Source organism: Cyclobacterium xiamenense, assembly GCF_042140265.1.
Taxonomy (GTDB): domain Bacteria; phylum Bacteroidota; class Bacteroidia; order Cytophagales; family Cyclobacteriaceae; genus Cyclobacterium; species Cyclobacterium xiamenense_A.
This window is the reverse complement of record NZ_CP159481.1, coordinates 3,843,325-3,958,667: the sequence shown is the minus strand read 5'-3', so window position 1 is coordinate 3,958,667 and position 115,343 is coordinate 3,843,325. Positions and strand designations below refer to the sequence as shown.

Below are 115,343 nucleotides of genomic sequence, written 5' to 3'. Positions count from 1 at the left end.
GCGAGGTGGCGCATACCGGATTGTACGGCATTTGGTTTCGGCGGCAATGTACCAATAGCCGCATCACGCATAGTTACCTGCACGACCTGGGGGCCGGTGGGGTGAAGATTGGTGATTTTCTCTATCATCCGGAGGACGAGGATGTTTCTGCAAATAACCTGGTCCATAACAGCATCATACGGGATGGAGGCCACCTGTTTCCAAGCGCCGTTGGCGTAATCATTTTTCACTCCCGTGACAATGAGATTTCCCGTAACGAAATTGCGGATTTCAGGTATTCCGGGGTTTCGGTTGGCTGGATGTGGGGGTACGCAGCGACCGGGGTAGTAACCCAAATACCCGATAAAAACGGCAATCCGGAATGGGCAGAAGGACAGTTTAGAAGTCCTGCTACCGGCAACGAAATCGCCTACAATCACATCCACCACCTGGGATGGGGGGAGCTGTCCGACATGGGCGGTGTTTATATTCTCTCCGAAGCGATCGGCACAGCTGTCCATCACAATGTCATTCACCACGTCTATTCCGCCACCTATGGTGGCTGGGGCCTGTATACCGACGAGGGTGCCAGCCAGGTGCGCATGGAAAACAACCTGGTATATGCCTGCAAAAATTCCGGTTTCCATCAGCATTATGGAAAAGAGAACGTTATACGGAACAATATCTTTGCCTTTAACCTAAAGGGCCAGGTACAGTTGACCCGTGTGGAGAAGCACCAGTCCTTTGAATTTACCAATAACATTGTCTATACCGATAGTGGCGAGATCTTTCTGGGCAACTGGAAGGAGGCAACCGTGCAGATGGGAAACAATTGCTACTGGGATACCCGTACGAAAGAACCACTTTTTTTAGGCAGCCCCTTCAGTGAATGGAAAAACGTAAAAGACAAAAAGTCGATAGTGGCCGATCCTGAATTTGTTGACGCAGCAGATTATGATTTCCGATTAGCGTCCGAAAAAGTAGCCGCAGAAATTGGTTTTAAACCGTTCGATTATTCGCAGGCCGGGGTTTATGGATCCGATAAATGGAAGGAGCTTGCCAGAATGGATGAAACCCGAGAAGCGCTATTTTCCGAAATTATCTCTGAACTGGAAAATTGATGGGTAGAAATCGGGGAACTGTTCTATTGGGAAGCGAGGCGTTCCCGGGGTACACAGGAACCCGGGTATGGGCTACCCTTTTTACCAACTATTGGGAGCAACGTAGTAAAAAATCGCTACATTCCGAAGACCAACGTTTACACCTTACACTGCATGAAAAATAAAAATAGGGTTGACCTTACATTGCTGGTTTTTTGTATGGTTATCATTCAATCTTTTGGCCAGGAGCAAAATCCTCCCAACATCATCCTGATCATGGCCGATGACCTGGGTTGGGGAGATGTAGGATTCAATGGAAACAAGCGTATCCAAACACCTGAACTCGACGCGATGGCAGAGAATGGACTGGTGCTGAGCCGGTTTTATGCGGCCTCTGCGGTTTGCTCCCCCACCCGAGGAAGTTTTCTCACGGGCAGGCACCCGGAACGATACGGCATTACCCATGCCAATACCGGACACATGAAAACACAGGAACAAACCATTGCCGAGTTGGTAAAAAAACAGGGATACACCACCGGGCATTTTGGGAAGTGGCACTTGGGCACCCTGACAGTGACCGAAAAAGACGCGAATCGGGGAGGCCCGCGGGGAGCGGCCCATTATGCACCACCCTGGGAAAATGGCTTTGATGTTTGTTTTTCGACCGAATCCAAGGTACCCACCTGGGACCCCATGGTTACTCCGGGAGCGAGTGCGGGAGATATTGGCCAGCGGGTGCCGGGCGAGCACTTTGGCACCTTCTACTGGTCGGGTGAAAACCAAAAAGTGATCGATAATCTCTCGGGAGACGATTCCCGAATCATCATGGACCGGGTAATTCCCTTTATTGATCAGGCAAAAAAGGCGGGCCAACCCTTTCTATCGGTTATCTGGTTTCATACGCCCCACCTACCCGTAGTGGCGGGACCTGCCCATCGCGCCCTGTATCCCGGATTTTCTGAAGATGAGCAACACTATTATGGCAGCATTACCGCTATGGACGAACAGATTGGAAGGTTGAGAAGCTTTCTTCGCGAGCAGGGCCTGGCGGCAAATACCCTGATTTGGTTTTGCAGCGACAATGGGCCGGAGGGGCCCGAACCGGTCAACCGTACCCAGGGCTCCGCAGGCCCTTTTCGGGGAAGAAAACGAAGCCTGTACGAAGGGGGTATTCGCGTGCCAGCGCTGATCGAATGGCCGGCAGGAATCCGTGCTGGTCAGCGTACCGGATTACCCGCTTCTACCAGCGATATTTTTCCGACCTTATTGCCCCTGTTGGGTCTGGAAATCGAGCCAAAGCTGCAGCCCCTGGATGGAATCAATATTCTCCCCTTGGTAGGCGAAAAAGAGGAGGTCAGGCCTTCCACGATCGCTTTTCGGTTTCAGGGGCAGCAGGCCATCATGGACAACCAATACAAGCTGTATTCTTCGGATAATGGGAAAAATTTTACTTTATTTGACCTGCACAAGGATCCGGGAGAAACAATGGATATCGCTGCCGCTAATCCTCAAAAGGTGGAGCAACTGAAACGCGAGCTCAATAATTGGCTCCTCTCTTGTGAAAAAAGCAATCGCGGAGCAGATTATTGATCCTGCTCGTACCCGTATTTAACAGAAGCCCGAATCATGAACGTCAAACTACTCTTTCTTGGGATTACCTTATCGCTAACTGGGCTTTCGCAGGCGCAGCAAGCCGGCGGGGAGAAACCCAATTTTATCTTTATCTTTTCAGACGATCAGCGCTACGACCTGATCGGCGCACTTGGCCACCCGGAGGTCCTTACACCGAATCTGGACCGTTTGGTGAATGAAGGCGCCACGTTTACACATGCGTATAACATGGGCGCATGGAACGGCGCTGTTTGCGTGGCCAGCCGTGCCATGATGATCAGTGGCCTTTCGGTATGGGATGCGCAGGCGCAGGAAAAAAACTTTCAGCAAATGGCGGATGACGGGCAGTTTTGGCCACAACTGCTCCAAAAATCGGGCTATGAAACCTATATGACGGGAAAATGGCACGTAAAGGCGCATGCAGAAAGCATTTTCCAAAACGTGGTACACATCCGACCGGGTATGCCCAACCAGACTCCGGAAGGCTACAGCCGCCCCAAAAGTCTGGCAGATACCGTCTGGCAACCCTGGGATACACGCTTTGAGGGATTTTGGAAGGGAGGAAAGCACTGGTCCGAGGTGCTGGCCGACGATGCCCTGGGCTTTCTGGACCAGGCAGGCAGAAGCGAAGCTCCATTTATGATGTACCTGGCATTCAATGCGCCCCACGATCCCCGGCAGGCGCCCAAGGAATACGTGGACTTGTATCCCGTCGAAAGCATTTCCTTGCCACCCAGCCACATGGATATGTATCCCTTTAAGGATAGCATAGGGCTCAGCGAGAAACTACGGGACGAAGCCTTGGCTCCCTTTCCCCGTACCGCTTTCTCCGTGCGAAAAAACATACAAGAGTACTACGCCATCATAAGCCACATGGATGCACAGATCGGGAAAATACTGGACGCGCTGGAGGCATCTGGCAAAGCCGACAATACCTACATCCTCTTCACGGCCGACCACGGCCTGGCGGTAGGTCATCACGGGTTGATGGGAAAACAGAACATGTTTGACCACAGCGTCCGTGCCCCACTGCTGTTGGTTGGTCCGGCTGTGCCGAAAGGCAAACGATACGGGCAACAAGTATACCTGCAGGATGTAAGCGCGACCATCCTGGATCTTGCCGGGATCGAAAAACCGGCCACCACGGTGTTTCACAGCTTAATGCCCTATATCGAGGAGGATGCGCCAAGTGCCTATCCGGGTATTTATAGTAGCTACCTGAATTTGCAACGGATGGTGCGAACCGATCGGTACAAGTTGATTTTCTATCCGAAATTGAATAAAACCTTGCTGTTTGATCTGGAAAAAGATCCGCAAGAACTCAGGGACCGTTCGGATGATTTGGCGTATCAGGGGGTGAAACGACAATTGTTGGTCCTCCTTGCGGATCAGCAGCGGGCATTAAACGACCCCCTGGGAACCATTGATTTCTAAGCCCGGCCTATCGGGTAAGGCGATAGGAGTAAGTCCAGCCATATCCTTGGTGTTACCAGCACGGTTTACAGAGGAGGTTTCGGTAATTGTACGTCTCGAACCTGCCTTTCAAAACCACCGGAGAAGTCGATGGAAATCGACTCGAAACCCATCCGAAGCTCTTTATTTTCGCAATGCGCAAAGGTAGTTGGGGGGTAAAGAAACATGGATAAAAAAATCGAGCCTGACCAGGCCAACTGGCGTAACACAGGACACCGACCAGGCCTGCAGCAGTACCTACAACAACTCAAGATTAATTCTAATCCTATGAAAAAAAGTTTTTTTATTCTGTTTTGGTTTTTGGCAAGCATGGGCTTTGTACAGGCACAGCAGGGGGCTCCTTTCGGTAATAGCCTGCCTTTGGCTGCAGAAAGTGATTGGCTGCTAAACCGTTCCGATCAGCCGGCTCGGGTGCAGACCACCGAGGAGGGTCACCTGGTGCTAAGCAATGGCTTGGTACGGCGTACGTTCTCAACGGGGCCCAATGGAGCCACCATTGGCCTCGAGCACCTGAAGACCGGGGAATCCTTTCTGCGATCCGTTCGACCTGAAGCGGCCATCCAGCTGGATGGGATTGCGTTTGATATCGGGGGATTAACCGGGCAACCCGTACACAATTATCTGCTTCGGCAGTGGATCGCCTCCATGAAGGCAGACCCTGCTTCCTTTAAATTGGTGGAACATCGCGTGGAGGCTACCAAAGCCCGATTCGCCTGGAAAAAGCGACCCGAATGGATGCCCAAAGACATGCCATGGCCGGCACCGGGAAAGGAATTGATTTTTACCTATCGTTTGGACGAGGAGGCAATCCGCTTATTGTTGCAGCGATCCACTGCCGATGAAAGCCGGGAAATCGTGTTCCAAGATGCCTTTGCTAGCTTGCACGAAAATTGGAGCCGTTTCGAATCGGGTGCACACGCCCGTAGTTCCTTTATCAACGAAGGGAAAGCCGGTGAAATCATGGCATTGGCAAATACGGCGGTGTACGCAGAACAGCCTGTGCATCCGGAGGCAACCGTATTTCTGGCGAAAATTAATCCCGGTACCGATCGAAGCAGCAGTTGGGGTCCGGGGCTGGGACTGGTGTTTTCAGATCGGGTAATCAAACTCAACTTGCGTCCTGCTGATAACGAGATCGGTTTTTATGATGGGCAAAAGGAACATCGCCTGCAGGGCCTGGAGCAGGGTAAAGCGGTCTGGTTGCGGATGGAATGGGAAGCGGGTCAGTTGCTGGCCTCCTGGTCATACGAACAGGAGGACTGGCAGGAGGTAGGCGCGACTTCCGTGGAACAGGCACCGCGCTACGTGCGGATTGGCAAAATGGACGCGCAAGGTGGTAACCGGGACTACGAACAAAAGGGGAGCTTGGGTCGAAGCAAAATCGAGGAATTTTTTATGCTCGGAGAACTATCTCAGGCTGCAAAAGTGGCCGGGCTGGCTTCCTTGCGCTACCTGCTGGATATTTCCGTAAACGTGCACTACGAGTTGTACGACGGTCTTCCGGTGTTCAGCAAATGGATTACCGTAGACAATCGTTCCGAAAAGGTGGTAACCGTCAATTCGTTTACCAGTGAAATACTGGCCGTAACGGAGCCCGAAAGTACCGTCGATAGCCGGGAGCAGTGGCTGTTACCCAATTTGACCATCGAAACCGATTTTAATTTTGGCGGAATGACTTCGGAGAACGTGCTGCGCTCCAGCATTGCCTGGAAACCGGATCCCCTATACGCCACCCAGGTCAACTACGAGCGTACCATGCCCGTGTTGCTGGAGGTTTCGCCCAAGTACGGACCGGAGCAGACGGTACAGCCGGGCGCCGCTTTTTCTTCCTACCGGGTTTGGGAACTGCTTCACGACAGCTGGGACCGCGAACGAAAAGGACTGGAGCACCGGCGCATGATGCGTGCCCTCGCTCCCTGGGTGACCGAAAACCCCATCCTGATGCACGTTCGTTCGGCGGACACCGAAGCCGTAAAAAAGGCCGTTGACCAAAGTGCAGAGGTGGGCTTTGAAATGGTCATCATGACCTTTGGCAGTGGCTTTAACGCAGAAGACGACACGCCACAAAATCTGGACCGATTGAAAGAACTTGCCGATTACGCGCATGCAAAGGGAATTGCCCTGGGCGGTTATTCCCTGCTGGCCAGTCGCCGGGTAGGGGGCGGAAACGACGTGGTAATGCCAGCCGGGATGACACCCCGATTTGGGAATTCGCCCTGCCTGGAAAGCGAATGGGGCCAGGATTATTTTGAAAGGCTTTATAATTTATACCGCAAAACCGGACTCGATATTCTGGAGCACGATGGCTCCTACCCGGGAGATGTCTGCGCAGCCACTGATCACCCCGGACACAAAGGCTTGGCCGATTCGCAATGGAATCAATACCGGCGTATTTCGGAGTTTTACAAATGGGCTCGTTCCAAAGGAATCTATCTGAACGTGCCGGATTATTATTTCCTAACGGGAAGCAATAAAACCGGTATGGGTTACCGCGAGACCAATTGGTCCCTGCCCCGGGCCCAGCAGGAAATCATCGAACGCCAAAATATCTACGACGGTACCTGGACGAAAACACCGTCCATGGGCTGGATGTTTGTTCCGTTGGTGCAATACCACGGGGGAGGGGAGGCCGCCACGATCGAGCCATTGAAGGAGCACCTACCCCACTACGAACAACGGCTGGCGAACCTTTTTGGTGCAGGCGTGCAGGCCTGCTACCGGGGTCCGCAACTGTACGATGCGCCCGAAACCAAGGCGCTGGTCGAAAAATGGGTGGGCTTCTATAAAAAACACCGGGAAGTGTTGGATGCAGACCTCATCCACCTAAGGCGGCCGGATGGCAGGGATTGGGATGGCATCCTGCACGTGAACCCTACCGGAGAGGAGAAAGGCTTGCTTATGCTGTACAATCCCCTGAACGAGGAAATCACCCGCACCCTGAGTGTTCCGGTCTACTATACCGGCTTGCACGAGCAGGTCCAATTGGAGGATCAGTGGGGAAACCTACAGGATGTACCGGTAGCGCGTGACTACAGCATGACGGTGGAAGTCACCCTTCCTGAGCGGGGATACCGCTTTTTTGTCTTAAAATGATCCTGCACCAACTCACAGAAAACATGTACGTTCGCGCCCTTTTCGTTCTATCCCTCTTTTTTCTCGGGCAGCCGGTCCGGGCGCAGCTGGCGGAACCTGCCGGTACCTCTTCCCTGCCCGGGCTGGATGCATGCAACGTTCGCTGGGATACTCCCTCAAAAAACTCCCTGGGATCCATGCCGGCCGGGAACGGAGATATTGGCATCAACCTCTGGGTGGAGGAGAATGGCGATCTCCTGTTTTACCTGTCCAAAACCGATGCCTGGAGCGCGAACGCCCGCTTGCTGAAATTGGGCAAGGTGCGGTTGGCTCTTGCTCCGAACCCGTTTCAGAAAGGGAATTACTTCTCTCAGGAGCTGATCCTGCAGGACGGCTACCTGCGCATTGAGGCGGGAAATCCGGAAGAGCGGGTGGAAATTGAGGTCTGGGTGGATGCCAACCACCCGGTGGTAGAACTCGACGTAAAAAGCCGGAGGGAGATTACCGCATCGGTCACTACCGAACCCTGGCGGCTTGAGCAACGGGAGATCGCCGACGACACAGAAATCCACTCGGCCTATGGCTTGCAGTCCGTACGGGTAGCGAAAGACACTATCCTTGACCGGGATCCGGAAAATCTGGTCTGGGCGCACCGTAATGAGGGATCCATTTGGGCGGAAAACCTCAAAATGCAGGGCTTGGAAGGATTCATCACACGAGGGAAAGACCCCTTATGGCATGCCACCTTTGGAGCACTCATGCAGTCCGAAAGTCTGCATAAAAGCTCCCCCCGTACCATGGAAACAAAGGGAGCCCGGACCCAATTCTCGGTATCGATAATTGCATTGACGGAGCAGACCGAGACACTAGAGGACTGGGAGCAATCGATCGGGGCACTTGCTGGAAAAATCTCTTCACTTTCCCGACAACAGCGGCGAAAAGCCCACGCGGACTGGTGGCAGTCCTTTTGGGAAAGAAGCTATATTTTCCTGAGTAGTAGAAAAGATGAGGAAAAAGACCGCGTGGCGATGGTGTCTAAAAACTACAATCTCCAACGCTACATGCATGCCTGTTCGGGCAGGGGCAGGTATCCGATCAAGTTTAACGGGTCCATCTTCACGGTGGATACCAAGCATCTGGACAACCGCTACGGGGGATTCGATGCGGATTACCGGCAATGGGGTGGACCGTATTGGTGGCAAAACACCCGCCTTCCCTATTGGTCCATGCTGGAAGCTGGAGACTTTGATTTGATGCAGCCGCTGTTTAGGTTGTACCGGGAAATCCTTGACATCCGAAAATACGCCACGAAAACCTACTACGGGCACGAGGGGGCCTTTTATTTGGAAACCATGCGTCATTGGGGCACTTTTGCTGAGTCGAATTACGGCGTTGAGCGACCCGACAGTCTTCCGGTGGGTACCCCGGTAAATTCCTTTATCCGGTACTATTGGCAAAGTGGGCTGGAGTTTTCGCTCATGGGATTGGACTACTACGCCTTTACCGGGGACGAAGAAACGCTCAAAAGGGAAATTCTTCCGGTGGTGACCGCCGTCATGACGTTTTTTGATCAGCATTGGGAGCGGGACGAGCAGGGCAAGATATTGTTTGACCCGGCGATGGCCCTGGAGACCTACCAACGGGCAGTCAACCCCCTTCCGGAAATCGTTGGAATAGCCAAGGTTTGTTCGGAATTACTTGCCTTGCCCGAATCAGTCCTGTCCGAAGCGCAACGGAGCAGCTACCGACGATTGCTTCTGGAGTTACCCGAAATTCCGCTGCGAGAGGTAGCAGGAGAGAAGCGATTGGCTCCCGCGCATGCCTACAGTGGGAAGCAAAATATTGAAAATCCAGAGTTGTATGCCATTTTTCCCTATCGCCGCTTTGGCCTTGGAAAAGATAGCCTGAACCTGGCCATACGCACCTTTACTGACCGCGAGTCCAGGGAAAACCGGGGATGGCAACAACATTCCATCAAGGCAGCCTATTTGGGACTCACCGAAGAAGCGGCTGAATTGATGACGGCGTATTTTAATGCCGGAACCACCGTCTACCGTTTTCCTACCATGTGGGGACCAAATTACGATTGGACGCCGGACCAATGTCACGGTTCCGTTGCCATGATCGCTTTGCAGCGGATGCTGTTGCAATACGATCGGGATGAAATCTTGCTGTTTCCCGCCTGGCCCAACCACTGGGACGTGGCGTTTAAACTGCACGCCCCCCAAAACACCACGGTAGAAGGAAAGCTGGAAAATGGAGAAATCACCTTTCTACACGTTTCTCCCGAAAAGCGCCGGGAAGACGTGGTCCAAATGTTTAACCGTTAGCAAAAAAAAGTGGAGCCCTGGAGCAATCCTTTCGTCGCCCGCTATTGCAATTAAACCCGTTCCTGCCCCATGAGACGATCTTTTGCTGTAAGCATTCTATGTGTAGTTACCCTCGCAGTTGCCGCCCCGGCGCAGGATTTGTTTGTTTCCAAGGCCGGAAACGATAGCAATCCCGGCACCCGGGAAGAACCGGTAGCCACACTGCAGGCGGCACGGGACCTCCTTCGACAGTATGCGGTAACCGGCGAACTGGCCGAGGGAGGAGGTACCGTTTGGATTGGGGGTGGAAACTACGAGCAGACGCATTCCCTGGTATTGAACGAACACGATTCGGGAAAGCCAGGCGCACCAATTGTCTGGCGGGCAATGCCCGGACAAGAGGTACGCATTACCGGAGGAAGGGGCATTCCTCCGGAGGCCTTTCAACAGGTGACGGACTCCTCTGTGCTGCTACGGCTTTCACCTGGTGCCCGACCAAAGGTGCTTCAGGCCAACCTGAAGGAACTGGGGCTGCATGATTTTGGAGCGATCCGGCAATACGGACACGCCATGCCCGTCACTCCGGCGCCTCTGGAGCTTTTCTTCAATGCGGCCGTCATGCCACTGGCAAAGTATCCAAACGAAGGGTACATGAAAATCGGAAAGATCATGGATCCGGGCTCGGTACCTAGAAATCAGGATTACAGTTCCCATGGGGGTGTTTTCGAATATTCCGACCCACGTCACGAGGTATGGGCTGGTCAGCAAGACGTTTGGTTCCAGGGAACATTTATGTATGGGTTTGCAGACGATAACATTCTGGTGGAATCAATCGATCCAATAAAGAAACAGGTTCGATTGGCCAGCCCCTCGCTATACGGAGTAGGTAGCGGTAAGGATTTTCAACACTACCTCGCCTACAATATTCTCGAAGAACTTGATAGTCCCGGAGAGTGGTACCTGGATAGGCAATCGGGCATCTTGTATTTTTGGCCCCCCAGTTCAATAACGGAGGGTTCACTGATGGTCTCCCTGATGGAAGATCCGATCATCAGCCTGGAAGGAGTAAGCCATCTGCTCCTCCGGGACCTGACGGTGGAGGTAGGTAGAGGCATCGGTATTTACCTGGAACGGGGAACGGGTAATCTGATCGCCGGATGCACGGTTCGAAACGTGGGTACCAGTGGGATATTTATGGGGCAGGGGGCTAAGCAAACCTTCCCATTCATTACTCATGACGACTACGAGGGCGTGCCGGTTTCCCGGAGAATTGGCAACTTACAGGGGCATATTTACAAATACACGCACTGGGACCGAAAAGCCGGAACCAATCATGGGATCTTGAGCTGCGACGTGTACAATACTGGTAGTGGCGGTATTTATTTAAGTGGAGGAAACAAACGAAAGCTGATTCCTGGTAATAATTATGCGGAAAACTGCCGGGTGCACACCTATAACCGGCGCAATAAATTTCTATGGGCCGGGATCAATATCGATGGTGTGGGAAACCGGATCAGCCATTGCGAAATATTTGATTCCGAATGGCAGGGAATATACGTACATGGAAACGAACACCTTTTCGAATACAACCATATCCACCATGTAACGCTCAATTCGGATGATACTTCTCCCTGGTACATTGGAAGGGATCCCAGCGATCGTGGCAATGTGCTTCGGTACAACTATTTTCACGATTGCGGCAACCCAGACCGCATGAATATGGGCATCTACTGCGATGATTCCAGCACCGGTGTACTGGTATACGGCAACGTGTTTTATAGAATGAATGCCAATCACGGTGTGCTTTTTACCAATAGCGGCTGGGATTTAACGATGAAAAACAATATTATCATTGAGCCAATTGCTCATACCGCTGTGGTGTCCGCCCATTATTATACCTGGTACCGGGGAGGCGGCCCTTCCATGTTTGGTGAAAACGGTCTACTGAGAAGGCGCCTGTTGGAAAATGTAGCCGTGGACCAGCCACCCTATGCTGAGAGGTATCCCGGATTACAAAATTACCTGCGCCCGATAGTTGAAGGCGAGGAATGGGAAGGCATGCGAGCGCGTAGAAACGTACTGTCCGGGAACCTCATAGTGGGTGGACCCGAAGACCCGGTGCACCGAATGGGAGGGGAACATGCGCAAATTGAATCGCTAAACAATTACCGGACAACGGGAGATCCTGGATTTGTCGATTACGAACACGGGAATTTTAACCTCAAACCGGATGCCGAGGTATTCCAACGAATTGAGGGATTTGAGGCCCTTCCCTTTGACCGGATGGGTCTATACCGGGACGAGTACCGGACCGACTTGCCCGAGTAGGTAAGGGAGCGCCTTCAGTGCAGCCTTCGGTAGATTTTGAGCGAAGGATTAGATTATTCAGTTATTTTTTTTACATTTAATCGTTGTAGTAGAATCTCGGAAAGAATACCTATCCCTTAGCTTTTCTGCCATTTTTTGGCAGCAAAACCAGATAGGAATTCATCGATTAACTTAAACCCTTAGATTGAGACCGCTTATAAACCAAAGTGAGAAGGAGTTGGTACGTTCCCTTAGGCAAGGGGATATGAAGTCGTTCGATGAATTGTATTACCGGTACCTTCCCCGATTGCTCGGTTTTGCCTACCACTACCTGAGCGATGAAATGGAGGCGGAGGAGACCGTACAGGTGATATTTATTAAAATCTGGGAGGGACGTAAATCGCTGGATGAAAACAAAAACTTCAAAGCGTATTTGTTTCAATCCGTTAAAAACCAACTGCTCAATAAATTAAGGGACCAAAGGAAGAACTGCACCATAGAGAATATTCCCGAAAAGTACTGCGTGAGTTCGGAAAATGTTATCGAGAAATTAACTTACAGGGAGCTCGAAGATGCCGCCAATGAGCTCATTCGAAATTTACCCAAGACGCAACAGCGGGTTTTTGTACTGAATAAGATCGACGGTTTGAGCCCTGATGAAATTGCCGCGCAGCTCTGTCTTTCAAGAAGGACGGTCGAACACCACATTTACCTGGCCACGAAATTCCTAAAGGGAGAGTTGATCCACAAGGCTTCCCTTTCCGGACCGTTGCTTTTCATTTTTTTGTAACGAATCTTTCTTTTTTTGCAATGTTCCTTGCTTGAAATGCTCGAAGAATTTCATAGATATCAATCAGAAATATACCGAATTTAGTTTCGATAAATAACCTGGCTAAAGCCGGGTTGAATAAATTTTTTATTTTTTTACGTAATGTGTTTGTTTCAAGTGTATTGCTTGAAACAACCGGTATTTTGAAAGAAGAAAAGCTTATCAGATTTTTAAATCACCGAACCACGCCTGAAGAAAATCGGGAGGTGACCGAGTGGCTGGCGGAAAATGGAGCGGAGGACCGCTTTGTGGACATGCTTCGGAAAAGATGGGACGAGGAAGAACCTCCACAGGTGACCGAATCCAAGCAGCGACAATTGTTGGAGCAGATACATCGGGCCACCTTGAAAGGTCAGATGAAGCGGCCAGCTTCGCAGGTTTTTGGATTCTTTTTTACGTTCGGCCGAATAGCAGCCACCTTTTTATTGGTTGCTTTTACTGCCTTTTACCTGCACGAGGCGTTTCTTCAAAGAGACACCGTAGAACCGCTGGCAGCACTTCCTCCCACGAAAATACAGAAACATACCCAGGCCGGAGAAAAGTTGACGCTTCGCCTTCCGGACGGGTCGGAAGTGATAGTCAATTCCCTTTCAACCATCGCTTTTTATTCGGATTTCGGTAGTCGGACCCGAGAGATTGAGTTGGAAGGCGAGGCGTACTTCTCCATTGCACCTGACAAGGCGCGGCCGTTTCAGGTAAAAACCGGAACGGTACATACAACCGCCCTGGGTACCGAATTCAATGCTTATTCCAGAGATGAAGTTATCCGAATTTCGCTAACAGAAGGCCGTGTCGCCGTAGCCAAGGAGGACCAACTGCTTTCCTTGGAGCCCGGGGAGATGGCTTCCGTTAAATTGGATGGACAGTCGGCGTTGCGCAAGGGTAAGTTTGATCCCGAGCAAACGACTTTGTGGAAGGAAGGAATGATCCGGTTTCAAAGCAAGCCCTTTCAGGAGATCCTGCAATCTCTGGAGCATTGGTATGGCGTCCGTTTCGAGACCTCCGGTGACACGGGCCGAAAAGTCACGGGGCTTTTTAAGAATGAAAGTCTGGAAGCTATCTTAACCGGGTTGAGTTTCTCTCTTGGTTTTGACTACGAAATTGATGAAAAGAATGTCCGAATAAAATTTTGATTGCCTATGAGAAAAATGAAAAAGCAGGATAAAATTCCCATCGCCAAATGAAACATTTTACCCTGCTGCTTTAATGAAATCAATTCAATAAAACATCTAAAATTATGAAAAGAAAAATACTATACCTAATCAAGATGGTATCGAAAAACCTGTTTTACGGCTGTATTATCCAGTGCATGTTCATGACCACCCTGTTGGCCAATGATTCCAAAGCGCAGGTCAAGCCCATTGATGAGACCTTTCTCCGGGTGGCGAATAAAGCCTGGAGTTTGGGCGAGCTATTTAAAACTCTGGAGTCCCGGACCGACTACGTATTCATTTTTCCGGACGATTTGCTTACCGACCGGGATGCGGTCGTGTTGAAAGCGGGAAAACAGTCCGTGAACGATGTCCTGATACAGCTGGCACAGGCTTCCAAGTTAAAGTTCAGGCAGGTAAACAATGCGATCTATGTCGGAGGTACCAATTCCTCCTTGCAGCCAGAAGAGATATCAATCACCATTGAGTTTGTAGAAATCACCGGAAGGATTGTGGACGAACAGGGCCAGCCTGTGCCCGGAGCCACCGTGTTGATCGAGGGGAGCAGTACCGGTACGGTTTCCGACATCGACGGTAATTTTTCCATCGAAGCGGCCGAGGGATCCGTTTTGCTGGTGTCTTTTATCGGCTACGAATCCCAGCGGATAACGGTAAGCAGCCAAACCAACCTAAACATCACCTTACGCGAAGACCAATCTTCACTGGAGGAAGTGGTGGTCGTGGGGTATGGAACGCAGAAGAAGGTCAACGTAATCGGTTCCGTTTCCCAGATATCTTCTGAAAACATCGAAAACAGGCCTGTCCAACAGCTTTCACAGGCCATAGCAGGCCAAATGCCAGGCGTAACGGTAATCCAACGATCGGGCAGACCAGGAGAAAGCGGGGGAAATATTCGAATCCGAGGTGTTGGTTCGTTTGGAGCTACACCCGATGCACTGATTCTGATCGACGGAATACCTGGGAATATGAACGATATCAATCCGGACGATGTGCAGACCATTTCTGTTTTGAAGGACGCTTCGTCGGCTGCGATTTATGGTGCCAGAGCCGCCAACGGAGTCATTTTGGTGACAACAAAAAACGGATCCAATAAAAAGATGACGGTAAGCTATAACGGCTACGTAGGATTTAATGAACCTACTCAGCTGCCTCAATTTGTAGACTCATGGGATTATGCAGCCATGTATAATATCGCTTCCGGGAGCAATAGTTTTACGGAGGATGATATTGCCAACTACCGATCTCAGGCTGACCCTGACAATTATCCGAATACCCGGTTTTTGGACCACGTATTTGCCGGGGATGGCATACAGACAGGGCACACGATTACACTAAGCGGAGGGGATGAAAATAACAAGTATTTTCTCTCCGGTGGACTCCTAAATCAGGAGGGGATCGTTCCAAAAAATAACTACAACCGCTACAATCTACGGCTTAATCTTGAGAACAAGCTAGGTGAGGACTTCAAATTAACCACCAGGTTATTTGGTTCGATAGAAGAACGTAATGAACCCCAGGCCACGGCAAATAAAGGAGGAGAAATGAGTAACCAATTGATTCAAAATGCCATCCGATACCCAGCCGTGTACCTGGGACAGGCCTCAAACGGTGATTTTGGAATTGGACCAGAAAGTGGGGGAACACCCGTATCCTGGTTGCAGTCAGATTCCTACCTGACCAATCCCAGAACACGGACTGGAATAAACATGAAATTGGATTGGACGCCCATCAATGGCTTGGTTTTATCAGCAATTGGCGGATACAATTCTTTTTTATTGGAGCAGCGTTCCTATTTGGCATCTCAACGATTGAACGACGATGTTTTTCACGGACAGTCGTACCTGGATCAATTTAGCAACAAGGAGATTTTTAAAACGGCCCAATTTATTGGCGAGTATTCAAAAAGTATCAATAAAAATAATCTGGATTTTTTGGTTGGATATACTTTCGAAAACCAGGTTTATACCTACTTCAACGGGTATCGACAGGACTTTCCCAGTAATGACTACACGGTGATCGATATGGGAGGCGCTGATAACCAACGGGTTGGAGGGTTTGACGAGGAATGGGCCATACAATCCCTGATTACCCGGGTCAAGTTTAATCACGATGAAAAATATTTGTTTGAAACAACCCTGCGCTACGACGGCTCGTCCCGGTTTCCCGAAAATAACAAATATGCGCTATTCCCCTCCATGGCTGTCGGTTGGAGGCTTTCGGACGAAGCGATCCTGGAAGACGTGAATTGGTTGTCGGATTTTAAATTAAAGGCATCTTGGGGCATTTTGGGTAACCAAAACATCGGAAATTACCCCTATCAAACCGTGCTGAATTCTGGACGGAATTATCCTTTTGGAGGGAGTATTGCCACAGGGGCAGCCTACTCCGATTACAGAGACGATAACATACGCTGGGAATCTACTGAAACCCTGGATTTTGGTGCAGAGACGAGTTTTTTAGAGGGCAAGGTTTCGTTTAATTTCACCTATTTTAACCGAAATACGACCGATATCCTGTTTCAACCCACGGCAAGTGTCTCTTCGATATTGGGTGTAGGCATCGGAGAGATTAATACGGGTGCAGCAAGGAACAGCGGTTGGGAATTCGACTTTGGATTCCGGGATCAGGTAAATGACTTTCAGTACTCCATTTCGGGAAATTTTTCCATTATCAACAACGAGGTCGTCACCTTGGGGCTGGGAAACGTTGAGCAACCCAATGGCCTGGTAGGCAATGGGTCTACTTTGTTTCTAGGCTTTCCTATGGAAATGTACTATGGCTACGAGTCGGACGGTGTGTTCATTAGTGAAGAAGACATTTCCGATTGGCCCAATCAATCTGCCATCACGCCAAATCCCCAGCCCGGAGATATTCGCTATAAGGACATCAACGGACCCGAAGGAGTACCTGATGGCAGAGTGGACCCGACCTACGACAGAAATTTTTTGGGTAGTAGAATCCCCAAATACACGTACGGCCTGAATTTCGGAGCAAAATATAGGAATTTTGACCTCTCTATCTTTTTGCAGGGAGTCGCTGGTGTCGAAGGTTTTTTGAATAATTATGCGGGCTGGGCCTTTTTTAACCTTGGAAACATACAACAGTGGCAAATGGAGGGTAGATTTAACCCAGAGAACCCGGATCGATACCCTGCTTATCCCCGTCTGGAGGTCATTACCAATAGTGGGACGCCCAACACGGTTATGTCTGATTTTTGGGTAACCAATGCATCCTACCTGAGGGTAAAAAATCTACAGGTGGGATACAGCCTTCCTCCTTCCGTCCTGGAGAGAATTGGACTGCAGAGTTTACGACTTTATCTGAGTGGAGAGAACGTACTGTCTTTCACTTCTTATGCGGAGGGCTGGGATCCTGAAATCAATACAGGAGGAGCATATTACCCCATTTTGGCAACCTACACGCTAGGGATCAATGCCCGATTTTAGTTCTAATCAAAAAAGAAATTCATTATGAAAAATATAGCGAAGACTTTCATTTTCCTGGTGATGCTGACATCGGTAGTATCCTGTGATGAAAAACTAGAGCAATTTCCAACCAATGCATTTGCAAGCGGAACCTTTTGGAATTCAGAATCCAATGCCCTGATCGCACTGACGGGTATGTACCGCGGAAATATTAATTACGGAACACAAGTGGTCCCTTCGGATTGGTGGACCTATTGTGGGATCGTATTTTTAGAATTTGCAACCGATAACGCCTATGACAGGAGGGGGGATAATTCCACCTATAACCGGCTTACGGACGGTACTTTGTTACCCAACAATAATGTGGTCAACGGCTATTGGCAAGGCTCCTACCGGCGAATTGCGATCACAAATGATTTTTTGGAGAACATCGATAACGTAGACATGCCCGAGGAAAAACGCGAGCGGATGAAAAGCGAAGCGAGATTTTTGCGGGCGACACAGTATTTTTACCTGTTCTCAGTTTTGGGGAGACGTGCCCCTGGTGACCTCCACCTTAACTCCGGACGAAGCCAACACCGTACTAAAATCTCCGAAATCCGAAATCGTTGACTTCACCATTCGTGAATTACAGGATGCCGTGGCCGGACTGCCAAGATTCTCAGATATTCCATCTTCAGAAATAGGTAGGGCAAGCAAGCAGGCGGCATTGGCATTTCTCGGGAGGTTATTCCTGGCGGAAAAGCGGTACCAAGAGGCTTCGGAAGTGTACCTGCAAATCATCAATTACGGGGATAACATCATCGATTCCGAATACGGTCCGCTGTTCAATACCCAAAACGAAAACAGCAGCGAAAATATCTTTAGTGTACAGTTTGTTCCCGGGCTTGCTCCAAATGCAATGCCTCAACACGCCTATCCGGCAGCGTCCAGTGGTTGGCACATCATCAACCCGCTTGGAAGCCTGGCAGAGGAATACGGGTTCGATGATGGTACACCTTTTTCTTACAACGATCCAAAGTTTGTTCAGGAGGACATGGGAGCGAACCGAGATCAGCGGTTTCGCGATACGTTTATCTGGAACGAGTCGAGCTTTCAGGGTAGGAGATACGTTTGCCATCCCGATTCGACACAGTCCGTAGATCAGCTAACGTATTCCAAACAGGCAACACGAACAGGATTCGGCTTCAGAAAGTATTTTGATGAATCCTTCAACGGAAATCTCCGGAACGATTATGGGGGAAATATCCCGGTCATTCGCTATGCCGAAGTTTTACTAAGCTACTTGGAGGCAGAACTTGAAGCGGGTAATGCCATCACGCAGGATTTGTTGGATCAAACCATCAATCGTGTTCGAGGAAGGGAATCGGTAGATTTACCCCCCATTACCGAGACCAACCCGGATGTACTCCGCGACATCCTTCGACGCGAGCGACGGATAGAATTGGCGTTTGAAGGGACGCGCTTATGGGATATTTTCCGGTGGGAAATTGGAGATGAAGTTTTAAATGGTGATTTTTGGGGAGCACCGTTTCCCGATTCGGAAAGGTACCCTACTACCTCAATCAAGTTGGACCCGCAATCCAGATGGTATGTCACCTCGAAAAGCTTTCGGCCCGGCATTGACGACCGCTGGCCCATTCCGGAATCAGAAACAAACATCAACCCAAACCTGGCAGATTAGTTACCTATGAAAAGAAGACATGCAGTAAAAGCAATCGCGCTCGGAACCGTGACTCCCCATTTGCTTTTGGGCGCATCCCCTGTTGGGAAAAACGGCCCAAAGGCCCCGAAAAATATATCGGCAACGCCCTTCGCATCTACCTGGCATCAATGGCCGGACATGCCTTGGATAGGACCGGAATATTGGGCAAACCGGCTGCAGGATTGGGAAATCAGAAACGGCAAGGCCGTTTGCGTGATCGCAGACAAGAACCGTTCGCTACACAGCCTTACCCATCAATTGGGACCCGCAACCGGGAACTTTACCCTGCAAGTTCGCCTGGAATGGCTCAATGCTGCAGCCAAAGGTATCCCCCAAGCCTATGCCGGATTTCGTCTGGCAGCCAAGGGTAAATTTCCCGATTACCGCTCGGCGGCGGTTTTTGGCCAGGGATTGGACGCAGGTATCAACGGGCAGGGATACTTGTTTGTAGGAGAAAAAATGGGTAGCCAGGCTGTACCGCTCGATAGGGAAATTAGCCTGCGCATCGATGGAAGGGGTAACGAATTGCAACTCAAAGCCGCGGATGCAAGCACCGGTAAATTACTGGCCATGTTGACCTATACCCAGCCCAATGCCAACTGGGAGGGAAACCTGGCCCTATGTGCTCATTTCCCATTGGAGGGAAACAGCGACCCTTCGGCAGCCTTTTCCGACTGGCAGATTTCCGGCGATACACTCGTCGGTAGCTCTGAGCAGACCTTCGGCCCCATCTGTTTTGCCCAGTACACGCTGCACCGGGGTACCTTGAAGTTGGCTGCACAGCTTGCGCCTGTCGATCGGATTGCTGGTTTGGACGTAAGCCTGCAAGTGTACACAAATGGTCAATGGAAAACCATCCAGACCGGTAAACCCGATCCCCTCGGCCGGGTAGTGCATTTCCGTCAGGAAAACTGGAATTCCGATGCAGCCGTTCCCTACCGGGTAAAAGTGGACCTGCCGCTGAAAACCGGCACACAATCCTATACCTACGAAGGGACCATCGCCCGGGAACCCAGCTCCGAAGAAAACGTTAAGATGGCGCTGTTTAGTTGCAACGCGGATTACGGCTTCCCCGACCAGGAGGTCGCCGTGAACGTGGGCAAGCAGCGACCGGACATGGCCGTGTTTCTTGGCGATCAATTTTATGAAAGCACCGGAGGTTTTGGCATCCAAACCTCACCCTTGGAAAAATCCAGCCTGGATTACCTGCGCAAATGGTACCTATTTGGCTGGTCGTACCGGGAAATCTTCCGTCACATTCCCGGTGCCTTCATACCCGATGACCACGACGTGTACCACGGTAACGTCTGGGGTGAAGGGGGAAAATCAGCCCCTACCGACGAAGGATGGGGCTACGTGGCACAGGATCAGGGAGGCTATAAAATGCCCCCCGAGTGGGTGAACATGGTCCAATTGACCCAAACCGGACACCTTCCGGACCCCTACGACCCCCGCCCGGTCAAACAGGGAATCGGTACCTACTACACCGATTGGCTCTACGGAGGCATCAGTTTTGCTATTCTGGAAGATAGAAAATTCAAATCTGCTCCCAAAAATGTGCTGCCCAAAGAGGCCAAAGTACTCAATGGGTTCATTCAGAATCCGGAATTCAATATCAAAGCACATTACGACGTGGACGCCCAGCTTTTGGGTGAACGACAACTCCAATTCCTCGAGCACTGGTCCACCGACTGGTCCGGCGGAGCTGAAATGAAAGCGGTATTGTCGCAGACCAATTTCTGCACGGTCGCCACCCTGCCGAAAGGGAGCATCATCGATAGCATTGTCCCCAAACTGCCCATTCCCCCTCCGGGGGAATACGTTACCGGCGATGCCCCTACCACGGACATGGACTCCAACGGCTGGCCGCAGAAAGGGCGGGATGAAGCCTTGCGAATTATTCGAAAGGCCTTTGCCTTACACCTGGCTGGCGATCAACACCTGGCTTCGGTCGTGCATTACGGGGTGGAGGAGCACGGGGATGCTGGCTATGCCTTTGCCGGGCCCGCATTGAATAACCTCTTTCCCAGAAGATGGTGGCCTGAACTGCCGGAAGGGCACGCTCCCTTGCCGGAAAAACCGGCCTATACCGGTGATTTTGAAGACGGATTTGGCAACAAGATCACCGTCCACGCCGTGGCAAATCCTCAAAAGACGGGTCGTGAACCCGCCCTGATCTACGACCGGGCCACGGGTTACGGTCTGGTCACCTTCGACAAGGAACAGAAGCAAATGCGGCTAGAGTGCTGGCCCCGGTACGTGGATCCGGAAGAAAATCCAGAGGGACAGTATACCGGCTGGCCCATTACTATTTCCCAGCAGGACAATTACGCCAGAAAAGCGGTCGGCACCCTGCCCGAATTGGATCTGCGTGCCTGTAAGCAGCCGATCGTTCAGGTGGTGGATGAGGAGACAGGTGAGTTGGTGTATTCCCTGCGTGTACGGGAAAAACGCTTTCGACCCAAGGTCTTTACCCAGGTGAAACACCTGGTACGTGTATTGGAAGACCAAACGAATCGAGAAACGGTTTTTTCCGGATTGACGCTAGATCATTTGGAAAAAACGACGTTACAAGTCATCCCACAACCTTTAAAAGCCTAAACGGAATCTATTTTTCATCTATGCCCCAGAAAAAAACAATGACATACACCCCTGCATTCCTGCTTGCTGCATGTTTTCTGAGTATCGGTATTGGCTGCTCCTCAGAAAAGCCCACCACCGCTGCGAAGCCCAACATAATTTTCATTTTGGCAGACGATTTGGGGTACGGTGACCTGGGATCCTATGGGCAAAAAATGATCGAAACTCCGCATCTGGACGCGCTGGCAGCGTCGGGGATGCTTTTTACCCAGTTTTATTCCGGGGCTCCCGTATGCGCGCCTGCCCGCGCGGTGTTGCTTACCGGGCAACACAGCGGTCGGGCACAGGTAAGAGGCAATGACGAGTGGGGAGAACGCGGGGATGTATGGGATTACCGGGCCATGTTGGCCGACAGTACGTTGGAGGGGCAGCGACCCATCGCTGCGGGTACCACCACCCTGGGTACCTTGTTGCAAGAGGCCGGATATACTACAGCTGTAGTGGGCAAATGGGGATTGGGAGCCCCGCACACAGTGGGGGTTCCCAATCAACAAGGCTTCGACTATTTCTTTGGGTACAATTGCCAGCGGCAGGCACATACCCTGTATCCGGTGCACCTTTGGGAAAACGATCGCCGGGTCTACCTGGACAACGATACTGTACCTCCCAATACCCGGCTGCCGGAGGGAGCCGACCCCTATGACCCAGCCAGTTATGCCGATTATTTTCTGACCGATTACGCTCCCGAACTGATGTTTGATCGGATACAGGATTTCGTTGCCCGGGAAAAGGATAATCCGTTTTTTCTTTATTGGGCCACGCCGATTCCGCACGTACCCTTGCAGGTGCCCAGGAAATGGATCGATCATTATGTACAGAAGTTTGGTGACGAAGAGCCCTACCTGGGGGAGAACTCTTATTTTCCGACCCGGTACCCCCGGGCCAGCTATGCCGCCATGGTGAGTTATCTGGACGAGCAGGTAGGGCAGTTGGTGGAGCAACTCAAGCAAGAAGGTATCTATGAGAATACCCTGATTGTCTTCACCTCTGATAATGGCCCCACGTTTAACGGAGGCACGGATTCTCCCTGGTTCAATAGTGGCGGTCCATTTAGGGAAGAGCGCGGCTATGGCAAGGGTTTTTTATACGAAGGGGGGATTCGGGTCCCGATGATTGCTTCCTGGCCCGGGGTGATTGAGCCCGGTTCCCGAACGGACCATGCCGCAGTGTTTTACGACCTGATGCCAACGCTGGCGGAAATTGCTGCGGTAGAAGCCCCTTTTGATTCGGATGGAATCAGTTTTTTTCCTGTGTTGAGCGGGAAAAAACAAGCGGCGCATCCCTTTCTGTATTGGGAATTTCCTTCCTATGGAGGACAAATGGCCGTACGAATGGGTAATTGGAAAGCATTGCGCCTGGATATTCATGCGGGGGATTCGGAATGGGCCTTGTTTGATCTGGCGGCAGACCCGCTCGAAACGCAGGACCTGGCAGCCGAGCACCCGGAAATTATTCGGGAAATCGAAACCATCGTAGCCACCGAACACGTGCCCGCTGCCAATTCGCGATGGCGGTATCCGGCGTTGGGAGAATGAAACGAGCTTGTCGGATAGGGGTAAGGACCGACCGATTACAACTTGTACGTTATTTGTTACTAATGAGGAACGGCCGTATTTTTTGGGCATGAAATTGGTATTTCGCAAGATACCGCGTAATTTGACTCCGTATTGAATTTATAAGGGTCATGCAGGTAAAAAACCGGTTCTATGCCTATTCGGGCATTTTGTTTTCGCTTTTTGTTGGTGCAACGATGTACGGCTGTGGGGACATGGAAACCGAGCAGGAAATTCCCGATCAGGTGAGTTTTAACTTTCATATCCGCCCCATCTTGTCAGACAATTGTTTTGCCTGCCACGGGCCGGATGCCAATAAACGGGAGGCAGGATTACGGCTGGATACAGAGGAAGGAGCCTACGCCGCCCTCAAGGATAATCCCGACAAACATGCCCTTGTACCCGGCAAACCCGGAGAGTCCATGTTGTTCGCCCGAATCACTTCGGAAGAGACATCGGAAATGATGCCGCCACCAGCGTCGAATTTGAAGCTGTCCGATTATGACAAACAATTGATCCGCAAATGGATCCAGCAGGGGGCGGAATACCAGCCCCATTGGGCCTTTGTTCCCCCGCAAAAACAAGATCCTCCCGTAAATAGCTATCCAGGTTGGTCGGAGCATCCCGTAGACCGCTTTGTCTACGAAAAAATGCGTGCTCATGGGCTACAACCCAACCCGGAAGGAGAAAAAGCGCACCAATTAAAGCGGCTGAGCCTGGACCTGACAGGACTACCCCCCAGTCCGGAAGAGGTCCGCAGTTTCGTAGAAGGGCAGCGGAGTTGGGAAGACATGGTGGAGTTGTACCTGAGCAAACCGGCCTATGGAGAAAAAATGGCCCTGCTTTGGCTGGATATTTCCCGGTACTCCGATTCCTTTGGATACCAAAACGACAATATTCGTACCCAATGGCCGTACCGGGATTGGGTAATTCATGCCTTTAATAAAAACCTGCCCTACGATACCTTTTTGACCTGGCAATTCGCAGGCGATTTACTCCCGGAGCCAACCAAGGAACAGTTGTTGGCGACCGCATTTAACCGCAACCACAAGATTACAGAGGAGGAGGGAGTGATCCATGAGGAATACCGGGTGGAATACGTGTTGGACAAAACCAACACCTTTAGCAAAGTCACCCTGGGAATGACCATGGAATGCGCCCAATGCCACGATCACAAGTACGATCCGGTTTCCCAAAAGGACTATTTCAGCCTCTATGCATTCTTTAACAACACACCCGAAAAAGGATTTGAAGGCGGAGCCGGTTCACCCGTTCGCGCGAAAACCCCTTTAATTTGGGTAGACGAGGAGGATACCAAAGGCATCCTGTCCTTTGTCAACCATCCCGATACCGCCCGGGTGGCAGTTTCTATCATGCAGGACCTTTCGGATTCGATTCGGCCCACCCACGTGCTGGACCGGGGATTGTACGATGCTCCGACAGGAGAGCCGTTACTCCCCAGTACACCGGCGGTGATCAAGTCTTTTGACACCGACTTGCCGCGAAACCGACTGGGCCTGGTACAATGGGCGTTGGCACCGGACCACCCGCTTACCTCTCGGGTTTTTGTTAATTTGATTTGGCAGGAGCTATTCGGAACCGGCCTGGTACCCTCGGCAGGTGATTTTGGCATGCAAGGCAAGTTGCCGACCCATCCCGAGCTACTGGATTGGCTGGCCGTGGATTTTCGGGAAAATGGTTGGGACATGAAGCAGTTGATCAAACGTATCGTGAGCTCCGCTACCTACAGACAATCTGCTGTGATTCAGCCCCTGCACCTGGAAAAGGATCCGGATAACGTGTACCTGGCCCGGTATCCCCGCATGCGGCTGCATGCCGAATTGATCCGCGACTTCGTGCTCTCCAGCAGCGGACTGCTGGTGCCCGAAATTGGCGGGCCCAGTGTGAAGCCCTATCAGCCGGAAGGGCTGTGGGAAGCATCCAGTTCCGGAAGGGGGGAGCTAAACATGTACCGACAGGATAAAGGAAACAAACTTTACCGAAGAGGGATCTATACCTTCATAAAATTGACCCTTCCTCCCCCCGCACTGCTGATCTTTGACGGAAGCAACCGGGACATTTGTCAGGTGAGCCGAAACCGTACGAACACCCCGTTGCAGGCCTTGGCATTACTCAACGATCCGATGGTATTGGAAGCCTCCCGGGTACTAGCGGAAAAACTGACGGACCGTCGGCAGCCGACTGAATCAGCGATAGAAGAAGCCTTCATCCGTGTATTGTGCCGGTTTCCTACTGAAGGGGAAAAAGAGGCCTTGCTGGCTTTTTTCCAGGAGGAACTGGATAGGTACCGCCAGGACCGAGCGGCCGCTATGGAATTATTATCGGCTGGCGAATACCCTTCCCGGAGGCATGAAGCGCCCGAGCGTCCGGCAGCACTGATGCAGGTCATTGTGGCCTTGTACAATCTGGAGGAAACGCTTACCAAAACCTAAATCTGCAAGTCCCCCGGTGAACCATTGCCTTTCTTTTCCATTTCCAAAATGGCTTCCGAACGGTTAGGCCCGTTGTCATAGGTCTTACCGATTACCCACGTTTCACGACGTTAACCCGCATCGTTTTTCCGATGGCTTAACAAAAAGATAATTTTTATTTTTACACAGGTAGTTAGGGAATTATTCGAAATAGTTATACCTTTAGTAATTATATTTTATGATTATCCATTTCTCTGCCAATCTTTTATCTGAGGTGGAGGAGGAGGTCCGTGCGGCACTGTTGCCAGAAGTGTTAGCGGCCTACCGGGCAGTGGATCCGTGCCTGTTAGCCTTAAACCCGAAATCCGCTTGGTTTGCGCCAAACCGGTCAGAATTTGAATTAGAACAGCTCGTTTTTTGCTAAAACAGTTAGTTTTTTTACACATTTGTCGGCCATTTGTCGGAATTTTTGCTTGATCCGGGTAGTACTCGTTGTTGGATGATCCACAGTAGTTGGATCTCCAAAAGGTATCCCTCCCTTTTTATTGGAGGGATGTATCTGGCCTGAATCGTCGAATGGATCCGCTTCACGCTCCGTACATTCGTCCCTTTCCTTTTTCCCGAAAGGGCCGAAGTTTCGCTCTGAACCGAATTCCTTTTAGGATCTCATGCTTTTCAAGCTGCCTTCCGTTCTGGTTTTTCCAGTGCCGGGCATTCCTCGCCTGGCGAGGAACTGCGCGTCGCGGAGGACACAACCAACCAATCAACCGTAAACCCAACAGCTCCAATGAACCTGGAAAATAGTTCCTGATCTCGATCCAATTCGGTTTCGGGTTACTCGTATGACATCGGTATTTTTTTTCTCTGCTTCCTGAAACCAACCAAGATGCAGGCAAGCCAAACGATGGTATTCCCGACCCGTCCCCGACCCAATCGCCTCTGTGGCTGATTGTCTTCTGTAAATCCGGGTAATTGTCAGTGGACTTGCTATGGCAGGTCCAGTTTCCTAACCCGGATCGTTTTAATTCTTATAAACCAATATCCAATGAAAAATAAATTACGTAAGGCAGCATCTACACTGCTCCAAAGGGCAGGGGTTGCCCTGGCTTTTCCCCTACTGATCTGCCTATTGCTCATTCAGCCTTTTCAGGCTGCAGCTACTGCCGCTGACGGCCCCGACTTGATTGAAAGCGAGGCCGATGTTACCATCAATGGAACGGTGCTGGACGAAAACGGGGAGGCACTTCCCGGCGCGACCGTTTCGGTACAGGGTACCACCCGCGGTACCGTCACGGATCTGGATGGGAAATTTTCCATCACCGTACCGGAGGAATCTACCCTGGTGGTTTCCTTTATCGGCTATCAGGCACAGACGATCAAGGTCAGCAATCAATCGAATCTAACCATTCGACTAACCCAGGATGCCTCGGCACTGGAAGAAGTGGTGGTGATCGGATACGGTACCCAGCGAAAGTCCGACCTAACTGGTTCGGTAGGATCGGTTGGAGAAACTGAGTTAAATGAGCGTCCTGCTCCTTCCCTCAACCAGGCCCTGGCGGGTAGGGTAGCAGGGGTGCAGGTAAATGTAAACTCCGGTAGACCGGGAGGAAGGACCAATGTGCGTATTCGTGGATTCAGTTCCATCAATTCGTCCAATAATCCCCTCTACGTAGTGGATGGGGTGATGCTGCCCATGGGTACGATGACCCAAGCCAGCAATCCAATCGATTACATCAATCCCAATGATATCGTGTCGGTAGAAGTACTAAAAGATGCTTCGTCTACCGCAATCTACGGATCCAGAGGGGCAAATGGGGTAATCCTGGTTACCACCAAGAAAGGAAAATCCGGTGACGGTACCCTGACGTATAACGTGGACATGAGCGTGAATACCATTGGGCCCAATAGGCCGGAGGTATTGAATGCAGAAGAATACCTTGCTGTGGAAGACCTTGCCTGGAGAAATATGGAGAAATACGACCCGGTCGGATGGGATGCAGGACGATGGGCGTACCTGAATCCTGCCCTCAGGCGTACGGACCCCCGGGTATTTGACAGTCAGGGAAACCCGCTGCACGATACAAATTGGCTGGAGGAAACGACACAAAATAAAATTTCACAAAATCATCAGTTGGGTTTTACTGGCGGAAACGAACGAACGACCTACTCCTTGTCCTTGGGCTACAGGGATGATCAGGGCTTGTTGAAGACATCGTACCTGACCCGGTATTCCACCCGGTTTACGATTGAAGATAAGGTGAAATCCTGGCTGACCATTGGAGGAACGCTTAGTTATAACTCCCAGGAAGAAAACCTGGTGGATGTAAGTGATGCAGTTCCACGCCAAATTGTGGAAGATTTCCCATTCCTGCCTGTTCGGTACGAAGATGGTGTTTTTGCAAACAACCGCGACTATCCCTTTGCTGAAGGGACCATGAGTTCCATGCACAGGCTCTATGGTCGGCGGTATGTGCTCAATACCCAGACAACACTTGGAAGCGCTTACTCAAATATAAAATTTGCCGAAGGACTGGAAATGCGAACAGTTTTGGGGGTGAATATCATGACCCAGGAAAACAACCAGTCCAGTACCCGAACACTCTCTATAGCTCAGAACGGGACGGCCTCAAAAAGCATGATGCGGGATAATTTCTGGTCTTTGGAAAACTACCTGACCTACAACAAAGTATTCGCTGACAGGCATGCGTTTACCGGTTTGTTGGGAATATCCTGGCAGGAAAATACGTACACGTCCATGAGTGCCAGTATTCAGAATTTTGCAACCGATTTTTTCACTTATGATAACCTGGGAGCAGGCTCTCAGTTGCCTCGTGTAGGATCCGGTGCCAACAGGCATTCACTGAACTCCTATTTTGCCCGCGTCAATTATATCCTGGATGGCAAATACCTCTTTACGGCCACCGGAAGAGCGGACGGTGCTTCAAAATTCGGTGAAAACAACAAATATGCCTTTTTCCCTTCCACTGCGGTGGCGTGGAGATTATCCGAAGAAAGCTTCCTGAAGGGGAACAGCACGATTTCTAATTTAAAATTAAGAGCAAGCTATGGACTTACCGGTAACTCGGAAATCCCTCCTTACTCTTCACTTGCCTTGCTTAGTTCGAATTATTCGGCGATCTACAACGAATCTCAGGTTGGCGGCACCGGCATCAATCGACTTGCCAATCCCGATTTGAGATGGGAAAAAACGGCACAAAGTGATATTGGGTTGGAACTGGGCTTGTTCCAGAATAGAGTTACCGTAGAGATGGATTATTACTACCGAAAGACCACCGACATGCTTCTTGATGCTCCGGTTCCAAGAACCAGTGGATATGCAACGATACGAAGCAACGTTGGTTCTATGGAGAATAAGGGTATCGAGTTTACGCTCAACACGGTCAATGTCGAGAAAGCTGACTTTACCTGGAATACTTCCTTCAATCTTTCTGCAAATAGAAACAAGGTGTTGTCACTGGCTACTCCGGCAGATATTTTTGGCGTGGGCGGACCCAACTTTACCAACGCGACAAACATCATACGGGTAGGCGAACCCGTGGGTTCATTTTGGGGATTGGTACGATTGGGAATCTGGAGCGAAGAAGAAAGAAGTGAGGCGGCAGAATACGTAAGTTATAGAAACGGTTTGACAATCCTTCCGGGTGACGTCAAGTACCTGGATGTAAATGGTGACAAAGCCATCAACGATTCCGACAGGATGATTATTGGAAACGGTAACCCCAATATGTGGGGAGCCCTGACCAATAACCTACGGTTCAGAAATTGGGACTTGACGCTTGATTTACAATACATGTACGGCAATGATTTGCTGGACATGAACCTGCATCCAAGTGAAGACCGGCAAGCACTGGCAAATAGCTACCGCACCGTATTGAATGCCTGGACACCTACCAACCAAAATACAATGGTGGCCGAGATCCGGGATACCCGTGCCGGTTACGTAACGAACGTAGACTCACGTTGGGTAAAAGATGCTTCTTTTCTAAGAGGTAGAAACGTGCTCATCGGATACACTTTCCCTACAGAAGTTGCTAACCGTATCAAGTTAAGCAGGTTGCGTGTGTACAGCACGGTTCAGAATTTCTTCCTGCTCACGGGTAGTGAAATCATCGGTGATCCGGAAGTGGCACCCATACGGGGAGGGAATAATAACAATGTCTTTTCGCAAGGGATGAACTGGCATGCCTATCCCAAGCCTACCACCTACATGCTTGGCCTACAGGTAACCCTTTAATCGATTTGGAATAACCTAAATGAAAACAACAATGAAATTGATTATAAAAAAATGGTCCCTGTCCTATCTTTCACTAGGATTGGCACTGCTTATTTTTACGACAGGCTGCGAGGAATTTCTCAGCGAAGAGGACCCCTCAAACCTAACGCCGGATTCCTTTTACACGATTCCGGATCATGCGGAAGCGGCACTTGCCGCGGTGTATGCAGATATGCGTTTCTATGGTGGTGGTTCCGGGATTTTCTCTTCCACCTGGCAGCTTCTGGAGGCACCTACCGGTACGTCAACGACAGAGACCGCTCAAAATTCCGACCTGAACAACTTATATGGGTTAATTTATGACGGTAGGACGGAGCATGTGATTAATTGGTGGAACGGTCTATATAAAGTAATCGCCCAGGCCAATATGGTCCTGGACAGGGTTCCTGCGATAACTCCAATGGATGAAAATCAAAAGCGGAAGATTTTAGGCGAAGCACGGTTTATAAGAGCCTGGGCCTATTTTTATGCTGTTCGATTATGGGGAAATGTACCGTTGATTACGGCACCTCAAACATCTAGTTCAGAGGATTTTAGACCCGCACCTGCGCCCCAGGAACAAGTTTATGCGCTAATCGTGGAAGATTTGCTGGCAGCAGAAAGTGCCGGTCTACCTTGGATGGACCCAAGTGGCCGGGTTTCTTCCGCCGCTGTAAAATCTCAATTGGCGAAAGTGTACCTGACCATGGCCGGATTTCCCTTGAATCGCGGCGCCGAATATTATACGCTTGCGGCCAACAAATCGCTTGAGGTAATTGAATATGCCAACGCGAACCCCGGTTCCATCAACCTGTTTCCAAACTACGGCGATCTGCACAATGAAAACAATGGTAACCGGATCGAGCATCTGTTCATGCTACAGTACAATGTGATTGTTGCAGGTAACCCGATGAACAACATGTTTCCAAACTTTAAGCCGGTGACATTTCAAGGTCCTTCCGGTACAGGAAGTACCGTTCCAACAATTGAATTCTACAATTCGTATGAAGAGGGTGACAAGCGAGCAGTCAATCAGGAAGGCTTCTTCTATACCACCTATTATACCAACGGAAGCGGTGAGGAATTTGATTTAGGTGCTCCTTATATATTCAAACATTTCAACCGAGCTGCATTAGGAACAGCCGGCGTGCCCGGTAATCGAGCGAATAACCTCAACGTACCGTTGATCCGGTTTGCTGAAGTGCTGTTGATCTATGCCGAAGCCCAAAATGAAGTGGGTGGACCCAATGCAATGGCTCATGAAAGTTTGAAGCGGATCCGAGACAGGGCAGAACTTATGACACCTTCCTTGGGGGAATTTACCGCTGCTTCTTTCAGAGAGGCCGTTTGGAAGGAAAGGTGGCACGAGCTATGCTACGAGCAAATTACCTGGTTTGACATGTTGCGCTTGCGTAAAGCCTATAACGAACTGACAGACGGTTTCGATGATTTCGTCGGCCATGTCAACCTGAGCTCCAATCAGGCTTTGCAAAGCATGCACTTGTTGATGCCGTACCCCTTGCCTGAAATGCAGAACAACCCTAATCTACAACCCCAAAACCCGGGATTTCCCTAATACCGGGACCCCTGTAATAAATTAATAGAAGCTTCCCGATAAACTACGGTTTTTCGGGAAGTTTACATTATATTCAACCATAAACCCGAAATCGCGATTACAATGAATAAATTAGCTAAAATAAACCGAAGAAAGTTTTTAAACCGATCAGTTTTACTTGCATTAACGCCTCCTTTGCTATCGCACTACGACGATATTTTTAAAAGAAGGAAAAAACTCCGGCATGTTTGCGTAGGGGTAGGGGGTATGGGTTGGCACGACCTGAATCGCTTTAAATCCCACCCGGAGGTGGAAATTGTAGCGATTTGTGACGTGGACGAAAACCATTTGGCCAGGGCATCGGAGCTACTGCCGCAGGCAAAAACCTATACAGACTGGCGAACCTTGTTTGCGACTGAAATGGGGAATTTCGATTCCATAAATGTGAGTGTGCCGGACCACAATCATTTCCCAATCAGTTACCGGGCCATTCGGGCAGGCAAGCACGTGTATTGCCAGAAGCCCATGTGCCATGACGTGGCTGAAATCAGAAAGCTTACCGAAGCCGCCAAAAAGGCCGGTATTGTCAGCCAGCTGGGAACCCAACATGCCTCCGGTAAGGGAGACCGTACCGCTGTGCAATGGATAAAAGAAGGGCACATCGGAAAAATCAAGCAGGTATACCTCTGCTCCAATCGGCCCGGAGCAACAGAGGCCTATCGGTTTGAGGGACCCCGACCGGCGAATGGAGAAAATCCCCCCGCTCACGTGCATTGGGAGCAATTTATCGGGACAGCGCCGATGCGTCCCTATGCACCCAAAATTTACCATCCTTCCAAATGGAGGGCCTGGCAGGATTTCGGTACCGGTTGGTCCGGGGATATCGGTTGCCATATTCTGGACGCCGTTTGGAAAGGAATGGGATTGACTGCTCCGCTTTCGGTGACTGCGCGGGTGCAGGAATCCTGGGAGCAATCCCCCGCCAGAAGAGCGGATACCTGGCCACAGAGCAATCACATTACCTGGGTGTTTCCCGGCAACGACATGACCGCATCCGATGAATTGACGGTGGAATGGTTTGACGGCGAATTTTATCCCCCCGAAGCCGTGCGGGCGTTGTATTCCCTGGAGGAGTATCCGGCGGAGTCGGCCATGCTGATTGGTACCGAGGGAGCGCTCTTGATTCCCCATACCAAAATGCCCGTGCTATTGCCGGAAAGCAAGTTTCAAGCGGTAGCCAATCCTGATCTCGAAGAACGGGACCATTACCATCATTTTGCAGATGCCTGCCTGGGCAAGGTAAAGACCGAAAGCGATTTTGCAGTCTCCGGCCCCATGTCCGAAACGGTGATCTTGGGTACCGTGGCAATTCGCATGCCCAATACCTTGCTGAAATGGGATGCCCGTAGGATGAAAATCAGCCAGCCGACCGAAGCCAACCAGTACCTGTCTCGAAAGTACCGAAAAGGCTGGGAAGTTTGATTTTCTGCAGATAAGCTGGCAATTAGTTTTGGGAGAAGAGAATGGGAAAGCCTAAACCGATGTTGTAAGGAATTCGGTTTAGGCTTTTAACGTATTCGCTAGCTTCGCCCCGATCTTTTAACCCGAAACAGGAAACGGACCCTCTCTTGCCTATTTCTTGTTCGGTGGATATGCGATCAAAAAAGTACCCGTTTTGCATAAAAACTGCGTGTACACCGGCAATTTGGAAAATTATTCAGTAATTTAGAATTTCTGCTCAAATGACCTGGCCCGGCCCTTTTATGCAAATTAAAATTTTCCTACTGGTACTTGCGTTCCTTTGCGCCACCCACCTCGAGGGGCAATCCCTGCTCCCGGAAAAACCGAATATTCTTCTTATTTTAACGGACGATCAGGGGTATCACGACGTGTCCTACTACGGAACGAAGGACATTCGAACGCCCCATATCGATGCCTTGCGAGCTGAGGGCATGCGGCTGGATAATTTCTATACCAATTCGCCCGTTTGCGCTCCTACCCGGGCCTCTCTGATGTCCGGCCGATACCCCGACCGGGTTGGCGTGCCGGGACTGATACGCTCCATCCCGGACAATACCTGGGGCTATCTGGATCCGAAGGCGATACTTCTTCCGGCCCTGCTACGCGAAAACGGCTACCACACAGCCCATGTGGGCAAATGGAACCTGGGCCTTGAAAGTCCTAACCTTCCCAATGAACGTGGATTTGATCATTTTCATGGCTGGTTGGAAGACATGATGGACGACTACTGGACGCATCGCCGGCACGGGAGGAATTACATGCGGCTTAATGAAGCCAGTATCGAACCAGAAGGCCATGCCACCGACTTGTTTACCCAATGGTCCGTTCGATTACATCCGTTCACGGAAGGATACCGAGGAGCCTTTTTTTCTATACCTGGCTTACAATGCTCCCCATTTTCCGGTGCAGCCTCCGGAAAAATGGCTTGAAAAGGTGAAACGCAGAGAACCGGGCGTATCCGACACCCGTGCCTCCCTGCTGGCCTTTATCGAACACATGGACGAGGGAATCGGGAAAGTGGTGCAGGCACTTAAGGAAACCGGGCAGTACGACCGCACGCTCATTATCTTCACCAGCGATAATGGGGACATTTGCCCAGCGAGGCAAACAATGGTCCTTTGAGAGATGGCAAGCAAAGTATGTACGAGGGAGGATTAAAAGTGCCGGCCCTTGTTTCCTGGCCCGGTCGGATTGCGGCCGGATCGGTATCCGGGCAAATCAACCTGACCATGGATGTACTGCCCACGTTGGCCGAACTGGTGGGGGCAAGCCTTCCCGAATCGATAGACGGGCGGAGTTTTTTGCCAACCCTGCTCGGCAAAGAAATGCCAGTCACCGATCGTCCCCTGTATTTTGTACGCAGGGAAGGTGGAACCCGGTACGGTGGGAAAGCCTATCATGCGCTGAGAAGAGGCGATTGGAAACTGTTGCAGAACAGTCCCTATCAAGCCATGGAATTGTACCACCTGAAAGAAGATCCCCTGGAACAAACGAATCGAATCGAACGTGATCCAGAAGTCTACCGGGAATTGCACCGACTGCTGCGGCTGCAAATACAGGAAAGTGGAAAAGTGCCCTGGCAGCGCCCCGACGAATGAAGAACAAGCAACACCCAATAAATCATACACCATGAAATTAATCGTTCTATCTGTACTCAGCCTTTCTTTGAGTTTTTTTAGTAGCAGCGAAACGTTGCCAGCGGCTTCGGTTTCGAAAGAAATGGATCCGCCCAATATCATCGTAATATTTGCAGATGACCTGGGCTACGGGGACTTAGGTATTTTTGGACACCCGACCATCAACACGCCCAACCTGGACCGCATGGCCATGGAAGGGCAGAAGTGGACCAATTTTTACGTGGCCGCCTCCGTTTGCACGCCCAGTCGGGCAGGGCTGCTTACCGGAAGATTGCCCATTCGCTCCGGCATGAGTAGCGATAGACGACGGGTCTTGTTTCCGGATTCCAAAGGTGGCTTGCCACAGTCAGAAATCACCATTGCCCGGGCCCTGAAAGGAAACGGGTACCGTACCGCTGCTGTTGGAAAATGGCATTTGGGGCATTTGTCTCCCCATTTACCCACGGATCATGGTTTTGATAGTTATTTTGGTATTCCGTATTCCAACGATATGGACAAGGTCGAAAAAACGGATCACTTTACGCTGGCTGACGAGGAAAGGTACCAGGCCTATAACGTTCCCTTGATGAGAGACAAGGAAATAGTGGAACGTCCGGCAGACCAGCGAAGCATCACCCGTCGGTATACGGAAGAAGTGGTAAATAAAATTAACGAATTCGGGAAAGATCCTTTTTTCATTTACCTGGCTCATAACCTGCCCCACATTCCCCTTTTCCGCTCGGCAGAGTTCCGGGATCAGTCCCTGGCGGGCATCTACGGAGACGTGATCGAAGAAATAGACTGGTCCGTGGGGCGAATTCTGCAGGGCCTTAAAGAAGCCGGAGTGGCAGAGAATACACTGGTTGTCTTTACTTCCGATAATGGTCCCTGGCATGTGTTCCGAAACCACGGAGGTACAGCCGGTCTGCTGAGAGGAGCAAAAGGTGGTACTTTTGAGGGAGGCATGCGCGAGCCTACGGTATTTTGGTGGCCGGCTGGGATACAACCTGGCGTCGTACGCGATATGGCCACTACCATGGATTTATTGCCAACCTTTTGTGCCTTGTCGGGTACCGAGTTGCCGGATGACCGGGTGTACGATGGCTACGACCTGAGTCCGCTGCTGCGCGGTACGGGAAAAAGCGGAAGGGAAACGGTGTTTTATTACCGCGGTCAGAAGATCTATGCCGTTCGTAAAGGGGATTACAAGGCCCACTTTATCACCCAATTGGAATACGGTAATCCTACCGCACACCCCGTGACCCAGCCTCCGATACCCTTGGAAAATTCCCCGACCGTTTTGGAAACGCCACTTTTGTACAATGTGGCCGTCGATCCGGGCGAACGATTGAATATAGCGGATGACCATCCGGAAATCATCGCGGAAATCAGGGCGGTCATGGAAGCCCACAAGGCGGGCGTGGTGCCGGTAGAAAATCAATTGGAAAAATAGATCCCAAAAAAGTGCCGAAAGCATGCCTGCGCTTTCGGTGACAAGGGAAAAAGTGGAGGTAACATGAACGGAAAAACGGTTTATTTTCGACTATTGGTAGGATTCGTTCTGATGCTTGCCGGACAAACAAATGGAAATGCATTCCAGCGAGCGGAACGCCCCAACGTTGTTTTGATCATCAGCGATGATCAGGGCTATGGTGATTTGGGCATTCACGGCAATCCCCACATTCAAACACCCGTATTGGATAAGTTGGGAAGGGAGAGCCTGCGCCTGACCAATTTTTACGTGTCACCGGTTTGTGCGCCGACCCGCTCCAGCCTGATGACCGGCCGGTATTCCCTTCGAACCGGTGTACGGGACACCTATAATGGCGGTGCGATCATGGCCACCGAAGAAGTCACGATAGCAGAGATGCTGCAGTCGGCAGGCTACCGAACGGGCATGTTCGGGAAATGGCATTTGGGAGACAACTATCCTTTTCGGCCCGGAGACCAGGGCTTTGAGGAGTCCCTGATTCACCTTGCGGGTGGCATGGGGCAGCCGGGAGATTTTACCACCTATTTTCAGGGAGACCGTAGTTATTTCGATCCGGTTCTTTGGTACAATGGGCAGCAAAAAGCCTTTCAGGGCTATTGTTCGGATATTTTTACAACGGAGGCCTTACGCTTTATGGAAAAAAAGGCATCGGATCCTTTTTTCCTCTACCTTTCCTTTAATGCGCCTCACACGCCACTGCAGGTTCCCGACAAGTATTACGAACGGTACAAGGACCTGGATCCCTCGGCTGGTTTTGATAAAGACGGCCGTCCCTTTCCAGAGATGAGCGAACGGGATAAGGAGGCCGCGCGAAAAGTCTATGCCATGGTGTCCAATATCGACGACAATGTAGGAAGGGTACTGGATAAGTTGGAAGAACTGGGCATTGCAGAGAATACGGTTGTGATCTTTATGACCGACAACGGCCCCCAGCAGGCCCGCTATGTGGGGGGGATGCGCGGTAGAAAAGGAAACGTATTTCGGGGAGGCGTACGGGTACCGTTTTTCCTCCGATTACCGGATCGGCTGGAAGGAAATAGGGACATTTCCACCAGCCTGGCCCACATAGACGTGCTACCCACCCTTGCCGAACTCTGCGAGGCACCCCTTCCAACGGACCGGCAAATCGATGGCAAAAGCTTCTATCCCCTGCTGCAGGGTAGGGATGTGGCAGGTTTTGACGATAGGTCCTTGTTCTTTTACTGGACCCGAAGGTATCCGGAGTTGTACAACAATATTGCCCTCCATAGAGGGAATTTCAAATTGGTAGGCAATACCGGTTACGAAGCAAAGGAATCAGATTTTGAGTTGTTTGATATCGAGGCAGATCCTTACGAATTGAATTCGGTTTTGGATGCCAATAAGCCAATTGCGAGCGCGCTAAAGTCCGAAATGGATGCGATGATAGCCGATTTGACGCAATCCCCCCACCTCAATCGGCCCCAGCGGGTAATCATTGGTAGCGAGCAGGAAAACCCGGTATACCTCAACCGCAACGACGCGGACGGAGAGCGAGGCATTTGGACGCAGGAGGAGGTTTTTGGAATGTGGAAGGTAAAAACGCTGGAGGGCAGGTACCGCATCCGATTTAAATTTATCCAACCCTTAAAAACCAAGGGGAGAATGGTACTCGAAACCAACTCGGTAATCCTGCAGCAGCAGCATCGGGAGGTCCCGACCGATGAGATTTCCATGGAGAATGTTTACCTGCCAGAAATGGAAATGGACCTGGTTCCCTTTTACCAAACAGAGGGTAGAAGTATATTTCCGCTTTGGATGGAGCTGGAAAAGATTTCTGGTCCATGAAATCTGGTACTGGTGTGTGGAGTCATCCAGTATAAGAACCTGATTATTTCGTATTTCCTTTATACGTATCAGCTAACTGATTTTTATACTACTGATTGATTTAAATTACGCTTTTAAAAGTTACCTTTTTTGGTAACTTTTATTATCTTTGTTGCGTATGAGAATAATAAAAGAGAAAATGCTGACCCAGTATTGTAAGCAAAGCAAATACGATCAGGCTGAAGCATCTTTAAAGGCTTGGATTTATGAAGTCAGATTCTCTAATTGGGCAAACTCAAATGAATTGAAGGCAAAATTCGGGAATGCCAGTATTTTTAGTTCTAAAAGAGTAGTGTTCAATATAAATGGAAATGATTATCGGTTGATTGTTGATATTGAGTACAAATTAAAAATTGTGTTTGTGGTTTGGTTTGGGACTCATGTAGAATATGATAAAATTGATGCAAAAAGCGGTACGGTATGAAAATTAAAATATTGAGTACAAAGCAAGCATATAACGATGCTTGTGATCGAATCTATAATTTGATCAACAGTTCAGAAAAACCTATTGAGCCGGATAGTCCAGAAGGTGAAGAAATAGCACTTTTGTCCTTGCTGGTAGAAAAATACGAGCAAGAAAATTTTCCGATTGAAGCCCCTGACCCCATAGAAGCCATCAAGTTTAGAATGGATCAGATGAATTTAAAACAGGTGGATATTGCCCCGCTTCTGGGAGGGAAAACAAGGGTGTCTGAGATTCTGCATGGGAAGCGGGCATTGACCCTCAAAATGATCATTTTGCTGAATAGGTATTTAGGAATTCCTTTTGAATCGCTTATTGCAGGCAACAAAGATGTTAAACTGGAGCCGGAAATGCAAGCTAGGGTTTTAGGTAATGCCTCCATCAAAAAGTATTTTTCCGGGGCTGTATTTTGAAAGATGAGCTGACAGCTCCGAATCATGTGGGATAGCAGCCTACCATTAGGCCAAATAGTGTGGAAGCCCATCAAAACTTTCTTTAAAACACTTCGATTTCAATCTTGGTCGCTTAAGATTTCCCGTGTACCCAGGCCTGTACAATAATAACCGTGGGTGCATCCCACGGTTATTTGACAACGGATAGGCCCCAACCCCGGAAGGGGTCGAACACTGCTTCGAGAAGCATTGGCACCCGCAGCTCACTTTTATTTGATAATCGGAATCAATCCACAGTTATCCTCACAAAGCCCAACTCATCATCCATATTTTCGTACAACCATATTTTATTATCCGTGAAAAAGTGTTGGCGTGGATTTTTTTGGTACTGGTCCAGATGCTGCTCACCGAGCATATTTAATTCCTTATCAAAAACGGTCAGGTATACTTCTGCTCCGATTTCGATTGCTTCTCCATACTCGTTAAGGTTTTCAGAAAATTGGGTTGTGAACGATAGCCGGATGTAACGCTGAGAAACCGGGTCCCATTTAGGAGGTAGAAAATAAATCGATTCATTGAATTTCATGTAGTGTTCTTCCGCCTGCAGCAGTTCCACGGTTTTTGGGAGTTTGTATTCATTTTGGTTTGGTGTAAGCTGGCTTTCCCAGGTTTTCAGGTGCAGGGAATCCGTCAGGATGTCGTACACATAGGCTTCGTTGAATGCACCGTTGGTAATCACGATTTTGTTGTCCTGGATCGCGTGTGCCATGGGTTTTGGGCTGAATCCTCCTGCGGGCTTTCCCTCGTGTTCGATTTCCATCCTGTAGTCGTTGAGCTTCCTGGTCTCGGGCAACGGTATTTTTTCATACGATTCACTTTCCAGGTCAAACCGGATAAGAAAAAATTGGTGATCCAGCCATCTGCCGTACAGGCCATAAAACTTATTGGGATCGCCGGGATGCTCCATCAAGCGTATGGGAAACGTTTCCGGACCTTCTATTTCCGGGGCTATTTTGGTCAACTTTAGGTCCCTTACTTTCTTGCCCTCCTGATCAAATAAAGCGTTGAGTAGACCAGACCAGACCATTATTTGATCTGTTCCGGTCAAAGCATAGCCGGAAATATTTCTTCCCATGCCATTTGGCCCTTCCTTTTCGTACTGGAGCGTCCTCTCCAGTTCTAACTTCTCCAAATTGACCTTATCAAACCTGGCCTCGCCATAGTTATAGTGATACAGATAGTTGCCTTCGGAGGAAAGCTCGGGATGGCTAATACCGTATTTTAGATTGATGATACTGCCTTTTGGATCAATACGCACTGTATCCTGAGACAGTGTAAATTCCCGAATAGCGCTTGATTCAGGGGTATTCCCTGTACAACTGCTGAGGATAAGCAGACCGAATGCCATTCCAATATGTTTCATTCCTTTTTTTATAAAAACCGATTTCTTGAAGGCTCAGTTCACTCGATTGGAGAACCATGGAATCAGTCCTCCATGAAGGCTACTAAAAAAATGGTATTCCAATCTTCCATTTCGTACTATTTACTATTTTTTAGTGAATGGGTCAAACAAAAGGAAACATCGTGTAACCATGGACGATGTTCAACCCCGTCCGGGGTTGTGGAGCGGGTATTTCGGCTTGTATTCCCCGGGTTTCGCCCGGGGTTAGGATTCTTGAAGCCCTTCAGGCTTCGGGTTTGATAGGGTATTACTTGTAGTCTGGATATTCATAAGTCCAATTCGAATAGGAAATTGATCTGAGATATCCACTAGTCCGAATTGGCAAAGGTAATTGTTATTTCTTTCGATCACCGTCGATTATTGAAGATCAACTGAGTACTCCAGGCCTGAAGGGCCTGAACTATACTAACCGCGGGTGCAGCCCGCGGCGTAAGGAGCACGAAGTACCTGCAACCCCGGAAGGGGTTGAACCGGGATAGTAGGTACGCTGTATTGGGAACCTACCGCTTCTGAAAACCGGATCACAGCGTCGATACCAGATCGGCACGAGAGACCCCGGTGGCTCAAGCAACCGGTGTACCATTCTTTTTCCTTTGACCTGAAGGGTGCCATCGCCAAAATACCAGCTGCATTGGCCAGGAACGAATCAGAAAAAGAAAGCCTCAAACAACGGACACCCCCCATTCCTTGCCAGACACTACCCGTATCATTCGCTTTCCGGTTCCCAGCGCAACCGGCACATCTGCGTTCCTGCTGCCGGATCGTGGTTAGAGGAAAGGAACTCTTCTCCAGCTACCTGGTAAATTTCCGGAGCGGCGCAGGGAATTTGTCCCAGGTATTTATTCGCAGCGGATGCATCCTCCCTTCCAAAATCCAGGGGATCTTCGCTGCGAAATACATGGGTAATTGCCTGCACATAATTTTGAGTTCGAAAGAGGTAATAATACCCTTCCCGGTACACCACATGGGGGCATTCGATTTCCCACCAGTTGCTGCCGTACTGCCTGGCCCGGTGTACCAGTTGGTAGTTGGACCAGTGGAGCAGGTCCCGGGAGGTACGAACAAACATCCCACCTTTTTCGGGATCGCCGTCCTCCAGGCCGGTATAGTACAGGTGCCAAAGGCCGTCAATCTTGATCAGGCAGGGATCCCTTGCTTCTCCCGGCCCGGTAAATGCCCGACTCAGTCCATCGTCAAACGTATGCCTGCTCCAGCGCAGCCCGTCGGGGGAAGTCATGATGCAAATCTGGCATTCGGTGTCGAAGCTTTCGTTCCGGGTTTTTCCCAGGGAGGGAACGCCTTGCCGATTTCTTCCGGTGCTATGGCCGCCATAAAACATGTAGTATCGTCCGTTTTCTTTCACGAAAAAAGGGGATTGGATCCACTCTTCGTTTCCCCATCCATTGATGCTCTCGCCAAAGGCCTCGTTTGCGCGCATAAACTCACCGGTGTCTTCCCAAGGGCTGTCGGTGAGGTTTTTGGCTTTCCAGTGGTATAAAATTCTACCCCAGCCGGTATCCCGTACACAGCCCCACAAATGCCACTGCCCATCCTCCGCCTGAAAAATATGGTGATCAACGGACTCGTAGGCCTGGAGATTCCCTTCGGCATTAATTTTTACCGGCAGGGTGTTTTTCCCCGCCGGAGGAGGAGGCCCGATCAGCCACCAGTTTTCGTCCAATACCGGTTTGAGCTTTCGTCGGGTGGTCCGGGCCTGGGTTACAAGGGGCTTCAGCCCACCGCCCAAAAGTAGGCCTAGTGACCCGCAACACAGACTGCTTTTTAAAAAGTTACGTCGGGAGTTCCGGACTTCCTCCTGGCTAGCCCGGATGGATTGATTGGTAGGTTTCATGGCCTCAATTGGTTTGATGTATTGTAGGTTTGTTTAGGAATCCTTATGTTGCCAGGACTGTCAATCGGCCTGGTTTGTCGTTAGTAGTACCCAGGGAGCGGAACGGTCGGAGCCGACGGAATTAACAGTCTACCCGCGCTGAGAACGATCCTTTTGCTATTCCCGGTCCCCTTTCTGATAGCCTGCCAGAAGTGATAGCAAACGGTCCACGACTTCGGGTTGCTGCCGGGAAAGGTCCCGGCTTTCCCGGAAATCCTCTTGTAGCTGATACAATTCCCTCTGCCCGTTATCTCGCACGATCAATTTCCAGTCGCCCTCCCGCACGGCGGAAGCTCCCTTTATTTTCCAGTAAAAGGAACGGGGGCTGGCCGGTTTTTCCTGCAGGCCTGCCAGGTGCTTCCAGACGGAGGCCCCGTCCCAGGGAATTGTCGCTTGCGGGGCAGTTCCGGAGATTTCAAGGAGGGTAGGTAGCCAGTCACTCATGTGGATGGGCACACGGATTTTTCCGGCACTGAGCTTTGCCGGCCAGTTAACGATACCCGGAACACGGATACCACCTTCGTATAGGTCTCCTTTCCATCCCCTGAGCGGAAAATTGTTTCCCAGCACGACATGAGGTTTATCGGCATATTTTCCCCGGTACTGCTCGGTACTGCTCCAACTTTTTTGTCCGCCGTTATCGCTAAGAAACAGAATCAGGGTATTTTCCCGTTGCCCGGTCTCCTCCAGGGCTTGCAGGATTTTGCCGATCCCTTCGTCCAGGTGCGAGACGCTGGCAGCAAATAATTTTCGGGAAGGGTGCATGGTCGGTCGATCTGCATAAATCGAGAGGTATTTCTCCGGCTCGTCAAGTGGGTAGTGCGGCACGTGGTGGGCCAGGTAGAGAAAAAAGGGTGTTTCCCTCTTTTCCCGGATGAGGCGCACAGCCTCTTCTGTCAATAGGTCTGTCACGTGCCCTTCTTCCTCCAAATACCGATCGTCCCGATGCCAGGATTTTCGGTCGGTTAGGTTGGTTTCTGTTTTGTATTCGTGGGTATAGGGATCGATCTGACCGTCAAAGTATCCGTACGAACGATCAAACCCATACCGAAGCGGGGTGTAGGGCGGCGAACCCATGTGCCATTTTCCGACGATGGCGGTAAAATAGCCCGCTTCTCGCAAGAGGGAAGGCAGGGTGGGAGTTCCGAGGTCGATCACTTCCCCATAGGCCGGCGCCAATACACTGAACCGGCTTGGAAACCTGCCCGTCATCAGGCTGACACGGGTGGGAGTACAGGTAGGCATGACATAAAACTGTTCGAGTATCTTGCCCGTCTGTGCCAGCCGATCAATGTTGGGCGTGAAAATCTCCGACCCCTGGTATCCCACATCGGACCATCCCAGATCGTCGGGGACGATCACCAGGATATTGGGTCGCTCCCGCGGCGCGATCTGAGCCGGAGACATCCAGGCTTGGCAGAAAATTAGAACACTTACGAGAAGGAGCAGACGTTTCATGGTGGGTTTGGGTTTTTACAAAGAAAGAACTTTTTGGGAAATACCGCCAAATTTGCCCGAATAAATACCTACAGCATTGGATCCGGGGGGCGGGAACAGACGGTGGCCAAAAGGTGCTCCCATTTCGGCTGTTCAAGCGGCGGCCCTATTACCTGGCGTTTGTGAAACCCGCTGAGGTATAGGGTTCCGGTTGACGGTTTGCCCGCAGCCTCCTCCCCGTCTCCGAATCGATAGGTACTAGCGATGGATTTAAAGATTTCAACGTGTATTCCTATTTTTTTATTTTAACTTATCATTAATATAAATATTTTTAATTAAATATTTGTTAATTTATAATTTTTAGCTATCTCTAGCGCTCTTTTTACAAAATTTAATTGTAATTTCATCGCGTCGTTTCAGAAGCTTTTTACTCCCGCATCGGGATGAAAACCTTCTGTCAAACGAAATTGGTAATATGTATCCGTAGCGTTTTGGCGTTTTCCAGAGAAAAACCGGGACCCTGTCTGCTATTGGCAGTTGGAAGAACGTGTACACAAAAAAAAGAAAAATAGTCCGGTACCGGTGCTAGCAAAGCGGCGTGTACCTTTTTATTTCAACCCAAAAACTGATTTCTTACTAAACCTATGTATCATTACTTAATCCCTACAAACACATGAATAAAACCCTACCAGACGAACGGGTGATGCGACGTTGCCGGTTCGCGTTTCAGGTTTTGGTGCTGCTTGCGGTAATGCTTTCCCATCCGGTGCTAGCTACGGTAAGTGGATTGAACCTTCCCGATCGGACGATCCGAGGTACCGTCCTGGATGAAACCGGCCAACCCCTGCCGGGAGCTACGGTAACCGTATCCGGCAGCAATGCAGGTACTGTTTCTGACATTGATGGAAATTTTTCCCTCACCGTGCCCGATGATGCCACGCTGGTCATCTCGTTCATCGGCTATGCCACCCAGACCATTGCTATCGGAAATCAAACCGAATTGACGATTCAAATGAGTCCGGACGAGACCTCTCTTTCCGAAGTGTTGGTGGTCGGCTACGGTACCCAGGAAAAACGGGACGTAACCGGAGCGGTTTCTTCCGTCAAAGGGAGCGCCATTCAGAATTTACCGGTTTCCGGAGCAGCGCAGGCCCTGCAAGGTAGAGCCGCCGGAGTGAACGTGGTTCGAAACGGTGGTGCTCCTGGAAATCAAGGGTCCATCCGCATCCGGGGAACGGGCACGCTGAACAATGCCGATCCCTTGATCATCATTGATGGCGTACCGGGTGGTAACCTCAACGACGTGAACCCCAATAACATCGAATCCATTGAAGTGCTTAAGGATGCTTCCGCTTCGGCTATTTACGGAACCCGTGCCGCCAACGGCGTGGTGATCGTGACCACCAAACGCGGGGATTTTGACCAACCGCTGAAATTTGAACTCAACGCCTACGCGGGCGTATCCAATGCCATCAAGACCATCGATGTATTGGAGGCTCCCGATCTTGCCTTGCTGAAGCGGGAACGGTATACGAACGATGGACTGGCTATCAATCCCATTTGGGAAAACCCTGCCTACCAGACCCAGCAAACCAATTGGCAGCAAGAGCTATTGGGGCAGGGTACCACGCAAAACGTAGACTTGACCCTTACCGGAGGAAACAAAAACTCTTCCTTTATGCTTTCGGGTGGGTATTTTGAGGAGAAAGGGATGATTACCAATTCCAATTTCCGAAGACTGAGTTTTCGTCTGAATTCCGACCACAAAATAAGTGAGCGGTTTAAAATCGGTCAAAACCTGCAATTGGTTTCCATCGATCAGGTTAGTCCCAATACCCTTTCGGCCCAGACCGGGGTGTTGTGGAGCGCCATTCGCTTCCATCCTGGACTGCCCGTGCGTAATCCGGACGGAAGTTTTAGCTCCTCTCAGATTTCGGGGGAATTTGGCGATATCAACAACCCCATTTTCACTCAGGAAACCCTGGACAACAACAACACCAGTCACAAACTACTTGGGAACGTGCAGGCCGAATACGAATTGCTCGAAGGCTTGAAAGTGCGGGCGAATTTTGGATTGGAAGGGGCTATCAGCGACGGATCGAATTTTAACATCATTGTCAACGACCAGATACGTGCGAACCCCCGCAATTCCCTGTCACGAAGTTATAACGAATACTACTCCGTGCTGGCCGAATACTTTGTTTCCTACGACAAGGTATTTGCCGACCTGCACAAGGTGAATTTTGTCGGTGGATACACCACGCAAACCTTCAACTCGGATGGATTCAGTGCCAGCAAGCTGGACTTTATCGACGAGTCCTTTGATCAGCGGTTTTTGGACGTGGGGCAAACCCTGAATTCCATCAACGGAGGGAAATCCTACGATGCCCTCGCCTCCTATTTTGGTCGAGTTGCCTACAACTACGACGAGCGCTACCTGTTTACGGCTACGTTCCGAAGTGATGGTTCTTCCAAATTCGCTCCCGGCAACCGATGGGGGTATTTCCCTGCGTTCTCCCTGGGCTGGAGGGTCTCGGAAGAAGACTTTTTTCAGAACATTGGGTTTATTTCCAACCTGAAGATTACCGGGGGATGGGGAAGCCTGGGTAACCAAAACGTGCCCGGCCTGCAGTACCTGGCGCTTATCAGTTCGGGACGTAGGTATTCCTTCGGTGGCAACCAAACGGTAGGGGCTGCCCAAACCCGAATCCCCAATCGAAATATCACCTGGGAATCTGCCCAAATGACCAATTTTGGCCTGGACATTGGGTTTCTGGAAAACCGTTTATTGGCTAACTTCAACTATTTTATCAAAAATACCAAGGACATGCTGATCGCGCCTCCCACCATTGGTAGCATCGGCACCGCTCAGATTCCCAATCAAAACATTGGCGAACTGCGAAACCAGGGCCTGGAAATGGAATTGGTATTTCGGGAAACCAAAGGTAAACTGTTTTATTCGCTGAGTGGAAATGCTTCCTTTATCCAAAACGAAGTTACCCAGCTCGCGGATGGAAACTTTATCGGATCTCGTCTGTACGGCCGATCCAGCCAGGAACTGTCCCGAACCTACGAGGGCTTTCCCATTGCCAGTTTTTACGGCTGGCGGGCAGACGGCCTTTACCAAAGCGATGAGCAGATCCAATCTGATCCCAATATCGCAAACGATCCCCGGAGAACTGCCGGCTTGATCCAGCCGGGAGACGTACGTTTTATCGATCTGAATAACGACGGACTGATCGACGAAACCGATCGGGAGGTCATCGGTAATCCCCATCCCAAGGTGGTGTACGGCTTAAATGCAGAGCTGGGCTACGGTAATTTTGATCTGAGCCTGTTTTTCCTTGGCAATGCAGGTTTTGACATTTACAATGCCGACCGCATGCAGGGAATTGATCCTACCTATCCGTTCAACATGTATGCCGAAACGATCAATCGCTGGAACGGTCAGGGAAGTACCAATGAAATTCCGCGCATGACCACCCAACGAGACAACCTCAATCACCGGACTTCGGATTTGTTCCTCGAGAGGGGCGATTTCTTCCGACTCAAAAACCTGGTAGTGGGGTATACCTTGCCAGAAATGCTGACCTCCAAAATCGGGGTAACCCGGGCTCGGTTTTACGCCACCGGGCAGAACGTATTCATTCTTACCGGCTATTCCGGCATGGATCCCGAATTGGGCTACACGGATGGAAACTTGCAGTTGAATGCTGATTTTGCTCAATATCCGCAGGCCAGAAGCTGGACCATTGGTACTACTATCACATTTTAAGTCAAGCCATGAAAAAGACGATTGTATATTTACTACTTTCCGGGCTGCTGCTAGGCGCCTGTGACGATTCCATTTTGGAGACAGTGCCGTATGGGCAATCCACTTCCTCCCAGTTTTGGAGAAATGCGGACGATGCCGTTGCCGCTGCCAATGCCATGTACGAGCCCCTGATAACACATGACTTCTACGGGCATGCGGAGCATACCTTTGATATTCCCTCCGACGACCAATTCCGGGCAGGTGACCACGGGGAAGACCAGGCCATCGAATCCTTTACGTTCGATGCGGGGAATCCGCAGTTGTATTACAGCTGGCGGCACAAGTACGAAGTCATTTCACGCGCCAACGCGGTGCTGATCAACGTACCCGATATATCCATGGACCAAAGCCTAAAAAACCGCACGCTGGGTGAAGCCCACTTTCTACGGGGCTTTATGTACTGGCGACTGATGGTTATTTATGGGGGCGTTCCCTTGATTTTGGAAGCGGATGTACTCGCCAATGAGTTTAACAAACCCCGGGCCAGCATGGAAGAAATGCAAGCGCAGATTGTGGCGGACTTGAGCACGGCAGCCGACTTGCTGCCAGAATCTTACGGTCCGGACGATCTGGGCCGTGCACACAAAGGATCTGCCCGTGGATTGCTGGCTAAGTTGTACCTTTACCAGGAGAATTTTGCCGGGGCCATACAGGTCGGACAGCAGGTTTTGGATGGCCCGTATCCGTTGGCAGCTGATTTTGGGGACAACTTCCGGGTGGAAACCCAGAACAACCCCGAGATGCTCTTTGCGGTGCAGAGTTTGCAAGGATGGCGGGAAAACAACCACGTGATCTATTCCACCCCCAGACCCTGGGGAGGCTGGGATTTTCACGAGCCCGTACAGGATTTGATCGATGAATTTGAAGAAGGCGATCCCCGTCTGGATTATACCGTCTACAAACCCGGAGACATGGTGGACCTCGGCGGTAGCCGAGGCCTGACGCCTTATACCGAGGATCTATCGTCGACGGGCTACCACTTCCGGAAATATAGCTCCTGGAGACCGCAGGGAGGCTTGAACATGAGTCATAACAACCCCATCTTGCGTACTGCCGACGTGTACCTGATCGTGGCGGAAGCCAAAATACGCTCCGGACAAAACGGGGATGCGGAGATCAACGCGGTGCGTGAACGGTCCGGAAGGGCACCGGTGACCAATGCCACCATGGAGCACCTGATTCACGAACGAAGGGTGGAATTGGCCGGCGAAAACCAGCGCCATCAGGACCTGATCCGTTGGGATAAGGCAGGTATTGTGGACATTGTGGCCCTCTACCAGAAAGACCTGGGTCCCTTGAAGCCACCCCGAACCTTCGAACGGCCCAAGCATTACTTATTTGCCATTCCTCAACGGGAAATAGATCTGAGTAACGGGGTATTGACCCAAAACCCTGGGTATTGATGGAAAGACTTGCGTTTTTCTTCCTCCTTGGCCTGGGAATACTGGCTGCCTGTACCCGTACTACCGGGGAGCAGCTGCTCGGAAAATGGAAGTTGGACTCCGCGTACTACCATTACAACCAGTTTAGTTTCAGCAGTGGCGGCTGGCACCAGGAGGAGATTTACGAGTTTCTCCCAAGCGGAGAAACGCGTACCCTGGCGCAGGGATCCTTTATTTCCAATGCATACGAGCTGGAAGGCAATCAATTGATCTACCTGGACGAATCAGGGCTGCCGAGCAGTACCTACGAAATCCTGGCCCTGGACCGGAATCATCTGGTGCTTCGTGCAGAGAAACAGCCTCTGTTCAAGGGAGGCAACCAAAATCGATTTGAGATTCGCTATTTTTCCAGATTTGATTGAACGGGATAGGAGGTAAGCCGATTACCCCGTAGATCGAAGTAATCGATGCGAATCAATTCTTTTTCATAGGGAATGCTAGTGGGCTGTTGGGTCAGGTACCCCGCTCCCCGGTAGCATTCCTTTTTTCGTATCCTTCCCGATCGGTAATGCAGCTCCACGTAAGCAGCCTGATTGGGGTCAGGCGGAGAATAATCCGGCGGTCCGGTCGGGAAAATATCCAGCCAGGTGCTGGGAGCATTGTTTTTCAAAACCATCGCCAGGGATTTTCCGCGGTTTTCCACCCGCACATGGGTCAATCCCCGGTGATCCCCCGAGAGCCAGGGCGATTGCGGAGGACAGGTAAAATTTCCCTTGCCGTCGCCGTGCAGCAGCAGCCCGTAGGAGGCATCGTAGGGACCGTTGATGGCCTCTGCCAGGTGGTTGTTTCCCGTTAGGAAAAGGTCCGTATATCCGTCTCCGTTAAGATCCGAAGCCAGCGCTCCATAAACCGGCGCCAGCTGTGCCTCGTTGGGCAGGGGTAGCCATTGAAAGCCTTCTTCGGTATTCAAGAGGATGCCGGAGGCAAACCGATCGGCGGATAACTGCTGCGGTTCGCTTAGGCCCGTCGCGCCAATCAGGGAGGCCAAATCAGCCTGCGCATAGTCCTGGTACCTGGGGTAGGTTTTTCGTAAGGAGGGCAGTTGTTGAAACAAATCGTCCCGTGGATGCAGGGGGACGCGCTTGCCGTTCCGTACCTCCGAAATAATTGCCTCCCTGCTGCCATTGGCGTCAAAATCCGCCCAGTGTATCTGCAGCGGCTTGCCCTCGCGGGCCCGATAGCGGCTATTGTATCCCAGGTTTCCGAGGATGTAATCGGTACGTCCGTCCCCATTCAGATCGGCTCCGCTGATGCTGTTCCACCAGCCAGCGCCGTTCGTCCCTCCGTTTTCCATGGGTTTGTGAACCAGTTTTCCCTGTTGATTTTCAAACAGCGTGACTTCCATCCATTCCCCCACCAGCCACAAATCCAGCCAGCCATCGTTGTCATAATCGGACCAAAGCGCTGAGGTAACCATGCCGATGGATGCCAGTCCGGGCGCGCGCTCCTTTGTTACGTCCCGGAATTTCCCTCCATCGTTGAGCAGCAATTGGGAGGTTCCGGGAAGGGGATAGTCATTGGGTGCCAGTCGCCCCCCGATAAACAAATCCAGGTCCCCATCGGCGTCAAAATCGCCGGCAATGACACAGGAACCGCTTACCGGATTTTCCGGTAGGAGTCCCTCAGCGCGGCGGAATTCACCCCTTCCATCGTTCAGGTACAGGCGGTCCTGGTAATAGGCCGATCCGGATTCGAATTCGTTTCCCCCGAAACCAGGTACAGGTCCTGATCGCCGTCGCCGTCTGCATCGAAGAACAATGCGCCCATGTCTTCGTACACCGCATCCGCTTCCGGCAAGGAGCGGCGGTCAAAACTTCCCTGGGAGTTTTGGATAAAAAGCTGGCCGGTTTGTCCGTGGGCGCCGCCTACGTACAAGTCCTCCATCCCGTCATCGTTTAGGTCGCCCACCGCGGCTCCGGGTCCCAGTTGGGAATGCTTGTGGGGCAGCAGGGGCTGCAGGTTAAAATCTGCATAGTACCGTTCTTTGTGGACAAACTCCGGGAGCGGCAACTCCGGTTTTGGTTCGGTGGCAGGAGTCACATCAGGCGATCCGGTCGGTTCCTGGGTAGCGGGTAGGGCGGCTTCCTGATCCAGCTCCAGCCGTTGGTTGGCGGAGATTTCGGTCAGCCGGCTGCGCTCCCCATTTGGCCAAACGACCAGCAGGGAGTCCACCGTTTCGGCCTTTCCCAGTCCAAAATGAATCGTTTCGGATACCGAGGATTGGTAGCCCCGGCTCAGGTAGTGTTCGTGAAACTGTAGGGTAGCATCCGTCCAGAGGTATACCTTTGCGCCAAGGGCCTGTAGGTTGGGGCGCTTGCCCCGAAGCCTGAGCTGCAGAAAACCAGCACCCGTTTTCCCGGCATTGTTTTGGTAAATGGCTGCCGGTGCATAGGTATTGGTCAGGATCAGGTCCAGGGCACCGTCTCTGTTCAGATCCGCATACGCTGCCCCGCTGGAGTAGGAGGGCTGCCCCATGCCCCAGTCAATACCCACATCCCGGAAGGTAAGGTCCCGGCGGTTTTGGAAGATGAAATTAGGGATGTGTGCCCCTTCCAGGTTTTTGAGGGCTTGGCTGATTTCCCGGCTGCTGAGCCGGGCAAAATTGGATCGGTAGTCCACAAAATCCCGGTTGGTGATGTCGCGGGGATAGCCGTTGCTGATCAGCAGGTCCTTCCAGCCGTCGTTGTCCAGGTCCAGCCATAAGGGGGCCCAGCTCCAGTCGGTGGCGCTGACTCCCGCCAGGGGAGCAATGTCCGAAAACAGGGGCAGGTTTTCCGCATCGTTGCCCCGGTGCAGCTGCAAGGTATTGCGCATGAGTTGCGGTTCGTAGCCCGTTTTCAGTTCGGACAGGTAGCGGTCGTTGCCGGTTTTTCCGAACATCAGTTTTTGACGGTAGGAATCGGGGGGCAGCATGTCCACGCTGAGGATATCGGGGAGCCCGTCGTTGTTAAAGTCTGCCACGTCCGTCCCCATGGACGAGTAGCTGGTATGGGGAAAGGCCTTTCCGGCCACATTTGTAAAGGTACCGTCTTGTTGGTTGAGGTAGAGCAGGTCGTTGGACAGGTAATCGTTGCTGACATAGATATCCGGCCATCCGTCCCCGTTGATATCCGTGATGGCGACCCCCAGTCCGTAGCCTTCGATGGTAATGCCCGCCTGGCTGGAAATATCCGTGAAGGTTTGGTCCCCGTTGTTGCGGTACAGCTTGTCGGTGTTGAGCATTTCCCCCTGCAATCTTTTTGGGCGGATGATATTGGGTCCCGTTTCGTCGGTCATGTTGTTGAGCAGGTACAGGTCCAGGTCCCCGTCCCGGTCGAAGTCAAAAAAAGCCGCCTGCGTGCTGAATCCCCGGTCCGCCAGTCCGTAGCTTTCTGCCATTTCGGTAAAGGTCAGGTCGCCCTGGTTGACGTACAATTCGTTGGCCCGCTGCGGGGAACCGTAGGGTCCGGAAAAACAAATGTAGATGTCCGGTAGGCCGTCCTGGTTGATATCGACGATGCTGACACCGGTGGCCCATTTTCCCTGGGTGCTGATCCCTGATTTCGCCGTGCCATTTTCGAAGGTAAAATTCCCTGTATTGATATAGAGCTCCGAGTTCCCCATGTTGGAGGTAAAAAACAGATCGTCCAGGCCGTCTGCATTCATATCCGCCACGGCCACACCGGCGCCGTTGTAGAAATACTCGAAGGTAAGGATATTCATAAACTCGTCTTCGCGCAGCGTATTTTGGAAATCCAGGCCTGAGTGGGAAGGAGGAATTTCCGAGAGCAGGCGGGGTTCTTGACAGGACAGGCAAACAAGCAGGGCCGGCAAAGCCGGAAAGAGGGATCGTTTCATGGAGCGCAGGATGATCGGACGTTCATGGTGGATTAAAGATACCGAATTTGGTCAGGGAACGGGAAGCGATGCTATTAATTTTTTGTGAAAATGCCCGTTTGGCTGCTGGCTGGGTTTCGTGCGTCTGTGGTCGTACCCGTATTTCACAGGATATTGGTAGCTTTTTTGGGCTTTTTAATGAAATATTTAGTATTATTAACTCCTAATAAAAAGGTGATTTAATCAGGGTTATCCACCCGGTTTTGGATGCATAACCCTGAATCAGTCAGGTATATATACAAGTTAGTGGCAACTTTAAATAACAGAAACCCTTTAAACAACAATCAATATGACAACCAAAAACAAAATTTTGACCGTGACAGCACTTTTGGCTATCACAATTATCACCAGTTGTTCAAACCAACAACAAGAAAGTCTGACAGGCGACAACTTAGAACTAACAAGTTTGACAAAAATTTTGACAGATGATGATTTTATGAAGGAATCATTTGTATCTGATTCAATTTCTCAACCAGCAGTTTCAACCGTTATTCCGAGAAACCGAGATGACTTGAATAAAATGAGAACTGTAGTGAAAATCTTTAATGGTAAGGACAATGCTGGCATATCATTACCAGGTTTTGGCGGACTAAAACTTGGTAAAGACGAATCAAGTTTAAATGTATATTACATAGAAACTAAAGTAGTAAATACCGCATCTGACAGCGTTGTTTACGGATGTGGATACTCCATTCATTATTTATTTAAGAAAGTAGAAAAAGGTATTAGCGTTGACAATATCCCAAGCGTAGCAGCATCGGCTCAACTTAACAGCAAAAAGACTCAGGTTTTTTATAGTTTACAGACTTATGGTATGAAAGGAACAAATCTAGTGAGATACTTTAAACCGACTGTAAACAAGAATTTCAATGTAGAAGGATTTGGTATTATGCAATCATCAATTGATGGTATTCATAATATTTTGGGAGACACAACTCTTTCAAAGACTGTAAAATTTGAACCTGAAATTCTAAAGTTTATAAAAGCCTACGAACTTGGACAATTATAAAAGCAGCCACTAACAGCACCTACCCAAAAGTGGCGGTTCAGCGGTTAAATCAAGCTTTGTGCTTCTATCAAAGTTCGTGCTTGGTTGACAGTGAAGTGCTCCGAAATCGCCACCTTCGGGTAGCCGCAAACCGTTGGCGGTAATATGAAAAGATTGGACTTTATGAGACAGCTAACACTACTTCTAGCTTTTTCAACTTTAATTATGAAGCAAGTACTATCACAAAATACACCAACTGTTGAAATAGAAAAGATTTACATTGAGTATAAGGGTGATACTGTTAAAGGACGTAGACTAACTGTATCAAGCACTATACCTATTGAAGTTGGAAGAGCTTGGCAGAATGTACAAACACCTGAACTGCTTCAATTTGTCGCTAAAGGTATGATTAAGTTCAAATCTGTTGATGATGAAGGTTTCCCCAAAAAATGGCAGGAAGGACGCACTTACGGAGCTAAAATGAGCGTTTTTGGGTTTATCCCATTTGGTGGAATTCATTATTTGAGCATTGTTAAAATTGATTCATCTAACTACCAAATTTCAACAAAAGAATGGGATAAGAGTGCGAAAGTTTGGAATCATGATGTGCGTATTAAAGCCATCGGAAAAGATTCTATTTATTACGAAGATTCCATTGAGATTTATGGTGGATTTTTGACAGGATTCATTACTGCCTTTGCAAAACGTTTTTATAAGCACAGGCAGAAAAGATGGCAAATAGTGGCAAGAGAAAACCTTGAATTTGGAAAATAAATACTACCGCCAACAATGGCTAAGAAAACATAGGGCAGACAGTGCTTTCAGAACTATTTGTTCATTTAGCAAACTTTGTTTTCGGTGGACAGTGAATAACTTCGAAAGCCCTACGTTTCTTAGCCGAGACCGTTACCTGCAATTTAAACCAACCTATGCAAAAAAAAATAAAAAAGATATTTATTTCTTACAGTTGGAAACCAAGAAGTAATAAAGTTATCGTGACTGAATTAGCGGAAAGATTAACAAATGATGGGATTCACGTAATTTTAGATGATTGGGACTTAAAGGAAGGACAAGACAAATATCACTTTATGGAACAAATGGTAAACGATGACACTGTTGATAAAGTATTATTAGTATGTAATAAGGAATACGCACAAAAGGCAAATAAAAAACAAGGGGGTGTAGGAATAGAAAGTTTAATTGTATCGGATGAAATATACAGCCAAGTTGAACAAACTAAATTTATTCCAATAGTAATGGAATATGACAATGAAAAACCTTGTTTACCAACATTTGTTAAAACACGGATTTATATAGACCTAAGCAACGAAGAAATCTACGAAGAAAATTACGAGAAACTTATAAGGAATATTTACGATAAACCAATTTCTAAAAGACCGCCTATTGGTAAAATGCCAATTCATCTCGAAGATGATAATCCAATTTTCCTTCCAACAGCGCACAAAGTTAATCAGATTAAAAGTTCACTTCTAAGCGATAATAAAAATAGTAGTTTACTAATTAAAGACTATTTACAAACATTCGTAGAAAGTTTATTGATGTTTAAACTTGACGCTACTGAAAATGAGATAAACAGAGATAACTTCATTGATAAGGTTGAGCTATCAATAGAACAACTGCAACCATTAAAATTAGACTTTATTGAATTTCTGAATGTAATTTCAAAATATTCAACAGAAGAATACGATGAATTTTTAGTTGAATTTTTAGAAAATTTGCTTCAGTTTTATGAAGACAATGATATAAGATTAGAATCAGGTAATAGTTTAAATGACGTTTTAAATGATAACTTCCGTTTTTTTAATTATGACCTTTTTTTAAATCTAATTTCAGTGTTAATTAAACTTGAAAAGTTTAAAACATTAAATTTAATCTATCGAAGTTCATTTATTGTAACCAAGAAATATAATAATAAAGCTGAGGCAGAAAATTTTGTGAATTTTAGAAAATACAATTACACGTTAAATGAATATAAAAATCAAACTATAAACCCCAAAAGGATAAGTGTTGTTGCAGATTTGATTAAAAAATATTCTACTGTTGTAAAGTTTGAACAAAACAAAAATGCCGATATTTTAAATTATTACATGTCTCTTATCTATCCAAACGATAATGGATTTATAGATAGTTGGTTCCCAGAAACAAGTTGTTATAATTCTTGGTATAATACAGAGTTATTCCCAAAAATTATTTCAAAAAGGTATTTTGAGAAAGTCAAATTTCTTTTCAACGTTGAAGACGTTGAATCATTTAAAGAATTAATTACTAAAGTTGTAGAAAAGGATAACATCCAACGTGGTCATCATAAAGTGCCAAAAATTGAAAATGGACTGAATCTTGAAAACGTAGGAAAATATGAATAAAAAACTGCAGGTAACAATGGCTATAAGTAATTGCTTGTTCTCGAATACTTCTGAAAATCCGCGAGGATTTTCAGCTTGGTGTGTACTTGCTAATTTAACCGCTAAACCACGCATCTACTCATAGCCGAGACCGTTACAGGACAGGCAAGTGAAGTAAGGGAAATTGGTAAGCCTTCGGAAGGAAGTCCACGATAGCTAGGAAGTTCACGAAGGACCGGATAGGGTTTTTTCCGGCATCCAAGGCAAGGGACTTTTTCGGTTTCCGAAGGTGGCCTGCGTAAAATTCAGGACTGAAGGCGTGCCTTTTCAGACAAAGTGTGGGATTTCTGAAGGGGTCTTGTCCCAATTACGGGAGCTCACAGTCCTGTACACCGTCTTGTTTGCGTTTATTATTTCGAAACCTGTATCGTTTCTTCGATTACAAGAAGCGATTGCGTTTCCTTTAAAGAATCCGAAGTGTTTCTATTTGTATCCATAACATAAAATCTAATCAACAAAAACGGTATATGGCTGGGAATTTTGACAGGTTGTAAATGTAGGTTTTTGTTTTGAATTTTGCCATGCCGGTCCGAAACGGAAGTGGGCGCTGCTGAGGAGCAACCCACCAGGGATAGGGCTGGCCGACCGAAACGGGTTCCAAGGCTGTCCAGTGGGCAGCCTTTTTGTCTCCCTGTTTTGGGAGTTTTATTCCTTTGGAAAACCTTACGCCGCATATTCAGAAGGGGTTTGGTATCCCAGTGACTGTAAGCGAACGCCCACCCCCATCTATTTTTTCTGGCAGGGGTTCGAGACCTTTGCCTGCATGAAAGATTTACAAACTATTTCCCCCAGGGATTATTATCATTCCCTTTATGAAGAGTGGAAGGCCAGTGGTATTTCCGTCGGTCTGTTCTGCAAGCAATCCTCAGTCAAGTACGCCACTTTCCGGTACTGGTCCAAGAAGTTTGGGCAGGAAAAGAATGTGGACACAGGTTTTACCGAGTTGCGTGTTAGCGATCCCGAACCTGAGCCTGTTGCGGTATTGAACTTTCCCAACGGGACCAGGCTTTCCTTTCAGCGCCTTCCGGATACCGCCTGGCTCAGAGCGCTGATATCGTAAGCATGCTTTCCCTTTCCTCTTCGGTACGCTATTTTCTATACCACAAGCCTGCCGACATGCGCTGCGGAATTTACTCCCTTGCCGGCCTTGTCCAAAACAATCTGGGACTTGATCCCCTTTCGGGTGACGTGTTTATTTTTATAGGCAAACGCGGCAACCAAATGCGTTTGCTCCAGTGGGACGGAGACGGCTACGCCATGTACATCAAGCGTCTGGAGTCGGGTACGTTCGAGCGTCCTAAAAACAGCAAAACACTGGTTTCCGCCAGGGAGCTGACCCTGGTTTTGCAGGGCGTGAAGCTTGCTTCCGTACAACTCAGAAAGCGGTACGAAAGGAATATTTTCACTTAAAAAAAAGTGAAAAATATTGTAAAAAAGTGGCCTTTAAATGATTTAAAGTCACTTTTTATATTTATTTTTATACTATGAATACAGCCGTACCGGACTATAAAGCGCTCTACCTGGAAAGCCAAAAACAGTTGGCCGAAAGCAGGCGCATGCTACTGGAAACGGAACTCAAACTTAAGTTAGCCCTACTGGACGCAGCCGAACTGCGGCGCAGGCACTTCTCCTCCTCAAAATCCGACAACCGGGTGAGCGGTTCGGGCAACGGGCAGCTGGGCCTCTTCCCCTTGGGTGCCGGGGAAGCCGATGTTCAAGCCTCCGAGGAGCTTACTGCCGCCGAGGTGGAAAAGGCGAACCTGGAGCAGGACATACAGGCACGCAAGCGTAGGAAAGCCGCAGCCCGAGGTCCCCGCATGGTGTTTCCCGAAAGCCTGGAGCGGGAAATCGATATCATAGACCCCAACCAAAACCTGGAAGGATACAAAATCATCGGAGAAGAAACCAGCGAGGTGTTGGTGATGGTACCCGCCAGTTTTAAAGTGCGCAGGACCGTTCGCAGGAAATGGGCCCTCATTGACCCTTCGCAAACCGGCAAAAAGGGAGTGCTGATCGCCCCAATCCCTTCCAGGACCGTAAACAGGGGACTCTTCGATGAATCGGTTCTGGCCCACCTGCTTACCTCCAAATTCGTGGATCACCTTCCCCTGTACAGGCAGCAGCAGATGTTCAGGCGAATAGGGCTCGAAATCCCCGCCTCCACGCTCATCGACAACACCAATGCAGCCTGTAAAGCAATCACCCCAATCTACAACGCACTCAAGCGCGAAACCCTGGCCAATCTCTATCTACAGGCAGACGAAACCCGGATGCAGGTACTCGAAAACGGAGGCGTGAAGGGTTCCTCCCATAGGGGTTTCGTGTGGGCCTATCATGCCCCCGTGGACGGGTTGGTATTCTTTGACTACCGGACCGCCAGGAACAAATCCGGCCCAGAGGAGATATTGGCCAATTACAAGGGCGTGGTCCAGACAGATGCCTATGAGGTTTACCATAGTCTTTTTGCCCGCAACAAAGGCATAAAGCACTATTATTGTATGGCTCATATCCGCCGCAAGTTCGACGAGGCAGCAGTTTATGACAGAGATAGGGCTTCTTGGGCGGTGGGGACGATTGCCAAACTGTATGCAGTAGAAAAACAGATCAGGGAAGCCGAACCGCCCCTTCCCGAAAACCTCATCGTCAAAAAACGGGTGGAGGAATCCCAACCCATACTGCGGGAAATCCACGACTGGATGCTCGCCGAGTATCCCAAGGTACTCCCTTCCTCACCGATAGGAAGGGCAATCGCCTATGCACTTCCGCTCATGGACAGCATGAAGCTATACACCCTCCACGGACAACTTCAGATTGACAACAACCTTATTGAAAACGCCATCAGACCGATTGCCCTGGGACGGAAAAACTACCTGTTCGCTGGTACCCACGCCACTGCTCAGAATGCCGCAATGATCTACTCCCTGTTCGCGACTTGCAAAAAGCACGAGGTAAATCCCCATGACTGGCTGCTCGACGTGCTGCGAAAACTCAACAACCCCACCTATGACGGCAAGTTCTCCGACCTGCTGCCCCACAGATGGAAAAATCATCAAGGGAATCCCAGAAAATTTTAATAGGGGGTTGGCCGTTTGCTTACGGTCTATCTCGAACAACATAGATGCAGAATGGTGCAAAGAAGTGCTTGAAGAGGCCATCACTCAGTATGGATGTCCAGAGATTCTCAATACGGATCAGGGAAGCCAGTTTACTGAGCTCAGAAGTATTTACCCAAGCAGTATTCTCCAATGGAATCCGTCTGAGCATAGATGGCAAAGGCAGAGCAATTGACAATGTGTTTATCGAGCGGTTCTGGCGAACTATCAAATATGAAAAGATCTATCTCAATCCACCACAGGATGGACTGGATCTCTATGCTCAGATAGCAGAATACATGGACTACTACAACAATCGAAGAAGACACAGTAGTCTAGACAGTCAAATTCCTTCTGAAGCCTATTCCTTGGTTGAACAGGTGGCATGAAACAGAGTTTACCACATTCACACACTCACCTGAAAATCTAAAAAAGGATTTTCAGGTGTGGAAATATGGAAAACTCAACCGGCCTCTGTATACTAGAAGTTATATCAAATCTGTCCTAACTATTGGGGGATGCTCAATTTTTTTTTGGTATTAAATTTATTAAAATGGTAGCATTTAATTATAAAAAGAGGTTTAAATTCAAAAATGTTTAACTTAATATCAAAAATATGAAATCTAAAATCACTTTATTGACTGCGTCACTCACTATGTTAATATTCGGGAGCCCAAACGCAAAAGCGGAATGTACTACTGAAGAAGGAAACAATAATGCGAAATGTTATTTAAACGCATCTAGCGGAGAGTTTGAATGTATTCCCCGTGGTTTTTCTATTGATTGTGTGTTTGAATGCTGATTAAAATTTTGTCACAGTAATTTATGAAAATTAATTCCAAGCCCTCTAATCTAGTATTAGAGGGCTTATTCCTAGGATTCAAAGCCCCAAACCAGAGCGGAATAATTAATTTATTACCTCTTCAAGCTCATTTGGTAATATTATAATAATTGAACAAGCCGTTGTTTAATGACAAAAAAAGCGTCTTTTTAGCGTTAAACGCTGAATACATGGAAAAAATATAAGAGTCTGTCAATATTTGAATTTAGGGACCTGTTTCCCGTTGATACGGAAGAGTTACTGAAACTGCCTCTGAAGTCAATCTAGGAGGATAAATGAAGGATCACATTGATAAAGACGCCAAGGCAAAGATTGAATGGTGGAGCGGCTACAAGGGTATGCAGGCTCATTTCCGGAAACTGGTACTTGAAAAATCGGGAAAAAAGGATGAGAATTTTAAGCAGGTGTATTGGGTGATTATGATGTTTAAAGCCAAGTTGAGAAGTGCCTTGAATTCGGTTAGATCCTTCAACCCTACATCAACGAGTATACCTACTAATACAATTGGTATTAAATGAAAGTAGGAATTTTTGAGAATCTAATGCAAAGGATGGTAGCAAAGCCACGTTATCCGCACATAGCGTTTATTTGATAAGTGCCTTATTTTATAAAATAAAATATGACTATTTTTTTTTTTTTGAAAATTTCAATTAAAATGATTTGAAAAATAGCGATATATTTTAAATATTTAGGTATTCAAAAATATTTTTATCAACGAAAAGAATTTTATGATGAGAAATGAAATCTTTAATGAGAAAAATGTTGGAGAAATTTCCTTAAGGGAGGGGGGTAAACGTACGCACCTTTTTCCACTTAGAAAAAACCAATTGTCAAAAATGGTGTTAGGGAAATCCCGAAAGCCTACAGGCGAAGTATGCGGATATTCTGGCGACCAATTTAAACTGGTATATATTCAATGCAAAAATACCGAAATTGCGGGTGTATCAGAAGGATTTGACAAAGAATCTTTTTTTTCAACCTTTGCTTTAAAAGGGCAAGCCACAATAGGGACAAAAAATTATTCGAGAGTTATTTTTTCCGGGTTTCACAATATAACCTTTGATAAACGGTGGACGAAGACTGTGCTTTCACAAGAAAAATTTGAATCACTTACAGTGGTAATGAGTCAAGATTTGGTTTTTCGATTTAAAGATGAATTAGTTTCTATTGGCCCAGATAATCCATTTAATAATTTAGGTGATATTTTCCATCCACAATTGATTAATTGGCAATTAAAAGAGGTTGTTCGACAAATAAAAAAAATCATAAATTCGAATAGTATTTGTGAAAACTATCTCAATCTTAAAATTAAAGAATTGCTTTTTCTTCAATTGTCGGGGACCAAGTTTTCAAAAGGCCAAACGATCCAGTTAGTTGACGAGATAGGAACAATCGATAAAATAATTGATTATATTGAGTCGAATTTTCTTTACATTCCTAGTTTGTCCACTTTTTATGAAGAATTTAGTTGTATTTATACTCCCCAAATACTGAATAAAATTTTGAAATCTTATCTTGGAATTACAATTAAAGCACTCCTTACCAAGACAAAAATGCAATATGCATGGGAACAACTTTCAAATGGAGCCATGAATGTAAATGAACTAAGTTATTCATTACATTATTCTTCACCTAACCATTTTTCACGGGCATTTAAATCCTGGTTTGGATATACTCCACAACAGGTAAAAAAAGTGGGGTGGGTATGAAAACGGTAGTATTTCACATTCTTCCTACGTCTAGCCACTTAAACGCCTCTTATAAGTTGGCAAAGTCCCTTCAATCAGGGGGGAATAGGATTGTTTATTTTTCAAGTCCTGATAGACAATCCCATTTTCGTTCTTTGGGGTTTGAGTTTTTTTCCTATCCCAGAGATCATTTTCCATTAAATCAAAAGAAGAAGGGGCAAGGAATCTTTAAAAATGCCTTTATGGCTTACAAAATTAAAAGAAACTATGGAAAAACTTTTTTAAAAGGTAATTTTTATGATGAACTTCTTTACCAAATTTCTCCGGACCTAATAGTAGTGGATTTGTCGCTAATTTATTTCTCAGTTTTTTTATACAAAAAAAAGGTCCCTTTCATGATTACTTGTACAAAGGTTTGTCTTAATCGATCACCTTATGTGCCACCATTCACTTCATCTTATATTCCCATGCAGGATAGCGTATTTTCAAAAATATTGGTTGAATGGCTTTGGTTGAAAAGGTTATCGGTGTACAGACTTCGGAGTTTAAGGGACCATTATCTAACTATAGGTAAAATTTCACCTTACCGACTGTGCAAAATTTATGCCCAAAAAGCCGGACTTAATTTCGGAAAACTTACCATTACCGATCGTTCTTCCCATTTTGGTTGGAAATATGTTCCTGAGATTATATTATCGCCCAAAGAATTTGACTTTCCCAGGGATTTTTCGCTTAATCAATTTCATATCGGACCAGTGGTGGATATGAAAAGAAATGAAACTGACTGTGATTCCTCTTTCCCTTTGAAAATGGAAAAAATCGATGAAATGATAAATTATGAAGGAAAAAAATTGGTGTATTGTGCTATGGGAAGTTATGATTTTAAACACAGGCAAAAAAGGATTGTATTTTATACTAAAATCTTGCAAGTTTTCATTAACAATCCTAAACTTATTTTAGTCCTTTCAACAGGGAAAGATATTTATTTGCGTGGGGACCTTTCCGGTTCCTCCAATATTTTTATTTTTCAGAAAGTACCACAGTTGGCTCTGCTTAACAAGGCCAGCCTGATGATTAACCATGGAGGTATGCAATCCGTTACCGAATGTATTTTGAGCGGAGTGCCCATGTTGGTTTTTCCACTAGACCTTAATCTCGATCAAAAGGGTAATTCAGCGAGGGTATGTTATCATGGCGTGGGATTATCTGGCGATTTAAATAGAGATTCCAGTGAATTAATTAAGGCTAAAGTAACTAAACTATTAGATAATGATGTGTTTAGGAATAAAACAATTAATATGATGAAAGAATTGAATAAAAGCAGAGATTTCAAAAGTGGGTTAAGTTTGATATCTGATTATTTGAATTAGGCACATAGTCATTAATTTATTCGAGGTAAATTCGATCTAAAATGAGTTTTATTTCGGGAAACACCTTCAAAGTTCTAATATACTGGCTTTCTCCAATAAACGAAATTCTCTAACAAATTGAAATACTTATTAATCAAGTACCTAATTCAACTGATGATATTATTAAATAAGACATTTAATTAATATTAAAAATGGTATTAACTATATAATAAATGGTATTGTATGTCACAAATTCTTAATCTACCTTTGAAATATGTTTAACTTAAATTATAAAAACATGAAATCTAGAATCACATTAGTTATTGCCTCTCTAGCAATGTTCGTTATTGGGAGTCCAAATGCAAACGCTGACTGTACATTGACTACAAAACCTGGTGTTAACGGGAGATGCTTCAACGAAAATGGAGAATTTGTATGCCTTGAACGGGATGAAGATCAACATTGCATAATAGGGGCTGAATGTTAATTAAAATTTAGAGTTAACCTACATTAAATATTTAGGTAATCGATGTAGGTTAACTCTTTTATAAAGTATAATAAAATGAAGAGAGATTTAATATTTGTGATAAGTATATTATTTACTTTAACTTGTTGCAATTCCAAAAATAATAGCATACATTCCTATGAAAATTCAATCAGTTCAAGGAATTTCGAATTTAAAAAGATTGATTCTAAAATATTTCCTTTGGATTCAACTACTACTGGTGGGAATAATAATTTTCAATATATAGAAGGTGAAGGCAAGAATCTAATCGCTTACTTAAACAAAAATCAAAATACACTAATTTTTTACGACTATAAAAATGAAAAATTAGATTTTAAATTACGGATGGAGATTGAAGGACCTAATGGGGTAGGTAATATTAGTGGGTTTTTAGTGAATTCATTAGATTCTATTTTTGTATATTCCTATAGAAGTGCATGGCTTTATCATATAAATAGGTTCGGAAAAATCGTTAATATGTACGATTTCAAAAATTCGGGAAAGGGTTTTATAAGTAGGCCATATATTTCAGGTAATCAACCTATTATGAAAAGAGGTGATTTCCTTTTTTTGAATAATTGGGGCTCTCAAAGAGAGTATTATAGAAATAAAGATTATCCAGAAAGCCTATTAGCAAAGATAAATTTAACTAAAAATGAGATAAATTATGAATTTTCTTATCCTGAAATTTACTCGACTGGGGTTTGGGGTATGCAGCTTCATGTAATGTATAATACAATCAACCCTTTGACCTCTGAGATTATTTTGGGCTTTCCTATAGATGATTATATTTATGTCCTGAAAGATGGTGAATTTGAAAAGTACCGGCAAGGAAGTAAATATTTTGAAGGTGTTAATCCTTTATCTACAAAGTCTAGAATAAATGCTCCTCCACCAAAAATGGAAGTTCATAACGAGCGGGTTCAATCAACATATAGAACTATTCATTTTGATCCTTATAATCAGATTTATATGAGGGTTGTTTATAAACCTATTAGCGAGGAGATTTTAGCATTAAATGATCCAATTTTAAGCGTATTTCCTAAAGCATCTTTATTAATATTAGATAATGAATTTAACAAAATTGGAGAAGTGGATTTTGATAATCATAATTATTGGATAAATAATATTTTTGTGAATGAAAATGGTATTCATATTATGAAGATGGATTTTGTTAACGAAGATATATTAACTTTTGATGTATTTAAATTTGAGTTAGATGGAAAATATTAATATATTTCTTTGGATTATTTTTATTTTGTTTGTTTCATGTAATTCCTACTCAAATCAAAATAATGATTTAATTGACAACGATGCGCTATCTTTAGCCCTTGAAGAAATTTATGAAGGTAATATCGATTCTGATGATATAGTACTGATTATACCCAATGCGGGTTGTCCAGGTTGCATAAGTTCCTGTGAAGAATTTATGATATTAAACTCTGGTTTACATGATAATAACATTCACTTTATTTTGACGAGTTTTAAATCTCTTAAACAACTGAATATTAAAATTGGCTCTGATGTATTAAATAATAAAGATGTATATTTGGATAAAAGTAGTATTATAGGAAAATATGGTATTACCTCTATTTATCCAATAGTTGTTTTTATTAATAATAACGATAATTTTGAGGTTGAATTCGTAAGTCCCGAAAATCCTCAAGTTTTTGATAAAATTTTAGAAAGGTTAAATCTATAGATTTGATTAATTTAATCGATTTTTTGAGTAAATTAATGAAAATATATAATTATATTGCCTTTAGGTTTCTGTTTTTATAGAAAATATATAAGTGCATTATGCTTTTCGAGTTCTTCTTCCGTTTCCTTTATGATAGGTCATGTTATGAATAATTGGCAAAAATGAGATGGAAGGATGGGTATCGATGTAAAAAAAGTGGGTGCTAATCACTATTTGCCAGGATATTTTTGAACTTGACTGGCTGTGTATCCTATGTGGCTGCCTCGAGTTCATCCGATGCTAAGCTTTTTAGCTTACTGTTTAGGGTTCAAAATTGAATGTTTTTGGTTTTCTGACTCGGTTGCCTCATAGTTGTCCAGTTTAGGGGCATTCCTTTCCCTTTTCCTGGAAATGGTGCCTAATTTTGTTGCGATATGTTATATTGTTCTGGCCGCCAGTTTGTTATTCTTTTCCTTCAGTCATATTCGGTTTTCCCTGGTCCAATACAGCTTGCCTGCCATAACCTTTGCCGGATAAAAGTAAGCGAACGCCCACCCCCATCTATTTTTTCTGGCAGGGGTTCGAGACCTTTGCCTGCATGAAAGATTTACAAACTATTTCCCCCAGGGATTATTATCATTCCCTTTATGAAGAGTGGAAGGCCAGTGGTATTTCCGTCGGTCTGTTCTGCAAGCAATCCTCAGTCAAGTACGCCACTTTCCGGTACTGGTCCAAGAAGTTTGGGCAGGAAAAGAATGTGGACACAGGTTTTACCGAGTTGCGTGTTAGCGATCCCGAACCTGAGCCTGTTGCGGTATTGAACTTTCCCAACGGGACCAGGCTTTCCTTTCAGCGCCTTCCGGATACCGCCTGGCTCAGAGCGCTGATATCGTAAGCATGCTTTCCCTTTCCTCTTCGGTACGCTATTTTCTATACCACAAGCCTGCCGACATGCGCTGCGGAATTTACTCCCTTGCCGGCCTTGTCCAAAACAATCTGGGACTTGATCCCCTTTCGGGTGACGTGTTTATTTTTATAGGCAAACGCGGCAACCAAATGCGTTTGCTCCAGTGGGACGGAGACGGCTACGCCATGTACATCAAGCGTCTGGAGTCGGGTACGTTCGAGCGTCCTAAAAACAGCAAAACACTGGTTTCCGCCAGGGAGCTGACCCTGGTTTTGCAGGGCGTGAAGCTTGCTTCCGTACAACTCAGAAAGCGGTACGAAAGGAATATTTTCACTTAAAAAAAAGTGAAAAATATTGTAAAAAAGTGGCCTTTAAATGATTTAAAGTCACTTTTTATATTTATTTTTATACTATGAATACAGCCGTACCGGACTATAAAGCGCTCTACCTGGAAAGCCAAAAACAGTTGGCCGAAAGCAGGCGCATGCTACTGGAAACGGAACTCAAACTTAAGTTAGCCCTACTGGACGCAGCCGAACTGCGGCGCAGGCACTTCTCCTCCTCAAAATCCGACAACCGGGTGAGCGGTTCGGGCAACGGGCAGCTGGGCCTCTTCCCCTTGGGTGCCGGGGAAGCCGATGTTCAAGCCTCCGAGGAGCTTACTGCCGCCGAGGTGGAAAAGGCGAACCTGGAGCAGGACATACAGGCACGCAAGCGTAGGAAAGCCGCAGCCCGAGGTCCCCGCATGGTGTTTCCCGAAAGCCTGGAGCGGGAAATCGATATCATAGACCCCAACCAAAACCTGGAAGGATACAAAATCATCGGAGAAGAAACCAGCGAGGTGTTGGTGATGGTACCCGCCAGTTTTAAAGTGCGCAGGACCGTTCGCAGGAAATGGGCCCTCATTGACCCTTCGCAAACCGGCAAAAAGGGAGTGCTGATCGCCCCAATCCCTTCCAGGACCGTAAACAGGGGACTCTTCGATGAATCGGTTCTGGCCCACCTGCTTACCTCCAAATTCGTGGATCACCTTCCCCTGTACAGGCAGCAGCAGATGTTCAGGCGAATAGGGCTCGAAATCCCCGCCTCCACGCTCATCGACAACACCAATGCAGCCTGTAAAGCAATCACCCCAATCTACAACGCACTCAAGCGCGAAACCCTGGCCAATCTCTATCTACAGGCAGACGAAACCCGGATGCAGGTACTCGAAAACGGAGGCGTGAAGGGTTCCTCCCATAGGGGTTTCGTGTGGGCCTATCATGCCCCCGTGGACGGGTTGGTATTCTTTGACTACCGGACCGCCAGGAACAAATCCGGCCCAGAGGAGATATTGGCCAATTACAAGGGCGTGGTCCAGACAGATGCCTATGAGGTTTACCATAGTCTTTTTGCCCGCAACAAAGGCATAAAGCACTATTATTGTATGGCTCATATCCGCCGCAAGTTCGACGAGGCAGCAGTTTATGACAGAGATAGGGCTTCTTGGGCGGTGGGGACGATTGCCAAACTGTATGCAGTAGAAAAACAGATCAGGGAAGCCGAACCGCCCCTTCCCGAAAACCTCATCGTCAAAAAACGGGTGGAGGAATCCCAACCCATACTGCGGGAAATCCACGACTGGATGCTCGCCGAGTATCCCAAGGTACTCCCTTCCTCACCGATAGGAAGGGCAATCGCCTATGCACTTCCGCTCATGGACAGCATGAAGCTATACACCCTCCACGGACAACTTCAGATTGACAACAACCTTATTGAAAACGCCATCAGACCGATTGCCCTGGGACGGAAAAACTACCTGTTCGCTGGTACCCACGCCACTGCTCAGAATGCCGCAATGATCTACTCCCTGTTCGCGACTTGCAAAAAGCACGAGGTAAATCCCCATGACTGGCTGCTCGACGTGCTGCGAAAACTCAACAACCCCACCTATGACGGCAAGTTCTCCGACCTGCTGCCCCACAGATGGAAAAATCATCAAGGGAATCCCAGAAAATTTTAATAGGGGGTTGGCCGTTTGCTTACTGATTATTGGTGATTTCCATTTTATTCAGCTCGATTCCCTGTTTCTGTATCTCCCCTTTTAAACCAAGCCAATCCAAAACCTTAATTGCATTCGGTTGAAGCCAAATGCCAGCCCCAATTTCATTGAGTTCAACAGCTTGCTCGTAAACAACTGATGTGATTCCTGATTTACGAAGTGCCAACGCAGCTGTAAGCCCTGTAATTCCTCCACCGATAATTCCTATTTTCATACGTTCTACAATTAATGCCAACGTTTTGGCTATGGTGCGTGTCCCGCAGGGCATGCACTATCGCCAAAACGTTGGCTGTAGTTATATTTCACTTTTTCATGAGCAACAGAATGCCCCACGCAAAGAACACTGCTTCCACAATCGTTGATATGAAGGTAACGTTGTCTAAGTTCCCTGATACGATGGTAGGAATTCTCGTAAGAATGAGCAAGCCAAATACCACAATCACCGCTTTTATATAATTCGTTTTGTTATTCATCTCTTTATTTCAAAAGTTCTTCAATGAAAACTTGATTCGAATTAACTGGCAAGGTGATCAAGGTTCCATCATTTGCTAAGTAGATTTTTCCATCATATACTTCATGGGCTTCTTTTAGGAATGGTCTAACCATTAGATCTGAGGGCACGGGGGAAGAATATGCGTGATAACCAATTGCTGAACATCTGCTTCCCTTGCTACAACGGCTGCTTCCTTTGGGCTGATGTGATAATCCAGAATGTCAGTAGCAATGGCGGAAATGTTGGTTTCCGTATCTTCTCCGGCTACCGCCAGCATTTTGGAGAATTTCATATTTAATGCTTCACTGACAAGGACATCAGCATTCTTGGAATGGTGGATCAGGCTCTCTGTATACTTCGTATCACCGGTGATTACTGCACTTCGACTTTTATAATTAACCCGATAACCCACCGCTGGAAAAACAGGAGCATGCGCTACGTTAAAAGCAATCACTTCTACATCTCCATTTTTGTAGATTGTCTCACTGCTCATCAAATCCGAACCTAAATCAAACGTATTCGCTACTCCTCCAAACCCCATTGGAGGCATTACTTCTTCACCGTGATGAGCAATTCTGTAGCCCTTGTCAAATGCATAGGCTGATTCAAAACCATTGACCACCGCTTCAATTCCAGCTGGCCCATAGATGGGTAAAGGTTGCTCAGGACTGCCGTTGCCCCATCGCTTTAACATCAATTCTCCCATGCCACCAATGTGGTCAGAGTGAAAATGTGTCACGAACAAGGCATCCACAGCGCCAACATCTACGGGTGAGAGTTCCTGCTTTAGCGTACTACCAGGACCTGCGTCAAAGGCCAAAACTTGTTTCCCGGCCACGACAATAGTTTGTGGACCTGCCCTCATTTTGTCGGGCATAGGAGCTCCCGTTCCGGTCGTTAAAATGTAAAGCCCATCCTCCTCAAAGTAGTCGAGCGACTGATTGTATGAAACAGTGGCTTCGAACAGAACTTGAATAAGGCTGTCGGAAGGGTTTCGAAGCAGTATCACCAAGGATGCGCATAACGTCAGGTAGGCGCCCAGGACAATCAATAGCTTTTTGTTCTTGGAGATGATCTTATTCATTAGAAAGCATTTTTAGCAATTTCTGAGCCGTCTCTCCTGATGAGTTTTGGTTTTGTCCGGTCGCAATGGTTCCATCTACAACTGTCAATGTTTCGAAGAAATCTCTGAAGCCCGTGCTGCTTTGGAAGATGGCCCCTTGTTTTCTCAACTCTGTTTCCGGGTGCATGGGGGTGATGCTTATGTTCAGTTCCTTTACTTGCTTATCGGTCACTCCTGTCATTTTTTTTCCTGCCACCAAGGGTTGACCTGTCGTGTCTTCAGCCATCAGGAAGCCAAGCACACCATGACAAACGGAACCCAGCAAAATCCCTTCCTCATACGCCTGAGAGATCTTTTCACCTAACACTGCACTCGTACCCAAATCGTAGGAGGCACCCCAACCTCCACTCATAAATATGATGTCGTAGTCCAGGAAATCGACATCGTCAATCTTCAGAGACTCCTTTGTTTTCTGCTGTGCAATCTCATCTTTCAGATACCGCTCATCCTGATGCGATTTCATCGGAAATTGCAAGCCTTGAGGCTCCAAGGGAATTTTACCTCCCTTGATGCTGGCTATATCCACTTCAAGCCCAGCGTCCAGAAATTCATAATATGGAATAGTCATTTCCGAGGGGTAAACTCCGGTAGCCTTACCGGTTTCGCCCAGTACGTCATGGCTCGTGGTAATGATTAGTGCCTTTTTGCCTTCGAAGTTGTAGTTGGCTTTCTCATAGTTTGGATGGTAGCCAAATCCCTTTAGAATCTGTGGTAACAGAAGTACTAAAATCGCAAGAATGCTCACCAATATGCCGATTGTGATAAGTGTTTTCTTCTTCATACGAGTGATCGGTAATTTGTTATTGATTTTTTCAATTGCTTGATCTTGTCCATTCTACCTGTTTTTGCGAAAAACCTGCAGATACAAGCAGGTGCAGTTTCGTTTCGGTCGGGGTTATTTCTACTTCAAACCATCGGTCGCGTTTGGGTGAAAAGATCTTGCCTGTCCACACGTCTGCATGTTTTTCCAAGTCTTTTAGTACGATTTTCCCAATTCTTACAAGATCGTTGTCGGAGGACCTGATCTTTCCCAGCCATTCGCCCTGATCTTGAATGATTTCAATTCTTGTATTGTCCTGGCCCGTGTGCCATACCCCTTCAATTGGCTCATGTGATGGGGGGAAGGCCAGGGTTAGAATGAATCCGATAAGTGCAATAGAATGTTTCATACCTACTCAACGAATGAGTCGGGAAAATTAATTTGCAAGAAGTGTATTTCCAATTAACAAAGGATAATTAATGGACTAATCCTTTTTCATGGCTATCCTTTGCCTGATTCTACTTAGTGAGACGGGAGTTACACCAAGTACATTGGCGATGTACTTGTCAGGAGCACGATTGTTGATCTCTGGGAAATCCCTTATGTATTTCTGATAACGTTCCTCTGGAGATAGAAGCACAAAGGACTCTACGCGTTGAAAGGACTGTTTAAGTAACCTCTTACCGAGGAACAATCTATTCAACTCCAAGAGTTGAGCATTCTGTGCTGTAAGCTTTTGGAAGGAGTTAAAGTCTATTAAATAGACTTTTGACTTCTCCAAAGATTGATACGTAAACCTTGATGGCTCATCCAATAGGATTGCATGAGCGTTTGCGAAAGGCTGTTGTTCTGGAAACAGTTGAAAGGTGATTTCGTCTGAGTTGTCATTTATGAGATAGCTGCGTACCAAGCCTTTTCTAACATAAAACAGAACTTTTTCAGAAGATCCAGCCTGGATGATCACCTCTCCTTTTTCGAATGTCTTTGTCTTGATATTTCTGAACAAGACAATGAGACTTTTAAAATCCATGCTCCTTTAGGATGAATGAAAATTCAACTAATTACAGCGAACGGTTTGGCTATGTGGAGTGCGGGTCTTTGAAACACTTCATTGTCATGCTGCCACTGAGCCAATTCGTTTATTCATATTTTAGTTTTTATACCAAATCCTCAGGGACGAATTGGCGTTGTTGCAACGAAGAACTGCGGTTGAATTACCCGCTGAACCCCGCATTACATATAGCTTTTGTTGTGTGCCCGTTATTACTTTTTTTGACATTAATAATAAAAACGTAGTTATTAATAAATTTGAGTGATGGATTAAGATTTTGAGCGATTTGAATTATTTTTCTTTCTGATATTTTAATACATAGCAGTTTGTACCATCACTACCATCGATTGCTACGCCGCTTGGACAATAAAGGTATTCTGGTTCATTATTAATGTCTAATAAAATCTGAGGTCTCTCAAATTTAACTTTATTAGTATAACGAACATTAGCTGTTTCTGGAATGTTCCCTTTAAGATAAGATCTTTCAAAATTGTGAAATCCAGAAAATGGTTCAGAATTGAATTTATGTCCGTCCTCAGATGTCCAAAGTAAACCTCCTCCTTCTTCGATGATACCATGATTATCAGTGGTTAACAAGCAGATTTGATTCCTCCATAGAAAAACATAACCATCTTCTATTATGGTTTTATTTGCGGTAATGGGATTAGGTTGGATAATATATGGACCTTCCAAATTACTTGAAATAGCAAGTCCCATGCTTATTTTTCCTTCAGGACGTGGGCCAGACATTGCTTTAAAATACAAAAAATATTTTCCATTCGGATGTTTTAGTATGCTGGGATTATTTACACCACAACCACTATTATAACACCAAATCTCACTGTCGTCAGGTGGGCTTAGTAATGGTTCATTCTCATTTGGAGTTTCCACCCATGGACCATTGATATCATTACTTAAAAGCATCCCTATTCTTTGGTTGGGGCCATGCTTTTCTGCGCCATCATTGGCAATATATACCAAAACATATTTATCATCAATTTTCTTTATACTAGGATTATGAAAGCCTGCGGCATTCCATTTATTGTTTCCTTTCCCTTTCCCGATAATTTTATTAAATTTAAATGGACCTTCAGGTTTTTTTGATGAATAATGGGCAATTTCACTTTTGAAGCGCCAACCAGTAGTAAAAGAGTTGTTTGAGGCCCATCGTGCACAAAAAAGGTGAATATTCCCTTGATCATCTCTTATGGGAGAGCTTCCCCAAATATCGTAACCAGGCTCATTTATTGCTTCTCCAATATATTTCCATCGTTCAGACATATCTGTAGGAATTGGCAAGTAGTTTTTGAGGCTTTGCGGTTTACTAGATTCTGTTTCCTTACTTTTTTTCTCTTGACAAGAAATAAAAATCGTAGACAAAACCACAATTGCTAAACATATTGTTCTTATAATCTTCATTAATAATATTTTAAAAGCTAGTTTTTATATATGATAATCCTTAATAAGCTAAACTTGTTTTCATACGCTCTGCAACTTCTCTAATTTAATGGCACACAACGTTTAGTATAAAAGCAGTAGCGGATATTTCACCGCAAAACTATCTGATTGTAAGGTACATAATTAAATACAAAAACGGTTTAAGTTTGCACCCAAACCGCTGTTGCTTTTATACCATGTTGTGTTTAGTTTATTCTATCATACCATTTTGAAATACCTTCTCCTATTTCGTGAGGATAATCTTCTTGAATAAAATGTAATCCTTCACCCAAATGAATCATTTCTGTGTTCTTAAAAGTTTCACGAATTACCTTCACATCCTTTTCTTTAATTGCCACCCCAGGGGTAACATAAAAACATAATTTTGGAATTTCAGATGATGCCAACCAAGCACTCCAAGATTTAACGGCTTGAGTTGCTGCAGTAGGTTTGCCATCAGCAAAAGGAACATCTTGTGGCCATCTCCACAAAGGGAATCTGCTCTTTTTAGTTTTATATGGTTCAGCATAGAATGCTAATTCTTCTTTGGTTAATTCTCGAACAATCATATCAGGGAGCATTTTTTTGATAAACATGTTCATATTCATCGCCATGAACTTCCCCAAAACCGGATTTCGTAAAACTTTCAGTCCTATTTTTACCGAAAGAGGCATGTCGAACATTGTTGGAGCATCATACATAGCCTCCATAAAGGCAATGGCTTTAATGTTTTCTCGGTGCAAGTTGGCATAGTTAAATCCCATCCCCGAACCCCAATCGTGAAGCACAAGAGTTATGTTTTTCAAATCCATTTGTTCTATAAATGCTTCCAAATAACTATATGAATCTGCAAATCCATATTCTATATCTGGTTTATCAGATTTTCCCATGCCTATTAAGTCAGGGGCAATACACCTTCCTTGTTTGGATAAATGAGGAATAATATTTCTCCATAAATAATTTGAGGTAGGATTGCCATGTAAAAACACAATAGGGTCACCGCTACCTTCTCCTATGTAGTGAATATTACTTCCTTTAACTTTAATGTATTTAGATTCAAACGGAAAAGTGGCTGATATTTCTTTCTTATTCATTGTAGTCTATTTTTTCAGATGTAAGCAAACGGCCAACCCCCTATTAAAATTTTCTGGGATTCCCTTGATGATTTTTCCATCTGTGGGGCAGCAGGTCGGAGAACTTGCCGTCATAGGTGGGGTTGTTGAGTTTTCGCAGCACGTCGAGCAGCCAGTCATGGGGATTTACCTCGTGCTTTTTGCAAGTCGCGAACAGGGAGTAGATCATTGCGGCATTCTGAGCAGTGGCGTGGGTACCAGCGAACAGGTAGTTTTTCCGTCCCAGGGCAATCGGTCTGATGGCGTTTTCAATAAGGTTGTTGTCAATCTGAAGTTGTCCGTGGAGGGTGTATAGCTTCATGCTGTCCATGAGCGGAAGTGCATAGGCGATTGCCCTTCCTATCGGTGAGGAAGGGAGTACCTTGGGATACTCGGCGAGCATCCAGTCGTGGATTTCCCGCAGTATGGGTTGGGATTCCTCCACCCGTTTTTTGACGATGAGGTTTTCGGGAAGGGGCGGTTCGGCTTCCCTGATCTGTTTTTCTACTGCATACAGTTTGGCAATCGTCCCCACCGCCCAAGAAGCCCTATCTCTGTCATAAACTGCTGCCTCGTCGAACTTGCGGCGGATATGAGCCATACAATAATAGTGCTTTATGCCTTTGTTGCGGGCAAAAAGACTATGGTAAACCTCATAGGCATCTGTCTGGACCACGCCCTTGTAATTGGCCAATATCTCCTCTGGGCCGGATTTGTTCCTGGCGGTCCGGTAGTCAAAGAATACCAACCCGTCCACGGGGGCATGATAGGCCCACACGAAACCCCTATGGGAGGAACCCTTCACGCCTCCGTTTTCGAGTACCTGCATCCGGGTTTCGTCTGCCTGTAGATAGAGATTGGCCAGGGTTTCGCGCTTGAGTGCGTTGTAGATTGGGGTGATTGCTTTACAGGCTGCATTGGTGTTGTCGATGAGCGTGGAGGCGGGGATTTCGAGCCCTATTCGCCTGAACATCTGCTGCTGCCTGTACAGGGGAAGGTGATCCACGAATTTGGAGGTAAGCAGGTGGGCCAGAACCGATTCATCGAAGAGTCCCCTGTTTACGGTCCTGGAAGGGATTGGGGCGATCAGCACTCCCTTTTTGCCGGTTTGCGAAGGGTCAATGAGGGCCCATTTCCTGCGAACGGTCCTGCGCACTTTAAAACTGGCGGGTACCATCACCAACACCTCGCTGGTTTCTTCTCCGATGATTTTGTATCCTTCCAGGTTTTGGTTGGGGTCTATGATATCGATTTCCCGCTCCAGGCTTTCGGGAAACACCATGCGGGGACCTCGGGCTGCGGCTTTCCTACGCTTGCGTGCCTGTATGTCCTGCTCCAGGTTCGCCTTTTCCACCTCGGCGGCAGTAAGCTCCTCGGAGGCTTGAACATCGGCTTCCCCGGCACCCAAGGGGAAGAGGCCCAGCTGCCCGTTGCCCGAACCGCTCACCCGGTTGTCGGATTTTGAGGAGGAGAAGTGCCTGCGCCGCAGTTCGGCTGCGTCCAGTAGGGCTAACTTAAGTTTGAGTTCCGTTTCCAGTAGCATGCGCCTGCTTTCGGCCAACTGTTTTTGGCTTTCCAGGTAGAGCGCTTTATAGTCCGGTACGGCTGTATTCATAGTATAAAAATAAATATAAAAAGTGACTTTAAATCATTTAAAGGCCACTTTTTTACAATATTTTTCACTTTTTTTTAAGTGAAAATATTCCTTTCGTACCGCTTTCTGAGTTGTACGGAAGCAAGCTTCACGCCCTGCAAAACCAGGGTCAGCTCCCTGGCGGAAACCAGTGTTTTGCTGTTTTTAGGACGCTCGAACGTACCCGACTCCAGACGCTTGATGTACATGGCGTAGCCGTCTCCGTCCCACTGGAGCAAACGCATTTGGTTGCCGCGTTTGCCTATAAAAATAAACACGTCACCCGAAAGGGGATCAAGTCCCAGATTGTTTTGGACAAGGCCGGCAAGGGAGTAAATTCCGCAGCGCATGTCGGCAGGCTTGTGGTATAGAAAATAGCGTACCGAAGAGGAAAGGGAAAGCATGCTTACGATATCAGCGCTCTGAGCCAGGCGGTATCCGGAAGGCGCTGAAAGGAAAGCCTGGTCCCGTTGGGAAAGTTCAATACCGCAACAGGCTCAGGTTCGGGATCGCTAACACGCAACTCGGTAAAACCTGTGTCCACATTCTTTTCCTGCCCAAACTTCTTGGACCAGTACCGGAAAGTGGCGTACTTGACTGAGGATTGCTTGCAGAACAGACCGACGGAAATACCACTGGCCTTCCACTCTTCATAAAGGGAATGATAATAATCCCTGGGGGAAATAGTTTGTAAATCTTTCATGCAGGCAAAGGTCTCGAACCCCTGCCAGAAAAAATAGATGGGGGTGGGCGTTCGCTTACTTTCAGATTATTTGGATGGGGTTTTCCCTCTTCGATATAGAATTTTAACTCATCTGCTAAGGTTTGAAATGAAGCCGTTAACCCCTTTTGAATCTTGGATGTCATTTCTTGCGGAAGTTCCTGTTTAGGCTCCAATACAGAATCCATAAAAGCTATTGTACCTTCTTCTGATTCTTTTAAATACCAATGAGAAGAAACAAACTTGGCAATTTCTGGTTTGCCGGCTATAATTTCGTATTGAAGCGAATAATTTTCAGCGTCAAACTCCTTTAACTCTTGAATAGTGTTTCCATTGGGAGTGGTCGTATCACGAAGAGAATAGCCTATCCCTTCAAATTTCTTCTCGCCACCTGGCTTGGATGTTTTAAAATTGCTCGACCATAAATGGGCTTCTCCAAATTGATAGCCCATTACCTTCCATACTTCGTCAATTGATTTATTGATCTTTACCTTTACTTTAATTTCCATAATTTTGATTTTTTTTTAAAATCGTTTACAGCACTTAGATACAAGAAGGTTCAATGTGTGACAAAACTTAGAAAAAAATTATTGATAATATTTGTTTAGTTCAGGATCATTTAGAATTTCTGTGACAACGGTATCGGCAGAAAAATCTTTTTTAGATGGATGCTTTTGAAAGAACTTGATGTACTTTTTATCTAAGGTGTCTGCTACTTCATTGGCGTGTTTTTCTGCGTAGTCAGCTATGGTTGCATAATATGTGGGGTCAAATAATTTAGCATTAGTTTGCATTTTGCCAGCAGCCTCCATTGCCTTGGCTTTCTTAGAACACCTACAAGGGTTAGCTAAATTTACAAGTCCACATTGCTGATTCATAAAGGCATGGAATTCCTTTCGAGTTCGAGATAGTTTTTTTCGGTAGTTATCCTTTGAAATATTAAAAACTTCCGCACCTATTTGATGGTCAATTTTAAAAACTTCACCAATCAAGTAGAGTAATCGCTGTTCTCTTGTAAGACACATAAGCATACCAGACATACACCTTGTGCGGGCAGTTTTGGTTCTCAAAATTTCTTCTTTTTCCTCCTCTGGACTTAATTCTGGACTTGGTATGCTGTTCAACTCATCAGCAAAATGTTCTAAACTTTCCCAACGATCTTCCATAGGTCTTCGTTTGGTTTGTAAAAACTGATTGAAAGCAATTCGGTATGCCCAAGTACGAAAACTGCTTTTCCTTTTAAAAGTAGATAGCTTAGTAATTATTTTTATCAGAACTTCCTGTGTCAGGTCTTTGGCTTCGTTTTCATCATTGGTAAATTTCCAAGCTACATTGTAAATAAAGGGTTCATGAAGCTTAATGAGGTCATTGAGCGCATTTTTATTTCCTTTTAAAGCAGCAGAAACCAGTTCATCGTCATTTGAACTGTCATATTTGGATTTTATCTCCTTCATCTCATCTTGTTATTTTCTATTTTGATGAATATTGCTTTGATGTGTGACGGTTATTTTCAAATTAAACACAACGGATTGACTATGAGCAGGCGGGCTTTAGAAGCACATTCCTGTCAGCCGAGCCGAAAGTTAGTTAATAGTTACAGCGTTTCTTTTTTCACTGTCGCCCCGCTTGCTTATAGTTTTTGTTGGCAGCTGGGCTTTTTCATTTTTAATATTGTCCTTTTTTATTCATCGTTTCATGCACCCAGCCTACATGTTCATCTGGTGACTTAGATTCAAATTTCTCGAAAGTACTGAATGTGCCGGGGGCAAAGTCATATGGTTCGCTGTCTTTGATGTACGGTCCAGCTACTCCAACTGTCCAACCGTCTTTGGAAGCCCAATGTGGCGGATTCATTTTGAATTTGAAAACATAATAGTCAAGCTTTTGCTTTTCGTTATCAATTTCCTGTTCTCTCGACACCGTCTGAATATATTCGATTTGGTCTGGTCGGTCTCCTAATTCGTTAGGGTGGAGTAGCCAATATACGAGTGATGATTCTGCTCCCGATTTGAAGTCCATGTATTTGTTAGGAAATAATTCTAATTGATTATGTTCTTCTAAGATTGAGTAAAGAATTCCTCTTGCAGCAGAGTCATCTGCCAGTCGATTAATTAGTTTTTCATCAAGGACGTTCTTATTCTCAAGAGCCTCAATAACTGGTTTGACTTTATCAAAAATATCCTTGTCCCTTTTTTGAGTCGCCTTTAAAGTCGCCCAATATCGATAAACCAAGAAAATAATGAGCAACCCTACCAGTCCACCAATTATGTAAAATTTAATTTGCATTTATCTTTTTTTGCCTTGCTGCCAACGTCCGGGGCTTGTGGGCGGCGGGCAATTCCGGAGCCCTTTTCTTCCCAGATTTCAAAAACTTCCTTAAATGTACTAAAATAATATTTTACTCGTGAACTGCCTGCTGCACCCAAGCTTGGGTTACAGGACGGGCGTTTCCGTGCAGTTTTTCCCGGTGTACCGGTCAAATTTTCAGAACCTGAATGGCCTCACTGTACGACCTGGACCGGATCTTTTCATTCTGTTCGAAACCCTTTCGGTTCCCTGGATGGCCGCCCCCCGGTGGATCAACACTTTCAGAGTTTTTCCGGCAGCTTCCCCATAGCGTCCAGTCCCTCCAATCTTCCTCTTTAAAGTCTTTTCCTTCCGGAGCCCTACCGCCCGGTCTTGCGCCTCCCCTGTACAGCACTGCGAGCTCCCGTAACTGGGACAAGACCCCTTCGGAAATCCCACACTTTGTCAGAAAAGGCACGCCTTCAGTCCTGAATTTTACGCAGGCCACCTTCGGAAACCTAAAAAGTCCCTTGCCTTGGATGCCGGAAAAAACCCTATCCGGTCCTTCGTGAACTTCCTAGCTATCGTGGACTTCCTTCCGAAGGCTTACCAATTTCCCTTACTTCACTTGCCTGTCCTGTAACGGTTTTGTGTATGAGCAGTAGCGGATTTCAAACCGCTAAATTATAGTAAGCAAACGGCCAACCCCCTATTAAAATTAGCTGGGATTCCCTTGATGATTTTTCCACCTGTGGGGCAGCAGGTCGGAGAACTTGCCGTCATAGGTGGGGTTGTTGAGTTTTCGCAGCACGTCGAGCAGCCAGTCATGGGGATTTACCTCGTGCTTTTTGCAAGTCGCGAACAGGGAGTAGATCATTGCGGCGTTCTGAGCAGTGGCGTGGGTACCAGCGAACAGGTAGTTTTTCCGTCCCAGGGCAATCGGTCTGATGGCGTTTTCAATAAGGTTGTTGTCAATCTGAAGTTGTCCGTGGAGGGTGTATAGCTTCATGCTGTCCATGAGCGGAAGTGCATAGGCGATTGCCCTTCCTATCGGTGAGGAAGGGAGTACCTTGGGATACTCGGCGAGCATCCAGTCGTGGATTTCCCGCAGTATGGGTTGGGATTCCTCCACCCGTTTTTTGACGATGAGGTTTTCGGGAAGGGGCGGTTCGGCTTCCCTGATCTGTTTTTCTACTGCATACAGTTTGGCAATCGTCCCCACCGCCCAAGAAGCCCTATCTCTGTCATAAACTGCTGCCTCGTCGAACTTGCGGCGGATATGAGCCATACAATAATAGTGCTTTATGCCTTTGTTGCGGGCAAAAAGACTATGGTAAACCTCATAGGCATCTGTCTGGACCACGCCCTTGTAATTGGCCAATATCTCCTCTGGGCCGGATTTGTTCCTGGCGGTCCGGTAGTCAAAGAATACCAACCCGTCCACGGGGGCATGATAGGCCCACACGAAACCCCTATGGGAGGAACCCTTCACGCCTCCGTTTTCGAGTACCTGCATCCGGGTTTCGTCTGCCTGTAGATAGAGATTGGCCAGGGTTTCGCGCTTGAGTGCGTTGTAGATTGGGGTGATTGCTTTACAGGCTGCATTGGTGTTGTCGATGAGCGTGGAGGCGGGGATTTCGAGCCCTATTCGCCTGAACATCTGCTGCTGCCTGTACAGGGGAAGGTGATCCACGAATTTGGAGGTAAGCAGGTGGGCCAGAACCGATTCATCGAAGAGTCCCCTGTTTACGGTCCTGGAAGGGATTGGGGCGATCAGCACTCCCTTTTTGCCGGTTTGCGAAGGGTCAATGAGGGCCCATTTCCTGCGAACGGTCCTGCGCACTTTAAAACTGGCGGGTACCATCACCAACACCTCGCTGGTTTCTTCTCCGATGATTTTGTATCCTTCCAGGTTTTGGTTGGGGTCTATGATATCGATTTCCCGCTCCAGGCTTTCGGGAAACACCATGCGGGGACCTCGGGCTGCGGCTTTCCTACGCTTGCGTGCCTGTATGTCCTGCTCCAGGTTCGCCTTTTCCACCTCGGCGGCAGTAAGCTCCTCGGAGGCTTGAACATCGGCTTCCCCGGCACCCAAGGGGAAGAGGCCCAGCTGCCCGTTGCCCGAACCGCTCACCCGGTTGTCGGATTTTGAGGAGGAGAAGTGCCTGCGCCGCAGTTCGGCTGCGTCCAGTAGGGCTAACTTAAGTTTGAGTTCCGTTTCCAGTAGCATGCGCCTGCTTTCGGCCAACTGTTTTTGGCTTTCCAGGTAGAGCGCTTTATAGTCCGGTACGGCTGTATTCATAGTATAAAAATAAATATAAAAAGTGACTTTAAATCATTTAAAGGCCACTTTTTTACAATATTTTTCACTTTTTTTTAAGTGAAAATATTCCTTTCGTACCGCTTTCTGAGTTGTACGGAAGCAAGCTTCACGCCCTGCAAAACCAGGGTCAGCTCCCTGGCGGAAACCAGTGTTTTGCTGTTTTTAGGACGCTCGAACGTACCCGACTCCAGACGCTTGATGTACATGGCGTAGCCGTCTCCGTCCCACTGGAGCAAACGCATTTGGTTGCCGCGTTTGCCTATAAAAATAAACACGTCACCCGAAAGGGGATCAAGTCCCAGATTGTTTTGGACAAGGCCGGCAAGGGAGTAAATTCCGCAGCGCATGTCGGCAGGCTTGTGGTATAGAAAATAGCGTACCGAAGAGGAAAGGGAAAGCATGCTTACGATATCAGCGCTCTGAGCCAGGCGGTATCCGGAAGGCGCTGAAAGGAAAGCCTGGTCCCGTTGGGAAAGTTCAATACCGCAACAGGCTCAGGTTCGGGATCGCTAACACGCAACTCGGTAAAACCTGTGTCCACATTCTTTTCCTGCCCAAACTTCTTGGACCAGTACCGGAAAGTGGCGTACTTGACTGAGGATTGCTTGCAGAACAGACCGACGGAAATACCACTGGCCTTCCACTCTTCATAAAGGGAATGATAATAATCCCTGGGGGAAATAGTTTGTAAATCTTTCGTAAGCAAACGGCCAACCCCCTATTAAAATTTTCTGGGATTCCCTTGATGATTTTTCCATCTGTGGGGCAGCAGGTCGGAGAACTTGCCGTCATAGGTGGGGTTGTTGAGTTTTCGCAGCACGTCGAGCAGCCAGTCATGGGGATTTACCTCGTGCTTTTTGCAAGTCGCGAACAGGGAGTAGATCATTGCGGCGTTCTGAGCAGTGGCGTGGGTACCAGCGAACAGGTAGTTTTTCCGTCCCAGGGCAATCGGTCTGATGGCGTTTTCAATAAGGTTGTTGTCAATCTGAAGTTGTCCGTGGAGGGTGTATAGCTTCATGCTGTCCATGAGCGGAAGTGCATAGGCGATTGCCCTTCCTATCGGTGAGGAAGGGAGTACCTTGGGATACTCGGCGAGCATCCAGTCGTGGATTTCCCGCAGTATGGGTTGGGATTCCTCCACCCGTTTTTTGACGATGAGGTTTTCGGGAAGGGGCGGTTCGGCTTCCCTGATCTGTTTTTCTACTGCATACAGTTTGGCAATCGTCCCCACCGCCCAAGAAGCCCTATCTCTGTCATAAACTGCTGCCTCGTCGAACTTGCGGCGGATATGAGCCATACAATAATAGTGCTTTATGCCTTTGTTGCGGGCAAAAAGACTATGGTAAACCTCATAGGCATCTGTCTGGACCACGCCCTTGTAATTGGCCAATATCTCCTCTGGGCCGGATTTGTTCCTGGCGGTCCGGTAGTCAAAGAATACCAACCCGTCCACGGGGGCATGATAGGCCCACACGAAACCCCTATGGGAGGAACCCTTCACGCCTCCGTTTTCGAGTACCTGCATCCGGGTTTCGTCTGCCTGTAGATAGAGATTGGCCAGGGTTTCGCGCTTGAGTGCGTTGTAGATTGGGGTGATTGCTTTACAGGCTGCATTGGTGTTGTCGATGAGCGTGGAGGCGGGGATTTCGAGCCCTATTCGCCTGAACATCTGCTGCTGCCTGTACAGGGGAAGGTGATCCACGAATTTGGAGGTAAGCAGGTGGGCCAGAACCGATTCATCGAAGAGTCCCCTGTTTACGGTCCTGGAAGGGATTGGGGCGATCAGCACTCCCTTTTTGCCGGTTTGCGAAGGGTCAATGAGGGCCCATTTCCTGCGAACGGTCCTGCGCACTTTAAAACTGGCGGGTACCATCACCAACACCTCGCTGGTTTCTTCTCCGATGATTTTGTATCCTTCCAGGTTTTGGTTGGGGTCTATGATATCGATTTCCCGCTCCAGGCTTTCGGGAAACACCATGCGGGGACCTCGGGCTGCGGCTTTCCTACGCTTGCGTGCCTGTATGTCCTGCTCCAGGTTCGCCTTTTCCACCTCGGCGGCAGTAAGCTCCTCGGAGGCTTGAACATCGGCTTCCCCGGCACCCAAGGGGAAGAGGCCCAGCTGCCCGTTGCCCGAACCGCTCACCCGGTTGTCGGATTTTGAGGAGGAGAAGTGCCTGCGCCGCAGTTCGGCTGCGTCCAGTAGGGCTAACTTAAGTTTGAGTTCCGTTTCCAGTAGCATGCGCCTGCTTTCGGCCAACTGTTTTTGGCTTTCCAGGTAGAGCGCTTTATAGTCCGGTACGGCTGTATTCATAGTATAAAAATAAATATAAAAAGTGACTTTAAATCATTTAAAGGCCACTTTTTTACAATATTTTTCACTTTTTTTTAAGTGAAAATATTCCTTTCGTACCGCTTTCTGAGTTGTACGGAAGCAAGCTTCACGCCCTGCAAAACCAGGGTCAGCTCCCTGGCGGAAACCAGTGTTTTGCTGTTTTTAGGACGCTCGAACGTACCCGACTCCAGACGCTTGATGTACATGGCGTAGCCGTCTCCGTCCCACTGGAGCAAACGCATTTGGTTGCCGCGTTTGCCTATAAAAATAAACACGTCACCCGAAAGGGGATCAAGTCCCAGATTGTTTTGGACAAGGCCGGCAAGGGAGTAAATTCCGCAGCGCATGTCGGCAGGCTTGTGGTATAGAAAATAGCGTACCGAAGAGGAAAGGGAAAGCATGCTTACGATATCAGCGCTCTGAGCCAGGCGGTATCCGGAAGGCGCTGAAAGGAAAGCCTGGTCCCGTTGGGAAAGTTCAATACCGCAACAGGCTCAGGTTCGGGATCGCTAACACGCAACTCGGTAAAACCTGTGTCCACATTCTTTTCCTGCCCAAACTTCTTGGACCAGTACCGGAAAGTGGCGTACTTGACTGAGGATTGCTTGCAGAACAGACCGACGGAAATACCACTGGCCTTCCACTCTTCATAAAGGGAATGATAATAATCCCTGGGGGAAATAGTTTGTAAATCTTTCATGCAGGCAAAGGTCTCGAACCCCTGCCAGAAAAAATAGATGGGGGTGGGCGTTCGCTTACAATCTTTCATGCAGGCAAAGGTCTCGAACCCCTGCCAGAAAAAATAGATGGGGGTGGGCGTTCGCTTACAAATTATAAGATAGCAAGATACTTATTTAAACGCAAAAACGGTTCAAGTTACCACTTAAACCGCTATTGCTTATACACCGTGTTGGCGGTAGTACTTTCTTAAAGGTTTTAGTTATTCTCAACAGCTTTTTTTAATAACTCTAAACCTTGCTGATTGGTCTTTTCCATTTCGGCTTTTGCACCAAACAACCACATAAAGAAGGCGTCAACTAAACCTGATTCCAATTTAAAATCTTGTTTAACTTCTATTCCGTTGGATGTTTCATTGAAATAGTAGTCAAATGTTGGTTTTGCCACAAATGGTTTTTGAATGTCGCATTTCATTCCAACAAAACTTAGTTCGTCAATTTTTACGATTTCTTGATAGCCCAAATCTTTCCCTTTGTTTCCGTCCCAATGATATTGAGCACCTACAGTTCCGTCTGTACCCTTTACTTCATATTTTTGGTCCGGGTCTTGTGCCAAGAATGGCGACCATTTGGGGAAGTTGTTTAGATATTTTACCATATCAAAAACTTCTTGTTTGGTTCCCTTGATGGTTACTGTTTTTATGATTTGGATAGATTTCAAACCGCTGGCTTTGTATAAACCAAATCCGATAAACGCTACAAGAGCGATTCCAATAATTGCAAATATCATTTTCTTGTTCATTTTATTCGGTTTATAATTAGTTCATTGGTATTACGTCTCTTACTTCTACCGTACCACCCATAAATAGTATCGGGCATTTTTTTGCAAGTTCGGTAGCTGATTCAATGGATTCAGCTTTAAGCACCATATTTCCACCAATTATTTGACTGTCTGAAATATGGAATCCGTCTTCTGTAGTCAAGTCTGGTGAAATTCTTTTGCCCTCAAAACCTAATTGATGTGTACTCACAAGGTTACCTTGCATAGCAATTCCACCAATAAATTCACCCCAATGCTTTTCCATTTCTTGAAGTTGCTCTTGGGTAGGTTCTTCGTTGCTTGGCTCATATCTGAATAGCAACATAAATTCTTTTGAATTTTTCATCTTAAAATGTTTTTATTGTTAATGATGATACAAAGATGAAACAGATTCAAAAAACAAAACTTGCCATATGACAAGAAGTGCTATTCTTTGGCAATTTCTTTTCTTATCCTGCTCAATGAAGTGTCTGTAATGCCTAAGAAGGTAGCTATATGTTTTAAGGAAACGTTCTGTACAATGTGAGGCTTTTGTTTTAAAAAGTTTAAGTATCTCTGTTTTGCTTGGTCTGCAATAAGGGAAATGCTATGCTCTTTCAAGGCAAAATAACTTCCTACGAGTAGACCTCGTTGTTGTTCTCTGAAACTATCTATTGTATTAAACATTTCTTGGAAGTCTTGGTATGTTATTTCCCAACAAATACAATCTGTTAAAGCTTGTATATTTTCTCTAGAAGGCGCAAAAAAGAATATCGATGCATAATCAATTACCACATCTTTGGCTCCATATAGATTAAAGGTGATGTCCTTACCTTCTGTGTCTATTATGTAAGAACGGATAAAACCTGTTTCTATAAACCAATACTTTTTTTCTACTTGTCCTTCTTTAAGCAAGTAGTCATCTTTTTGAAAAGTCACTTGTTTATAGCGAGGAATTATTTCCTTCAATTCGTCTTTTGTTATTCCGCTTGAAGCGAAAACTTTATTTAAGAAATGTTCTTCTGTCATATTTTGTATTAATTAACTTTTTAAGTCTGTCGGGTATATTCGGTATTACCGCCAACGTTTTGCAGCTACCCGAAGGGCGGGACTTTTACCACAAAACTTGATTTGGAAAACTAATGTTTGATTAATCACAAAACTGTCTTTGGAACACGAAACCCCGCCGTTTGGGTAGGTGCTGTTAGTGGCTGTGGTTCTTTTGTCCGTTAATTTAGTCATTTATCTTTTCAGCTTGTCTTTGGATAGTAATAAAGTCTTGTCCAAATGTAAGTTTTTTAGATAAAGTCGAGTTAGGTTCTACCACTCTCCAAAATGGTGTGATGCCTTTGAGTGAGTTAGTTTGTTGGTATTTTTCAAAATTTGCTTCAGCCACTATTCGTAAAAATATTCCTGTCGTAACTGGACAAGTATAGTCAGCTCTGTTTTCAATAGCAAGGTCTTTCCGCATTGTTTGAATGGATACCTTTTTACCTTTTGGTATTTGCTTAATGTAATTGTCAATTATTTGTGGTGTCGCAATAAACATATTGCTGTTTGCGGGAATGTCTGCAAAATCAAAATCTATTCGTTTGATTTTTGGCTCTTTATCACAATGCAATTTTTCAGTCCAAGTCTTTTTTGATGCCATTTTATTCGCCTAATTTTTGTTTTAAGTTTTGAAGGTATAAATCCATCGTTTTGTCTAAGTCCACAAATACATATGATATTGTTCTAAAAAAAGGATTTGAAACGATAACAACTTCTTTAAACTCGATGGCTGTTTGATTTTCCTTAGTTTGCTTAAAAGTGCCTACCCAATATCCATTGAAATTATTTGGTTCAATGATTTCAATTTCAAAAATTTCATTTTCTACTTTCTGCTTTACTTTAAAAGTAATAGCTGTACCTTTTTTGGGGACTTCTGTCCAAGTATTTTCGTCAATTACAATAATTTCTTTTACATCATTTCTCCATGTGGTTTGATTTTTAAAATCAGTTACTAAGTTGAATACTTTGCTTACATCTGAATTAAGCACAGCCGTTTTTGTAAATGTTCTTTCTTTGGGTAGAAACAACCCAATTATCAATACGATTGCAATGATTGCAAAAACAGAAACCAGCAAATAAGTCATCATTTTTTTCATTTTGAAGATTTTTTATTTTGCAAATTTCTATTTCATTTTAAAAATTCGTTTGACGTTTTTTGCTATTTTATAGGAACATAAAAATCAGTTACCAAATTTTCAGGCTTGTAAAAGGGTGGGGACTTTATATACCATTCAAGTGCTGGTTTGTCCGCTAAGTCAAACTTATTTTCAAATAAGCAAACATTATAGATGTAGTCGTAAACAGGATAAAATCCTTCATAAGCCCCTTTATAAGTGAATACCGCAAACTTTCCGCCTTCAATTTTTTTGTAACCAATTTCTCCGCTTGGTTTTATTTCTTTCGAAAGCAAAACACAAGCGTCAAAACGAATATGTTGTTCTGCTGTTAGGTCGGGATTGTCGTGAACAATGCCAATAGTTACTGGCTTTAATTTTAAAACTAAATGAGTTGCTGCCCAAAACATAAGTTTTTGAAAAGAACCGCCTACTTTGTCATACGAACCTGTGTGTCTGATATAAGCAAGGTGAAGGTCTGGAATTGTCTTGATAATTGGTCCTTGAACATTAAGTGCATTTAAGTCAATGTTTGTTTTTTCGTATTCGTTTTGCTTGTTAGTCGTAAGTTCTGCAATTGAATTTCGATATTCTAATGGTGGCAGTCCAAAATAGTCTTTAAATGCTCTTGTAAATGTTTCGTGGTTTTGATAGCCACAGTCAAACGCAATTTGTCCAATGTCGTTTTGTGAATGTTTAAGTTTCAGAGCCGCTTTTTCAAGTCGAAGTCTTGTCAAAAAGTCTTTTGTGGTGTCGCCAGTTAGCGATTTGAAAACCCGATGAAAATGGAATTGTGAAAGATTTGCTTGTGTAGCAATGTCTTTGAGTTGAATGTCAGTTGTTGAATTACTTTCTATGAATGAAATTGCCTTGTTTATACTTTCAAGATATGAATTTTTGGTGTCTGTTCTCATTCTGTAAAAATACTATTGTCATTACATTTTCGCTTGATGTTTCTTGCTCTTTTAGGGTCGTCCTACCATTGCCACTAACGTCCGGGGCTTGTGGGCGGCGGGCAATTCCGGAGCCCTTTTCTTCCCAGATTTCAAAAACTTCCTTAAATGTACTAAAATAATATTTTACTCGTGAACTGCCTGCTGCACCCAAGCTTGGGTTACAGGACGGGCGTTTCCGTGCAGTTTTTCCCGGTGGTACCGGTCAAATTTTCAGAACCTGAATGGCCTCACTGTACGACCTGGACCGGATCTTTTCATTCAGTTCGAAACCCTTTCGGTTCCCTGGATGGCCGCCCCCCGGTGGATCAACACTTTCAGGGTTTTTCCGGCAGCTTCCCCATAGCGTCCAGTCCCTCCAATCTTCCTCTTTAAAGTCTTTTCCTTCCGGAGCCCTACCGCCCGGTCTTGCGCCTCCCCTGTACAGGACTGTGAGCTCCCGTAATTGGGACAAGACCCCTTCAGAAATCCCACACTTTGTCTGAAAAGGCACGCCTTCAGTCCTGAATTTTACGCAGGCCACCTTCGGAAACCGAAAAAGTCCCTTGCCTTGGATGCCGGAAAAAACCCCATCCGGTCCTTCGTGAACTTCCTAGCTATCGTGGACTTCCTTCCGAAGGCTTACCAATTTCCCTTACTTCACTTGCCTGTCCTGTAACGGTTGATGCTATGGCCAGTAAAGGATTGCGGGCGAATCACCTATCAAGTTACACAGAAATTAATGCGGGTGAAAAACTTCGCAAACCACTGAAACCTTTATTGGCTATAGCGTGTGTTAGCGGCTGGCATTCTCTCATTTCGTCCCAATTCTTTCGATTTTTGCTTCTGTAATTAATTGTTTTATGTCGTCTATTTCGAAGTCTGCCATTGTTTTCAGTTTTATGTGTTTGAGAAGTTTTCCTGTGCCTTTAAGTAACTTTTTCTGATCAGGTAGGTTTGCTCCACGATAAAAGCCAAGATTTACGCTGTCCTTGAAAGGTGCCACGTAAATTATTAAGTCTTTGTCGGCTCGGCTTTCACCTGTACCGTAAGTAAAATTTTTCCACCCTTCAAAAAGGATCTCTTCTGTTTCGGGCAAAAGTTCCAATGCAATTTTTCTAAGTTCTAAGCAAATTTCTCTAACCTTCGGGTCATAGTTTTTTAAAAATTCTTCTATTGTCATTATACAGTAGGTTTGATGATAAATTTGGAAGAAACGAAAGCCGACAAAGTCCAACCGATAATTAGATTTAGTCCTGCTCCCAAAGCATAAATTACTGGAACTCCCCACCAATTCATCATTTGTCCGTATATGGCCGTTACTGCAAGAACTCCTGTAATAGCAATAATTGTCAAACGTTTTTGATTTGAAAGTCCAGTTGTCAGCATAAGCAAGGTCGCTAAGAACATTGCTACTAAAAGTTGTGTAACAATTTCCTTTATAAAGTAGTTGCCTACATTGTAATATTCAACTGGCTTGGATATTATCCAAGAGAAAGTCTTGTCTGTTGTAAGTGTGCTGATTTTGTTTACAAACTGCTCGTCAAATTTCTCTGTAGTCAAGCTATTAGCAGGAAGTTCCACAAGATTTGGTGTCTGAAAACTTTCTGTTTGTGCTGTGGTCTGTGAGGAAATTGATTGTGCTGTAGGTACACCCCAAGGGAAAATTTGTGTGATTCCGCTCCAAAGGAAAAGTATCACGGTGGATACGATTGTTGAGATGATAATTTTCTTCGTCATTGTATTTTGTTTTTAAGTTGTTGCTCTGTTATTAATTGCTTTTCAATTTGCCTTAATCTTTTTCATTTTTGCTTTTTCAGGTATTCGTCAAGGTTGTCAAGTTTCTTGCTCCAAAATTTCTTGTACTTCATAAGCCAATCGTTTACTTCACTCAAATTATCAAGAGAAAGATGGCAGTATTTTTCCCGACCATTTTTTTCAATGAATATGAGTCCGCTGTCTTTTAAATAGTTCAGTTGTTTCGTTACCGCCTGTCTGCTCACACTATTAAAGTGCTCGGAGATTTGATTGATATTCAAATCGTCTTTGGCGAGCAAATCGATAATCTCTCTTCGGGTTGGGTCAGCAATGGCAGCAAATGGGTCTCGGTTCATTTGTCCAAATATTTTTTGATACTGGTTTTCAAAAGTCCTTTCCAACCACTTCCCAAAATGAAGCGAACAATGTATTGATTGATAAATCCTTCAAATCCACTGTGAATGAAATGTAGGTTTGTTCCTTCATTGGTCGCTTGTAGCTCAAAGGATACAAGAGTCGGCTTCTTTAGAGGTCCGCCTTGCCAAGTAAATTGAAGTTTTGAAGGTATTTGAAAATCTATCACTTTGCATTTTACAATTCCGTCAAACCCTGGTTGTGGCTTGGTTTTGAATGTGAACTCGTGGTTCTTTTCCAACTTAAAGTCGTTAGGCATTAACCATTCTGCCAATGCTTCTGAAGTAGAAATCGCAGTCCAAACTTTGTCTATAGGATGCGGATAAAATCGTTGTATTCTTATGTCTTTCCCCATTGGTTAGCTTAGTAAGTTGCAAAGATATAAAAAGCAACCAAAAGGTTACATATTATTGAAATTTTTTTTCCTTCTCAACATTTGTTCTTTCGAGTTTCAATTTTTGTGAGTTGATTCGTCTTGCTGTCAGGGTTGCTATACTTGCCCCTAACGGTTTGCATATGGCTTGTGGCGGTTTCGAAGTACTTTTCTGTCCACCGAAACCAAAGCTGGATACGGAGCGAAAACCTTGCTGGGATTCGTTCACCCGCCATAAGCTATATGTGTTGTTAGCGGTTGTTTTTAATTTCATCATAAAGTCTTTTTACCTGTAAATCGCCGAATCCATAGATGCTTTCACGTTTGTTAAACTCTTTAAATACAGCCCCAAATGAATCTGTTCCTAAATCATCCATTATCTCAATTAGAGTTCGCTTAGGTCGTCCTGGACTACTTTCATTTGGAATTCTATCAATGTGAGCCTCAACAGCGTTCTGAATGAAAGGATATTTTTGCCCTAACTCTTTAGCTACCTCAACCATTCCCTCCATATCATTATTCTGATATAAATTCCACAGACTTGCTATTCTACCCACTTCATCAATTAGAGCCTTTTGCTTATAAGCGTTGATTAGCTCCAATTCGCTTAGTCCGCCAAATCCATATTGAGTGTGAATTGTTGGTCTTATTAGAAAAACTTTGCAGCCATTTACAAAATCCAATATCAGGTTAGTGATAAGCCAAAAATTCACCTGGCAAAACAGGTCATCCTCAAACCATAGATTTATCTCGGAATTATCAGGTATTTTTTGAATATTTTGAAATTCTGAAACAGAATCTGAGTAATAGTCCTCTATCGAGTAGTTACCATAAATTTCGGCTATAAACTTAGCACGGATATCAAACAATTCATCTAAAGTATCACTACTTACATCTCCATCGACAAAGCATTCACGAGCAACAATAATCTTTCCGTCAATTTCATTAGGAAACCTTTCTTTCAGGGAATCACCATTTAGTATGTGATACTTATTTTTCATTAATTCTGATTTTAATAACCGCTAACGTTCCTTGTATGGTGCGTTTGCATCCCGCAGGGTGTAAATGAACTATACAAATTGTTAGGCACTTTTACTTTTCTTTAATAAGTTTAATTGCTTGATTATCTAGCCTTAACACATAAATTCCATTAGACAAGTAGGTTAAATCAAGATATATTTTTTTATCATTTACCTCTTTCTTTAAAACAAGCTCACCAATTGTATTGAAAATTTGAAGGACACTTGGACTATCAGAAGTCCTTTTTATATTAATAAACGATCTAACGGGGTTTGGATAAACTTCAGTTCCATCAATGATAATTTCATTTACTCCAAGTGGAACTTCACAATCTGAAAAGAAGTCATTGATGTAGTCTTGTTGTGTTGAATTAGTCGAGTGGCCTGCATTTCCTCTAAGGTGAACCACATCTCCCGAAAGGTATGAATATTCAAATATTAGTGGGCTTCCAATTGGGTTTCCAGGTCCAATTATTTGAGTACCTGAATATCCTTGGCTTTGAGCAACAATAAATGTTGCATCTTGAGCATTTAAAAAGTCAACGCCAACAATCGATGTCCCTCCTAAATATGGAATTATAGGATCATTATCATTACATATGCTTAGATATTTTCTTCCACTTATAGGAACAATAACATTATCGTAGCCACAATAAGAACTTGAATAATCCGAAGAACCATTAGGTTGATAATAATCTCCTAAATGATATTGTGGTTCATTTAACTGTGAAACTACCGCACAAACAATATCAATTCTCGGGTCATTATTTTCAATAAAAATTCTATTTGCTAAGCCCGCACCGTTCGAAAAACCTAGAATTCTAATCTGATTTATGTTAATATTTGAATAATTCTGTAAAGAATCAATCAAATCTAAAATCATATCCATATCAGGAGCTTCACTATTTTCGTCACAAATATCCCAGCTATTCATATATCCTGTTGGTGCTATTAATGCATGGCAGTTTAGAATACTTTGATATTGAGTTAAAATGGATGAGCCTGTTTGTCCATTACCATGTAATAAAATACAAATTGGAAATCCATTTATGGGAGGAGTGCCACTTGGAACTGAAATGTCCATTGGGTAAGTATATCCACTTGGTTGCTGTCCCCATGTTTTAGTAATGGTTATAATACTTGAGTTTGTAAGATTTTGACAAATAGAAAATACTGGAATTAGTATTAATACTAAGAGTAGATTGTTTTTCATTTTTATTGTGGTTATTAATACTAATCAAAATGTTAATTTTTAAAATTCTGTATAATGGGATTGCATTGTTCAGTTTCGTTTAATTGTGCCTAACGTCCGGGGCTTGTGGGCGGCGGGCAATTCCGGAGCCCTTTTCTTCCCGGATTTCAAAAACTTCCTTAAATGTACTAAAATAATATTTTACTCGTGAACTGCCTGCTGCACCCAAGCTTGGGTTACAGGACGGGCGTTTCCGTGCAGTTTTTCCCGGTGGTACCGGTCAAATTTTCAGAACGTGAATGGCCTCACTGTACGACCTGGACCGGATCTTTTCATTCTGTTCGGAAACCCTTTCGGTTCCCTGGATGGCCGCCCCCCGGTGGATCAACACTTTCAGGGTTTTTCCGGCAGCTTCCCCATAGCGTCCAGTCCCTCCAAGCTTCCTCTTTAAAGTCTTTTCCTTCCGGAGACCTACCGCCCGGTCTTGCGCCTCCCCTGTACAGGACTGTGAGCTCCCGTAATTGGGACAAGACCCCTTCGGAAATCCCACACGTTGTCAGAAAAGGCACGCCTTCAGTCCTGAATTTTACGCAGGCCACCTTCGGAAACCGAAAAAGTCCCTTGCCTTGGATGCCGGAAAAAACCCTATCCGGTCCTTCGTGAACTTCCTAGCTATCGTGGACTTCCTTCCGAAGGCTTACCAATTTCCCTTACTTCACTTGCCTGTCCTGTAACGGTTGGTATATGAAGCGTAGCCTGCCGATAGGCGGCTATGATTTCATATACAGTGTTACCACACGTTTTATTTATTCTCGATTTCGTACCAAATACATTTTTCAAAATCTGGAAACTCTGTCAATTCTGGATGATTAAATTCTCCTTTCTTTATCATTCCTATTTTTTTCATCACATTTTCTGATTTTTTGTTTCCAATTGTGCAGGTAGAAACGATTTTTTTAATTCCCAATTCATTAAATCCAAATGTCAAGCATCTTCTTGCACCTTCGGTAGCATATCCAGTCCCCCAAGCATCCTTTTTTAAACGCCAACCTATATCAATTGCTGGGGTAAATTCCGCTTTATACTCCTGATAGGCTAACCCTATAAAACCGATTAATTCACCCGTATCTAATCGTTCTGTAGCAAAATATGTGTATCCATTTTTATCATAATGTACTTGCATTCGCTTCATTAGTTTTTCGGATTCAGTTCTGCTTAACGGCTTTGGAAAATGTTCCATTATTTCTACGTCATTATTCATCTCGGCAAACTCTTCCAAGTCTTCACTTCTCCAATTCCGAAAGCCAAGTCTGGTTGATTTAAAAATGTATTTGTCCTTCAATTTATGATCCTCTTTTTTAATGTGTGGTAACTTGTATATATACCTGACTGATTCAGGATTATGCATCCAAAACCGGGTGGATAACCCTGATTAAATCACCTTTTTATTAGGAGTTAATAATACTAAATATTTCATTAAAAAGCCCAAAAAAAGCTACCAATATCCCGTGAAATACGGGTACGACCAACCGCGCACGAAACCCAGCCAGCAGCCAAACGGGCGTTTTCACAAAAAATTAATACCATCGCTTCCCGTTCCCTGACCAAATTCGGTATCTTTAATCCACCATGTTCGTCCGATCATCCTGCGCTCCATGAAACGATCCCTCCTTCCGGCTTTGCCGGCCCTGCTTGTTTGCCTGTCCTGTCAAGAACCCCGCCTGCTCTCGGAAATTCCTCCTTCCCACTCAGGCCTGGATTTCCAAAATACGCTGCGCGAAGACGAGTTTATGAACATCCTTACCTTCGAGTATTTTTACAACGGCGCCGGTGTGGCCGTTGCGGATATGAATGCAGACGGCCTGGACGATCTGTTTTTTACCCCAGGCTGGGTGTAATTTGCAATTACTCCCTCCTATCCCTTCCAATTTGCAATTGGATTCGGACGAATTTATCAATAATCCCCGGCTATGAAACACTATATGCAAACGTAACTTTTTCAGCTTGAATAAATATAATCTTCCCATTTTTCAACATTTCCCGCCTGCACCGGATTCTCATGAATATCTTTCATCCTACGCTCTGCCGATAGGTGAATAAAAGTACGCTCAGCTTGGATGCCTGTTTCAAACCTTAGGTAGAAAACCTTCAAAATCGTGGATTTTTGCTTACTGAGTAGTTATTTAGTAAGCCATTGCAAATGGCAGAAGAAGGATTTCGACTTCAAAAGTAGTTAAAAATAAAAGGGTGTAGCGGATTCTACACCCGGTTGAGTAAATAATTATGCCGAATTAGTTTAACAAAACTGCTAAAAAATGCCAGGAAGAACATATAAAAACCGATTAGTGGCCCAAAAGTATGTTAATTTTATTGAGGCTTTTAACCTCTTTCTAGTATTGGATGGGGCCATACAGTTTCTATTACGCTCAATCTTTCAGCTTTTCAAAACAAGGAATTTTTCCGAAATAATCGAGTAGTGAGATAGGGGTTTTTGTCCTATCTATACTCTCACACCACCCTACCTACCGTTCGGTACAGTGCCGGTTCTTAAGTTTTAACGCTTACCTTTAGGTAGTAATTCGTCAAAAATACATACCCTGCTTGTAAGCCGCGTTCAGTTTGGAAGTCGATGGGATATACTCCAATATTACGTATTCTAATCGGTAATTTTTCGTGAGGTTGTTTTCATAAAAAACCCAAAGTGGGTTAAATGGCCCAGATCGACCTAATGAGCAACACTTATTCCATCTTTCATGAGTTGTTTGACAACGGATGCTGAAAAAGCCTTTGAAAATTGATCCAATGAAGACGCGTTAGTACTTTCTGACTGGCTTGACCATACGATATCTTCTGTACGTGCGTCATATACGTTGGCCTCTAAATAATAATTCTTGTCTGTAGTATAGTAGCCGGCATCATACATGTATGGATTATACTGATTATAATAGGACCAAAAACGTCCATAGTAGCCAACGCCCATAGGCGCATAAGTGGTCATTCCGGGAACGTATCTGGTTTCATTCGTTTGATCCAAAAGCGTTACTGTCAATATCGCCTCACTTCCTAATTTTTTGATTTTTGAAAGGATTTCTTCTTTATCTGCTTCCTTTGCTTTGAATCCAGTTGGCATTATTTCAAAGCTTCCAAATACAGAAATTCCCTGTGTTTGGATCATATCTTCCAAATACATTTCAAAGTATGTCTGGCTAATACATTTTGAGTGAGCGCTGTCACAAAAACGCTATTGTAACCGCTGTCTGGTATCTCGGTGCTACTCCATGATCCGGTGATTTGTACGCCAGTAGAACATGCGCTAAGGGCTAGAAAAACTAACCCTACCAGGAAACACTTTATTTTCACTGTCTCTAAATTAGGTGGTTAACGTTTTGTGTTTGTTTGGTGGCGGATTTCGAAGTACTTCATTTGCATTTTTGTGAAATTTCACTAACGAGTAAATATTTAAATTCACTAAGAATCCACCATCAAATAAACATTTCGTTGGCTGCCGTTTTTATTGTCGTGCTTTTGACTTTAAAATTGATTCTATAGCTTTATTAATGTCTAACGAAGCAGACGCTTGTCTTGGCGGATAATCTTTAAACGTCATAAGATGTTCACTAAGCATTCCAATGGCTGGTTGCATTACCCATGATTTTTCCATTGCTAAATGAAAACCTGTAATGTCATCATACTTTTCAAAGGGGTCTTTTCTTAAATTAAACAGTTGTGGCATGGTATGCTGGACCATGTCGTCAAAATAGCGCTCTTTGGTGGCAAAATGCATTTTCCAAGGTCCAACACGAATAGCTGTTAATCCACTTTCATAGTAGTAGAAAAAATAATTTCGAGCGGATTCATCTGCCTTGCCTGTCCAATATTCAAGATTATTAAATCCATCAATATAGACCTTGTAGGTCAAATCTCCTACCTTTTTTCCTTTCTTCAGTTCTTCCTTAATATTTTTATTGCCAACTGCAGCCATTAAGGTTGGCAATACATCCTCATGAGCAGAGATACCATTTCTTATCAATCCTGCTGGGATTTCTTCTGGCCATCTTACCATAAATGGTGAACGCAGACCACCTTCCCAAGTTGTCATTTTTTCTCCCCTAAACATGGTTACGCCTGCATCCGGGAATGTACTCTGTTCAGGGCCATTATCTGTTGTGTAAATTACAATGGTATTTTCATCAAGCCCCAATTCATCTAAATAATCAAGTAGTTCGCCAACATGTCCGTCATGCTCCATAAGTCCATGACCAAATAAATCCATGTCTGTACTTACATCTGTTGCAAGATTTTTAGATTCTTCCTTTAAATGGGTGTACACGTGCATTCTACTTGTAGCGTGCCAAATAAAAAATGGTTTATCTGCATCTTTGGCTCTTTTCATAAAGTCCTTGCTTTTTGCTACAAGTTCTTCATCAAAAGTTTTCATTCTTTCAGAATTGAGTTGTCCTATATCTGTAACTTTTTGCTTCCCAATAGCTCCAAATCGTGGATCTTCGGTACTGTCATATTTATCAGTTGCATAAGACTCAATGATGCCTCGTGGCCCATATTTATTTGCAAATTCATCACTTTTTGGATAATCTGCTTGTTCCGGCTCTTCGGACACATTTAGGTGATAAAGATTACCGAAAAATTCATCAAACCCGTGAACGGTTGGTAGATGTTCATTTCTATCACCTAAGTGATTCTTCCCGAATTGGCCTGTCATATACCCCATAGGTTTCAATAATTCAGCTAAGGTTGGGTCTTCCTTTTTTAATCCTAGTGGGTTACCAGGTTGACCAACTGTAGTCAAGCCTGTTCTTACTGGTTTTTGTCCAGTGATAAATGCCGCTCTACCAGCAGTGCAACTTGGCTGCGAGTAGTGGTCGGTAAATAAAACGCCCTCTTTGGCAATCCTATCTATATTTGGTGTTGGATACTGCATGCCTAGTGAGTAACTGCTTAACGAGTTAGGTGCTACATCATCTACCATAATGACTAGAATGTTCGGTTTTTCTTGGGCAATAGCACTGAAAAAACCAAAAAGGAAAATGATGACAATACTTTTTTTCATGATATTTATTTTAAGATTATTAGTAATATATAATTTAATGTCCAACTGTTTGCCATCGTTTTGTGTTTGTTAGTGGCAGATTTCGAAGTACGTCATTTGCAGTTTTGCGTGATTTTTTTAAATGCTAACAATTTAAATTTTTCAAAACCAAACCAATAACAATTCATTTTGAAGTTAACCGTTTTAAAAGTCTAAACCAAGATCAGTGTTAGGATATTTTTTCATTGTAGCGATATGCCTTTTGTAAAAATTTACCACAGCGGGCAGTCCCCATTCAAAGTAACGATGTCCTTCACTACCCATTTCTTTAGGGTCAACATTTAAATTATATACCCAAGGTGCTGTACCTACACTAGAAAGTGTAGAGGCATCTATATTCCTTCTAGTTTCGGTTACGTCAAAAACCTGAAAATGAACTTTATAATCTCTCCACCTCAATGCACAGAAATCTGTAGAATTCCATAAAAATACATGTTGGCGATGAGACCTTCCATTTTCCGTAAGTAAAAATGACGTCTGGTCTATACCATCAAAATATAAATTGTCGGGAAGTTTGTCAATGACATTTCCTAAACGAAGAGAAACCATATAAAGATCGGATAGGTCTATAAGTTCATTAGTTTCCTGCCCTGGCTCAATCATACCTTTCCAATAGGCAGTTCCAGGTACTCTCACTCCACCTTCCCAAGTAGTTCCTTTACCTCCACGCCAAGGATGGTAACCTGCATCTGGAAATACATCTTCATTCGCCCCGTTATCGGAAGTAAAAATTACCAGGGTATTTTCTAGTAAACCTTTGTTTTTTAGAGTTTCCATTATTTCTCCAACAATGTCATCCATTTCAACAATAGCGTCTTTCACAGGCATTGCTGCAGGACTTTTGCCTATATAATCAGCACCGCAGTACGTGTCGTTATGAATGGCTGAAAATGAATGAACAAGGAAGAAAGGATTGTCTGAATTTTCATTGATAAACTTTATAGACTCGGTATATGGCTGGGAATTTTGACAGGTTGTAAATGTAGGTTTTTGTTTTGAATTTTGCCATGCCGGTCCGAAACGGAAGTGGGCGCTGCTGAGGAGCAACCCACCAGGGATAGGGCTGGCCGACCGAAACGGGTTCCAAGGCTGTCCAGTGGGCAGCCTTTTTGTCTCCCTGTTTTGGGAGTTTTATTCCTTTGGAAAACCTTACGCCGCATATTCAGAAGGGGTTTGGTATCCCAGTGACTGGTGGGGTCTCCGATTGTTGTAATCTTGTTTCCATGTATCGGCTAGGTCTTGAGCATGCGCAACGGAACTGAATAGGTAAGCATCAAGCACATCTTCCCGGAAGGTTCTATTGAACCGCTCTACGATTCCGTTCTGCTGGGGTTTTCCTTTCTGGATTGGCGACCACGTTATCTGCTGGTCGCTCATCCATGCCTGAAACTTCTTGCTTCTGAATTCAGGACCGTTGTCGGTTCGGATACGCCTGGGCTTGCCCTGAAATTCAATCATACGCTCCAGGTATTCGATTACACGTACAGACGGCAGGCTGTGTGCCACCGCAATCCCCATGCAGGCACGGTTGAAATGATCCACCACGTTCAGCGTCCTGAATTTTCTCCCGTTTTCCAACGTGTCAGGGTATATGGCTGGGAATTTTGACAGGTTGTAAATGTAGGTTTTTGTTTTGAATTTTGCCATGCCGGTCCGAAACGGAAGTGGGCGCTGCTGAGGAGCAACCCACCAGGGATAGGGCTGGCCGACCGAAACGGGTTCCAAGGCTGTCCAGTGGGCAGCCTTTTTGTCTCCCTGTTTTGGGAGTTTTATTCCTTTGGAAAACCTTACGCCGCATAGTCGGAAGGGGTTTGGTATCCCAGTGACTGGTGGGGTCTCTGATTGTTGTAATCTTGTTTCCATGTATCGGCTAGGTCTTGAGCATGCGCAACGGAACTGAATAGGTAAGCATCAAGCACATCTTCCCGGAAGGTTCTATTGAACCGCTCTACGATTCCGTTCTGCTGGGGTTTTCCTTTCTGGATTGGCGACCACGTTATCTGCTGGTCGCTCAACCATGCCTGAAACTTCTTGCTTCTGAATTCAGGACCGTTGTCGGTTCGGATACGCCTGGGCTTGCCCTGAAATTCAATCATACGCTCCAGGTATTCGATTACACGTACAGAAGGCAGGCTGTGTGCCACCGCAATCCCAATGCAGGCACGGTTGAAATGATCCACCACGTTCAGCGTCCTGAATTTTCTCCCGTTTTCCAACGTGTCAGACATAAAGTCCATTGCCCACTCTTGGTTGGCCACTAATGGAATCTCAATCGGATTGGCGGGCTGATTCTTGATCCTGCGTTTCAGACGCCTGTGCAGGCTAAATCCCTCTTGCTCGTACACGCGCCTGATCTTGCTACCACTAATGTGAGGATACTTTTTCTGCACCAGGCAGATCACCTTGTTTCTGCCTTTTCGGCTACAGCCTATCACCTGCTCAATCATCGTTTTGATCTGGGCATCTTTTGCTGGCATTTTCTTCTGGTAATACTTTGTGGTTCTGGATACCGATACGACGCTGCACGCCCATGCATGGGACACCTTGTAGGTATCTTCAAGGTAGGTCACCTGTTCCTGCTTTTGCACGGGCGTCAGGGCTTTTTTGACAAAAGATCTTTGATCATGTCAATCTCCAGACTTTGGTTGGCCACTATTTTCTTCAAGCGACTATTTTCTTCCTCCAGGCTTCTGAGACGACGAAGCTCTTGCACATCCATGCCCGAATATTTATTCCGCCAGCTGTAAAACGTCGCAGAACTGATGCCGTACTTCCGGCATATATCTTCTACTTTGTGGCCGTCCTCTTGCAGTTTGAGGATCTTGATGACCTGCTCTTCGCTAAATTTGCTCTTTTTCATAATCACTAAGTTAAAAATTCTAGTTTTAACCTGTTCAAAAAAAGCAGCCTAGTACCTCAGACATAAAGTCCATTGCCCACTCTTGGTTGGCCACTAATGGAATCTCAATCGGATTGGCGGGCTGATTCTTAATCCTGCGTTTCAGACGCCTGTGCAGGCTAAATCCCTCTTGCTCGTACACGCGCCTGATCTTGCTACCACTAATGTGAGGATACTTTTTCTGCACCAGGCAGATCACCTTGTTTCTGCCTTTTCGGCTACAGCCTATCACCTGCTCAATCATCGTTTTGATCTGGGCATCTTTTGCTGGCATTTTCTTCTGGTAATACTTTATGGTTCTGGATACCGATACGACGCTGCACGCCCATGCATGGGACACCTTGTAGGTATCTTCAAGGTAGGTCACCTGTTCCTGCTTTTGCACGGGCGTCAGGGCTTTTTTGACAAAAGATCTTTGATCATGTCAATCTCCAGACTTTGGTTGGCCACTATTTTCTTCAAGCGACTGTTTTCTTCCTCCAGGCTTCTGAGAACGACGAAGTTCTTGCACATCCATGCCCGAATATTTATTCCGCCAGCTGTAAAACGTCGCAGAACTGATGCCGTACTTCCGGCATATATCTTCTACTTTGTGGCCGTCCTCTTGCAGTTTGAGGATCTTGATGACCTGCTCTTCGCTAAATTTGCTCTTTTTCATAATCACTAAGTTAAAAATTCTAGTTTTAACCTGTTCAAAAAAAGCAGCCTAGTACCACTCATTCTTTAATTTTTGCTCAACCTGTCGTATATCTGTAAGATTTTTAATTTCAAAACCAACTTCTCTTTTGCCACCCTTTACGCCAGTAATTAGCCCTTCTGGCTGCAGTTGAAATGCTTTATCGTGAAGTTCTTTATTGTTAATCATATCTGAATACTGTCTTTCAACTAAGAACTGTGTATAATCAGACTGTACAGCTGGAAGGCCATAGAAATAATCAAAACCCACTTCATGAGGTAACATGTTTTCTGCTTCACCAATATGCCATTTCCCAATTAAGGCAGACTTACAGCCTGCTGATGACAGTAATTTGGCCTGTGTCACTTCTACATCCCATGGGTTGGTAGTCACTTTATCTTCGCTCAATAAAGGTCTGGTTAACCCACTTCGTATCGGTTGCCTCCCTGTTAACATCATGGCTCTAGAAGAGGTGCAGGTTGGGGTTGAATAAAAAGAGGTAAATCTCTTTCCCTCTCTTGCAAGTCTGTCCACATTTGGGGTAGGCGCTCCAACAGCCACACCACCACCATTAACACCAATATCTCCCCAACCTAAATCATCTACTAAAAAGATGAGGATGTTTGGCTTTTGCCCTGTCTTGGCTTCTAAATCTGAAAGCTTTTGCGTTGCAATTTTTTCTTGGTCGGGTCTGGGAATTATGGGTTCCAAATTGTCTTTTAGTACAATGGTTTCATCAAATACGCTAACGTTCTGAGCAGATAGATGATATGTCATAAAAATGACTAATAGGGTAAGGATACTTTTTTTCATGTTTTAAATATTTTTTATCAATGTTATTTTAATGGTTGCCAACGGTCTCGTATAACCGTCAGTTACGGGTTAATATGCTTTAATTTTCGGTTTAGCACAGACGTTAGCAATTCCGAGTGGATTCGGACGTAGTCGAATCCGCCGTAATTGCGGTTATACATTGTTAGCAACTGGCTTTTATTTATTTCGTTAATTGTTTCGAGAAATATATTCTTCTGTGTCCTTTCGGGAAACCTTTTATTTCTCCAATTGGTTTATATCCGTTTTTCAAGTAAAATTCCTCCGCTTGAAAATCAAACGTATCAAGCATTGAAAATTCCGCTCCTCTTTCAATAGCTATTTTTTCGACGTATCTCAAAATTTTAGTTCCAACTCCATTTTTTCGGTATTCTTCTTTCACCCACAGAATTTTAATTTCGAGACCATTCCAATATCCAAGTCCAGCTAATATTCCGCCAATTTCGTTTTTGTTTTCATCCTTTGCTACAAACTCCAAACGAGTCCATATGTCAGCAATTGCAGGGACTTTACTCAAGTTATATTCGTTAATTCCGTCAACAATTTTCTTTATATTCTCCTTTTCACAAGGTTCAATAGTAAATTCAGTTTTTATTTCCATTTGATGATTCTGCTTGTTGCTAACGTCCGGGGCTTGTGGGCGGCGGGCAATTCCGGAGCCCTTTTCTTCCCGGATTTCAAAAACTTCCTTAAATGTACTAAAATAATATTTTACTCGTGAACTGCCTGCTGCACCCAAGCTTGGGTTACAGGACGGGCGTATACGTGCAGTTTTTCCCGGTGGTACCGGTCAAATTTTCAGAACCTGAATGGCCTCACTGTACGACCTGGACCGGATCTTTTCATTCAGTTCGGAAACCCTTTCGGTTCCCTGGATGGCCGCCCCCCGGTGGATCAACACTTTCAGGGTTTTTCCGGCAGCTTCCCCATAGCGTCCAGTCCCTCCAATCTTCCTCTTTAAAGTCTTTTCCTTCCGGAGCCCTACCGCCCGGTCTTGCGCCTCCCCTGTACAGGACTGTGAGCTCCCGTAATTGGGACAAGACCCCTTCAGAAATCCCACACTTTGTCTGAAAAGGCACGCCTTCAGTCCTGAATTTTACGCAGGCCACCTTCGGAAACCGAAAAAGTCCCTTGCCTTGGATGCCGGAAAAAACCCCATCCGGTCCTTCGTGAACTTCCTAGCTATCGTGGACTTCCTTCCGAAGGCTTACCAATTTCCCTTACTTCACTTGCCTGTCCTGTAACCGTCTAGGCTATGTGTAGTGCGGAATTTCAAAGTACTTCACTTTCCGTTTAGCTGTTAGTTTATTTGATGTAATTACTTTTATATTGGCACTTTCGCCCGAATTACGTATAGCCAATGTTGTGCGGTCGCTCATTTACTATTTAATTAAACGTTCTACTTTTCTTAGTAAGAACATATCTCATCCTAGATTACTATTTTCTTTTACTGCTCATTGCTTTCACTTTCTTGATCGTATCATCCTCAAGAAACTTTCGATACTCTTCCGTTTCAACTCCATATATCGCAATTTTGCCTTCTTCGTTACTATGTATGCCCCACCCATATGATTTGGTGAGTGGTGAAGCGCGAAAGCATGGCTGCCCTTTGGAAAAATAGTGTTCCCTTTGTTCACTCAGTTCTCTTTTTTCAAATTCTTTACGGATAGCATAAACGCCAAACAATACATCATCGGACGTGTATTTGTAATCATTTCCATACAGCATGTCAAATTGCAAATTAGCCACCGTTTTCTTTTCTCCTTTAATAGGTGGCATTTCTCCCATTTCGGCTTTACAATCCTCTGCTATTTCAATAAACGTGTTGTAATAATTAGTTGAATGCTTCATAATTATTGATTTGGTATGTCCATCAAATTTCCCGTTTCCAGCCAGGTCTTGAAATTGCTAAGAATAAGGTACCATTGTCTGGCTTCTTCTTGCATAGGGTTGTCTTTGGTAAATTGATCATTTTTTAATGTCATCCGGGTTGACTGCCCAAGTGATTCTAATGTTACTCTAACCCTTGATTGCAGATCTGCATGGTTTTCTTTGTAAATTGGCCTAGGATGATCGGTATATGAAAGCAGTTTACCTTCTTCATACTCCAACACTTCCCCATAGATATAAACTACTTCTTGTCCTTTACACATACCCGCATATTCTATTCGATCTCCGGTTTTGAAAGTAGAACGGATATCGGCTTGAAAGAAAGCCATAAAGAATTGATTTGGCCCCACAAATGCTTTCCATACCTGATCAGAAGGGGCATTGATAAAAATTTCTGTATAAAAATCTTTCATTTCATGATTGTTTTCTCCAAAGATAAACCGGTGCTGTGTCAGCCCTTTGTCACACCTTTACCAGAATATTTTCGTTTCTGAATTTCGACATACTCATCTAAAGTCATTTTGTGTGGGACAAATTTTTTCCCAGGCCTGGTCAGTTTTTGAATTCTGTCAATTCTGAAACTTCTGAACTCATGTTTTAATCTGCACCACGCGATTAATACCCAATTTTCTTTGGTATTATGATATATGGCAAAGGGCTCAAGCTCACGTTGGGTATTTTTGGTAGCCCCATCCTTTCTGTATTCGATAGAAATAACCTGAAAATTGGTCAGAGCTTTTTGAATATCAGAAAGGTAATTGCTTGTTCTTTCTTCCTCCCAGTTTTTACCGATTATGGTCCTTTGGGCAAGAAAGTCGGCTTTCTCTCTTTCGCTCTTTCGAAGAACAGCCTTTATTTTATCGGTTGCTTTGGTGAATTGATTGATGAGTGATTGATCTTTGGTTTTGGCTATCATTTTTTCTCCGAAGATCAACGCATTGGCCTCTGCTTCGGTAAACATGATCGGGGGTAATCTGTATCCTTCCATTAACCCATAGCCTTTTCCCTCAATTTGAATAATCGGGACACCAGCTTTTTCCAATGAAGCCAGATCCCGGTATATGGTTCGTTTGCTCACTTCAAAGTGTTCCGACAACTTCTCAATGGTGACATAGGCATTGGCTTGCAGTTTCAGCAGAATTGCAGTCAATCGTGACAATCTTGAAATGTTATCTGAATACGCCATACGAGCTGGGATTACTGAATAACTAAGGATCAAATCATAAATTTGTGCATATTTTTTTACGGCTTTATGGTCAGCATTTTTGTCACAATATTCTGAGCCAGATCTGGAATCAGTGTTGGAGTTTCAGCTGCTAAATGGGTCAGATTTTCAAGAATTACAATGGTTATTTGCTGATCCGGAATCTTCAGAAATAATGTATTGTATCCAGGATTGGCTCCCCAATGCCAGATGCATTGAACAGTGGTATTTTTAGGGTATTTGTTTATGGAAAATGGATCTCGTATCCGGTCAGCGAGTTTTTCTGGCTCTAGATCGGAAATCAGAAGCCCGTATCCATAATCGGCTAGATATGGGGTCAGCATGTTATTCAAGGTAGTGTCAGTAAAAATCGTAGAACTATCTAAGGCCTTGCTCCATCTGAGTAAGTCTTCCGGTGTCGAATACAAACCACTAACAGAGAATGCTGTTGAATAGCTTTGAGTAGGTGCATTATCAACATAACCACTTGCCAACTTTTCATAACCGTGTGCCAGATTCCTGATCTCATTTCTGTTTTCGAGGATTCCGGTGTTATTCATCTCCAATGGTTTGAAAAAATATCTATAAAGAAGATCTCCGTAATTTTCCTTAGCAACTTCTTCAGCAATTAAACCCAGCAGATAATAGTTTGAATTACTGTACGAGAAATCTGAACCCGGATCGAATTCCAGCGGTTTTTCTTCAAGAAAATGCGCTACAAAATCCGCATTAGCAAACTCTTGCGTGGATAATTCAGGCCAATCGCCATCATGCGTGTAGTTTGGAATTCCTGATTGATGGGCCAATAAATGATGAATGGAAACCTGATCTTTATATTCTTCAGGATACCATTCAAGATATATACCGAAAGGGTCTTGTAAAGAAAGTAAGCTTTCTTCATTCAGTTTCAGTATGAGGGCGGCGGTGAATTGTTTGGAGAGTGATGCAATTTCAAATCTTGCTGAGCTATTTAACAGGATATTCGGATTCCTATTGGCATAGCCTGCCGTATAGTGGAATTTTTTTTCAGAACCTACATCAACTATTATGCTTCCACTAAACCGATCGGTACTTACCAGAGAGTCGACCATTGACTTGAATTGATCATAGTCTAGTGTTTGACTTTTCACAACAAGTGGTACAACGCCAAGCATGATGGTAAAAAGGCAGACTTTCAATCTATGCATCAACGGTTGCGATATGTAAATTTTTTTGAATTTTGGCCGGTTCATTTTGCGTCTTGTCTGATTGCCTGTTTACCGCACAACGTTTTGGATATGGCTTGTGGCGGTTTCGAAGTGCTTTCCTGTCGAACCGTGACAAGCAAAGTTAAATGATGAAAGCTTAGATAACCAACTTTCCCGCCATAAGCTATATGCGTTGTTATGGGCAGTTTTTATTTTTTGCCATTCTTGTTTTACTTCTTTTCCTCGATGAATATTCTGTGACCAATTGAAAGTTTTCTTCAGCTATTATTACCATAAATATGTTGCCACCTTAAATGTCGTTTTTTCAATTGATACTTTGGTGTTTGGTAGCCTCTAATGAAAACTTTAAGTTGCGAAGAGTAGGCAAGCAGCTCGGCAAAAACATCAATCTTAAAGTTTTTATTGACATCACTAATCAATCCGAATTTAGTCCTCTAGATTGCTATTTAGGTAAATGGTTTAGGCTCTTTAGTTTTTAAAATACATAAACAAAAAAAACAAAATACCTATCGTGAGTAGCGCTATTCCGAGTGTTATTGCAATTTTTTTACCAAGATTTAATGCAACTTGCCGATTGATATTTTCAGATTCGGTCAATGGTCTTATTTTTCCTTCTCTGCTGTATTTATTTTCGATTGATTGTCCAATTAATAATCCGAAAACAATACCAATCGCAGTTCCAATTCCAATAAAACCAAAATTCTCGGTAATAATACTTATGGGTATACCAAGACCTGAAAAAATGGCAATTCCAATTCCCATCCACATTCCAACAAAATGACCTTTGGGGAATTTCTCACTGTTATTATCCAAATTATTATTCATATCTGTTTTTTATTAAATTAAAATATTTCATTGAAAAACTTTGTCTATTTGATTTTCGGTAATTGCCCATAACGGTCAAGTATAAGACCAGTAGCGGATTTCAAGGCGATTACCTGTCCGTCAGCACTAAAGTATATTAAATGCACAGACCTTGAATTTAGCGCTTCACCCGCTATTGCTTTTATACAATGTTATGGGCTGATTACACTCAGAGTCTTTTCTGATTACAATAAATATTTATTTTGATATAGCTCAAGCTACTATAGGAACAGTTTTTTTAAATGAGGATTCCATCTTTACCGTAAAATAAAGATGGAATCTTGTTGAGATAAACTCAGGATTTGTGCTCTAAACTAATCTATCTCATGTTGCAAACATGTTTATCATAAAATTAATGATAGTCTCCACTCTTTTTCGGTGATAAACTAACCCTTGGTTTTTTCAATCATATGATTAATTACATGGCTGTGTTCATGCTGAGGGCTGAACATGATTATTTCTGCATCAGCATAGACCTTTACATTGTGTCCAGCCGGCCAGTAAAACATGTCATTAGCCCTTACCGTTTCCTGCAAGCCATCCGCATCAGTGGTCGATAGTTCACCTTTCAGAACATAACCCCAGTGAGGGCTCTGACACAAATTTCCTTCCAGTCCTATAAAAAGCGGGGTGGTATCTACTCCTTTTGAAAGGCTGAAATACTCACCGCTTATCTTACCTAACCCGGATGCATCACCAAATTCTGTTTTCTGGCGTATAACAGCTCCTGGAATTTCCATTTTTACTTCAATGTCTTCTTTTGCGATTTTCATTTTTTGTTTCTCTTTTTAATTATTTAGACATTATCATTCCTTTCAACGACCACAGAATAGCAAGCACATCTTTTTCAGATGTTTCGTCAATATTATGTTTTTCCAACACTCCCATAATATCGTCAATTACATGCATATACTCTGCAGCGCTAATATTCATTCCCTGATGCGTGACCGGCATATCTTTGCCTTTGTATTCAACCGGACCACCGCTTCCGGCACTAAAAAATTCAATGGTATGCTGCCTGATTTTTGCAAATCGTTCCGGTTGATCCTCGTAAGGTTTAAAACGTGCACTAATTGCCGGATTGTTCATGTGCGCTTCAATTACATCGTCAACAATGGCGGTGATGCCACTTGTTCCACCCAATCTTTCGAAAAGTGTTTTTTCGGTGGATGTGGTTTGTGCACCAGCCATAAAGGTTATGGTAAAAAGTGCGATTAAGAATGTGAGTTGCTTTTGCATAATTTTTATTATTAAATGTTAGATTGCAAAACTACGGCAGCTAAATAGCATTCAATAGCACATTTGGTTCTTATGCAAGTAATTTTGGATTAAGGCGAAAAAAAAAGATAAGGAAGCAAAAATTTTATTGAGGCACTAATTCGGAGGGCATAATTCCGTATTTATTGCGGAAGCATTTAGCAAAATAGGAAGGGCTGTTAAAACCTGCTTTGAAAGCTACTTCTGATATGTTGCCCTTTTGCTTTTGTAACATTTGCAATGCTTTCCGCAGCTTGAAATGAAGTAAAAAAACTTGTGGTGATTTCCCGGTCAGCCGAATCAGTTCTCGGTAGAGTTTTGATTTGCTAACACCTATATTTTTTTCGAAATCTTCAACTTTTATTTCGGCATTTTGCCATTCTTTTTCAGTGAATTCCATTAAACTATTTACGAATATTTCTTCCACCGGTGATAGTATGTGTATTTGGTTTCCGCTTAGCATTTCCCCAAAATTCTCGCTTTCAAACAACTGCTTTACTGCAGATGTTATAATTATTTCAGAACTGGAAATAAAGCACATCCGTTGCACCATTTTAATCGTATCTTCAAAAATTGATTTTTTATCGGTTACTGGAATGCCGGCATCCACTCCGATAGATAACTCTGTAAAATTAATCTGGTATTGTGTTCTGAAAATCCTATAAGTTTCATGGATTTTTAAAGCACATAAAATGGCTTCTGTAACTTTCCGAAATGAAATTAAAAGACCATCCTCTTTTTGCTGAACAATATTTCCATTAAACGATTTCAGAATTGGATTTATCTGTTTGTAAATTTGCTGCACATTTGAAAAAACAGAAAAAGGGTCAGAATTTTTAAAGGAGTGATTCTCTATTGTAAGCATCATTATTGTTCTAAATGCGGGCTCGTTAATGATATTCAGGGTTGTATCCTGTGCTTTTTCCGGGTCTTCTATCCTACCTAAAAACGATTCTACAATAGTTTTATCAACTTCAATAATCTGGTGAGGTACATCGCCATGAGCATGCTCATGCATCCGAATAATTGCATTTTTATTGGGTGCTTCCACCAAACAAAAGGCAGTTTTGCGGGTATCGTCAAACCAATAGGTTAAACCCCTGCAACCATATTTGTGTTGAATTTTTAAATCAGCTTGATGGAGGTGGGCAACACTTTCGGCAGTAACAGCTTCAGAAACATCGTGACGATCCATGAATATTGGCATATCATTATTCTTTAATAAATAAATTGATCTTTAATCTATCTCGTGCTCTATAATAAACAACTACTTTAATAAGTTGCTTGATTTGCCCATAACGTCCGGGGCTTGTGGGCGGCGGGCAATTCCGGAGCCCTTTTCTTCCCGGATTTCAAAAACTTCCTTAAATGTACTAAAATAATATTTTACTCGTGAACTGCCTGCTGCACCCAAGCTTGGGTTACAGGACGGGCGTTTCCGTGCAGTTTTTCCCGGTGGTACCGGTTAAATTTTCAGAACCTGAATGGCCTCACTGTACGACCTGGACCGGATCTTTTCATTCAGTTCGAAACCCTTTCGGTTCCCTGGATGGCCGCCCCCCGGTGGATCAACACTTTCAGGGTTGTTCCGGCAGCTTCCCCATAGCGTCCAGTCCCTCCAATCTTCCTCTTTAAAGTCTTTTCCTTCCGGAGCCCTACCGCCCGGTCTTGCGCCTCCCCGGTATATGGCTGGGAATTTTGACAGGTTGTAAATGTAGGTTTTTGTTTTGAATTTTGCCATGCCGGTCCGAAACGGAAGTGGGCGCTGCTGAGGAGCAACCCACCAGGGATAGGGCTGGCCGACCGAAACGGGTTCCAAGGCTGTCCAGTGGGCAGCCTTTTTGTCTCCCTGTTTTGGGAGTTTTATTCCTTTGGAAAACCTTACGCCGCATATTCAGAAGGGGTTTGGTATCCCAGTGACTGGTGGGGTCTCCGATTGTTGTAATCTTGTTTCCATGTATCGGCTAGGTCTTGAGCATGCGCAACGGAACTGAATAGGTAAGCATCAAGCACATCTTCCCGGAAGGTTCTATTGAACCGCTCTACGATTCCGTTCTGCTGGGGTTTTCCTTTCTGGATTGGCGACCACGTTATCTGCTGGTCGCTCATCCATGCCTGAAACTTCTTGCTTCTGAATTCAGGACCGTTGTCGGTTCGGATACGCCTGGGCTTGCCCTGAAATTCAATCATACGCTCCAGGTATTCGATTACACGTACAGACGGCAGGCTGTGTGCCACCGCAATCCCCATGCAGGCACGGTTGAAATGATCCACCACGTTCAGCGTCCTGAATTTTCTCCCGTTTTCCAACGTGTCAGACATAAAGTCCATTGCCCACTCTTGGTTGGCCACTAATGGAATCTCAATCGGATTGGCGGGCTGATTCTTAATCCTGCGTTTCAGACGCCTGTGCAGGCTAAATCCCTCTTGCTCGTACACGCGCCTGATCTTGCTACCACTAATGTGAGGATACTTTTTCTGCACCAGGCAGATCACCTTGTTTCTGCCTTTTCGGCTACAGCCTATCACCTGCTCAATCATCGTTTTGATCTGGGCATCTTTTGCTGGCATTTTCTTCTGGTAATACTTTATGGTTCTGGATACCGATACGACGCTGCACGCCCATGCATGGGACACCTTGTAGGTATCTTCAAGGTAGGTCACCTGTTCCTGCTTTTGCACGGGCGTCAGGGCTTTTTTGACAAAAGATCTTTGATCATGTCAATCTCCAGACTTTGGTTGGCCACTATTTTCTTCAAGCGACTGTTTTCTTCCTCCAGGCTTCTGAGACGACGAAGTTCTTGCACATCCATGCCCGAATATTTATTCCGCCAGCTGTAAAACGTCGCAGAACTGATGCCGTACTTCCGGCATATATCTTCTACTTTGTGGCCGTCCTCTTGCAGTTTGAGGATCTTGATGACCTGCTCTTCGCTAAATTTGCTCTTTTTCATAATCACTAAGTTAAAAATTCTAGTTTTAACCTGTTCAAAAAAAGCAGCCTAGTACCACGGGATTTTATTTATCGTTTGGGGTTGGGTATTGTTCTTTGTTTCAACAACTGGGTATATTGAAAGAGGTCTAGCGCTTACCTTTTCGATTAGAAAAGCACTAAGTGTACTCGGCATAGCCCTTCCTTTGATTGCTTTGATATTTTCAGTTTATTACGTAATAAAGGAGAGTAAAAAAGTTCAGACCTATATTGGAATATCCCTGCGATATGTGTGGATTTCGTTATTTATTTGTATGGTTTTGGTAAACCTAATTCGGTTTAATGTACTGCATAGCATTAATTTAAACTTCAGCATCCGATTTTTATGGTGCTTATGGCTTTTGCTGTAACAATAACTGGCGCGATTTTGCGATATCGATTGATCATTATTGGTGGAGTGATTTTTGGGATTCTGGCATTAGTAGCCTCTTATCTGAAACTACAAGAGCAATTAGTGATTGAGTCTGTTGCTTGGATAATTTCGTTCATAGTTCCTGGACATATTTTATATGCAAATCGTGAAAAATAGAAACTATGTTCAAAGATTTAGACCCGTTATTCCATTCACAGCTCAGGTTAGCGATTATGTCCATCGTGATTGGCGTTAAAAATGCAGAATCAGTTATTTACTTGAAAACATCAAATTCAATTCGATTGATGCCTATTTTAAACAGTTTAAAATCGACAAAAAATAAAAGTATGAAAACTCTTCATTTAAATTTAATTGTAACATATTATTCTCAACACATTTTACCCTTGAATTTCTTCCTGGTTGCTTGATGCATTAGTGCGAAGATGAAAATTTTATCGACACCAACCCAGACCAAGAAATGGCAATTTTTAAAGCCTATTTATTGGTATCAGAACAGGAGAACTCAAAAACTAAACGTACGAATGTAACAAGCAACCCCATCCGTTAGCCGCAAGCAAAAGAAATGACAAAACTGATTACCAAATATAATTGGACAAGTGTCGGACTTTTTGTCGGGGTTATAATTGTTGCTCATTTATTTACGACAAACCCATATGATTGGAAAACCAATACGATAAGTGAACTTGCTTCCCAGCATTACCAATATCGTTGGATAATGAAAATCGGATTTATTTTGTTTGGTGGAATCTTACTCTTCGGAATTACGAATAAGCTGATTAACGGAAATGGAAACGTATTGACCGAACTCCCTGTTCTGATTTACGGATTGGCAATTTTGATTTCAGGCCTTTACTCGACAAAACCAATTGTTGACGGAATTGAGTACGCTGAATTAGAATCAAAGATCCATTCCTATGCTGCACAAATTGCAGGAATGACATTTTCTGGCGGACTTTTAATTTACGGATTTACAGAAACTAATACCAATTTAAAAATCATTCATTTTGTGACATTTGCTTTTGTGGTTGGATGTTCAGCGTTGTTCGGAATTATGGATTCTCACGTTGGCATTATACAAAGAGTAATGTATGTAGGTAGTTTCGTTTGGTTGACATTATTTTACAACCAAATAAATGAAGCCAGTGGCCAATCGAGTAGCCCGAGCTGAGCCAAATGGCGAAGGTTGAGGCGCTCAGATTTATCTGCCGGAGGTACGACCACCCGGCGTACGGGGCTTTCCGATAAACGATCGGGACAGGCGATAGCTTCCCTGCATCCGGGCCCTCGCTACATTGATTCTGGGAGATCATTTTTTAACGCTCAGTCCCAAGCATAGGCATGGTCTCGGTTTTAACTAGATGAAGGGGAACTTGTGCGAAAATTACACCCGTTCAACCGAAAGGAGAAAATACGGCAAAGCGACAGCTACCATTTTACAACTTGGATCTGATTATCTCGGTGCGTAATCGAGTTGATTCCAAACACCAGTCGCCAAAGGTAGCGAGCACAGCGCTGCCGGGGAGGTTCGGCTCGGTGGATCATCGTCCCTTTCCAACAGCAATTCGGGCCTGTGGGTCGTTTTCCCGACTGAAGTAAACCAGCCATATACCGGCGCTACCCAGTAGGGAGGGTTCAGTAGCGCAGTATCCCTATCTCTGGTGCTACCGACGTCCTGCTAACGGGCTACCCGGGCGTTGGTCAAGTCACAGGACCGGGTGCCTTTGGGCTCGGAACGGCATCCCCGGCTGTTTTGCCCGCTATCCTGCTAGCAAGAGCCATCCACAGGCTGCGCTTGCGGGTGGTTCCGTACAGGGGGATGGACCTGGGTGCCGAATCAGCACCGCGTGGGCAGTTAACCGGATTTCCTGGGATCCTCGTCGACGGCAGGCTTTTTCTGGTTTTGGGGCAGGGAAGGCGTCTGGCCGTTTTGCTGTGCCAGCTGTGCTTCGGCCTGGGCCTGCACTTTCTGCACCAGTCCGTATACTTGTGCATAAGGCAGCCCACCCAGCGCGTTGAGGATGGTATTGACTTCGTCCAGCGTGAGTTGAAGGGTTAACGTTGATGGATTGCTCATGAATTTTTTTCGATTGGTGAGTATCGGTTGGTTTCCTGCCCTGGAAATGGGTTACCTTCATGACAGGGGGAGAAGTAACGCCCGCACAGGCAGGTGGGTTGCTTGACCCTTTAAGGGTTTGTCAGCCCCCCGAGGGCTGCCTCGAGCGCGGCGATGCGCGCATCGTATTCCTGCTTCAGTTCTTTGAGGGCACCCACTGCCAGCACCCCAAAACTCGCGTATTTTAGCGTCAGCCTGGTTTCTTTGGTTGCTTCGTCTTCCATTTCCCCTACCAGCGCGGGGAACAGGGGCTGTACATCCTGGGCCATAAACCCGATGAGCTTTTGCTCCCGGTCCGGTTCGTCTTTCCAATGATAGTTTTTGACATCCAGTTGCATCAGGCGGGGAAGGATGTCTTTTTCCTTCACGATATTGGTTTTCAGGCGCTGATCCGAAAACGAATCCCAGTTGGTGTCACCATCCCAGGAAATGCCTTTGTTTGATCCGTGCACCGATTTTACCAGCTGGAAAACGAGTCGGTCCCTATGAACCGCCATTCGGCATTGGTTGCCCGAATCGGTCAGGCGCAGGGGGGCACCTATTTGTACTTCATTTCCCAGTGGATTGATTCGCAATGGCTTTGCGCCGTGGGATTGAATCCAGCTGTAGTCTTTGTGGTATCCCAGACGTAAGTTGGAGTTCAATCCGGAGCTGGGACCCAGGGTGAGCGTCTGACCGTTGGCATCCGTAGGGGCACTGATGAGGTGTAATTTGGCGATCGGGCCGTCGGTTCCTATCCCCAGTTTCCCGTCGGTGAGCACCATGAGTGCCGCTCCTCCGCTCCCAGGGTTAAGTCGGGCATCCGTGTGTGAGCCTCCTCTGAACCAGGCAAAGTCTGCATTGGAACGAAAGTACTGGGTATGGCTTTGTACACCGATGCCGTAGCCATGCGTACTCCAGGATCCAAAGGTGATGAACTGCTTGGTTTTATTCGCTGAAAAATGCAGGGAGGAGAAGGAAGCGGAGAGTCGAAGCTTGCCGTTGACGTCGAGTTTTTCTTGCGGGTCGGCTGTCCCGATGCCTACCTTTGAATCGGCTGCTGTCGCCAGGTTAACACCCGTTTCCCCCAGACTCAAGTTCGTCAACTGGGAGCCATCGCCGATGAATTTGGCGGCTTTTACGTTGCCA

General features: G+C 45.7%; 107 protein-coding genes and 1 pseudogene (2 of these 108 only partly in view). 44 read left to right on the top strand and 64 right to left on the bottom strand.

Annotation, left to right across the window (positions count from 1 at the left end; all coding sequences use genetic code 11):
• The 24 genes from ABWH99_RS16095 to ABWH99_RS15980 form a co-directional block, all read left to right on the top strand.
• Positions 1–1,100, top strand: partial view of a right-handed parallel beta-helix repeat-containing protein gene (locus ABWH99_RS16095; RefSeq protein ID WP_375582860.1) — the 3' portion only. Its footprint begins 1,030 nt before the window's first position; the window shows 1,100 of its 2,130 coding nt (coding positions 1,031–2,130); its start codon lies beyond the left edge, outside the window; the stop codon is at positions 1,098–1,100.
• Positions 1,101–1,253: 153 nt separating this feature from the next.
• Complete coding sequence (locus ABWH99_RS16090; RefSeq protein ID WP_375582859.1) at positions 1,254–2,669, top strand: sulfatase; 1,416 nt, start codon at positions 1,254–1,256, stop codon at positions 2,667–2,669.
• A 36-nt stretch (positions 2,670–2,705) separates the two neighbouring features.
• Positions 2,706–4,124, top strand: coding sequence for a sulfatase-like hydrolase/transferase (locus ABWH99_RS16085; protein WP_375582858.1), 1,419 nt, complete (start codon positions 2,706–2,708; stop codon positions 4,122–4,124).
• A gap of 306 nt (positions 4,125–4,430) precedes the next feature.
• Entirely contained in the window at positions 4,431–7,256 is a 2,826-nt protein-coding gene (locus tag ABWH99_RS16080) for a hypothetical protein (RefSeq protein WP_375582857.1), read from the top strand.
• Positions 7,253–9,565, top strand: coding sequence for a DUF5703 domain-containing protein (locus ABWH99_RS16075; RefSeq protein ID WP_375582856.1), 2,313 nt, complete (start codon positions 7,253–7,255; stop codon positions 9,563–9,565). Before ABWH99_RS16080 ends, ABWH99_RS16075 begins: the two co-directional genes overlap by 4 nt.
• A gap of 69 nt (positions 9,566–9,634) precedes the next feature.
• Positions 9,635–11,872: a right-handed parallel beta-helix repeat-containing protein gene (locus ABWH99_RS16070; RefSeq protein WP_375582855.1), complete on the top strand. Its 2,238-nt coding sequence runs from the start codon at positions 9,635–9,637 to the stop codon at positions 11,870–11,872.
• Between the two features lie 184 nt (positions 11,873–12,056).
• Positions 12,057–12,641, top strand: a complete 585-nt coding sequence (locus ABWH99_RS16065) for an RNA polymerase sigma factor (protein WP_375582854.1) — start codon at positions 12,057–12,059, stop codon at positions 12,639–12,641.
• 182 nt (positions 12,642–12,823) lie between these two features.
• On the top strand, positions 12,824–13,813 hold the full coding sequence (locus ABWH99_RS16060) for a FecR family protein (RefSeq protein ID WP_375582853.1): 990 nt from the start codon (positions 12,824–12,826) through the stop codon (positions 13,811–13,813).
• Positions 13,814–13,917: 104 nt separating this feature from the next.
• Positions 13,918–17,298, top strand: a complete 3,381-nt coding sequence (locus ABWH99_RS16055; RefSeq protein WP_375582852.1) for a TonB-dependent receptor — start codon at positions 13,918–13,920, stop codon at positions 17,296–17,298.
• A 24-nt stretch (positions 17,299–17,322) separates the two neighbouring features.
• Positions 17,323–17,889 (top strand): RagB/SusD family nutrient uptake outer membrane protein, encoded by a 567-nt coding sequence (locus ABWH99_RS16050; RefSeq protein WP_375582851.1) that lies wholly within the window; start codon positions 17,323–17,325, stop codon positions 17,887–17,889.
• Positions 17,822–18,961, top strand: a complete 1,140-nt coding sequence (locus ABWH99_RS16045) for a RagB/SusD family nutrient uptake outer membrane protein (RefSeq protein ID WP_375582850.1) — start codon at positions 17,822–17,824, stop codon at positions 18,959–18,961. Before ABWH99_RS16050 ends, ABWH99_RS16045 begins: the two co-directional genes overlap by 68 nt.
• 6 nt (positions 18,962–18,967) lie before the next feature.
• Positions 18,968–21,583, top strand: a complete 2,616-nt coding sequence (locus ABWH99_RS16040) for an alkaline phosphatase D family protein (protein ID WP_375582849.1) — start codon at positions 18,968–18,970, stop codon at positions 21,581–21,583.
• Between the two features lie 38 nt (positions 21,584–21,621).
• A complete protein-coding gene (locus ABWH99_RS16035) occupies positions 21,622–23,157 on the top strand; it encodes an arylsulfatase (RefSeq protein ID WP_375582848.1) in 1,536 nt (511 codons plus the stop codon).
• Positions 23,158–23,306: 149 nt separating this feature from the next.
• Positions 23,307–25,628, top strand: a complete 2,322-nt coding sequence (locus ABWH99_RS16030) for a PSD1 and planctomycete cytochrome C domain-containing protein (RefSeq protein WP_375582847.1) — start codon at positions 23,307–23,309, stop codon at positions 25,626–25,628.
• Positions 25,629–26,652: 1,024 nt separating this feature from the next.
• Positions 26,653–29,862, top strand: a complete 3,210-nt coding sequence (locus ABWH99_RS16025; protein WP_375582846.1) for a SusC/RagA family TonB-linked outer membrane protein — start codon at positions 26,653–26,655, stop codon at positions 29,860–29,862.
• 31 nt (positions 29,863–29,893) lie between these two features.
• Positions 29,894–31,456 carry a RagB/SusD family nutrient uptake outer membrane protein gene (locus ABWH99_RS16020; protein WP_375582845.1) on the top strand — a complete coding sequence of 521 codons (1,563 nt, stop codon included), beginning with the start codon at positions 29,894–29,896 and terminating at the stop codon, positions 31,454–31,456.
• A gap of 102 nt (positions 31,457–31,558) precedes the next feature.
• Complete coding sequence (locus tag ABWH99_RS16015; RefSeq protein WP_375582844.1) at positions 31,559–32,917, top strand: Gfo/Idh/MocA family protein; 1,359 nt, start codon at positions 31,559–31,561, stop codon at positions 32,915–32,917.
• A 281-nt stretch (positions 32,918–33,198) separates the two neighbouring features.
• Positions 33,199–33,885 carry a sulfatase gene (locus tag ABWH99_RS16010; protein ID WP_375582843.1) on the top strand — a complete coding sequence of 229 codons (687 nt, stop codon included), beginning with the start codon at positions 33,199–33,201 and terminating at the stop codon, positions 33,883–33,885.
• Positions 33,791–34,078 carry a sulfatase-like hydrolase/transferase gene (locus ABWH99_RS16005; protein WP_375586586.1) on the top strand — a complete coding sequence of 96 codons (288 nt, stop codon included), beginning with the start codon at positions 33,791–33,793 and terminating at the stop codon, positions 34,076–34,078. Before ABWH99_RS16010 ends, ABWH99_RS16005 begins: the two co-directional genes overlap by 95 nt.
• Positions 34,075–34,554, top strand: coding sequence for a sulfatase (locus tag ABWH99_RS16000; protein WP_375582842.1), 480 nt, complete (start codon positions 34,075–34,077; stop codon positions 34,552–34,554). The genes ABWH99_RS16005 and ABWH99_RS16000 overlap by 4 nt, the downstream gene beginning before the upstream one ends.
• Positions 34,555–34,585: 31 nt before the next feature.
• Positions 34,586–36,025 carry a sulfatase gene (locus tag ABWH99_RS15995; RefSeq protein ID WP_375582841.1) on the top strand — a complete coding sequence of 480 codons (1,440 nt, stop codon included), beginning with the start codon at positions 34,586–34,588 and terminating at the stop codon, positions 36,023–36,025.
• 63 nt (positions 36,026–36,088) lie between these two features.
• Positions 36,089–37,870: an arylsulfatase gene (locus ABWH99_RS15990; RefSeq protein ID WP_375582840.1), complete on the top strand. Its 1,782-nt coding sequence runs from the start codon at positions 36,089–36,091 to the stop codon at positions 37,868–37,870.
• Positions 37,871–38,027: 157 nt separating this feature from the next.
• A complete protein-coding gene (locus ABWH99_RS15985) occupies positions 38,028–38,333 on the top strand; it encodes a type II toxin-antitoxin system HigB family toxin (protein WP_375582839.1) in 306 nt (101 codons plus the stop codon).
• Positions 38,330–38,785 (top strand): type II toxin-antitoxin system HigA family antitoxin, encoded by a 456-nt coding sequence (locus ABWH99_RS15980; protein ID WP_375582838.1) that lies wholly within the window; start codon positions 38,330–38,332, stop codon positions 38,783–38,785. The genes ABWH99_RS15985 and ABWH99_RS15980 overlap by 4 nt, the downstream gene beginning before the upstream one ends.
• Positions 38,786–39,050: 265 nt before the next feature.
• On the opposite strand, the gene ABWH99_RS15975 is transcribed toward ABWH99_RS15980, so the two are convergent.
• The 3 genes from ABWH99_RS15975 to ABWH99_RS15965 all read right to left on the bottom strand — a co-directional run bounded on the left by ABWH99_RS15975 (position 39,051) and on the right by ABWH99_RS15965 (position 43,575).
• A complete protein-coding gene (locus tag ABWH99_RS15975) occupies positions 39,051–40,187 on the bottom strand; it encodes a DUF4221 family protein (protein ID WP_375582837.1) in 1,137 nt (378 codons plus the stop codon).
• A 745-nt stretch (positions 40,188–40,932) separates the two neighbouring features.
• Positions 40,933–42,078, bottom strand: coding sequence for a hypothetical protein (locus ABWH99_RS15970; RefSeq protein ID WP_375582836.1), 1,146 nt, complete (start codon positions 42,076–42,078; stop codon positions 40,933–40,935).
• A 156-nt stretch (positions 42,079–42,234) separates the two neighbouring features.
• A complete protein-coding gene (locus ABWH99_RS15965) occupies positions 42,235–43,575 on the bottom strand; it encodes a sulfatase-like hydrolase/transferase (protein WP_375582835.1) in 1,341 nt (446 codons plus the stop codon).
• A gap of 652 nt (positions 43,576–44,227) precedes the next feature.
• On the opposite strand from ABWH99_RS15965, the gene ABWH99_RS15960 reads away from it, so the two are divergent.
• The 3 genes from ABWH99_RS15960 to ABWH99_RS15950 are packed head-to-tail and all read left to right on the top strand — an operon-like array spanning position 44,228 to position 49,172.
• On the top strand, positions 44,228–47,329 hold the full coding sequence (locus ABWH99_RS15960; RefSeq protein ID WP_375582834.1) for a SusC/RagA family TonB-linked outer membrane protein: 3,102 nt from the start codon (positions 44,228–44,230) through the stop codon (positions 47,327–47,329).
• A gap of 8 nt (positions 47,330–47,337) precedes the next feature.
• Positions 47,338–48,771 (top strand): RagB/SusD family nutrient uptake outer membrane protein, encoded by a 1,434-nt coding sequence (locus tag ABWH99_RS15955; protein ID WP_375582833.1) that lies wholly within the window; start codon positions 47,338–47,340, stop codon positions 48,769–48,771.
• Entirely contained in the window at positions 48,771–49,172 is a 402-nt protein-coding gene (locus ABWH99_RS15950) for a hypothetical protein (protein ID WP_375582832.1), read from the top strand. The genes ABWH99_RS15955 and ABWH99_RS15950 overlap by 1 nt, the downstream gene beginning before the upstream one ends.
• Here ABWH99_RS15950 and ABWH99_RS15945 read toward each other — a convergent pair.
• From ABWH99_RS15945 to ABWH99_RS15935, 3 genes and pseudogenes are all read right to left on the bottom strand, one after another.
• Positions 49,151–50,356 carry an FG-GAP repeat domain-containing protein gene (locus ABWH99_RS15945; protein WP_375582831.1) on the bottom strand — a complete coding sequence of 402 codons (1,206 nt, stop codon included), beginning with the start codon at positions 50,354–50,356 and terminating at the stop codon, positions 49,151–49,153. The genes ABWH99_RS15950 and ABWH99_RS15945 overlap by 22 nt on opposite strands.
• A gap of 51 nt (positions 50,357–50,407) precedes the next feature.
• Positions 50,408–50,467 (bottom strand): annotated as a pseudogene (locus ABWH99_RS15940) (hypothetical protein); the annotation flags it as partial.
• Positions 50,464–52,647, bottom strand: a complete 2,184-nt coding sequence (locus ABWH99_RS15935; protein ID WP_375582830.1) for a VCBS repeat-containing protein — start codon at positions 52,645–52,647, stop codon at positions 50,464–50,466. The gene ABWH99_RS15935 and the pseudogene ABWH99_RS15940, both read right to left, overlap by 4 nt.
• Before the next feature lie 328 nt (positions 52,648–52,975).
• Here ABWH99_RS15935 and ABWH99_RS15930 point away from each other — a divergent pair, with 328 nt between their 5' ends.
• From ABWH99_RS15930 to ABWH99_RS15860, 15 genes are all read left to right on the top strand, one after another.
• A complete protein-coding gene (locus ABWH99_RS15930) occupies positions 52,976–53,695 on the top strand; it encodes a hypothetical protein (RefSeq protein ID WP_375582829.1) in 720 nt (239 codons plus the stop codon).
• A gap of 162 nt (positions 53,696–53,857) precedes the next feature.
• The gene (locus tag ABWH99_RS15925) at positions 53,858–54,448 is read left to right on the top strand and encodes a hypothetical protein (RefSeq protein WP_375582828.1); all 591 of its coding nucleotides are present in this window, start codon (positions 53,858–53,860) and stop codon (positions 54,446–54,448) included.
• A 155-nt stretch (positions 54,449–54,603) separates the two neighbouring features.
• On the top strand, positions 54,604–56,058 hold the full coding sequence (locus ABWH99_RS15920; protein WP_375582827.1) for a toll/interleukin-1 receptor domain-containing protein: 1,455 nt from the start codon (positions 54,604–54,606) through the stop codon (positions 56,056–56,058).
• A gap of 802 nt (positions 56,059–56,860) precedes the next feature.
• Positions 56,861–57,157 (top strand): hypothetical protein, encoded by a 297-nt coding sequence (locus ABWH99_RS15915; protein ID WP_375582538.1) that lies wholly within the window; start codon positions 56,861–56,863, stop codon positions 57,155–57,157.
• Positions 57,158–57,159: 2 nt separating this feature from the next.
• Positions 57,160–57,507, top strand: coding sequence for an IS66 family insertion sequence element accessory protein TnpB (tnpB, locus tag ABWH99_RS15910; protein WP_375582539.1), 348 nt, complete (start codon positions 57,160–57,162; stop codon positions 57,505–57,507).
• A 74-nt stretch (positions 57,508–57,581) separates the two neighbouring features.
• Positions 57,582–59,171, top strand: a complete 1,590-nt coding sequence (locus tag ABWH99_RS15905) for an IS66 family transposase (RefSeq protein WP_375582808.1) — start codon at positions 57,582–57,584, stop codon at positions 59,169–59,171.
• A gap of 89 nt (positions 59,172–59,260) precedes the next feature.
• Positions 59,261–59,578, top strand: a complete 318-nt coding sequence (locus ABWH99_RS15900; RefSeq protein WP_375582826.1) for an integrase core domain-containing protein — start codon at positions 59,261–59,263, stop codon at positions 59,576–59,578.
• Positions 59,579–60,305: 727 nt separating this feature from the next.
• Positions 60,306–60,548: a hypothetical protein gene (locus ABWH99_RS15895; RefSeq protein ID WP_375582825.1), complete on the top strand. Its 243-nt coding sequence runs from the start codon at positions 60,306–60,308 to the stop codon at positions 60,546–60,548.
• Between the two features lie 210 nt (positions 60,549–60,758).
• Positions 60,759–61,739 carry a helix-turn-helix domain-containing protein gene (locus tag ABWH99_RS15890; RefSeq protein WP_375582824.1) on the top strand — a complete coding sequence of 327 codons (981 nt, stop codon included), beginning with the start codon at positions 60,759–60,761 and terminating at the stop codon, positions 61,737–61,739.
• Positions 61,736–63,088 (top strand): glycosyltransferase, encoded by a 1,353-nt coding sequence (locus tag ABWH99_RS15885; RefSeq protein ID WP_375582823.1) that lies wholly within the window; start codon positions 61,736–61,738, stop codon positions 63,086–63,088. Before ABWH99_RS15890 ends, ABWH99_RS15885 begins: the two co-directional genes overlap by 4 nt.
• Positions 63,089–63,629: 541 nt before the next feature.
• Positions 63,630–64,805 carry a DUF4221 family protein gene (locus ABWH99_RS15880; RefSeq protein ID WP_375582822.1) on the top strand — a complete coding sequence of 392 codons (1,176 nt, stop codon included), beginning with the start codon at positions 63,630–63,632 and terminating at the stop codon, positions 64,803–64,805.
• Complete coding sequence (locus ABWH99_RS15875; RefSeq protein WP_375582821.1) at positions 64,792–65,274, top strand: hypothetical protein; 483 nt, start codon at positions 64,792–64,794, stop codon at positions 65,272–65,274. The genes ABWH99_RS15880 and ABWH99_RS15875 overlap by 14 nt, the downstream gene beginning before the upstream one ends.
• A 577-nt stretch (positions 65,275–65,851) precedes the next feature.
• Positions 65,852–66,148 carry a hypothetical protein gene (locus ABWH99_RS15870; protein ID WP_375582538.1) on the top strand — a complete coding sequence of 99 codons (297 nt, stop codon included), beginning with the start codon at positions 65,852–65,854 and terminating at the stop codon, positions 66,146–66,148.
• 2 nt (positions 66,149–66,150) lie between these two features.
• Positions 66,151–66,498 (top strand): IS66 family insertion sequence element accessory protein TnpB, encoded by a 348-nt coding sequence (tnpB, locus tag ABWH99_RS15865; RefSeq protein ID WP_375582539.1) that lies wholly within the window; start codon positions 66,151–66,153, stop codon positions 66,496–66,498.
• Positions 66,499–66,572: 74 nt separating this feature from the next.
• Positions 66,573–68,162 (top strand): IS66 family transposase, encoded by a 1,590-nt coding sequence (locus tag ABWH99_RS15860; RefSeq protein ID WP_375582808.1) that lies wholly within the window; start codon positions 66,573–66,575, stop codon positions 68,160–68,162.
• Positions 68,163–68,181: 19 nt separating this feature from the next.
• Here ABWH99_RS15860 and ABWH99_RS15855 read toward each other — a convergent pair whose 3' ends face one another.
• The 34 genes from ABWH99_RS15855 to ABWH99_RS15690 form a co-directional block, all read right to left on the bottom strand.
• Positions 68,182–68,436, bottom strand: a complete 255-nt coding sequence (locus ABWH99_RS15855) for an FAD-dependent oxidoreductase (protein WP_375582820.1) — start codon at positions 68,434–68,436, stop codon at positions 68,182–68,184.
• A 370-nt stretch (positions 68,437–68,806) separates the two neighbouring features.
• Positions 68,807–69,778 carry an MBL fold metallo-hydrolase gene (locus ABWH99_RS15850; RefSeq protein ID WP_375582819.1) on the bottom strand — a complete coding sequence of 324 codons (972 nt, stop codon included), beginning with the start codon at positions 69,776–69,778 and terminating at the stop codon, positions 68,807–68,809.
• Positions 69,771–70,598, bottom strand: coding sequence for a type 1 glutamine amidotransferase domain-containing protein (locus ABWH99_RS15845; RefSeq protein ID WP_375582818.1), 828 nt, complete (start codon positions 70,596–70,598; stop codon positions 69,771–69,773). Before ABWH99_RS15845 ends, ABWH99_RS15850 begins: the two co-directional genes overlap by 8 nt.
• A gap of 31 nt (positions 70,599–70,629) precedes the next feature.
• Complete coding sequence (locus ABWH99_RS15840) at positions 70,630–70,986, bottom strand: hypothetical protein (RefSeq protein ID WP_375582817.1); 357 nt, start codon at positions 70,984–70,986, stop codon at positions 70,630–70,632.
• A gap of 75 nt (positions 70,987–71,061) precedes the next feature.
• Complete coding sequence (locus tag ABWH99_RS15835) at positions 71,062–71,607, bottom strand: Crp/Fnr family transcriptional regulator (RefSeq protein WP_375582816.1); 546 nt, start codon at positions 71,605–71,607, stop codon at positions 71,062–71,064.
• 312 nt (positions 71,608–71,919) lie between these two features.
• On the bottom strand, positions 71,920–73,047 hold the full coding sequence (locus tag ABWH99_RS15830; protein WP_375582815.1) for a glycoside hydrolase family protein: 1,128 nt from the start codon (positions 73,045–73,047) through the stop codon (positions 71,920–71,922).
• 224 nt (positions 73,048–73,271) lie between these two features.
• Positions 73,272–74,159 carry a haloalkane dehalogenase gene (locus tag ABWH99_RS15825; RefSeq protein WP_375582814.1) on the bottom strand — a complete coding sequence of 296 codons (888 nt, stop codon included), beginning with the start codon at positions 74,157–74,159 and terminating at the stop codon, positions 73,272–73,274.
• Between the two features lie 43 nt (positions 74,160–74,202).
• Positions 74,203–75,792: an IS66 family transposase gene (locus ABWH99_RS15820; RefSeq protein ID WP_375582808.1), complete on the bottom strand. Its 1,590-nt coding sequence runs from the start codon at positions 75,790–75,792 to the stop codon at positions 74,203–74,205.
• A 74-nt stretch (positions 75,793–75,866) separates the two neighbouring features.
• The gene (gene tnpB / locus ABWH99_RS15815; protein ID WP_375582539.1) at positions 75,867–76,214 is read right to left on the bottom strand and encodes an IS66 family insertion sequence element accessory protein TnpB; all 348 of its coding nucleotides are present in this window, start codon (positions 76,212–76,214) and stop codon (positions 75,867–75,869) included.
• Between the two features lie 2 nt (positions 76,215–76,216).
• Complete coding sequence (locus ABWH99_RS15810) at positions 76,217–76,513, bottom strand: hypothetical protein (RefSeq protein WP_375582538.1); 297 nt, start codon at positions 76,511–76,513, stop codon at positions 76,217–76,219.
• Complete coding sequence (locus tag ABWH99_RS15805) at positions 76,510–77,040, bottom strand: SRPBCC family protein (protein ID WP_375582813.1); 531 nt, start codon at positions 77,038–77,040, stop codon at positions 76,510–76,512. Before ABWH99_RS15805 ends, ABWH99_RS15810 begins: the two co-directional genes overlap by 4 nt.
• 78 nt (positions 77,041–77,118) lie before the next feature.
• Complete coding sequence (locus ABWH99_RS15800) at positions 77,119–77,985, bottom strand: RNA polymerase sigma factor (RefSeq protein ID WP_375582812.1); 867 nt, start codon at positions 77,983–77,985, stop codon at positions 77,119–77,121.
• A 211-nt stretch (positions 77,986–78,196) separates the two neighbouring features.
• On the bottom strand, positions 78,197–78,817 hold the full coding sequence (locus ABWH99_RS15795; protein ID WP_375582811.1) for a hypothetical protein: 621 nt from the start codon (positions 78,815–78,817) through the stop codon (positions 78,197–78,199).
• 190 nt (positions 78,818–79,007) lie between these two features.
• Positions 79,008–79,295: a hypothetical protein gene (locus ABWH99_RS15790; RefSeq protein ID WP_375582810.1), complete on the bottom strand. Its 288-nt coding sequence runs from the start codon at positions 79,293–79,295 to the stop codon at positions 79,008–79,010.
• 240 nt (positions 79,296–79,535) lie between these two features.
• A complete protein-coding gene (locus tag ABWH99_RS15785; RefSeq protein WP_375582540.1) occupies positions 79,536–81,119 on the bottom strand; it encodes an IS66 family transposase in 1,584 nt (527 codons plus the stop codon).
• 74 nt (positions 81,120–81,193) lie between these two features.
• Positions 81,194–81,541: an IS66 family insertion sequence element accessory protein TnpB gene (gene tnpB, locus ABWH99_RS15780; RefSeq protein ID WP_375582539.1), complete on the bottom strand. Its 348-nt coding sequence runs from the start codon at positions 81,539–81,541 to the stop codon at positions 81,194–81,196.
• A gap of 2 nt (positions 81,542–81,543) precedes the next feature.
• Positions 81,544–81,846 (bottom strand): hypothetical protein, encoded by a 303-nt coding sequence (locus ABWH99_RS15775; RefSeq protein ID WP_375582809.1) that lies wholly within the window; start codon positions 81,844–81,846, stop codon positions 81,544–81,546.
• A 15-nt stretch (positions 81,847–81,861) separates the two neighbouring features.
• Positions 81,862–83,451 carry an IS66 family transposase gene (locus ABWH99_RS15770; RefSeq protein WP_375582808.1) on the bottom strand — a complete coding sequence of 530 codons (1,590 nt, stop codon included), beginning with the start codon at positions 83,449–83,451 and terminating at the stop codon, positions 81,862–81,864.
• Between the two features lie 74 nt (positions 83,452–83,525).
• Positions 83,526–83,873 carry an IS66 family insertion sequence element accessory protein TnpB gene (gene tnpB, locus ABWH99_RS15765; protein WP_375582539.1) on the bottom strand — a complete coding sequence of 116 codons (348 nt, stop codon included), beginning with the start codon at positions 83,871–83,873 and terminating at the stop codon, positions 83,526–83,528.
• A gap of 2 nt (positions 83,874–83,875) precedes the next feature.
• On the bottom strand, positions 83,876–84,241 hold the full coding sequence (locus tag ABWH99_RS15760) for a hypothetical protein (protein ID WP_375582807.1): 366 nt from the start codon (positions 84,239–84,241) through the stop codon (positions 83,876–83,878).
• A 167-nt stretch (positions 84,242–84,408) separates the two neighbouring features.
• Positions 84,409–84,951, bottom strand: a complete 543-nt coding sequence (locus ABWH99_RS15755) for an SRPBCC family protein (protein WP_375582806.1) — start codon at positions 84,949–84,951, stop codon at positions 84,409–84,411.
• Between the two features lie 16 nt (positions 84,952–84,967).
• Positions 84,968–85,315: a YciI family protein gene (locus tag ABWH99_RS15750; protein WP_375582805.1), complete on the bottom strand. Its 348-nt coding sequence runs from the start codon at positions 85,313–85,315 to the stop codon at positions 84,968–84,970.
• A gap of 80 nt (positions 85,316–85,395) precedes the next feature.
• A complete protein-coding gene (locus ABWH99_RS15745) occupies positions 85,396–85,977 on the bottom strand; it encodes a Crp/Fnr family transcriptional regulator (protein ID WP_375582804.1) in 582 nt (193 codons plus the stop codon).
• 205 nt (positions 85,978–86,182) lie between these two features.
• Positions 86,183–86,599, bottom strand: coding sequence for a hypothetical protein (locus ABWH99_RS15740; protein WP_375582803.1), 417 nt, complete (start codon positions 86,597–86,599; stop codon positions 86,183–86,185).
• A 1-nt stretch (position 86,600) separates the two neighbouring features.
• On the bottom strand, positions 86,601–87,095 hold the full coding sequence (locus ABWH99_RS15735; RefSeq protein ID WP_375582802.1) for a hypothetical protein: 495 nt from the start codon (positions 87,093–87,095) through the stop codon (positions 86,601–86,603).
• A 62-nt stretch (positions 87,096–87,157) separates the two neighbouring features.
• Positions 87,158–88,027, bottom strand: coding sequence for a GyrI-like domain-containing protein (locus ABWH99_RS15730; RefSeq protein ID WP_375582801.1), 870 nt, complete (start codon positions 88,025–88,027; stop codon positions 87,158–87,160).
• A 244-nt stretch (positions 88,028–88,271) separates the two neighbouring features.
• Entirely contained in the window at positions 88,272–88,559 is a 288-nt protein-coding gene (locus tag ABWH99_RS15725; protein WP_375582800.1) for a hypothetical protein, read from the bottom strand.
• A 300-nt stretch (positions 88,560–88,859) separates the two neighbouring features.
• Positions 88,860–89,228, bottom strand: a complete 369-nt coding sequence (locus tag ABWH99_RS15720) for a DUF1801 domain-containing protein (protein WP_375582799.1) — start codon at positions 89,226–89,228, stop codon at positions 88,860–88,862.
• The gene (locus tag ABWH99_RS15715) at positions 89,228–89,785 is read right to left on the bottom strand and encodes a hypothetical protein (protein ID WP_375582798.1); all 558 of its coding nucleotides are present in this window, start codon (positions 89,783–89,785) and stop codon (positions 89,228–89,230) included. Before ABWH99_RS15715 ends, ABWH99_RS15720 begins: the two co-directional genes overlap by 1 nt.
• A 62-nt stretch (positions 89,786–89,847) precedes the next feature.
• Positions 89,848–90,159, bottom strand: coding sequence for an ArsR/SmtB family transcription factor (locus ABWH99_RS15710; RefSeq protein ID WP_375582797.1), 312 nt, complete (start codon positions 90,157–90,159; stop codon positions 89,848–89,850).
• Positions 90,156–90,572, bottom strand: a complete 417-nt coding sequence (locus tag ABWH99_RS15705; protein ID WP_375582796.1) for an SRPBCC domain-containing protein — start codon at positions 90,570–90,572, stop codon at positions 90,156–90,158. The genes ABWH99_RS15710 and ABWH99_RS15705 overlap by 4 nt, the downstream gene beginning before the upstream one ends.
• A 269-nt stretch (positions 90,573–90,841) precedes the next feature.
• Positions 90,842–91,591, bottom strand: a complete 750-nt coding sequence (locus tag ABWH99_RS15700; RefSeq protein WP_375582795.1) for a DUF1835 domain-containing protein — start codon at positions 91,589–91,591, stop codon at positions 90,842–90,844.
• A 91-nt stretch (positions 91,592–91,682) separates the two neighbouring features.
• Positions 91,683–92,822, bottom strand: a complete 1,140-nt coding sequence (locus ABWH99_RS15695) for a T9SS type A sorting domain-containing protein (protein WP_375582794.1) — start codon at positions 92,820–92,822, stop codon at positions 91,683–91,685.
• A gap of 781 nt (positions 92,823–93,603) precedes the next feature.
• Entirely contained in the window at positions 93,604–94,143 is a 540-nt protein-coding gene (locus ABWH99_RS15690; RefSeq protein WP_375582793.1) for a GNAT family N-acetyltransferase, read from the bottom strand.
• 313 nt (positions 94,144–94,456) lie between these two features.
• Here ABWH99_RS15690 and ABWH99_RS15685 point away from each other — a divergent pair, with 313 nt between their 5' ends.
• On the top strand, positions 94,457–94,699 hold the full coding sequence (locus tag ABWH99_RS15685) for a hypothetical protein (RefSeq protein WP_375582792.1): 243 nt from the start codon (positions 94,457–94,459) through the stop codon (positions 94,697–94,699).
• Between the two features lie 827 nt (positions 94,700–95,526).
• On the opposite strand, the gene ABWH99_RS15680 is transcribed toward ABWH99_RS15685, so the two are convergent.
• From ABWH99_RS15680 to ABWH99_RS15575, 22 genes are all read right to left on the bottom strand, one after another.
• Positions 95,527–95,976 carry a hypothetical protein gene (locus ABWH99_RS15680; protein WP_375582791.1) on the bottom strand — a complete coding sequence of 150 codons (450 nt, stop codon included), beginning with the start codon at positions 95,974–95,976 and terminating at the stop codon, positions 95,527–95,529.
• Positions 95,977–96,312: 336 nt separating this feature from the next.
• A complete protein-coding gene (locus ABWH99_RS15675; RefSeq protein WP_375582790.1) occupies positions 96,313–97,869 on the bottom strand; it encodes an arylsulfatase in 1,557 nt (518 codons plus the stop codon).
• 183 nt (positions 97,870–98,052) lie between these two features.
• Positions 98,053–98,955 (bottom strand): sulfatase-like hydrolase/transferase, encoded by a 903-nt coding sequence (locus ABWH99_RS15670; RefSeq protein WP_375582789.1) that lies wholly within the window; start codon positions 98,953–98,955, stop codon positions 98,053–98,055.
• Between the two features lie 102 nt (positions 98,956–99,057).
• Positions 99,058–99,555: an integrase core domain-containing protein gene (locus tag ABWH99_RS15665; RefSeq protein ID WP_375582788.1), complete on the bottom strand. Its 498-nt coding sequence runs from the start codon at positions 99,553–99,555 to the stop codon at positions 99,058–99,060.
• Between the two features lie 140 nt (positions 99,556–99,695).
• Positions 99,696–100,496 carry an IS3 family transposase gene (locus ABWH99_RS15660; RefSeq protein WP_375582787.1) on the bottom strand — a complete coding sequence of 267 codons (801 nt, stop codon included), beginning with the start codon at positions 100,494–100,496 and terminating at the stop codon, positions 99,696–99,698.
• A gap of 5 nt (positions 100,497–100,501) precedes the next feature.
• Positions 100,502–100,768 carry a transposase gene (locus ABWH99_RS15655; protein ID WP_154859709.1) on the bottom strand — a complete coding sequence of 89 codons (267 nt, stop codon included), beginning with the start codon at positions 100,766–100,768 and terminating at the stop codon, positions 100,502–100,504.
• Positions 100,769–100,802: 34 nt separating this feature from the next.
• A complete protein-coding gene (locus ABWH99_RS15650; RefSeq protein WP_375582786.1) occupies positions 100,803–101,192 on the bottom strand; it encodes a hypothetical protein in 390 nt (129 codons plus the stop codon).
• Positions 101,193–101,231: 39 nt separating this feature from the next.
• The gene (locus ABWH99_RS15645) at positions 101,232–101,465 is read right to left on the bottom strand and encodes a transposase (protein ID WP_375582785.1); all 234 of its coding nucleotides are present in this window, start codon (positions 101,463–101,465) and stop codon (positions 101,232–101,234) included.
• Between the two features lie 48 nt (positions 101,466–101,513).
• Positions 101,514–102,296: a sulfatase-like hydrolase/transferase gene (locus ABWH99_RS15640; RefSeq protein WP_375582784.1), complete on the bottom strand. Its 783-nt coding sequence runs from the start codon at positions 102,294–102,296 to the stop codon at positions 101,514–101,516.
• 181 nt (positions 102,297–102,477) lie between these two features.
• Entirely contained in the window at positions 102,478–103,053 is a 576-nt protein-coding gene (locus ABWH99_RS15635) for a GNAT family N-acetyltransferase (RefSeq protein WP_375582783.1), read from the bottom strand.
• 51 nt (positions 103,054–103,104) lie between these two features.
• Positions 103,105–103,374 carry a hypothetical protein gene (locus ABWH99_RS15630; protein ID WP_375582782.1) on the bottom strand — a complete coding sequence of 90 codons (270 nt, stop codon included), beginning with the start codon at positions 103,372–103,374 and terminating at the stop codon, positions 103,105–103,107.
• Positions 103,375–103,751: 377 nt separating this feature from the next.
• Positions 103,752–104,165 (bottom strand): DUF6157 family protein, encoded by a 414-nt coding sequence (locus ABWH99_RS15625; RefSeq protein ID WP_375582781.1) that lies wholly within the window; start codon positions 104,163–104,165, stop codon positions 103,752–103,754.
• A gap of 2 nt (positions 104,166–104,167) precedes the next feature.
• Positions 104,168–104,617: an SRPBCC domain-containing protein gene (locus ABWH99_RS15620; RefSeq protein ID WP_375582780.1), complete on the bottom strand. Its 450-nt coding sequence runs from the start codon at positions 104,615–104,617 to the stop codon at positions 104,168–104,170.
• A 38-nt stretch (positions 104,618–104,655) separates the two neighbouring features.
• Positions 104,656–105,390, bottom strand: coding sequence for a helix-turn-helix transcriptional regulator (locus ABWH99_RS15615; protein ID WP_375582779.1), 735 nt, complete (start codon positions 105,388–105,390; stop codon positions 104,656–104,658).
• Between the two features lie 56 nt (positions 105,391–105,446).
• Positions 105,447–106,595 carry a serine hydrolase domain-containing protein gene (locus ABWH99_RS15610; protein ID WP_375582778.1) on the bottom strand — a complete coding sequence of 383 codons (1,149 nt, stop codon included), beginning with the start codon at positions 106,593–106,595 and terminating at the stop codon, positions 105,447–105,449.
• A gap of 489 nt (positions 106,596–107,084) precedes the next feature.
• On the bottom strand, positions 107,085–107,441 hold the full coding sequence (locus tag ABWH99_RS15605) for a hypothetical protein (RefSeq protein WP_375582777.1): 357 nt from the start codon (positions 107,439–107,441) through the stop codon (positions 107,085–107,087).
• Positions 107,442–107,866: 425 nt separating this feature from the next.
• The gene (locus ABWH99_RS15600) at positions 107,867–108,253 is read right to left on the bottom strand and encodes a cupin domain-containing protein (protein WP_375582776.1); all 387 of its coding nucleotides are present in this window, start codon (positions 108,251–108,253) and stop codon (positions 107,867–107,869) included.
• A gap of 19 nt (positions 108,254–108,272) precedes the next feature.
• The gene (locus ABWH99_RS15595) at positions 108,273–108,719 is read right to left on the bottom strand and encodes a group 1 truncated hemoglobin (protein WP_375582775.1); all 447 of its coding nucleotides are present in this window, start codon (positions 108,717–108,719) and stop codon (positions 108,273–108,275) included.
• Between the two features lie 124 nt (positions 108,720–108,843).
• Positions 108,844–109,932 carry a nickel-binding protein gene (locus ABWH99_RS15590; protein ID WP_375582774.1) on the bottom strand — a complete coding sequence of 363 codons (1,089 nt, stop codon included), beginning with the start codon at positions 109,930–109,932 and terminating at the stop codon, positions 108,844–108,846.
• 270 nt (positions 109,933–110,202) lie between these two features.
• Positions 110,203–110,478 (bottom strand): hypothetical protein, encoded by a 276-nt coding sequence (locus ABWH99_RS15585; RefSeq protein ID WP_375582773.1) that lies wholly within the window; start codon positions 110,476–110,478, stop codon positions 110,203–110,205.
• 140 nt (positions 110,479–110,618) lie between these two features.
• A complete protein-coding gene (locus ABWH99_RS15580; protein WP_375582772.1) occupies positions 110,619–111,419 on the bottom strand; it encodes an IS3 family transposase in 801 nt (266 codons plus the stop codon).
• A 5-nt stretch (positions 111,420–111,424) separates the two neighbouring features.
• Positions 111,425–111,691: a transposase gene (locus ABWH99_RS15575; protein WP_154859709.1), complete on the bottom strand. Its 267-nt coding sequence runs from the start codon at positions 111,689–111,691 to the stop codon at positions 111,425–111,427.
• 973 nt (positions 111,692–112,664) lie between these two features.
• Between ABWH99_RS15575 and ABWH99_RS15570 the strand changes: the two genes are divergently transcribed.
• Positions 112,665–113,270, top strand: coding sequence for a DUF998 domain-containing protein (locus ABWH99_RS15570; RefSeq protein WP_375582771.1), 606 nt, complete (start codon positions 112,665–112,667; stop codon positions 113,268–113,270).
• A 684-nt stretch (positions 113,271–113,954) separates the two neighbouring features.
• On the opposite strand, the gene ABWH99_RS15565 is transcribed toward ABWH99_RS15570, so the two are convergent.
• Positions 113,955–114,176: a hypothetical protein gene (locus ABWH99_RS15565; protein WP_375582770.1), complete on the bottom strand. Its 222-nt coding sequence runs from the start codon at positions 114,174–114,176 to the stop codon at positions 113,955–113,957.
• A gap of 110 nt (positions 114,177–114,286) precedes the next feature.
• Positions 114,287–115,343: the 3' portion of a tail fiber domain-containing protein gene (locus tag ABWH99_RS15560; protein WP_375582769.1), read on the bottom strand. It continues 437 nt past the right edge of the window; 1,057 of the gene's 1,494 nt are visible here — the last part of the coding sequence; the start codon falls outside the window, past its right edge — the gene reads right to left on this strand; it ends in the stop codon at positions 114,287–114,289.

Excerpts from the sequence above, each read along its gene's own strand:
- ABWH99_RS16090 (WP_375582859.1), top strand. The coding sequence starts at position 1,254 with ATGAAAAATAAAAATAGGGTTGACCTTACATTGCTGGTTTTTTGTATG.
- ABWH99_RS16085 (WP_375582858.1), top strand. The coding sequence starts at position 2,706 with ATGAACGTCAAACTACTCTTTCTTGGGATTACCTTATCGCTAACTGGG.
- ABWH99_RS16080 (WP_375582857.1), top strand. The coding sequence starts at position 4,431 with ATGAAAAAAAGTTTTTTTATTCTGTTTTGGTTTTTGGCAAGCATGGGC.
- ABWH99_RS16075 (WP_375582856.1), top strand. The coding sequence starts at position 7,253 with ATGATCCTGCACCAACTCACAGAAAACATGTACGTTCGCGCCCTTTTC.
- ABWH99_RS16070 (WP_375582855.1), top strand. The coding sequence starts at position 9,635 with ATGAGACGATCTTTTGCTGTAAGCATTCTATGTGTAGTTACCCTCGCA.
- ABWH99_RS16055 (WP_375582852.1), top strand. The coding sequence starts at position 13,918 with ATGAAAAGAAAAATACTATACCTAATCAAGATGGTATCGAAAAACCTG.
- ABWH99_RS16050 (WP_375582851.1), top strand. The coding sequence starts at position 17,323 with ATGAAAAATATAGCGAAGACTTTCATTTTCCTGGTGATGCTGACATCG.
- ABWH99_RS16040 (WP_375582849.1), top strand. The coding sequence starts at position 18,968 with ATGAAAAGAAGACATGCAGTAAAAGCAATCGCGCTCGGAACCGTGACT.
- ABWH99_RS16035 (WP_375582848.1), top strand. The coding sequence starts at position 21,622 with ATGACATACACCCCTGCATTCCTGCTTGCTGCATGTTTTCTGAGTATC.
- ABWH99_RS16030 (WP_375582847.1), top strand. The coding sequence starts at position 23,307 with ATGCAGGTAAAAAACCGGTTCTATGCCTATTCGGGCATTTTGTTTTCG.
- ABWH99_RS16025 (WP_375582846.1), top strand. The coding sequence starts at position 26,653 with ATGAAAAATAAATTACGTAAGGCAGCATCTACACTGCTCCAAAGGGCA.
- ABWH99_RS16020 (WP_375582845.1), top strand. The coding sequence starts at position 29,894 with ATGAAATTGATTATAAAAAAATGGTCCCTGTCCTATCTTTCACTAGGA.
- ABWH99_RS16015 (WP_375582844.1), top strand. The coding sequence starts at position 31,559 with ATGAATAAATTAGCTAAAATAAACCGAAGAAAGTTTTTAAACCGATCA.
- ABWH99_RS16010 (WP_375582843.1), top strand. The coding sequence starts at position 33,199 with ATGCAAATTAAAATTTTCCTACTGGTACTTGCGTTCCTTTGCGCCACC.
- ABWH99_RS15995 (WP_375582841.1), top strand. The coding sequence starts at position 34,586 with ATGAAATTAATCGTTCTATCTGTACTCAGCCTTTCTTTGAGTTTTTTT.
- ABWH99_RS15990 (WP_375582840.1), top strand. The coding sequence starts at position 36,089 with ATGAACGGAAAAACGGTTTATTTTCGACTATTGGTAGGATTCGTTCTG.
- ABWH99_RS15985 (WP_375582839.1), top strand. The coding sequence starts at position 38,028 with ATGAGAATAATAAAAGAGAAAATGCTGACCCAGTATTGTAAGCAAAGC.
- ABWH99_RS15980 (WP_375582838.1), top strand. The coding sequence starts at position 38,330 with ATGAAAATTAAAATATTGAGTACAAAGCAAGCATATAACGATGCTTGT.
- ABWH99_RS15975 (WP_375582837.1), bottom strand. The coding sequence starts at position 40,187 with ATGAAACATATTGGAATGGCATTCGGTCTGCTTATCCTCAGCAGTTGT.
- ABWH99_RS15970 (WP_375582836.1), bottom strand. The coding sequence starts at position 42,078 with ATGAAACCTACCAATCAATCCATCCGGGCTAGCCAGGAGGAAGTCCGG.
- ABWH99_RS15965 (WP_375582835.1), bottom strand. The coding sequence starts at position 43,575 with ATGAAACGTCTGCTCCTTCTCGTAAGTGTTCTAATTTTCTGCCAAGCC.
- ABWH99_RS15960 (WP_375582834.1), top strand. The coding sequence starts at position 44,228 with ATGAATAAAACCCTACCAGACGAACGGGTGATGCGACGTTGCCGGTTC.
- ABWH99_RS15955 (WP_375582833.1), top strand. The coding sequence starts at position 47,338 with ATGAAAAAGACGATTGTATATTTACTACTTTCCGGGCTGCTGCTAGGC.
- ABWH99_RS15950 (WP_375582832.1), top strand. The coding sequence starts at position 48,771 with ATGGAAAGACTTGCGTTTTTCTTCCTCCTTGGCCTGGGAATACTGGCT.
- ABWH99_RS15935 (WP_375582830.1), bottom strand. The coding sequence starts at position 52,647 with ATGAAACGATCCCTCTTTCCGGCTTTGCCGGCCCTGCTTGTTTGCCTG.
- ABWH99_RS15930 (WP_375582829.1), top strand. The coding sequence starts at position 52,976 with ATGACAACCAAAAACAAAATTTTGACCGTGACAGCACTTTTGGCTATC.
- ABWH99_RS15925 (WP_375582828.1), top strand. The coding sequence starts at position 53,858 with ATGAGACAGCTAACACTACTTCTAGCTTTTTCAACTTTAATTATGAAG.
- ABWH99_RS15920 (WP_375582827.1), top strand. The coding sequence starts at position 54,604 with ATGCAAAAAAAAATAAAAAAGATATTTATTTCTTACAGTTGGAAACCA.
- ABWH99_RS15915 (WP_375582538.1), top strand. The coding sequence starts at position 56,861 with ATGAAAGATTTACAAACTATTTCCCCCAGGGATTATTATCATTCCCTT.
- tnpB (WP_375582539.1), top strand. The coding sequence starts at position 57,160 with ATGCTTTCCCTTTCCTCTTCGGTACGCTATTTTCTATACCACAAGCCT.
- ABWH99_RS15905 (WP_375582808.1), top strand. The coding sequence starts at position 57,582 with ATGAATACAGCCGTACCGGACTATAAAGCGCTCTACCTGGAAAGCCAA.
- ABWH99_RS15900 (WP_375582826.1), top strand. The coding sequence starts at position 59,261 with ATGGATGTCCAGAGATTCTCAATACGGATCAGGGAAGCCAGTTTACTG.
- ABWH99_RS15895 (WP_375582825.1), top strand. The coding sequence starts at position 60,306 with ATGAAGGATCACATTGATAAAGACGCCAAGGCAAAGATTGAATGGTGG.
- ABWH99_RS15890 (WP_375582824.1), top strand. The coding sequence starts at position 60,759 with ATGATGAGAAATGAAATCTTTAATGAGAAAAATGTTGGAGAAATTTCC.
- ABWH99_RS15885 (WP_375582823.1), top strand. The coding sequence starts at position 61,736 with ATGAAAACGGTAGTATTTCACATTCTTCCTACGTCTAGCCACTTAAAC.
- ABWH99_RS15880 (WP_375582822.1), top strand. The coding sequence starts at position 63,630 with ATGAAGAGAGATTTAATATTTGTGATAAGTATATTATTTACTTTAACT.
- ABWH99_RS15875 (WP_375582821.1), top strand. The coding sequence starts at position 64,792 with ATGGAAAATATTAATATATTTCTTTGGATTATTTTTATTTTGTTTGTT.
- ABWH99_RS15870 (WP_375582538.1), top strand. The coding sequence starts at position 65,852 with ATGAAAGATTTACAAACTATTTCCCCCAGGGATTATTATCATTCCCTT.
- tnpB (WP_375582539.1), top strand. The coding sequence starts at position 66,151 with ATGCTTTCCCTTTCCTCTTCGGTACGCTATTTTCTATACCACAAGCCT.
- ABWH99_RS15860 (WP_375582808.1), top strand. The coding sequence starts at position 66,573 with ATGAATACAGCCGTACCGGACTATAAAGCGCTCTACCTGGAAAGCCAA.
- ABWH99_RS15850 (WP_375582819.1), bottom strand. The coding sequence starts at position 69,778 with ATGAATAAGATCATCTCCAAGAACAAAAAGCTATTGATTGTCCTGGGC.
- ABWH99_RS15845 (WP_375582818.1), bottom strand. The coding sequence starts at position 70,598 with ATGAAGAAGAAAACACTTATCACAATCGGCATATTGGTGAGCATTCTT.
- ABWH99_RS15840 (WP_375582817.1), bottom strand. The coding sequence starts at position 70,986 with ATGAAACATTCTATTGCACTTATCGGATTCATTCTAACCCTGGCCTTC.
- ABWH99_RS15835 (WP_375582816.1), bottom strand. The coding sequence starts at position 71,607 with ATGGATTTTAAAAGTCTCATTGTCTTGTTCAGAAATATCAAGACAAAG.
- ABWH99_RS15830 (WP_375582815.1), bottom strand. The coding sequence starts at position 73,047 with ATGAAGATTATAAGAACAATATGTTTAGCAATTGTGGTTTTGTCTACG.
- ABWH99_RS15825 (WP_375582814.1), bottom strand. The coding sequence starts at position 74,159 with ATGAATAAGAAAGAAATATCAGCCACTTTTCCGTTTGAATCTAAATAC.
- ABWH99_RS15820 (WP_375582808.1), bottom strand. The coding sequence starts at position 75,792 with ATGAATACAGCCGTACCGGACTATAAAGCGCTCTACCTGGAAAGCCAA.
- tnpB (WP_375582539.1), bottom strand. The coding sequence starts at position 76,214 with ATGCTTTCCCTTTCCTCTTCGGTACGCTATTTTCTATACCACAAGCCT.
- ABWH99_RS15810 (WP_375582538.1), bottom strand. The coding sequence starts at position 76,513 with ATGAAAGATTTACAAACTATTTCCCCCAGGGATTATTATCATTCCCTT.
- ABWH99_RS15805 (WP_375582813.1), bottom strand. The coding sequence starts at position 77,040 with ATGGAAATTAAAGTAAAGGTAAAGATCAATAAATCAATTGACGAAGTA.
- ABWH99_RS15800 (WP_375582812.1), bottom strand. The coding sequence starts at position 77,985 with ATGAAGGAGATAAAATCCAAATATGACAGTTCAAATGACGATGAACTG.
- ABWH99_RS15795 (WP_375582811.1), bottom strand. The coding sequence starts at position 78,817 with ATGCAAATTAAATTTTACATAATTGGTGGACTGGTAGGGTTGCTCATT.
- ABWH99_RS15785 (WP_375582540.1), bottom strand. The coding sequence starts at position 81,119 with ATGAATACAGCCGTACCGGACTATAAAGCGCTCTACCTGGAAAGCCAA.
- tnpB (WP_375582539.1), bottom strand. The coding sequence starts at position 81,541 with ATGCTTTCCCTTTCCTCTTCGGTACGCTATTTTCTATACCACAAGCCT.
- ABWH99_RS15770 (WP_375582808.1), bottom strand. The coding sequence starts at position 83,451 with ATGAATACAGCCGTACCGGACTATAAAGCGCTCTACCTGGAAAGCCAA.
- tnpB (WP_375582539.1), bottom strand. The coding sequence starts at position 83,873 with ATGCTTTCCCTTTCCTCTTCGGTACGCTATTTTCTATACCACAAGCCT.
- ABWH99_RS15760 (WP_375582807.1), bottom strand. The coding sequence starts at position 84,241 with ATGAAAGATTGTAAGCGAACGCCCACCCCCATCTATTTTTTCTGGCAG.
- ABWH99_RS15755 (WP_375582806.1), bottom strand. The coding sequence starts at position 84,951 with ATGAACAAGAAAATGATATTTGCAATTATTGGAATCGCTCTTGTAGCG.
- ABWH99_RS15750 (WP_375582805.1), bottom strand. The coding sequence starts at position 85,315 with ATGAAAAATTCAAAAGAATTTATGTTGCTATTCAGATATGAGCCAAGC.
- ABWH99_RS15745 (WP_375582804.1), bottom strand. The coding sequence starts at position 85,977 with ATGACAGAAGAACATTTCTTAAATAAAGTTTTCGCTTCAAGCGGAATA.
- ABWH99_RS15740 (WP_375582803.1), bottom strand. The coding sequence starts at position 86,599 with ATGGCATCAAAAAAGACTTGGACTGAAAAATTGCATTGTGATAAAGAG.
- ABWH99_RS15735 (WP_375582802.1), bottom strand. The coding sequence starts at position 87,095 with ATGAAAAAAATGATGACTTATTTGCTGGTTTCTGTTTTTGCAATCATT.
- ABWH99_RS15730 (WP_375582801.1), bottom strand. The coding sequence starts at position 88,027 with ATGAGAACAGACACCAAAAATTCATATCTTGAAAGTATAAACAAGGCA.
- ABWH99_RS15720 (WP_375582799.1), bottom strand. The coding sequence starts at position 89,228 with ATGACAATAGAAGAATTTTTAAAAAACTATGACCCGAAGGTTAGAGAA.
- ABWH99_RS15715 (WP_375582798.1), bottom strand. The coding sequence starts at position 89,785 with ATGACGAAGAAAATTATCATCTCAACAATCGTATCCACCGTGATACTT.
- ABWH99_RS15710 (WP_375582797.1), bottom strand. The coding sequence starts at position 90,159 with ATGAACCGAGACCCATTTGCTGCCATTGCTGACCCAACCCGAAGAGAG.
- ABWH99_RS15705 (WP_375582796.1), bottom strand. The coding sequence starts at position 90,572 with ATGGGGAAAGACATAAGAATACAACGATTTTATCCGCATCCTATAGAC.
- ABWH99_RS15700 (WP_375582795.1), bottom strand. The coding sequence starts at position 91,591 with ATGAAAAATAAGTATCACATACTAAATGGTGATTCCCTGAAAGAAAGG.
- ABWH99_RS15695 (WP_375582794.1), bottom strand. The coding sequence starts at position 92,822 with ATGAAAAACAATCTACTCTTAGTATTAATACTAATTCCAGTATTTTCT.
- ABWH99_RS15685 (WP_375582792.1), top strand. The coding sequence starts at position 94,457 with ATGAAACGATCCCTCCTTCCGGCTTTGCCGGCCCTGCTTGTTTGCCTG.
- ABWH99_RS15680 (WP_375582791.1), bottom strand. The coding sequence starts at position 95,976 with ATGATCCAAACACAGGGAATTTCTGTATTTGGAAGCTTTGAAATAATG.
- ABWH99_RS15675 (WP_375582790.1), bottom strand. The coding sequence starts at position 97,869 with ATGAAAAAAAGTATTGTCATCATTTTCCTTTTTGGTTTTTTCAGTGCT.
- ABWH99_RS15665 (WP_375582788.1), bottom strand. The coding sequence starts at position 99,555 with ATGGCAAAATTCAAAACAAAAACCTACATTTACAACCTGTCAAAATTC.
- ABWH99_RS15655 (WP_154859709.1), bottom strand. The coding sequence starts at position 100,768 with ATGAAAAAGAGCAAATTTAGCGAAGAGCAGGTCATCAAGATCCTCAAA.
- ABWH99_RS15645 (WP_375582785.1), bottom strand. The coding sequence starts at position 101,465 with ATGAAAAAGAGCAAATTTAGCGAAGAGCAGGTCATCAAGATCCTCAAA.
- ABWH99_RS15640 (WP_375582784.1), bottom strand. The coding sequence starts at position 102,296 with ATGAAAAAAAGTATCCTTACCCTATTAGTCATTTTTATGACATATCAT.
- ABWH99_RS15625 (WP_375582781.1), bottom strand. The coding sequence starts at position 104,165 with ATGAAGCATTCAACTAATTATTACAACACGTTTATTGAAATAGCAGAG.
- ABWH99_RS15620 (WP_375582780.1), bottom strand. The coding sequence starts at position 104,617 with ATGAAAGATTTTTATACAGAAATTTTTATCAATGCCCCTTCTGATCAG.
- ABWH99_RS15615 (WP_375582779.1), bottom strand. The coding sequence starts at position 105,390 with ATGGCGTATTCAGATAACATTTCAAGATTGTCACGATTGACTGCAATT.
- ABWH99_RS15610 (WP_375582778.1), bottom strand. The coding sequence starts at position 106,595 with ATGCATAGATTGAAAGTCTGCCTTTTTACCATCATGCTTGGCGTTGTA.
- ABWH99_RS15605 (WP_375582777.1), bottom strand. The coding sequence starts at position 107,441 with ATGAATAATAATTTGGATAATAACAGTGAGAAATTCCCCAAAGGTCAT.
- ABWH99_RS15600 (WP_375582776.1), bottom strand. The coding sequence starts at position 108,253 with ATGAAAATCGCAAAAGAAGACATTGAAGTAAAAATGGAAATTCCAGGA.
- ABWH99_RS15595 (WP_375582775.1), bottom strand. The coding sequence starts at position 108,719 with ATGCAAAAGCAACTCACATTCTTAATCGCACTTTTTACCATAACCTTT.
- ABWH99_RS15590 (WP_375582774.1), bottom strand. The coding sequence starts at position 109,932 with ATGGATCGTCACGATGTTTCTGAAGCTGTTACTGCCGAAAGTGTTGCC.
- ABWH99_RS15585 (WP_375582773.1), bottom strand. The coding sequence starts at position 110,478 with ATGGCAAAATTCAAAACAAAAACCTACATTTACAACCTGTCAAAATTC.
- ABWH99_RS15575 (WP_154859709.1), bottom strand. The coding sequence starts at position 111,691 with ATGAAAAAGAGCAAATTTAGCGAAGAGCAGGTCATCAAGATCCTCAAA.
- ABWH99_RS15570 (WP_375582771.1), top strand. The coding sequence starts at position 112,665 with ATGACAAAACTGATTACCAAATATAATTGGACAAGTGTCGGACTTTTT.
- ABWH99_RS15565 (WP_375582770.1), bottom strand. The coding sequence starts at position 114,176 with ATGAGCAATCCATCAACGTTAACCCTTCAACTCACGCTGGACGAAGTC.